This window comes from Cellulomonas sp. NPDC055163 (assembly GCF_053607065.1).
In genome coordinates, this window is record NZ_JBSGSU010000009.1 from 57672 (window position 1) to 173014 (window position 115343).

The 115343-nt window shown below is 74.7% G+C and carries 98 protein-coding genes (1 of these 98 only partly in view); 44 read left to right on the top strand and 54 right to left on the bottom strand.

Annotated elements, in window-relative coordinates:
* A protein-coding gene (locus ACWFNE_RS17425; RefSeq protein WP_452123684.1) for a pyridoxal phosphate-dependent aminotransferase crosses the window boundary here: on the top strand, positions 1-828 show its 3' portion. It extends 438 nt beyond the left edge of the window; only the last 828 of its 1266 coding nucleotides appear in the window; its start codon lies off the left edge, out of view; its stop codon occupies positions 826-828.
* Between the two features lie 22 nt (positions 829-850).
* On the opposite strand, the gene ACWFNE_RS17430 is transcribed toward ACWFNE_RS17425, so the two are convergent.
* The 3 genes from ACWFNE_RS17430 to ACWFNE_RS17440 all read right to left on the bottom strand — a co-directional run bounded on the left by ACWFNE_RS17430 (position 851) and on the right by ACWFNE_RS17440 (position 4211).
* The gene (locus tag ACWFNE_RS17430) at positions 851-2077 is read right to left on the bottom strand and encodes a multidrug effflux MFS transporter (protein WP_452123685.1); all 1227 of its coding nucleotides are present in this window, start codon (positions 2075-2077) and stop codon (positions 851-853) included.
* Between the two features lie 106 nt (positions 2078-2183).
* Positions 2184-3326, bottom strand: a complete 1143-nt coding sequence (locus ACWFNE_RS17435) for an adenylate/guanylate cyclase domain-containing protein (RefSeq protein WP_452123686.1) — start codon at positions 3324-3326, stop codon at positions 2184-2186.
* Positions 3327-3341: 15 nt separating this feature from the next.
* Positions 3342-4211, bottom strand: coding sequence for a biotin--[acetyl-CoA-carboxylase] ligase (locus ACWFNE_RS17440; RefSeq protein WP_452123687.1), 870 nt, complete (start codon positions 4209-4211; stop codon positions 3342-3344).
* Positions 4212-4341: 130 nt separating this feature from the next.
* Here ACWFNE_RS17440 and ACWFNE_RS17445 point away from each other — a divergent pair, with 130 nt between their 5' ends.
* The 3 genes from ACWFNE_RS17445 to ACWFNE_RS17455 are packed head-to-tail and all read left to right on the top strand — an operon-like array spanning position 4342 to position 6835.
* A complete protein-coding gene (locus ACWFNE_RS17445) occupies positions 4342-5955 on the top strand; it encodes an acyl-CoA carboxylase subunit beta (RefSeq protein WP_452123688.1) in 1614 nt (537 codons plus the stop codon).
* Positions 5952-6590: a hypothetical protein gene (locus tag ACWFNE_RS17450; RefSeq protein ID WP_452123689.1), complete on the top strand. Its 639-nt coding sequence runs from the start codon at positions 5952-5954 to the stop codon at positions 6588-6590. The genes ACWFNE_RS17445 and ACWFNE_RS17450 overlap by 4 nt, the downstream gene beginning before the upstream one ends.
* Positions 6587-6835, top strand: coding sequence for an acyl-CoA carboxylase epsilon subunit (locus tag ACWFNE_RS17455; protein ID WP_452123690.1), 249 nt, complete (start codon positions 6587-6589; stop codon positions 6833-6835). The genes ACWFNE_RS17450 and ACWFNE_RS17455 overlap by 4 nt, the downstream gene beginning before the upstream one ends.
* A 107-nt stretch (positions 6836-6942) precedes the next feature.
* Here the strand turns inward: ACWFNE_RS17455 and ACWFNE_RS17460 are convergent, their stop codons facing one another.
* Positions 6943-7782 carry an ABC transporter permease gene (locus ACWFNE_RS17460; RefSeq protein WP_452123691.1) on the bottom strand — a complete coding sequence of 280 codons (840 nt, stop codon included), beginning with the start codon at positions 7780-7782 and terminating at the stop codon, positions 6943-6945.
* On the bottom strand, positions 7779-8771 hold the full coding sequence (locus tag ACWFNE_RS17465; protein ID WP_452123692.1) for an ATP-binding cassette domain-containing protein: 993 nt from the start codon (positions 8769-8771) through the stop codon (positions 7779-7781). Before ACWFNE_RS17465 ends, ACWFNE_RS17460 begins: the two co-directional genes overlap by 4 nt.
* Before the next feature lie 127 nt (positions 8772-8898).
* Here ACWFNE_RS17465 and ACWFNE_RS17470 point away from each other — a divergent pair, with 127 nt between their 5' ends.
* Positions 8899-9681, top strand: a complete 783-nt coding sequence (locus ACWFNE_RS17470; protein WP_452123693.1) for a TetR/AcrR family transcriptional regulator — start codon at positions 8899-8901, stop codon at positions 9679-9681.
* A gap of 81 nt (positions 9682-9762) precedes the next feature.
* Positions 9763-11409: a DUF885 domain-containing protein gene (locus ACWFNE_RS17475; RefSeq protein ID WP_452123777.1), complete on the top strand. Its 1647-nt coding sequence runs from the start codon at positions 9763-9765 to the stop codon at positions 11407-11409.
* 75 nt (positions 11410-11484) lie between these two features.
* Here ACWFNE_RS17475 and ACWFNE_RS17480 read toward each other — a convergent pair whose 3' ends face one another.
* Positions 11485-12129 carry a vitamin K epoxide reductase family protein gene (locus ACWFNE_RS17480; protein ID WP_452123694.1) on the bottom strand — a complete coding sequence of 215 codons (645 nt, stop codon included), beginning with the start codon at positions 12127-12129 and terminating at the stop codon, positions 11485-11487.
* Between the two features lie 228 nt (positions 12130-12357).
* On the opposite strand from ACWFNE_RS17480, the gene ACWFNE_RS17485 reads away from it, so the two are divergent.
* The 7 genes from ACWFNE_RS17485 to ACWFNE_RS17515 all read left to right on the top strand — a co-directional run bounded on the left by ACWFNE_RS17485 (position 12358) and on the right by ACWFNE_RS17515 (position 21502).
* Complete coding sequence (locus tag ACWFNE_RS17485; protein WP_452123695.1) at positions 12358-13074, top strand: Maf family protein; 717 nt, start codon at positions 12358-12360, stop codon at positions 13072-13074.
* Positions 13075-13251: 177 nt separating this feature from the next.
* Entirely contained in the window at positions 13252-15051 is a 1800-nt protein-coding gene (locus ACWFNE_RS17490; protein WP_452123696.1) for an ATP-binding protein, read from the top strand.
* 19 nt (positions 15052-15070) lie between these two features.
* Complete coding sequence (locus ACWFNE_RS17495) at positions 15071-15574, top strand: NUDIX domain-containing protein (RefSeq protein WP_452123697.1); 504 nt, start codon at positions 15071-15073, stop codon at positions 15572-15574.
* 201 nt (positions 15575-15775) lie between these two features.
* On the top strand, positions 15776-16636 hold the full coding sequence (gene efeU, locus ACWFNE_RS17500) for an iron uptake transporter permease EfeU (protein WP_452123698.1): 861 nt from the start codon (positions 15776-15778) through the stop codon (positions 16634-16636).
* 110 nt (positions 16637-16746) lie between these two features.
* A complete protein-coding gene (gene efeO / locus ACWFNE_RS17505) occupies positions 16747-17961 on the top strand; it encodes an iron uptake system protein EfeO (RefSeq protein WP_452123699.1) in 1215 nt (404 codons plus the stop codon).
* A gap of 88 nt (positions 17962-18049) precedes the next feature.
* Entirely contained in the window at positions 18050-19441 is a 1392-nt protein-coding gene (efeB, locus tag ACWFNE_RS17510; RefSeq protein WP_452123700.1) for an iron uptake transporter deferrochelatase/peroxidase subunit, read from the top strand.
* A gap of 60 nt (positions 19442-19501) precedes the next feature.
* On the top strand, positions 19502-21502 hold the full coding sequence (locus tag ACWFNE_RS17515) for an endonuclease/exonuclease/phosphatase family protein (protein WP_452123701.1): 2001 nt from the start codon (positions 19502-19504) through the stop codon (positions 21500-21502).
* Between the two features lie 136 nt (positions 21503-21638).
* Here ACWFNE_RS17515 and ACWFNE_RS17520 read toward each other — a convergent pair whose 3' ends face one another.
* Positions 21639-23084 (bottom strand): NAD(P)H-quinone dehydrogenase, encoded by a 1446-nt coding sequence (locus ACWFNE_RS17520; protein WP_452123702.1) that lies wholly within the window; start codon positions 23082-23084, stop codon positions 21639-21641.
* A 39-nt stretch (positions 23085-23123) separates the two neighbouring features.
* Between ACWFNE_RS17520 and ACWFNE_RS17525 the strand changes: the two genes are divergently transcribed.
* A complete protein-coding gene (locus ACWFNE_RS17525; protein ID WP_452123703.1) occupies positions 23124-23975 on the top strand; it encodes a purine-nucleoside phosphorylase in 852 nt (283 codons plus the stop codon).
* A gap of 76 nt (positions 23976-24051) precedes the next feature.
* Positions 24052-25977: a phospho-sugar mutase gene (locus ACWFNE_RS17530; protein ID WP_452123704.1), complete on the top strand. Its 1926-nt coding sequence runs from the start codon at positions 24052-24054 to the stop codon at positions 25975-25977.
* A gap of 131 nt (positions 25978-26108) precedes the next feature.
* Here the strand turns inward: ACWFNE_RS17530 and ACWFNE_RS17535 are convergent, their stop codons facing one another.
* The 13 genes from ACWFNE_RS17535 to ACWFNE_RS17595 all read right to left on the bottom strand — a co-directional run bounded on the left by ACWFNE_RS17535 (position 26109) and on the right by ACWFNE_RS17595 (position 41838).
* Positions 26109-28370: a DUF6055 domain-containing protein gene (locus ACWFNE_RS17535; RefSeq protein WP_452123705.1), complete on the bottom strand. Its 2262-nt coding sequence runs from the start codon at positions 28368-28370 to the stop codon at positions 26109-26111.
* Between the two features lie 242 nt (positions 28371-28612).
* Entirely contained in the window at positions 28613-29281 is a 669-nt protein-coding gene (gene deoC, locus ACWFNE_RS17540) for a deoxyribose-phosphate aldolase (protein ID WP_452123706.1), read from the bottom strand.
* Positions 29278-30387 (bottom strand): adenosine deaminase, encoded by a 1110-nt coding sequence (locus ACWFNE_RS17545; protein ID WP_452123707.1) that lies wholly within the window; start codon positions 30385-30387, stop codon positions 29278-29280. Before ACWFNE_RS17545 ends, deoC begins: the two co-directional genes overlap by 4 nt.
* Positions 30388-30466: 79 nt before the next feature.
* A complete protein-coding gene (locus ACWFNE_RS17550) occupies positions 30467-30739 on the bottom strand; it encodes a hypothetical protein (protein WP_452123708.1) in 273 nt (90 codons plus the stop codon).
* Between the two features lie 116 nt (positions 30740-30855).
* Positions 30856-31779, bottom strand: a complete 924-nt coding sequence (locus tag ACWFNE_RS17555; protein WP_452123709.1) for a hypothetical protein — start codon at positions 31777-31779, stop codon at positions 30856-30858.
* A gap of 257 nt (positions 31780-32036) precedes the next feature.
* Complete coding sequence (locus ACWFNE_RS17560) at positions 32037-33326, bottom strand: thymidine phosphorylase (RefSeq protein WP_452123710.1); 1290 nt, start codon at positions 33324-33326, stop codon at positions 32037-32039.
* On the bottom strand, positions 33323-33745 hold the full coding sequence (locus tag ACWFNE_RS17565; protein WP_452123711.1) for a cytidine deaminase: 423 nt from the start codon (positions 33743-33745) through the stop codon (positions 33323-33325). Before ACWFNE_RS17565 ends, ACWFNE_RS17560 begins: the two co-directional genes overlap by 4 nt.
* Before the next feature lie 8 nt (positions 33746-33753).
* Positions 33754-35061 carry an ABC transporter permease gene (locus ACWFNE_RS17570; RefSeq protein WP_452123712.1) on the bottom strand — a complete coding sequence of 436 codons (1308 nt, stop codon included), beginning with the start codon at positions 35059-35061 and terminating at the stop codon, positions 33754-33756.
* Positions 35058-36284, bottom strand: coding sequence for an ABC transporter permease (locus ACWFNE_RS17575; protein ID WP_452123713.1), 1227 nt, complete (start codon positions 36282-36284; stop codon positions 35058-35060). The genes ACWFNE_RS17570 and ACWFNE_RS17575 overlap by 4 nt, the downstream gene beginning before the upstream one ends.
* The gene (locus tag ACWFNE_RS17580; RefSeq protein ID WP_452123714.1) at positions 36281-37861 is read right to left on the bottom strand and encodes an ABC transporter ATP-binding protein; all 1581 of its coding nucleotides are present in this window, start codon (positions 37859-37861) and stop codon (positions 36281-36283) included. Before ACWFNE_RS17580 ends, ACWFNE_RS17575 begins: the two co-directional genes overlap by 4 nt.
* 206 nt (positions 37862-38067) lie before the next feature.
* Positions 38068-39174, bottom strand: a complete 1107-nt coding sequence (locus ACWFNE_RS17585) for a BMP family lipoprotein (protein WP_452123715.1) — start codon at positions 39172-39174, stop codon at positions 38068-38070.
* Positions 39175-39480: 306 nt separating this feature from the next.
* Positions 39481-40674, bottom strand: a complete 1194-nt coding sequence (locus tag ACWFNE_RS17590; protein ID WP_452123716.1) for an amidohydrolase — start codon at positions 40672-40674, stop codon at positions 39481-39483.
* A 24-nt stretch (positions 40675-40698) separates the two neighbouring features.
* Complete coding sequence (locus tag ACWFNE_RS17595; RefSeq protein WP_452123717.1) at positions 40699-41838, bottom strand: mannose-1-phosphate guanylyltransferase; 1140 nt, start codon at positions 41836-41838, stop codon at positions 40699-40701.
* A 478-nt stretch (positions 41839-42316) separates the two neighbouring features.
* Between ACWFNE_RS17595 and sdhC the strand changes: the two genes are divergently transcribed.
* The 4 genes from sdhC to ACWFNE_RS17615 all read left to right on the top strand — a co-directional run bounded on the left by sdhC (position 42317) and on the right by ACWFNE_RS17615 (position 45938).
* Positions 42317-42697: a succinate dehydrogenase, cytochrome b556 subunit gene (gene sdhC, locus ACWFNE_RS17600; RefSeq protein WP_452123718.1), complete on the top strand. Its 381-nt coding sequence runs from the start codon at positions 42317-42319 to the stop codon at positions 42695-42697.
* A complete protein-coding gene (gene sdhD, locus ACWFNE_RS17605) occupies positions 42697-43176 on the top strand; it encodes a succinate dehydrogenase, hydrophobic membrane anchor protein (protein WP_452123719.1) in 480 nt (159 codons plus the stop codon). Before sdhC ends, sdhD begins: the two co-directional genes overlap by 1 nt.
* A gap of 102 nt (positions 43177-43278) precedes the next feature.
* Complete coding sequence (gene sdhA / locus ACWFNE_RS17610; protein ID WP_452123720.1) at positions 43279-45159, top strand: succinate dehydrogenase flavoprotein subunit; 1881 nt, start codon at positions 43279-43281, stop codon at positions 45157-45159.
* Positions 45159-45938: a succinate dehydrogenase iron-sulfur subunit gene (locus ACWFNE_RS17615; protein ID WP_034631666.1), complete on the top strand. Its 780-nt coding sequence runs from the start codon at positions 45159-45161 to the stop codon at positions 45936-45938. The genes sdhA and ACWFNE_RS17615 overlap by 1 nt, the downstream gene beginning before the upstream one ends.
* A gap of 83 nt (positions 45939-46021) precedes the next feature.
* Here ACWFNE_RS17615 and ACWFNE_RS17620 read toward each other — a convergent pair whose 3' ends face one another.
* The 7 genes from ACWFNE_RS17620 to sigE all read right to left on the bottom strand — a co-directional run bounded on the left by ACWFNE_RS17620 (position 46022) and on the right by sigE (position 52258).
* Positions 46022-47122 carry a YihY/virulence factor BrkB family protein gene (locus tag ACWFNE_RS17620; protein ID WP_452123721.1) on the bottom strand — a complete coding sequence of 367 codons (1101 nt, stop codon included), beginning with the start codon at positions 47120-47122 and terminating at the stop codon, positions 46022-46024.
* A 55-nt stretch (positions 47123-47177) separates the two neighbouring features.
* Complete coding sequence (locus tag ACWFNE_RS17625; protein ID WP_452123722.1) at positions 47178-47744, bottom strand: 2'-5' RNA ligase family protein; 567 nt, start codon at positions 47742-47744, stop codon at positions 47178-47180.
* Positions 47741-48775, bottom strand: coding sequence for a tryptophan--tRNA ligase (gene trpS / locus ACWFNE_RS17630; RefSeq protein ID WP_452123723.1), 1035 nt, complete (start codon positions 48773-48775; stop codon positions 47741-47743). The genes ACWFNE_RS17625 and trpS overlap by 4 nt, the downstream gene beginning before the upstream one ends.
* A gap of 98 nt (positions 48776-48873) precedes the next feature.
* Entirely contained in the window at positions 48874-49275 is a 402-nt protein-coding gene (locus ACWFNE_RS17635) for a twin-arginine translocase TatA/TatE family subunit (RefSeq protein ID WP_452123724.1), read from the bottom strand.
* Between the two features lie 39 nt (positions 49276-49314).
* The gene (locus tag ACWFNE_RS17640; protein WP_452123725.1) at positions 49315-50703 is read right to left on the bottom strand and encodes a S1C family serine protease; all 1389 of its coding nucleotides are present in this window, start codon (positions 50701-50703) and stop codon (positions 49315-49317) included.
* Entirely contained in the window at positions 50700-51659 is a 960-nt protein-coding gene (locus ACWFNE_RS17645) for a zf-HC2 domain-containing protein (RefSeq protein WP_452123726.1), read from the bottom strand. Before ACWFNE_RS17645 ends, ACWFNE_RS17640 begins: the two co-directional genes overlap by 4 nt.
* On the bottom strand, positions 51656-52258 hold the full coding sequence (gene sigE, locus ACWFNE_RS17650; protein WP_452123727.1) for an RNA polymerase sigma factor SigE: 603 nt from the start codon (positions 52256-52258) through the stop codon (positions 51656-51658). Before sigE ends, ACWFNE_RS17645 begins: the two co-directional genes overlap by 4 nt.
* Before the next feature lie 262 nt (positions 52259-52520).
* Here sigE and ACWFNE_RS17655 point away from each other — a divergent pair, with 262 nt between their 5' ends.
* Positions 52521-53153, top strand: a complete 633-nt coding sequence (locus tag ACWFNE_RS17655; protein WP_452123778.1) for an O-methyltransferase — start codon at positions 52521-52523, stop codon at positions 53151-53153.
* Positions 53154-53188: 35 nt separating this feature from the next.
* On the opposite strand, the gene ACWFNE_RS17660 is transcribed toward ACWFNE_RS17655, so the two are convergent.
* The 6 genes from ACWFNE_RS17660 to dapE all read right to left on the bottom strand — a co-directional run bounded on the left by ACWFNE_RS17660 (position 53189) and on the right by dapE (position 59783).
* On the bottom strand, positions 53189-54730 hold the full coding sequence (locus ACWFNE_RS17660) for a leucyl aminopeptidase family protein (RefSeq protein WP_452123728.1): 1542 nt from the start codon (positions 54728-54730) through the stop codon (positions 53189-53191).
* A gap of 82 nt (positions 54731-54812) precedes the next feature.
* Entirely contained in the window at positions 54813-54980 is a 168-nt protein-coding gene (locus tag ACWFNE_RS17665) for a DUF3117 domain-containing protein (RefSeq protein ID WP_258723968.1), read from the bottom strand.
* Between the two features lie 225 nt (positions 54981-55205).
* Entirely contained in the window at positions 55206-56573 is a 1368-nt protein-coding gene (locus ACWFNE_RS17670; protein WP_452123729.1) for a hypothetical protein, read from the bottom strand.
* Entirely contained in the window at positions 56570-57556 is a 987-nt protein-coding gene (locus tag ACWFNE_RS17675; protein WP_452123730.1) for a dihydropteroate synthase, read from the bottom strand. Before ACWFNE_RS17675 ends, ACWFNE_RS17670 begins: the two co-directional genes overlap by 4 nt.
* Positions 57557-57651: 95 nt before the next feature.
* Entirely contained in the window at positions 57652-58479 is an 828-nt protein-coding gene (locus ACWFNE_RS17680; protein WP_452123731.1) for an LOG family protein, read from the bottom strand.
* Positions 58480-58604: 125 nt separating this feature from the next.
* A complete protein-coding gene (gene dapE, locus ACWFNE_RS17685) occupies positions 58605-59783 on the bottom strand; it encodes a succinyl-diaminopimelate desuccinylase (RefSeq protein ID WP_452123732.1) in 1179 nt (392 codons plus the stop codon).
* 39 nt (positions 59784-59822) lie between these two features.
* Here dapE and dapD point away from each other — a divergent pair, with 39 nt between their 5' ends.
* Both dapD and ACWFNE_RS17695 read left to right on the top strand, forming a co-directional pair.
* The gene (dapD, locus tag ACWFNE_RS17690) at positions 59823-60791 is read left to right on the top strand and encodes a 2,3,4,5-tetrahydropyridine-2,6-dicarboxylate N-succinyltransferase (RefSeq protein ID WP_452123733.1); all 969 of its coding nucleotides are present in this window, start codon (positions 59823-59825) and stop codon (positions 60789-60791) included.
* A 5-nt stretch (positions 60792-60796) separates the two neighbouring features.
* Complete coding sequence (locus tag ACWFNE_RS17695; RefSeq protein ID WP_452123734.1) at positions 60797-61696, top strand: hypothetical protein; 900 nt, start codon at positions 60797-60799, stop codon at positions 61694-61696.
* Positions 61697-61801: 105 nt separating this feature from the next.
* Here the strand turns inward: ACWFNE_RS17695 and ACWFNE_RS17700 are convergent, their stop codons facing one another.
* The 3 genes from ACWFNE_RS17700 to fdxA all read right to left on the bottom strand — a co-directional run bounded on the left by ACWFNE_RS17700 (position 61802) and on the right by fdxA (position 64810).
* Positions 61802-63100 (bottom strand): citrate synthase, encoded by a 1299-nt coding sequence (locus ACWFNE_RS17700; RefSeq protein WP_452123735.1) that lies wholly within the window; start codon positions 63098-63100, stop codon positions 61802-61804.
* 205 nt (positions 63101-63305) lie between these two features.
* Positions 63306-64472: a succinyldiaminopimelate transaminase gene (dapC, locus tag ACWFNE_RS17705; RefSeq protein ID WP_452123736.1), complete on the bottom strand. Its 1167-nt coding sequence runs from the start codon at positions 64470-64472 to the stop codon at positions 63306-63308.
* Between the two features lie 11 nt (positions 64473-64483).
* Complete coding sequence (gene fdxA, locus ACWFNE_RS17710) at positions 64484-64810, bottom strand: ferredoxin (RefSeq protein WP_034633125.1); 327 nt, start codon at positions 64808-64810, stop codon at positions 64484-64486.
* A 151-nt stretch (positions 64811-64961) separates the two neighbouring features.
* On the opposite strand from fdxA, the gene ACWFNE_RS17715 reads away from it, so the two are divergent.
* Positions 64962-65204, top strand: coding sequence for a putative acetyltransferase (locus ACWFNE_RS17715; RefSeq protein WP_452123737.1), 243 nt, complete (start codon positions 64962-64964; stop codon positions 65202-65204).
* A 15-nt stretch (positions 65205-65219) separates the two neighbouring features.
* Here ACWFNE_RS17715 and ACWFNE_RS17720 read toward each other — a convergent pair whose 3' ends face one another.
* The 6 genes from ACWFNE_RS17720 to ACWFNE_RS17745 all read right to left on the bottom strand — a co-directional run bounded on the left by ACWFNE_RS17720 (position 65220) and on the right by ACWFNE_RS17745 (position 74870).
* Complete coding sequence (locus ACWFNE_RS17720) at positions 65220-67130, bottom strand: VanW family protein (protein WP_452123738.1); 1911 nt, start codon at positions 67128-67130, stop codon at positions 65220-65222.
* A 1849-nt stretch (positions 67131-68979) separates the two neighbouring features.
* On the bottom strand, positions 68980-69498 hold the full coding sequence (locus ACWFNE_RS17725) for a flavin reductase family protein (RefSeq protein ID WP_452123739.1): 519 nt from the start codon (positions 69496-69498) through the stop codon (positions 68980-68982).
* Positions 69495-69884: a hypothetical protein gene (locus ACWFNE_RS17730; RefSeq protein WP_452123740.1), complete on the bottom strand. Its 390-nt coding sequence runs from the start codon at positions 69882-69884 to the stop codon at positions 69495-69497. Before ACWFNE_RS17730 ends, ACWFNE_RS17725 begins: the two co-directional genes overlap by 4 nt.
* Positions 69885-69888: 4 nt before the next feature.
* Positions 69889-70914, bottom strand: coding sequence for a PIG-L family deacetylase (locus ACWFNE_RS17735; protein ID WP_452123741.1), 1026 nt, complete (start codon positions 70912-70914; stop codon positions 69889-69891).
* Between the two features lie 4 nt (positions 70915-70918).
* The gene (gene typA, locus ACWFNE_RS17740) at positions 70919-72847 is read right to left on the bottom strand and encodes a translational GTPase TypA (protein ID WP_452123742.1); all 1929 of its coding nucleotides are present in this window, start codon (positions 72845-72847) and stop codon (positions 70919-70921) included.
* 172 nt (positions 72848-73019) lie between these two features.
* Positions 73020-74870 carry an ABC transporter ATP-binding protein gene (locus ACWFNE_RS17745; RefSeq protein ID WP_452123743.1) on the bottom strand — a complete coding sequence of 617 codons (1851 nt, stop codon included), beginning with the start codon at positions 74868-74870 and terminating at the stop codon, positions 73020-73022.
* Between the two features lie 44 nt (positions 74871-74914).
* Between ACWFNE_RS17745 and ACWFNE_RS17750 the strand changes: the two genes are divergently transcribed.
* Positions 74915-75529, top strand: a complete 615-nt coding sequence (locus tag ACWFNE_RS17750; protein ID WP_452123744.1) for a PH domain-containing protein — start codon at positions 74915-74917, stop codon at positions 75527-75529.
* Positions 75530-75536: 7 nt separating this feature from the next.
* Here the strand turns inward: ACWFNE_RS17750 and ACWFNE_RS17755 are convergent, their stop codons facing one another.
* The 3 genes from ACWFNE_RS17755 to ACWFNE_RS17765 form a co-directional block, all read right to left on the bottom strand.
* A complete protein-coding gene (locus tag ACWFNE_RS17755) occupies positions 75537-76556 on the bottom strand; it encodes an ABC transporter permease (RefSeq protein ID WP_452123745.1) in 1020 nt (339 codons plus the stop codon).
* Positions 76553-78184, bottom strand: a complete 1632-nt coding sequence (locus tag ACWFNE_RS17760) for an ABC transporter permease (protein WP_452123746.1) — start codon at positions 78182-78184, stop codon at positions 76553-76555. The genes ACWFNE_RS17755 and ACWFNE_RS17760 overlap by 4 nt, the downstream gene beginning before the upstream one ends.
* Before the next feature lie 200 nt (positions 78185-78384).
* Positions 78385-80208: an ABC transporter family substrate-binding protein gene (locus ACWFNE_RS17765; RefSeq protein ID WP_452123747.1), complete on the bottom strand. Its 1824-nt coding sequence runs from the start codon at positions 80206-80208 to the stop codon at positions 78385-78387.
* A gap of 468 nt (positions 80209-80676) precedes the next feature.
* Here ACWFNE_RS17765 and yidD point away from each other — a divergent pair, with 468 nt between their 5' ends.
* The 5 genes from yidD (at position 80677) to ACWFNE_RS17790 (ending at position 85292) form a co-directional block, all read left to right on the top strand.
* Complete coding sequence (gene yidD, locus ACWFNE_RS17770; protein ID WP_452123748.1) at positions 80677-80955, top strand: membrane protein insertion efficiency factor YidD; 279 nt, start codon at positions 80677-80679, stop codon at positions 80953-80955.
* A gap of 123 nt (positions 80956-81078) precedes the next feature.
* Entirely contained in the window at positions 81079-82407 is a 1329-nt protein-coding gene (locus ACWFNE_RS17775; protein WP_452123749.1) for an ABC transporter substrate-binding protein, read from the top strand.
* Between the two features lie 10 nt (positions 82408-82417).
* Complete coding sequence (locus ACWFNE_RS17780) at positions 82418-83413, top strand: carbohydrate ABC transporter permease (RefSeq protein ID WP_452123750.1); 996 nt, start codon at positions 82418-82420, stop codon at positions 83411-83413.
* A complete protein-coding gene (locus ACWFNE_RS17785) occupies positions 83413-84297 on the top strand; it encodes a carbohydrate ABC transporter permease (protein WP_452123751.1) in 885 nt (294 codons plus the stop codon). The genes ACWFNE_RS17780 and ACWFNE_RS17785 overlap by 1 nt, the downstream gene beginning before the upstream one ends.
* Positions 84294-85292, top strand: coding sequence for a glycoside hydrolase family 43 protein (locus ACWFNE_RS17790; RefSeq protein ID WP_452123752.1), 999 nt, complete (start codon positions 84294-84296; stop codon positions 85290-85292). The genes ACWFNE_RS17785 and ACWFNE_RS17790 overlap by 4 nt, the downstream gene beginning before the upstream one ends.
* A 44-nt stretch (positions 85293-85336) precedes the next feature.
* Here ACWFNE_RS17790 and ACWFNE_RS17795 read toward each other — a convergent pair whose 3' ends face one another.
* Positions 85337-86164, bottom strand: a complete 828-nt coding sequence (locus ACWFNE_RS17795; RefSeq protein WP_452123753.1) for an SDR family oxidoreductase — start codon at positions 86162-86164, stop codon at positions 85337-85339.
* Between the two features lie 203 nt (positions 86165-86367).
* Positions 86368-86748 carry a hypothetical protein gene (locus ACWFNE_RS17800; RefSeq protein WP_452123754.1) on the bottom strand — a complete coding sequence of 127 codons (381 nt, stop codon included), beginning with the start codon at positions 86746-86748 and terminating at the stop codon, positions 86368-86370.
* 320 nt (positions 86749-87068) lie between these two features.
* Between ACWFNE_RS17800 and ACWFNE_RS17805 the strand changes: the two genes are divergently transcribed.
* Positions 87069-87665: a DinB family protein gene (locus ACWFNE_RS17805; RefSeq protein WP_452123755.1), complete on the top strand. Its 597-nt coding sequence runs from the start codon at positions 87069-87071 to the stop codon at positions 87663-87665.
* A 157-nt stretch (positions 87666-87822) separates the two neighbouring features.
* The gene (locus ACWFNE_RS17810) at positions 87823-88293 is read left to right on the top strand and encodes an iron chaperone (RefSeq protein ID WP_452123756.1); all 471 of its coding nucleotides are present in this window, start codon (positions 87823-87825) and stop codon (positions 88291-88293) included.
* 130 nt (positions 88294-88423) lie between these two features.
* Here ACWFNE_RS17810 and ychF read toward each other — a convergent pair whose 3' ends face one another.
* The 3 genes from ychF to ACWFNE_RS17825 all read right to left on the bottom strand — a co-directional run bounded on the left by ychF (position 88424) and on the right by ACWFNE_RS17825 (position 92025).
* Positions 88424-89509, bottom strand: coding sequence for a redox-regulated ATPase YchF (gene ychF / locus ACWFNE_RS17815; RefSeq protein WP_452123757.1), 1086 nt, complete (start codon positions 89507-89509; stop codon positions 88424-88426).
* Positions 89510-89584: 75 nt separating this feature from the next.
* Positions 89585-91147 (bottom strand): hypothetical protein, encoded by a 1563-nt coding sequence (locus ACWFNE_RS17820; protein WP_452123758.1) that lies wholly within the window; start codon positions 91145-91147, stop codon positions 89585-89587.
* Positions 91117-92025 (bottom strand): ABC transporter ATP-binding protein, encoded by a 909-nt coding sequence (locus tag ACWFNE_RS17825; RefSeq protein WP_452123759.1) that lies wholly within the window; start codon positions 92023-92025, stop codon positions 91117-91119. Before ACWFNE_RS17825 ends, ACWFNE_RS17820 begins: the two co-directional genes overlap by 31 nt.
* Before the next feature lie 112 nt (positions 92026-92137).
* Between ACWFNE_RS17825 and rmuC the strand changes: the two genes are divergently transcribed.
* Positions 92138-93463, top strand: a complete 1326-nt coding sequence (rmuC, locus tag ACWFNE_RS17830) for a DNA recombination protein RmuC (protein WP_452123760.1) — start codon at positions 92138-92140, stop codon at positions 93461-93463.
* A gap of 42 nt (positions 93464-93505) precedes the next feature.
* On the top strand, positions 93506-93985 hold the full coding sequence (locus ACWFNE_RS17835) for a hypothetical protein (protein ID WP_452123761.1): 480 nt from the start codon (positions 93506-93508) through the stop codon (positions 93983-93985).
* Positions 93986-94115: 130 nt separating this feature from the next.
* Here ACWFNE_RS17835 and ACWFNE_RS17840 read toward each other — a convergent pair whose 3' ends face one another.
* Positions 94116-95138: a 4-hydroxy-3-methylbut-2-enyl diphosphate reductase gene (locus ACWFNE_RS17840; RefSeq protein WP_452123762.1), complete on the bottom strand. Its 1023-nt coding sequence runs from the start codon at positions 95136-95138 to the stop codon at positions 94116-94118.
* Positions 95139-95491: 353 nt separating this feature from the next.
* Here ACWFNE_RS17840 and xseA point away from each other — a divergent pair, with 353 nt between their 5' ends.
* The 3 genes from xseA (at position 95492) to ACWFNE_RS17855 (ending at position 98062) form a co-directional block, all read left to right on the top strand.
* On the top strand, positions 95492-96715 hold the full coding sequence (gene xseA / locus ACWFNE_RS17845; RefSeq protein ID WP_452123763.1) for an exodeoxyribonuclease VII large subunit: 1224 nt from the start codon (positions 95492-95494) through the stop codon (positions 96713-96715).
* Positions 96716-96836: 121 nt separating this feature from the next.
* Entirely contained in the window at positions 96837-97130 is a 294-nt protein-coding gene (locus ACWFNE_RS17850) for an exodeoxyribonuclease VII small subunit (protein WP_452123764.1), read from the top strand.
* On the top strand, positions 97127-98062 hold the full coding sequence (locus ACWFNE_RS17855) for a carbohydrate kinase family protein (RefSeq protein WP_452123765.1): 936 nt from the start codon (positions 97127-97129) through the stop codon (positions 98060-98062). The genes ACWFNE_RS17850 and ACWFNE_RS17855 overlap by 4 nt, the downstream gene beginning before the upstream one ends.
* 143 nt (positions 98063-98205) lie before the next feature.
* Here ACWFNE_RS17855 and ACWFNE_RS17860 read toward each other — a convergent pair whose 3' ends face one another.
* Complete coding sequence (locus ACWFNE_RS17860; RefSeq protein WP_452123766.1) at positions 98206-99663, bottom strand: glycoside hydrolase family 15; 1458 nt, start codon at positions 99661-99663, stop codon at positions 98206-98208.
* 133 nt (positions 99664-99796) lie between these two features.
* On the opposite strand from ACWFNE_RS17860, the gene ACWFNE_RS17865 reads away from it, so the two are divergent.
* From ACWFNE_RS17865 to ACWFNE_RS17900, 8 genes are all read left to right on the top strand, one after another.
* Positions 99797-100444, top strand: coding sequence for a carbonic anhydrase (locus ACWFNE_RS17865; RefSeq protein ID WP_452123767.1), 648 nt, complete (start codon positions 99797-99799; stop codon positions 100442-100444).
* Between the two features lie 332 nt (positions 100445-100776).
* Positions 100777-101379, top strand: coding sequence for a hypothetical protein (locus ACWFNE_RS17870; protein ID WP_452123768.1), 603 nt, complete (start codon positions 100777-100779; stop codon positions 101377-101379).
* A 144-nt stretch (positions 101380-101523) separates the two neighbouring features.
* Positions 101524-102834, top strand: coding sequence for an MFS transporter (locus ACWFNE_RS17875; RefSeq protein ID WP_452123769.1), 1311 nt, complete (start codon positions 101524-101526; stop codon positions 102832-102834).
* Positions 102835-102867: 33 nt separating this feature from the next.
* Positions 102868-104283 (top strand): class II fumarate hydratase, encoded by a 1416-nt coding sequence (locus ACWFNE_RS17880; RefSeq protein WP_452123770.1) that lies wholly within the window; start codon positions 102868-102870, stop codon positions 104281-104283.
* 331 nt (positions 104284-104614) lie between these two features.
* Complete coding sequence (locus ACWFNE_RS17885; RefSeq protein ID WP_452123771.1) at positions 104615-107938, top strand: FtsX-like permease family protein; 3324 nt, start codon at positions 104615-104617, stop codon at positions 107936-107938.
* Complete coding sequence (locus tag ACWFNE_RS17890) at positions 107935-110718, top strand: hypothetical protein (RefSeq protein WP_452123772.1); 2784 nt, start codon at positions 107935-107937, stop codon at positions 110716-110718. Before ACWFNE_RS17885 ends, ACWFNE_RS17890 begins: the two co-directional genes overlap by 4 nt.
* A gap of 94 nt (positions 110719-110812) precedes the next feature.
* The gene (locus ACWFNE_RS17895) at positions 110813-111832 is read left to right on the top strand and encodes an ABC transporter ATP-binding protein (protein ID WP_452123773.1); all 1020 of its coding nucleotides are present in this window, start codon (positions 110813-110815) and stop codon (positions 111830-111832) included.
* A gap of 62 nt (positions 111833-111894) precedes the next feature.
* Positions 111895-112563 (top strand): ABC transporter ATP-binding protein, encoded by a 669-nt coding sequence (locus tag ACWFNE_RS17900; protein WP_452123779.1) that lies wholly within the window; start codon positions 111895-111897, stop codon positions 112561-112563.
* Positions 112564-112737: 174 nt separating this feature from the next.
* Here the strand turns inward: ACWFNE_RS17900 and ACWFNE_RS17905 are convergent, their stop codons facing one another.
* Both ACWFNE_RS17905 and ACWFNE_RS17910 read right to left on the bottom strand, forming a co-directional pair.
* On the bottom strand, positions 112738-114111 hold the full coding sequence (locus ACWFNE_RS17905) for a PhoH family protein (RefSeq protein WP_452123780.1): 1374 nt from the start codon (positions 114109-114111) through the stop codon (positions 112738-112740).
* A gap of 394 nt (positions 114112-114505) precedes the next feature.
* The gene (locus ACWFNE_RS17910) at positions 114506-115267 is read right to left on the bottom strand and encodes an isoprenyl transferase (protein WP_452123774.1); all 762 of its coding nucleotides are present in this window, start codon (positions 115265-115267) and stop codon (positions 114506-114508) included.
* Positions 115268-115343 lie beyond the last annotated feature (76 nt).

Below are 115343 nucleotides of genomic sequence, written 5' to 3' on the forward strand. Positions count from 1 at the left end.
ACGCACACGACCGCGGCGCTGCGGGCGACGCCGGGCGGGTTCCGGCTCGACGAGGACGCGCTGCGCGCCGCGTTCAGCGACCGGACGCGGATCGTGCTGGTGAACACCCCGCACAACCCGACGGGTGCGGTGCTCACGCGCGCGGAGCTCGAGGTCGTCGCGCGCCTCGCGACCGCGCACGACGCGCTCGTCGTGACCGACGAGGTGTACGAGCACCTCGTGTTCGACGACGCCGTGCACGTGCCCGTCGCGACGCTGCCGGGGATGGCGGAGCGCACCCTGACGATCTCCTCGGCGGGCAAGACGTTCTCGTTCACCGGCTGGAAGATCGGCTGGGTCAGCGGCCCCGCGCACCTCGTCGAGGCCGTCCGCACGGTCAAGCAGTTCCTCACGTACGTCTCCGGAGCACCGTTCCAGCCCGCGGTCGCGCTCGCGCTCGGGCTCGAGACCGGCGACGGTCCCGACTCAACCTGGGTGCGCGACCTCGCGGCGTCGCTCGCCGCACGGCGCGACCTGCTGTGCGCCGGGCTCGAGGCCGCCGGGTTCGCGGTGGTGCGCCCGCAGGGCACGTACTTCGTGGTCGCGGACGCCGGGGCGCTCATCGCCTCGGGTCGCGCCGGGGGTGACGTGCCCGACGGGGCGACGCTGTGCCGGCGGCTGCCCGCGCTCGCGGGCGTCGTCGCGGTGCCCGTGAGCGCGTTCGTGCACGCGGGCTCGGCGGCCGACGCCGCGCTGCGCACGTCGGTGCGGTTCACGTTCGTCAAGCGCGAGCCGGTGCTGCGCGACGCGGTCGGGCGGCTCACGGCGTGGGGGGCGGCGCGCGGCTGAGGCCGGCCGCGACGCCCCGGCGTCAGGTGCCCCAGCCGCCCGCGCGGTAGGCGGGCGTGCCGAGCGCGAGCACGATGAGCGCGAGCAGCGCGGAGCCCGCCATCACGGCGGTCATCGCGAGGGCGTCGCCCCCGAGCAGGCCGACGAGCGGGCTGATGGTCCCCGAGATCGCGGCCTGCGACGAGCCGATGAACGCCGCCGCGGTCCCCGCGATCGCGCCGTGCCGCCCGAGGGCGAGCGCCGAGGCGTTGGGCGGCGTGAAGTTCACGAGCGCGAGCTGGAACCAGAGCATGACGAGCAGCAGCGGCAGCCCACCGGCGCCGGTCGCGCCCACCGCGAACAGCCCGAGCGAGAACGCCACCGAGATCGGCAGCACGACGCGCAGGATCCGCACGGGCGCGTAGCGGCGCACGAGGGCCGCGTTGACCTGCGCACCGACGACGAGCCCGGCGCCGTTGACCGCGAACAGCAGCGCGAACTCGTGCGAGGACAGCCCGTAGCCCTCCTGCAGCACGAACGGGGACCCGACGACGTAGCTCATGAGCCCGGCGACGGACAGGCCCGGCAAAACCGCGAGCGCGAGGAAGTGCCGGTCGCGCAGCAGCGCACGGTAGCCCGAGAGCGCCGCGCGCAGTCCGGGCCCGCGGCGCCGCTCGACGGGCAGCGTCTCGGGCAGGCGTCGCCAGACGACGAACCAGAGCGCCGCGCCGTACACGGCGAGGGCGACGAAGACCGCGCGCCACCCCCACTCCCCCGCGATGAGGCCGCCGACGCTGGGCGCGAACAGCGGCGCGACACCGATCACGAGCATGAGGCGGGACAACAGCCGTGAGGCGTCCGAGCCGACGAAGCGGTCGCGGATCACCGCCATGGCGACGACCGAGGCCGACGCGTTGAAGAAGCCCTGCATCACGCGCAGCGCGATGAGCGGGATGATTCCCGGCGCGACGGCGCACAGCAGCGACGTGATCACGTGCAGGACGATCCCGACGAGCACGGGTGCGCGCCTGCCGAAGCGGTCGGACGTGGGGCCGATCACGAGCTGCCCGACGGCGCCGCCGATGAGCATGCCGGTCATCGTGAGCTGCGCGGCGGTCGCCGACGTCCCGAGGTCGCGCGCGACGTCGGGCAGGGACGGCAGGTAGATGTCGGTCGAGATCGCGGGGAGCGCGGCCATCGAGCCGAGCAGCAGGACGTACCTGGCGTTGGGGCGGTAGGGGGACGTGGGTTGCGGGCCGCCGGCACTCATCCCCTCGATGGTCCCACCCCGCGCGCGCCCGGGCGAATCGATTCGATGCGCCCGTGGAGCGGAAGCCGACCGCCTGGTCAGGCAGCCGCGCGCGCCCGCCGGCGGCTCAGCTGAGGCCGTGCGGCAGGTCGCGCGGCGACGGCGCGGCGCCCTCGCCCGCACGCAGCAGCACCGGGCGCACGACCCCCAGCCCCTCGAGCTCGCGCTCGGGCTGCGGCTCCGCGACGAACCGGTCGTCGCCCTCGAGCAGCGCGGCGGTCGCCGGGTCCGTTAGCACGCTCGACGGGTCCGCGATATCGGTCAGACGCGCGGCGAGGTTGACGGGCTCCCCGAACACGTCCCCGAACCGGGACAGCAGCCGCCCCCACACGAACCCGACCCGCACGGGCGTGACACCGCGCGCCCGCTCGGCGAGCCCGCCCGCGCCGCGCTCGCGCTCGATGTCGAGCTCGCCGCCCAGCACCCGCGCGAGCCCGAGCGCGACCTGCGCGCCCGTCGCGACGTCGTCGGCCACGAACAGCACCGCGTCCCCGATGGTCTTGACGACGCGCCCGCCGGCCGCGGTCACGACGTCCCGCGCCGCGGTCTCGAAGCGCTGCACGAAGTCCGAGAGGTCGGTCGACCCGAGCCCTGCGGTCCGGCGCGTGAACGAGACCATGTCGGCGAAGCCCACCGCGCGCGCGAGCGGCAGCCCGTCGACGTCCGGGGGCGCGGTGCGCTGCTCGCCGAACTCGGCCGCGAGCCGCCCCGCGACCGCCGCGAGCTGACGCCGCCACGCGTGCACGAGCTGGGCCTCGAGCAGCGGCCCGAGCTCGGTCAGGCGGTCCAGCACCAGCAGGCGCGAGCTCGTGTCGTCGAGCGCGTACCGCGTCGCGAGGTCCTCGACGAGCGCCTCGACCTGCCAGAGCGCGAGCCGGTCGGCGGTGTGCCCGAGCGCGCGCGTGAGCGAGACCGCGGTGCGCAGGCTGACCCCGTGCTCGCGCATGAGCCGGCTCATCCGGTCGAGCGCCTCGGCGTCCTGCTCGGTGAACACGGCGTCGTCGGGCGCGGTGTGCGGGAGCCCCAGCGTCTGCCAGAACAGCCGGATCCGGTCGAGGTCGGAGTCCGTCCGGGTCGCCAGGTCGCGCAGCGTCAGGGTGCGGGGGCCGCCGAGCAGGGACTCGTCGAGGGCCGCGAGCGTCGACGGGAGGTCGTGCCCGGCGCCCGTCCCGGGCTGCGTCTCGTCCGTCAGGTCAGCGCCGTCATCCACGCGGACGAGAGTAGTTCACCGGGCTGCACGGACGTGATGCACGTCACCCGCGAGCACCTGGTGCTCCGCGCCGGACGCGTCGGCCACGACCAGCGCGCCCTCGGCGTCGAGGCGCAGCGCGGTGCCCGTGACCTCGCGGCCGCCCGGGAGCTCGACGCGCACCTGCGTGCCGAGCGTCGCGCACACCGCGGAGACGTCCTCGACGAGACCCGCGGCGTGCACGTCGCCCGCGTGCTCCGACCAGCGCGCCGTGACCTCCGCGAGCGCGCTGACCAGGGCGACGAGGAGCATCTCGCGGTCGACGTCCCGGCCACCCGCGAGCGCGAGCGACGTCGCGCTCGGCACCGGGAGCTCGCCGGGCCCCTGGGAGACGTTGATGCCGATGCCGACCACGACGGCCGGCCCGGCGGGCGTCGTGACGAGCTCGGTGAGGATCCCGCCGACCTTGCGCAGCGGCCCCCAGCCCGCGAGGTCGGTCGCGTCGGGCGCGGGGACCATGACGTCGTTGGGCCACTTGAGCACCGCAGGGACCCCGACCGTGGCGCGCAGCGCGTTGACCGCACCCAGTCCCGCGAGCAGCGGCAGCCACCCGTACGTCGTCACCGGTGCGGCGGGGCGCAGCGCGAACGAGAGCATCAGCGCCGAGCGCGCGGGCGTCTCCCACGTGCGGCCCGCACGCCCCCGGCCGGAGTCCTGCGCCTCCGCGGCGAGCAGGCTCGGGTGCGGCCACGCGTCGGGCTCGGCGCGCAGCGCGGCGGCGAGGTCGACGTTCGTCGAGCCCGTCCGCTCGACGACGTCGAGCCGTGCGAGCGGCCCGGCCGGGGCCAGCAGGAGCTCACGGAGCACGTGCTCGCGCAGCGCCGGACGGTCGGGGGCGGTGTCCATGCGGACATCATCCACCGGCCGGTCCCCCGCGCGGCCGTCGCGCCCTTGTGGGGATCGCACAACGCGCACCCGCAGACGCGTGCCGCCGAGGAGCGCCGGTCCGGGGCGCCGGGCAACTAGCCTCTGTCGGGTGACCGACGCACCCGACGGGCCCGCAGCCCGGCCGACACCCCAGAGCAGCACCGCCGCCAAGATCGAGGACCTCGCGGCACGGCACCGGGCCGCCGTCGTGACGCCCGAGGAGAACGCCGCCGCCAAGCAGCACGCCCGCGGCAAGAAGACCGCCCGCGAGCGCATCGACGCGCTGCTCGACGAGGGCTCGTTCACCGAGCTCGACGCGTTCGTGCGGCACCGCTCGACCAACTTCGGGCTCGAGAAGAAGCGCGTGGAGGGGGACGGCGTCGTCGTCGGGCACGGGACGGTCGACGGCCGTCCGGTCGCCGTGTACTCGCAGGACTTCACGGTCTTCGGCGGGAGCCTCGGGGAGGTGCACGGGCAGAAGATCACCAAGGTCATGGACCTCGCGCTGCGCACCGGCGTCCCGCTCATCGGCATCAGCGACGGCGGCGGCGCGCGCATCCAGGAGGGCGTCGCGGGCCTCACCCAGTTCGCGGAGATCTTCCGCCGGAACGTCGCCGCGTCCGGCGTGATCCCGCAGATCAGCCTCATCCTCGGCCCGAGCGCGGGCGGCGCGGTGTACTCCCCCGCGCTGACCGACTTCATCGTGATGGCCGACGGCACCTCGAACATGTTCATCACCGGCCCCGACGTGATCCGCGCCGTGACCGGCGAGGACGTCGGCTTCGAGGAGCTCGGGGGCGCGACGACGCACAACACGAAGTCGGGTGTCGCGCACTACCTCGCGACCGACGAGGACGACGCGATCGACTACGTGCGCTCGCTGCTGTCGTACCTGCCGCAGAACAACCTCACCGACCCGCCGACGTTCTCCCACGAGGCCGACCTCACGGTCGGTGACGAGGACGCCGAGCTCGACACGCTCGTGCCCGACTCCGACTCCCAGCCGTACGACATGCGCACCGTCGTCGAGCACGTCGTCGACGACGGCGTCCTGCTCGAGGTGCAGCCGCTCTACGCGCAGAACGTGCTGATCGGCTTCGGGCACGTCGAGGGCCACCCCGTCGGGGTCGTCGCGAACCAGCCGCTCTCGATGGCCGGGACGCTCGACATCAACGCCGCCGAGAAGGCCGCGCGGTTCGTGCGCACGTGCGACGCGTTCAACATCCCGGTCCTGACGTTCGTGGACGTCCCCGGGTTCCTGCCCGGCACGGACCAGGAGTGGAACGGCATCATCCGCCGCGGCGCCAAGCTCATCTACGCGTACGCCGAGGCGACCGTCCCGCTCGTCACCGTCATCACCCGCAAGGCGTACGGTGGCGCGTACATCGTCATGGGCTCCAAGCAGCTGGGCGCGGACGTCAACCTCGCCTGGCCGACGGCGCAGATCGCGGTCATGGGCGCGGGAGGTGCGGTGAACATCCTGCAGCGCGGCGCGCTCAAGACCGTCGCCGACGCCGGCGGTGACGTCGAGGCGGAGCGGGCGCGCCTCACCCGCGAGTACGAGGAGGCCATCGTGAACCCCTGGGACGCCGCGGACCGCGGCTACGTCGACGCGGTCATCCCGCCGTCGCACACCCGCACGGAGATCGTGAAGGCGCTGCGCCTGCTGCGCACCAAGCGCGCGAGCCTGCCGCCCAAGAAGCACGGGAACATCCCGCTGTGAGCGGCGTCGAGGACCCCACGGGCACGGGCGCCGGCGACGACCGCGCGCCGGGCTCCCACGGGGGCGCGCACGACGGCGGGCACGGCGACGAGCACGACGGTCACGACCACGAGGGCCACGACCACCCGGCGCACGGCCCGGACCCGCTGAGCGGCGTCGACGCGGCCGAGCTGCACGTCACGGTCGACGAGCTCACCGCCGTGCTGCACGAGTACATCGAGACGGCCGTGGGCGTGCGCGCGGAGTTCGGCGCGCACGAGGCCGACGAGGACCCGCGGATCCTCGCGATCGAGGCGCGCGTCTCGGGTCTCAACGCCGCGCTGTACGACCTCGTGCACGAGCGCCTGGGGCTGCACCCCGACCTCACCGGCATGACGTGGGACGACGCCGACGAGGACGAGGACGCCGCGGACACCCCGCCCGGGGTCGAGGAGGTCGAGACCTTCCACCTGGGCTTCGTCGTCGGGCCGCAGGCCGGCACGTCCGACCTGTCGATGGACTCGGTCCTCGGCCTCGTCGACGACGCGGGCGAGCAGATCGCGCGCCGGCTCCTGGAGTCGGGCTTCGAGGTCTCGGAGTGGGGCGCCTCGCGCGGCGCCCCCGTGCTCTTCGACGACCAGGAGGACGACGAGTGAGCGCCGCGTCGCCGTCCGACGCCGCGGCCGCACCCGCCGCGCGCCCGCACGTGCGCGTGGTGCGTGGGACGCCGGACGACGTCGAGCTCGCGGCCCTCGTCGCCGGGCTGGTCGCGGCGGCGTCCGACGTGGACGCCCCCGCGACCTCCCCGCGCAGCGCGTGGACGGACCGGGCCCGGGTGCTGCGCGGCAGCGTCACCCCCGGCGCCGCACCGGACGCCTGGCGCTGGAGCCTGCGCGGCTGACCGCGTCCGCGTTCGCGTTCGGACCGACCGGACCGTGACCCGGCTCGGCGCGGCTCGTCTGGGCACGGCGCGGCTGGGCCCGGCTCGGCGCGGGCGGTGCCGGTCCGTCAGCGACCGAGCGTGGTCCACCGCCGGACCGCGAGCGCGAAGAACACCGCCGCCAGCACGGCCGGCCACACCACCGCCGCGAGCACCGCGTGCTCGGCCAGCCACCCGTCGCCCCCCACCCCGGGGTTGCCGAACAGCTCGCGCGCCGCGGCGACGCTCGCCGCCATCGGGTTGACCTGCGCGAGCGTCCCGAGCCACGCGGGCATCGTCTCGGTCGGCACGAACGCGTTGGACAGGAACGCGAACGGCCACACGACGATCTGCACGGCCACGACCATGCCGGGACCGCGCGCGACGAGGCCGAGCCAGATGCCGACCCACAGGAACGCGAACCGCAGCAGGAGCAGCAGCACGAGCGCGAGCGCGGCGCGCGCGGGGCCCTCGTGCCAGCGCCAGCCGACGAGCAGGCCGAACCCGACCATGACGGCGAGGCCGACCGCGGAGTTGAGCATGTCGGCGATGCACCGCCCGAGGACGACGCCGGCGGACGACATCGGCATCGACCGGAACCGGTCGGTCACGCCCTTCTCCGCGTCGGTCGCGACCGCCGTCATCGTCGCCTCGAGACCGAAGACCATCGTGAGCGCGAACATCCCCGGCAGCAGGAACTCGAGGTAGCTGCCGCCGCCCTCGACGGCCATGCCTCCCCCGAGCAGGTACCCGAACATCACCACCATGAGCACCGGGAACAGCAGCCCGACGGCGAGCTGACCGGGCTGGCGGCGCCAGTGCTGCAGGTCGCGCAGCGCGATCGTCCAGCCGTCGGCGAGCGCCCAGCGCAGGGCGGAGCCGGTGGGAGCGGGGGTGCGGACCGCGGGTGCGGTCAGGGTCGCGGTCATGCGGCCTCCTCGGCGGTGCGGGCGGTGGCGGCGTCCGCCGGAGCGGCGTGGCCCGTGAGGCGCAGGTAGGCCTCGTCGAGCGTGGGGCGGCGCAGCCCGAGGTCGTCGACCACGAGCCCGGCCCCGGTGAGCGCGGCGACGACCGCGGCGAGCGCACCCATCCGGTCGCTCACGGGTGCGGTCACGCGGCGTGCGGCGACATCAGTGCTGACGTCCTCCGGGGGTGCGCCGAGGGCCCGGCCGACGAGCTCCGCGGCCCGCACCAGGTCGGCGGTGTCGGCGAGCACGACGTCGATCCGGTCCCCGCCCGTCGCGGACTTGAGCACCGCGGGCGTCCCCTCGGCGACGACCCGGCCGCCGTCGAGCACGCACACGCGGTCCGCGAGGCGGTCCGCCTCGTCGAGGTACTGCGTCGTGAGCAGCACGGTCGTGCCGTCGCCGACGAGCGTGCGCACGGCGGCCCAGACGTCGAGCCGGCCCTGGGGGTCGAGCCCGGTGGTCGGCTCGTCGAGGAACAGCACGGGCGGGGCGAGCAGGAGGCTGGCTGCGAGGTCGAGGCGCCGGCGCATGCCGCCGGAGAAGTCGCGGACGGCCTTGTCACCGGCGTCGGCGAGCCCGAACGCCTCGAGCAGCTCGTCCGCGCGCAGCCGCGCCGCACGCACGCCGAGGTGGTGCAGACGACCGAACATGACGAGGTTCTGGCGTGCGTCGAGCACCTCGTCGAGCGCGGCGCTCTGGCCGACGAGCCCGATGCTCCGGCGCACCTCGTGCGGGGCGCGGAGCACGTCGTGGCCGGCGACCTCGGCGGTGCCGGAGTCGGGGCGCAGCAGCGTGGTGAGGATGCGGACGGCGGTGGTCTTGCCGGCGCCGTTGGGGCCGAGCAGGCCGAGGACGGTCCCGGCGGGGACGTCGAGGTCGACGCGGTCGAGCACGGTGCGCGGGCCGTAGCTCTTGGTCACGTGGTGGAGGCGGATGGCGGGCGGGGTCATGGCAGGCCTTTCCCGTATGCCGTACGGAGTTTGCCGAACCGACGTTAGCGTACGCTGTACGGAGTTGTCGAGCCCCGCACCTCCGGACGGTCGGCGGCACCGGGGCCCGGTACGGGAGGATGGCGGCATGGCGACCGAGTTCACGGGAACGGGCGACCCGGCCCGCAGCATGGAGCTGCTCTGGCGGGGAGACGACGAGCCGCGTCCCGCCCGCGGCCCGCGCGCCCGGCTCACGGTCGACGCCGTCGTCGACGCCGCGATCGCCCTCGCGGACACCGAGGGGCTCGCCGCCCTGTCCATGCGACGCGTCGCCGAGCAGCTCGGCGTCGGAGCGATGTCCCTCTACACCTACGTGCCCGGCAAGGGCGAGCTCATCGACCTCATGCTCGACCGGGCGCTCGCCGAGATGTACCCCGACGGCCCGCCGTCGCCGCAGACCCCGTGGCGCGAGCGCCTCGAGCAGGTGGCCCGCGCCAACTGGGACTTCTACGTCCGGCACCCCTGGGCGCTGCACGTCGCGACCGGCCGGCCGCCGCTCGGGCCGCACCTCATGGCGAAGTACGAGGCCGAGCTCCGCGCGGTCGACGGGACGGGGCTCGACGAGCTCGAGATGGACTCGGTCGTGACGCTGCTCAACGGCTTCGTCAACGGCACCGTCGGCGGCCTGCTCGAGAAGGGCGAGGCCGAGCGGACCACCGGCGTCACGGAGCAGCAGTGGTGGGACGCGACCGCCCCCTACGTCGACCGCGTCTTCGACGCCGAGCGCTACCCGACCGTCGCGCGCGTCGGACCGGTCGCGGGCGAGGCGCTGCAGTCCGCGTACGACCCGCACCACGCCTTCCACTTCGGGCTCGCACGCCTGCTCGACGGGGTCGCCGCACTCATCGGGGAGCACCGGGCCGCCGGGTAGGGTCGCTGCGTGAGCACGAACCAGCACCCCAGCAGCCGCCGCGAACCCACCCCCATCGACGCGATCGCCGACGCGCACGTCATGACGGTCGCGCGCCTCGACCCCGTCCTCGCGACCGAGATGGGCGTCGCGGGGTTCGACCACGAGATGACCGACCTGTCCCCCGCCGGCCACGCCGCGCGCGCCGACGCGACGCGGAGCACGCTCGTCGCGCTCGACGCGCACGCGCCGGCCGACGCCGTCGACGAGGTCACGCTGTCCGCGATGCGCGAGCGCCTGGGCCTCGAGCTCGAGCTCGAGGCGGCCGGCGAGAACCTCGCGAGCCTCAACAACATCGCCTCGCCCGTCCAGGGCCTGCGCGACGTCTTCGACAGCATGCCGACCGGCACCGTCGAGGCGTGGGAGAACGTCGCCGCCCGCCTCAACGCCGTCCCGGACTCGATGTCCGGCTACATCGAGTCGCTGCGCCTCGCCGCGTCGCAGGGCCACGTCGCCGCCGTCCGCCAGGTGCGCGAGGCCATCGAGCAGGCCACCGAGCTCGCCGACCCGGCGACGTCGTTCTTCACCACCTACGTCCAGGGTCCCGACGTCGCCGCGGCGCTCGACGAGTCCGCGTCGTGCTCGCTCGTGCGCGCCGAGCTCGAGCGCGGTGCCGCCGCCGCGCGCGAGGCGTACGCGCAGCTCACGACGTTCCTGCGCGACGAGCTCGCCCCGCAGGCACCGGAGGCCGACGCTGCGGGCCGCGAGCGCTACGGGCTGTGGTCGCGCTACTTCCTGGGCGCCACGGTGGACCTCGAGGAGACCTACCAGTGGGGCCTCGAGGAGCTCGCGCGCGTCGTCGCCGAGCAGGAGACCGTCGCCGCGCAGATCGCCGGGCCCGGCGCGACCGTCGAGCAGGCCGTCGCCGCGCTCGACGCCGACCCCGCCCGCACGCTGCACGGCACGGACGCGCTGCGCGCCTGGATGCAGGAGACCTCGGACGGCGCCATCGCCGCGCTGAACGGCACGCACTTCGACATCCCCGAGCCGCTGCTCACCCTCGAGTGCCGCATCGCCCCCACCCAGAACGGCGGCATCTACTACACCGGCCCGAGCGACGACTTCACGCGTCCCGGGCGCATGTGGTGGTCCGTCCCGCCGTCGGTCACGACGTTCAACACGTGGCGCGAGAAGACGACGGTCTTCCACGAGGGCATCCCCGGCCACCACCTCCAGGTCGGCCAGGCCGTCTACGAGCGCGCGACGATGAACTCGTGGCGCCGGCTCGCGTGCTGGGTCTCGGGGCACGGCGAGGGCTGGGCGCTGTACGCCGAGCGCCTCATGGCGGACCTGGGCTTCATGGACGACCCGGGCGACCGCCTCGGCATGCTCGACGGCCAGCGCATGCGCGCCGCGCGCGTCGTGCTCGACATCGGCGTCCACCTCGGGCTGCCCGCGCCCGAGCGGTGGGGCGGCGGCACGTGGGACGCCGACAAGGCGTGGCACTTCCTGCTCGCGAACGTCAACATGCCCGAGGCGTTCATCCGCTTCGAGCTCAACCGCTACCTCGGGTGGCCCGGCCAGGCGCCGTCCTACAAGGTCGGCCAGCGGCTGTGGGAGCAGGCCCGGGACGACGCCGCCGCGTCCGCCCGCGCGCGCGGCGAGCAGTTCGACCTGCGGGAGTTCCACCGGCGTGCGCTCGCGCTCGGCGGACTGCCGCTCGACGTGCTGCGGACCGCGCTGGTCTGACCCGGGCGTCGTTCACGGGCGTCCACCCGCGGGGACCCGCGGGTGGACGCCCGGCCCGTCTCCGGGCGCGCTCGGTCAGGCGAACAGCGCCGCGCCGTGCTTCAGGACGACGAGCGCGGCCAGCAGGACCAGCCAGGCGATGATGACGATGACGTCGTTGTCCGCGTCGACGAACTCCTTGGCCCAGCGCTGCACGCCGCGGGGCAGGTACAGGTTGTCCTCGCGGATGTTGTAGTGCAGCAGGGTCGCGAACACGAGCGTCGTCGACACCGTGACGAGCATGCACCAGGGGCACAGCGCGCCGATGACCATGAGTGACTGCTGGAACAGCCAGTACGCGAAGATCACGCCGATCAGGTAGACGAGCTGTGCCGAGAACATGAACCAGCGCGGGAACCGCACGCCGCCGAGCGCCGCGACGGCGATCGTGATGACCACCGGCTCAGCCATCAGGCCGAGGAACGCGTTGGGGAACCCCAGCAGGCTCGCCTGCCACGAGTTCGCCACCGTCGCGCAGCTGATCACCGCGTTGATGTCGCACCCGAGCACCGCGTCCTTGTTCGCCGCGAGGGTGATCGCCTCGGCCGAGAGCACGAGCGACGCCGTGAGGCTCAGCAGCGCCGAGAACAGCATCGTGCCGAAGATCCAGCCGCGCGAGTGCCGCAGCTCGCGTGCGCGGCTCACCGCGTTCGGCGGTGTGGGGTCGAGAACGTCGGTCATGGCAGCTGGGGTCCTCACGGTCCGTCGAGGCTCGAGCCGGTCGCGGCGGTGCGTCGGTGAGCGGGTGTCGCCTGATCATCGCCCACGCCGGGCGCGCAGGTCGAGAATCGAAGGTCCCGGGCGCCGCGCCGGGGCGGATTCACAGGAAGCCCGGGCCCGCGCCCCCTCGACCGCACGGGAGGCGTCCGGTCCGGCGCCGCCGCCGACGCGTCGGTAGGCTCGCACGCCGTGACCCGACTGCTCCTGGCCTCCGCCTCCCCCGCCCGCCGCGCGACCCTCGTCGCCGCCGGGATCGACCCGCTCGTCGCCGTCTCGGCGGTCGACGAGGACGCGACGCTCGCCGCCGCACGCGAGCGGTTCGGGGACCTCGAGCCCGCCGACGCGGTGCTCGTGCTCGCGCAGGCCAAGGTCGAGGACGTCGCCCGCACGCTCGCCGCAGCCCCGGTCGCGGGTGACGCGGGCGGCCCGGCGGCAGCGGCGGACGACGGGCTCGACGACGACCTGCTGCTGCTCGGCTGCGACTCGATGCTCGAGCTCGACGGCGAGATCTTCGGCAAGCCCACGAGCGCCGAGCAGGCCGTCGCGCGCTGGCGGACGATGCGCGGGCGCAGCGGTGTGCTGCACACCGGGCACTGGCTGATCGACGACCGGCCCGGTGCGGCGGACGGCGGGCGCGGCACCGGCGGGACGCTCGGGGCGACGTCCTCGACCGTCGTGCACTTCGCGGACCTGACCGACGACGAGATCGACGCCTACGTCGCGACGGGCGAGCCGCTCGCGGTCGCGGGGGCGTTCACCGTCGACGGGCTCGGCGGCGCGTTCGTGACCGGCATCGAGGGCGACCACCACGGCGTCGTCGGGCTGAGCCTGCCGCTGCTGCGGGAGCTGCTCGGCGAGGTGGGCGTGACACTGCCCGAGCTCTGGCGGACGAGCCCGGCTCGCTGAGCGCCGTCCCGCGCGTTGTCCCCACCGGACAACCGCGCGGCCCACGACCGGACATCCTCGGCGCGCCGTTGGTGGAGTCCTACAAGACGGGTCGGCGCGCGATGGCCACATCCCCAATCTTCGGACTCTCCGGCGCAGCAGGTGGGACCTGCGACCCTGGCCACGTTACGGTGAGCCGTGCCCCCCATCTCGAAGGTCCTCGTCGCCAACCGCGGTGAGATCGCCGTCCGCATCGCCCGCGCGTGCCGTGACGCCGGCATCGGCTCCGTCGCCGTCTACGCCGACCCCGACCGTGAGGCCCTGCACGTGCGCGCCGCCGACGAGGCGTACGCGCTCGAGGGCGCCCGCGCCCAGGAGACGTACCTCGACATGGGCAAGCTGCTCGACGTCGCGCGGCGCTCGGGCGCGGACGCCGTGCACCCCGGGTACGGGTTCCTCGCTGAGAACGCCGACTTCGCGCGTGCCGTGATCGACGCGGGCCTCACCTGGATCGGTCCGCCGCCCTCGGCCATCGAGCAGCTCGGCGACAAGGTCAGCGCCCGGCACATCGCCCAGCGCGCCGGCGCGCCGCTCGTCGCCGGGACGCCCGAGCCGGTGCTCGACGTGCGCGAGATCCACGCGTTCGCGGCGGAGCACGGGCTGCCCGTCGCGATCAAGGCGGCGTTCGGCGGTGGCGGGCGCGGGCTGAAGGTCGCGCGCGAGGCCGACGAGATCGACGAGATGTTCGACTCGGCCGTCCGCGAGGCGACCGCCGCGTTCGGGCGGGGCGAGTGCTTCGTCGAGCGGTACCTCGACCGGCCGCGCCACGTCGAGACCCAGTGCCTCGCCGACGCGCACGGCACGGTCGTCGTCATCTCGACGCGTGACTGCTCGCTGCAGCGCCGCCACCAGAAGCTCGTCGAGGAGGCGCCCGCGCCGTTCCTGTCCGACGAGCAGAACGCCGAGCTCGTGCGCGCCTCGGTGGCGATCCTGCGTGAGGCCGGCTATGTCGGCGCCGGGACGTGCGAGTTCCTCGTCGGCGCCGACGGCACCGTCAGCTTCCTCGAGGTCAACACCCGGCTCCAGGTCGAGCACCCCGTGACCGAGGAGGTCAGCGGGATCGACCTCGTGCGCGAGCAGCTCCGCATCGCCGCGGGCGAGCCCCTGGGCTACGACTCGGTGGTCGGGCGCGGGCACTCGATCGAGTTCCGGATCAACGGCGAGGACCCGGCCGCGGGGTTCCTGCCCGCGCCGGGCCGCATCACGACGCTGCGCTTCCCCGCCGGTCCGGGCGTGCGGGTCGACTCGGGCGTCGTCGAGGGCGACACCGTCTCGGGCGCCTTCGACTCGATGATCGCCAAGCTCATCGTCACGGGCGCCACGCGCCGCCAGGCCGTCGAGCGCGCACGCCGGGCGCTCGCCGAGCTCGAGGTCGTGGGGATCCCGACGGTCGTGCCGTTCCACCGGGCGGTCCTCGAGGAGGACGCGTTCGTCCCCGCGGACCCGAACGAGGCGTTCCGCGTGCACACGCGCTGGATCGAGACCGAGTTCGCGGACCGGCTGCCCGGGCTCGCGGGTGCTCCCGTCGCACCCGTCGGGACCCGCCCGGCCGAGCCCGAGGTGCCCGAGTCGTTCGAGCGCGTCGTCGTCGAGGTCGGCGGCAAGCGGCTCGAGGTCGTGCTGCCGGCCGCTCTCGCGCTCGGCGGCGGCCGGGGCCGGCCCAACGGGTCGGCGCGCCGACCGGTCCGGCGCACCCCGGCGCGGGCGACCGCGAGCGCCGGCGGGGTCACGCTCGCCTCGCCGATGCAGGGCACGATCGTCAAGGTCGCGGTCGAGGACGGCGCCCAGGTGGCCGAGGGCGACCTCGTCGTCGTGCTCGAGGCCATGAAGATGGAGCAGCCCCTCGTCGCGCACCGCGCGGGCACGGTCACGGGGCTCGCCGCCGGTGTCGGTTCGAGCGTGAGCGCGGGCACCGCGATCTGCGACATCGTCGGCTGACGGGTCTCGGGCCCACGGCGTGACGGAGCACGTGCCGCACCACCGCCTGCCGGGCGACGGCTGGGTCGAGTGCGCGTGCGGGCGACGGCACTGGGGCCTGCTGGGCGCGGCGGGGCTGCTGCTCGAGCGCTGGGACGCGGCGTCGGGTGCGCTCGACGCCGTCGTGCTGCAGCACCGCGCGCTGTGGAGCGACCACGGCGGCACGTGGGGCCTGCCGGGCGGCGCACGTGCCCCCGGGGAGTCGGCGGCCGACGCCGCGCTGCGGGAGGCGCACGAGGAGGCCGGCGTGCCGGCGCCGGCGGTGCGCGTGCTCGGCACGCACGTGCTGGACCACGGGACCTGGAGCTACACGACCGTGCTCGGCGAGGCGGTCACGGCGTTCGAGCCTGCCGTGACCGACGCCGAGAGCCTCGAGGTGCGGTGGGTGGCCGCCGCGGAGGTCGACGCGCTGCCGCTGCTGCCCGCGTTCGCCGACGCGTGGCCGGCCCTGCGCACGCGCCTGGCGGCAGCCCGCGCGGCGTGACGCCCTCCGGCGGTCGGCAGGCGGCTCGCCGCGCCGCGGGCGCGGGTGACCGCTCTCACACCCACCCGCCCGCGAGACGCCTCCCGCACGGCCCACGGGGTGCAGTACATTCCCCGGTGAGGTAAGGCATCCCTCACCTACGCCAGCCACTGACCGACACCCCCGGACGCGGGGACGTCCGGTCCCGGAGCGAGAGCCGCCATGTTCGCCAACTACCTGATCGGCCTGCGCGAGGGCCTCGAAGCGGCGCTCGTCGTCGGGATCCTCGTCGCCTACGTCGTGCGGACCGGGCGCCGGGACCTGCTGCCCGCGCTGTGGTCCGGGGTCGGCATCGCCGCCGCGGTCTCGCTCGGCTTCGGCGCGCTGCTCACGTTCGGCCCGCAGGGCCTGACGTTCGAGGCGCAGGAGGCCATCGGCGGCACGCTCTCGATCGTCGCCGTCGGGCTCATCACGTGGATGGTCTTCTGGATGGCGAAGACCGCCCGGCACCTCAAGGCGGACCTGCACACCCGCCTGGACGACGCCATCAGCGCCGGCAAGGGTGCGGTCGTGCTCATGGCGCTGCTGGCCGTCGGCCGCGAAGGGCTCGAGACGGCGCTGTTCCTGTGGGCCGGGGCCAAGGCCACGGGCGCGTCGACCTCGCCGCTGCTGGGTGCCGCGCTCGGGCTCGCGACCGCCGTGGTGCTCGGCTGGCTCGTGTACCGCGGCGCGGTGCGCCTGAACCTGCGCACGTTCTTCGCGTGGACCGGTCTGTTCCTCGTCGTCGTGGCCGCCGGGGTGCTCTCCTACGGCGTGCACGACCTGCAGGAGGCCCGCATCCTGCCCGGCCTGACGGACCTCGCGTTCGACGTCTCGGCCACCGTCCCGCCGTCGAGCTGGTACGGCACGCTGCTCAAGGGCGTCGTCAACTTCTCCCCCGCGACCACGTGGCTCGAGCTGGGCGCCTGGGTCGCGTACGTCGTCCCGACCGCCTTCTTCTTCGTGCGCACGACGTGGGGCGGACCGCCGGCCCCGGCCCGCGCTCCCGCCCCCGCGGTGAGCACCGCCGCCGCGACCGCCTGAGGTCCGCGTCGCCGCGCACACGCGCCCGACCGACCGCCCGACGCGCCCCGGTACCACCGCCGCCGCGCGCACCACCGCCTGAGAACCCGCCCCGCCCCCGGAGGACCGTCATGCCCCGCCCCGCCCTCACCGCAGCCGCTCTCGCGGTGCTCGTGCTGCCCCTCGCCGCGGGCTGCGTCGCGAACGAGCCCGCCGCGTCCGCGGCCGACGGGACCGACGCCACGACGGGCGCCACCCTGACGGTCGACTCGTCCGCGACCGGCTGCGCGATCTCGGCGACCGAGGCCCCCTCCGGCACGCTCACGTTCTCCGTGACGAACTCCGGCGACGACATCACCGAGTTCTACCTGCTCGGCGAGGACGGCCTGCGCGTGGTCTCCGAGGTCGAGAACATCGGCCCGGGCCTCACGCGCGACCTCGTGGTGCAGGCGCGCCCGGGCAGCTACGTCACGGCGTGCAAGCCCGGCATGGTCGGCGACGGCATCCGCGCCGAGTTCACCGTGACCGACTCCGGCGCGGACGTCGGGCCGACCGGCGACACCGCGGAGCAGCTGGCCGCCGCCGAGGCGTCGTACGTCGCCTACGTCAAGGACCAGGTGGGGAGCCTCGTGACGGGCACCCAGGCGTTCGCCGACGCGTACGTCGCGGGCGACGACGAGGCCGCTCGCCAGCTCTACGCCCCGACGCGGGTGCACTGGGAGCGCGTCGAGCCCGTCGCCGAGTCGTTCGGCGACCTCGACCCGCTGCTCGACCTGCGCGAGGCCGACCTCGAGGAGGGTCAGGCGTGGAGCGGCTGGCACTACGTCGAGAAGGACCTGTGGGCACCGGCGCCCGAGGACAACGGCGGGGTCGCGTACACGCCGCTGACCCCCGAGCAGCGCCAGGCCGCCGCTGCCGACCTCGTGCGCTACACCCAGCAGCTCGCGGACCAGGTCACCGCCGACGACTTCACGTTCGAGGCCTTCCAGATCGCGAACGGCGCCAAGGAGCTCCTCGACGAGGTGGCCGGCGGCAAGGTCACCGGCGAGGAGGAGATCTGGTCGCACACCGACCTGTGGGACTTCGAGGCCAACGTCGACGGCGCGTGGGTCGCGGTCGAGGTGCTGCGGGACGTCGCCGAGGCGGAGGACGCCGAGCTCGTCGCGACGCTCGACGAGCGGTTCGCCGCGCTGCGCGGGCTGCTCGCCGAGCAGGGCAGCGTCGACACGGGCTTCCCGACGTACGACGCGCTCTCGCCCGACGACGTCAGGGCGCTGGCCGCGGCGGTCGACGCCGTGAGCGAGCCCCTCTCGCAGCTCACCGCGACCGTCACCGGCGCGGCCTGAGCCGCAGCACCGCAACGGCCCCGGGCCGCGCGGACCGCACAGCCCGGACCCGCACAGCCCGAGGAACCCCCGAGGACCGAGGACCCCGATGACCACCGACGACACCACCCCGCTCCCCGTCGGCACGGCACCCGCCGAGCCGGCGGCCCGCGGGATGTCCCGGCGTGGGCTCCTCGGCCTCGCGGGAGGCGGCGCCGCGGCACTGGGGCTCGCCGCCACGGCGGGCTTCGCGGGCGGCCGGGCGCAGGCCGCGAGCGCGGCACCGCCCACCCCGGCCCGGCCGGGGACGTACGCGTTCACGGGCGAGCACCAGGCCGGCATCGTGACCCCCGCGCAGGACCGCATGCACCTCGCGGCGTTCGACCTCACGACGACGTCGCGCGACGACCTCGTCGGGCTGCTCCGGACGTGGACCGCGATGGCGGCCCGGCTGACGCAGGGGCTGCCCGCGGGGCCCTTCGGGCCGGCGTCGGGCCCCTACGACGCTCCCCCGGACGACACCGGCGAGGTCCTCGACCTGCCCCCCGCGGGCCTGACGATCACGTTCGGCTTCGGGAGGTCGCTGTTCGTCGGCACCCCGGCACCGGACGGGACGCCCGGCGTCGACCGCTTCGGCCTCGCGGACCGGCTGCCCGCCGCGCTCGTCGAGCTCCCGCACTTCGCCCAGGACGCGCTCGAGCCGCAGCGGTGCGACGGCGACCTCGTGGTGCAGGCGTGCGCGGACGACCCGCAGGTCGCGGTGCACGCGATCCGCAACCTGTCCCGCGCCGCGTTCGGCACGGCCACGATCCGCTGGTCGCAGCTCGGGTACGGACGCACGTCCTCGACCTCGACGACGCAGGCGACGCCGCGCAACCTGTTCGGCTTCAAGGACGGCACCGCGAACCTCAAGGCCGAGGACCCGGACGCGCTCGCCGAGCACGTGTGGGTGCAGGCGGGCGACGCCGAGGCCGGCCGCGCCGAGACCGGGACGGACTCGGGCTGGCTCACGGGTGGCTGCTACCTCGTCGCACGCCGGATCCGGATGACGATCGAGACGTGGGACCGCACGTCGCTGCGCGAGCAGGAGGCGCTGATCGGGCGGACCAAGGGCGAGGGCGCGCCGCTCTCGGGCGGCACGGAGTTCTCGGAGCCCGACCTCGAGGCCACCGGGCGCGGCGGGCTGCCCCTCGTCGCGACCGACGCGCACGTCCGGCTCGCGCACCCCTCGACCCACGGGGGCGTGCGGATGCTGCGGCGCGGGTACAACTTCACGGACGGCAACGACGCCCTCGGCCGCCTCGACGCCGGGCTGTTCTTCCTCGCGTTCGTGCGCGACCCGCGGACGCACTACGTCCCGATGCAGTCCGTGCTCTCGCGCCAGGACGCGCTCATGGAGTACCTCCGGCACACCGGCTCGGGGCTGTTCGCGGTCCCGCCCGGCGTGCCCGACGGCGCGGACCCCGGCGGTTCCTTCGTCGGCGAGGCGCTCTTCGCCTGACCGGGCCGCCCCGACGGGCGGGCGGTCCGCGTCGCCCGGCGCAGCGGTAGCGTGCGAGCCGTGCCCGCTCCCGCCCCCGTGCCGTCCTCGCGCCCGCAGCCCCCCGCACACCCGTGGACGCTGCCGCCCGAGCTCGGCACGCCGACGCGGGTGTCGCTGCTCGCGGTGCTCACCGTGCTCACCGTCGAGCTGCTGCGCGCGAGCGGACCGCTGCTCGACCGGACGCTGCCCGACCCGGTGGCGGTCGTCGGGACGGCGCTCGGCACGTTCGCCGCGGCGGGCCTCGTCGCGGCGGGGCTGCTCACGGTGTCCGCGCGGCGCACGCCCGGCGTCCCCGACGGCAGGACGGTGCTCCTGGGCGTCGCGGTGCTCGGCGTCGCGCGGCTCGTGCTGCAGGCGCTCGACGGGACGCCGCGGTTCGTCGTCGGGCTCGTCGCCGTCGCGGCCGCCGTCGCCGTCCTCACGCTCGCCGTCGCGTTCACGGCGGGACGCCCCGCGGGCGGGCGGCACGCGGCGCTCGGGCTCGTGCTGGGCTGCGGCCTGGCGAGCGGGCTGCAGCTCGCGCTCGGGACGTGGGACGCGGTGTGGCGCGACGGCGCCCTCGGGTGGCTCGTCCCCGCGGTCCTCGTGGCGCTCGCCGTCGCGCTCGCACGGGCGGCCCGCGAGGACGCGCCCACCGGTCGACCGCGCCGGCTGTGGTCGCTCGGACCGTTCCTCGCGCTCGTGACCCTCGTGCTCGCCAACCCGGCGTTCGTCGCATCGCAGTCGCACGCCACGCTCGGGGTCGCGGGGCTCGTGCTCGTCGCGGCGAGCACCCTGACCGTGTGGGTCCTGCTCAACCCGCACCTGCTCGTCGGGCCCGTCCGGGTCGTCGCCGCGGTCGTCCTGCCGATCGCGGTGCTCGTCTGCTTCACCGTGACCGGCCCGGTCGTGCTCGTGGCCGTCGCGCTCGGCGTCGTCGCCGCCGGGGTCGTCGTCGTGAGCGCGACGAGCACGCGCCGCTCGGCCCCGCCCGGGCTCGCCGGGACCGCGTTCGTCACCGCGGGCGTCGGCGCCGGGCTCGTCGCGACGCTCCTGCTGTACCTCGTGGACCAGGAGGTCCCGCTGCCGGTCGACAACGCGGTCGTGCCGTTCCTCGCCGCGGTCGCGGTGGCGCTCGCGGGCCTGCGCCGCCGCACGCCGTCGCCCCCGGGGGCCGGCACGGCCGGGCCGGGGGTCGCGAGCGCGCCCGACGGTGCGGCCCGGGAGGACAGCCCGCCGTTCCGCGCCAACGCCGTGCGCCTGCTCGCCGTCCCCGGCGTCGTGCTCGCGTTCGCCGGCTGGTGGCCCGCCGCCGAGGCCCCGCCCGGCCCCGACCGTGCGCGCGGTGACGAGCTCGTGGTCCTGACCTGGAACCTGCACTACGGCGTGACCCCCGGCGACGGCGTCGAGCTCGAGGAGGTCGCGCGGACCATCGAGGCGCAGGACCCCGACGTCGTGGCGCTCCAGGAGGTCGCGCGCGGCTGGGTCCTCGGCGGCGGGGTCGACACGGCGACGTGGCTCTCGCACCGGCTCGGCATGGACCTCGAGTTCACCGGGGCGGCGGACCCGCAGTTCGGCAACGCGCTGCTCTCGCGCTCGACCCTCACCGACGAGCGACGCACCGCGCTCCCCCGCGGCGACGGCGCGCAGGACCGGGCGGCGCTCAGCGCGACCGTCGTGCTCGCCGACGGCACGCCCGTGCGGGTCACCTCGGTGCACCTGCACTACCGCAGCGACGACGACGCGACCCGGCTCGACCAGCTCGACGCGCTCGCGGCGGACCTGCCGGGCGGCGGCACCGCGGTGCTCGCGGGCGACCTCAACGCGCACCCGGGCTCCGCCGAGCTCGCCCGTCTCGACGCCGAGGGCTGGGTCACCGACCCGGGACCGTGGGCGGGCACCTGGCCCGCGCACGACCCGACGGACCGCATCGACTGGGTGCTCGTGCGCGGCGCGGAGCTCCTGGGCACCGAGGTCCTCACCTGGCCGCGGACCTCCGACCACCTGCCGGTCGTCGCGCGCGTGGTGGCGACCTCCTGACCCGCGCGACCCGGTCGGGTCGGTGACGGGGCGGGTCGCCCTCCCGGGCGGCGCCGCGCGGCGCGGGCGGCGCGGGCGCGACGGGCGGCGCGCGCGGCGACGTGCTGCGCGGGCGCGGGCGTCGTGCGCCGGCCGGTCAGTCGTCCTGGCGCTGGTGCAGCATGCGCGCACCCTCGGCGATCGACCCGGAGATCGACGGGTACACCGTGAACGCGCTCGCCACCGCGTCGGCCGTGAGCCGGTGCGAGACCGCGAGCGTGATCGGGAAGATGAGCTCGCTCGCGCTCGGGGCGACGACGACACCGCCGAGCACCTGACCGTTGCGGTGCGCGAACAGCTTCACGAAGCCCTCGCGCAGGCCCAGCATCTTGGCCCGCGGGTTGCGGGCGAGCGGCAGCGTGCTCGTCACGTATGCCGTCCCGGCGGCCTGGAGCTGCTCCTCGCTGTACCCGACGGTCGCGATCTCGGGGGACGTGAAGATGTTCGCCGCGACGCTGCGCAGCGAGATCGGCGTCACCGCGTCGCCGAGCGCGTGGGACATCGCGATCCGCCCCTGCATCGCCGCGACGGACGCGAGCGGGAGGACCCCGGTGCAGTCGCCGGCGGCGTAGACGCCGCGCACCGACGTCCGCGAGACCTTGTCGACCTCGACGTGGCCCGACGCGGTGAGGCGCACACCCGCCTCGGTCAGCCCGATGCCTGCGGTGCTGGGGATCGACCCGACCGCGAGGAGCACGTGGGAGCCCTCGACGGTGCGCCCGTCGGCGAGCGTCACGAGGACACCGTCTGCCGTGCGGACCGCGGACTGGGCGCGCGAGCGCGACATGACCGTCATGCCGCGCGCGCGGAACACGCCCTCGAGCAGCTCGGCGGCGTCGGGGTCCTCGCCGGGGAGCACGCGGTCGCGGCTCGACACCAGCACGACGTCCGCGCCCAGGGCCACGTACGCGCCGGCGAACTCGGCGCCCGTCACCCCGGAGCCGACCACGACGAGCCGCTCGGGCAGCGCGGTGAGGCCGTACAGCTGCGTCCACGTGAGGATGCGCTCGCCGTCCGGGACCGCCTCGGGCAGCACCCGCGGCGTCGCTCCGGTCGCGACGAGCACCACGTCGGCGTCGAGGCTCCGCTCGCCGTCCGTCCCGGACGCGACGACCCGGTTCGGGCCGTCCAGCCGGCCCGCGCCCTCGACGACCTCGACGCCCTCGCGCTCGAGGCGCGTGCGGATGTCGGCGGACTGCGCGGCGGCCAGCGCGAGCGTGCGCGTGTTGACCTGCGCGAGGTCGACGAAGTGCCGCTCGGACTCGCTCGCGGGCAGGTCGTGCGCCGGCGTCGACGGGTCGGCGTCGAGGTGGATGCCGAGCTCGGGCGCCCGGTCCGACATCGCCATCCACTCGGCGGTCGCGATCAGCGTCTTGGACGGGACGACGTCGGTGAGCACCGCGGACCCGCCGAGACCGGTGCGCTCGACGACCGTGACGGCCGCCCCGAGCCGGCGTGCGACCAGCGCGGCCTCGTACCCCCCAGGCCCACCTCCGACGACGACGACACGTGTGGCCTGCAGGTCCTGGGTCTCGGTGGTCACGGGCCCATTGTGCCTGGTGGCCGGTTAGCCTTCACTTCCATGAGCGACCTCGACGACCCGACCACCGACCCCTTCGACGTCGCGCGCGGCGCCGCGGAGCACCTCGCCCGGGTCACGGGTGTCGCACGTCACGACGTCGCGCTCGTCCTCGGGTCCGGCTGGGGCGGTGCGGCGGACCTGCTCGGCGAGACCGTCGCCGAGGTGCCGAGCCACGAGGTCCCCGGCTTCTCGGCCCCCGCGGTCGTCGGCCACGTCGGCACGATCCGCTCGATCCGGATCGCAGGCGACGGCGGCGCCGGCGGGAGCGAGGCCACGGCCGACCGGTACGCGCTCGTGCTCGGCTCGCGCACGCACCTCTACGAGGGCAGGGGCGTGCGGCGCGTCGTGCACGGGGTCCGCACCGCAGCCGCGGCGGGCGCGCGCACGGTCGTGCTGACGAACGGCTGCGGCGGGCTGAACCCTGCGTGGGGCCCGGGCACGCCGGTGCTGATCCGCGACCACCTCAACCTCACCGCGACGTCCCCGCTCGAGGGTGCGACGTTCGTCGACCTCACCGACCTGTACTCCCAGCGCCTGCGCGACGTGGCCCGCACGGTCGACCCGTCGCTCGACGAGGGTGTCTACGTGCAGTTCCGCGGCCCGCACTACGAGACCCCCGCCGAGGTCGCGATGGCCGGGCGGCTCGGCGGCGACCTCGTCGGCATGTCGACGACGATCGAGGCCATCGCCGCGCGGCACGCCGGGCTCGAGGTGCTCGGGCTCTCGCTCGTGACGAACCTCGCCGCGGGGATCAGCGCGACGCCGCTCTCGCACGCCGAGGTGCTCGAGGCCGGCCAGGCCGCCGGTCCCCGGATCAGCGCGCTGCTCGCGCAGGTCGTCCGCCGCCTCTGAGCGCTCGGCCGCCTGTGAGGGCGACGCGCCGCCGCCCGCTGAGCAGCGCACGCGGACCGGTGGGTACGTTGGGCCCATGGCGTACGACTGGAACGAGCTGTCCACGCGGGTGACGACCTGGATCGAGGACGACCCGGACCCGACGACCGCCGACGAGCTGGCCCGGCTGCTCGAGCGCGCGGACGCACCGGTCGACGAGGCGCTCGCGGCCGAGCGCGCGGGCGGGGCGCTGAGCCCGACCCACCGGACGCAGCTCTCCGACGTCCGCGCCGCGCGCGCCGACCTCGCCGACCGGTTCGCGGGATCGCTGCAGTTCGGCACCGCCGGGCTGCGCGGCGCGGTCGGCGGCGGCTCGAACCGGATGAACCGCGCCGTCGTCATCCGCGCCGCGTCAGGCCTCGCGGACTACCTCCTCGGAGAGCTCGACGGGCTCGCCCCCGCCCCGCGTGTCGTCGTCGGCTACGACGCACGGCACCGGTCCGCGGACTTCGCGCGCGACACCGCCGCGGTGCTGACCGCGGTCGGCATCGAGGTGCTCGTGCTCCCGCGCCCCCTGCCGACGCCCGTGCTCGCGTTCGCGGTGCGCCACCTCGGAGCCGACGCGGGCGTCATGGTCACGGCGAGCCACAACCCCCCGCAGGACAACGGCTACAAGGTCTACCTCGGCGGGCGAGTCGTGACCGGCTCGGGCCAGGGCGCCCAGATCGTGCCGCCGTACGACGCGGCCATCGCCGCCGAGATCGCGCGCGTGCCGAGCGTCATCGCGGTTCCGCGCGCCGAGTCCGGCTGGAGGGTGCTGGGCGACGACGTCGTCGACGCCTACGTGCACGCCGTCGTCGGGGACCACGCCCGGACGGTCGCGGCGCTCACCGAGCCCGGGGCGGACGCGCTCGACCGGGCCCGCCACCTGAAGATCGTGCTCACGCCGCTGCACGGTGTCGGCGGGGAGCTCGCGGCCCGCGTGCTCCGAGAGGCCGGCTTCCGGGACGTGCTCGTCGTCCCCGAGCAGGAGGTCCCCGACCCCGACTTCCCCAGCGTCGCGTTCCCGAACCCGGAGGAGCCCGGCGCGATCGACCTCGCCGTCGGCCTCGCGGGCGACGTCGGGGCGGACCTCGTCCTCGCGCTCGACCCCGACGCCGACCGGTGCGCGGTCGCCCTCAACGACCCGACCAGCCGTTCGCACCGCGGCCCCGACACCGCGGGCGCCGAGGGCTGGCGGATGCTGCACGGCGACGAGGTCGGCGCCCTGCTCGGCGTCGTCGCCGTCGGCCGCCTGTCCGGGTCGGCGGGGCCCGACGGTCGCCCGGCGGACCCGGCCGTGCCCGGCGTCGACGGGAACCTCCCCACGTTCGCGAGCTCGATCGTGTCGTCCCGCCTGCTGGGGAAGATCGCGGCTGCAGCGGGGCTCCCGCACCAGCCGACGCTCACCGGCTTCAAGTGGCTCGCGCGCGTCGACGGGCTCGCGTACGGGTACGAGGAGGCGCTCGGCTACTGCGTCGCGCCGGACCACGTACGGGACAAGGACGGCATCTCCGCGGCGCTCCAGGTCGCCGCGCTCGCCGCCCAGCTCAAGGCCGCCGGCTCGACGCTGCTGAGCTCCCTCGACGACATCGCGCGGCGCCACGGCCTGCACCTCACCGACCAGGTCTCGCCCCGGTTCACCGACCTGGACCAGATCCCGGCGACGATGGCCCGGGTCCGCGAGCACCCGCCCGTCACGCTCGCCGGCTCTCCCGTCATGGAGGTCGTGGACCTCGCCACGGGCACGGACGCCGAGCGTCAGGGCCTGCCGCCGACCGACGGGCTGCGGCTCACGTCCGAGGACGGCACACGCGTCGTCGTGCGCCCGAGCGGGACGGAGCCCAAGGTCAAGTGCTACCTCGAGGTGATCGTCCCGGTCGAACCCACGGCCGGCGCGGCGGACCTCGTCGCTGCCCGCAAGGAGGCCCGCGCACGGCTGCACGCGGTCGGCGCCGACGTCAGCGCAGCGCTCGGGATCTGAGCCGCCCGAGCCGCTGCTGACGTGGGCTCCGCCCCCGGTGGTGCGGGACCGCCGGCGTCACCGGCGCCCGGTCATGCCGCGGGCGCCCCGGCACCGGCGCGCCCCGCGACCCGCCCGGTGCGCACGGTCGCTCAGCGGGACCGGGTGCACGCCGCGGCGGGCGCGACGGGCGCCGCTCCGGAGTACGTCCCCGAGAAGCCGAAGATCGTCGACGCGCCCGGTGCGAGGGCGGCGTTCCAGCTGAGGCTGTCGGCCTCGACGGACGACCCGCTCTGCCGCACGCGTGCGCTCCACGACTCCGCGACCGTCTGGTCCGACGGCTGGGACCAGATGACCCGCCAGGCCGAGACCGCCTCGGTGCCCGCGGTCACGGTCACCTGCGCCTGGTAGCCGCCCGGCCACTGGTTGACGATCGCGATCGCCGCCGAGCAGCCCGCGACGGGCGCGGGGATCGGCTCGGGCAGCCCCACGCCGCTCGGCGACGGTGACGGTGCCGGCCGGGACGTCGCCGTGGGCGTGGGCTTCGGGGTCGGGGTGGGCGTGGGCGTCGGGGTGGGGGTCGGCGTGGGCGTCGGGGTCGGCGTCGGGCTCGGGTCCGGGGCGCCGTCGAGCTCGAGGTCCGCGGTCGGGAACGGCGCGAGCACCTGCTCCGCGGGGAGCTCGCCCGCACCTCCGTCGCACGTCTGCGCGCGGTCGAACCGCAGGTAGACCCCGGACGCGCACGTCCAGCTCGCCTCGGCGTCGCCGCCGACGAGCACGTCGCCGCCGAGCACCGCACGCGAGCGTGCGACCGCGTTGTCGCGCACGACCGCGGAGCCGCCGACGACCGCCCCGCTCTCGACGACCGCACGGCCCTCGATGCGCGCCGAGCCGGTGACCTGGGCCCAGTCCTGGACCACGGCCTGCGGGCCGACGTAGACGCCCGGGTCGACGGTCGCGAACTCCCCGACCCACCCGCCGCCGTTCGAGTGCCACCGGCCGCCGGCGGGCGCCGCGGGGCGCACGAAGCCCGGCTCCGAGCCCCACGCCGCAGCACCGGCGACCCGCAGCTCGAACGGGTACCGCACGGACCCGGGGTACCCCGCCGCGGGGTCGAAGTCGTGCGCGCGCGTCGGCGTCGCGGCGACCACGAGGTAGACCTGCGCATCGCCGGGGTCGGTCGCGAGCTCGACCGTCACGTCGGTGCCGCCCGCGAGCTCGCCGTACCGCGCCGCGCCGTCGACGCCGACCGCGACGAGCCCTGCGGTCCACGACGCGTCGGGCCCGGCCTCGGTGTGGCCGCGCACGCGCACCCGCACGGCGGTCGCGCCGTCCTCGGGACTGAGCCGGACGAGCGCGTAGCCGTTCTCGGCCGGCGCCAGCGCGGAGGGCACGCGGTAGTGGTGGGCGGTCGCGTCGACCGCCTCGACCGCGGTCCCGGGTTCCGCGGTCAGCGCGGGGTCCACCTCGGCGGCGTAGCGGCGCAGGTCGTCCTGCGTCGAGTAGTCCCAGGTGACGTTCCGCAGCGCGTGCTCGGCGAGGCGCACGCCGAGCTCCTCCTGCGTGAGGCCGGCGACCCGCCCGTAGGCGGCCACGGGGTCGTCCGCGACGCCGCCCTCGCGCCACAGCCGCCCGACCGTCGCGAGGCCGTCACGGTCCGCGACGTGCTGGAGCAGCGTCCACCCGCCGTCGAGGTGCCGTCCCGACGACCAGCGCAGGTTCTCGGCGCGCACGAACGCCGACAGGTCGCCCGCGTCCGACGGCTCGGCAGCGGTCGCCAGGAACGACGCCATGGCCTCCCCGAACGACGAGCCCCGGAACCCGGGCGCCGTCGTGCCGGGGCCCGCGTCCGGCGCCGGACCGTCCGGCGCGACCGCGACGCTCTGCAGGACGACCGCGAGCGCGCGCGCGACGTCCCAGGCGCCCGTGCGGGCGGCCTCGGGTGCGATCTCGAGGCGCGCGAGCCCGCCCTCGACCCTCCCGGTGGCCCACGCGTCGTAGGCCAGGTCGTCCCAGGTCCGCGTCAGGACGACGGCGATCTTGTCCTCCGCGATCGGCCCGACCGGCTCCGTGACGCCGACGGTACCCACGTACAGCGCGTAGTAGCGCTCGAGCCGGTCGAGGAGCTCGACGGGGTCGACGCGGTAGTACTCGGACGCGTCGGCGAGGTCGCCGCCGGCCCGCGGACCCCACAGCAGCACGAAGTTCTCGCTCTCGCGCGAGCTCGCCGCCCCTTCGTCGAGCCGCTCGGCCCAGGCGTGCGCGCGGTCACCGGACTTGGGGCCCGTCGGGGCGTCGTCCAGCGCGTAGGCGATGAGGACCCCGAGGAGGAACGGGACGACGACGGCCGCAGCGACCGTGCCGCGCCGGAACCTGCCCATCTCGGGTACCGCCTCCTCGTCGTCCGGGGTCACCCCAGGGGTGCTCGTGCGGGGCCGGCGGGCGACGCGGACGCCCGCACGGCGAGGGGGCGCGCCCGCGGGGGCTCACCCTCGCTGACGCCCCCGGCTGCCGTCAATGTCGCGAACGTCCCCCCGCGCGACGTTCACCCGACCGCCGCGTGCGCACGCCTGCGCACGCCACAGAGCCCGCCTGCGCACGCCTGCGCACGCCGCAGTGGCCCGCCGACGGGCGGGCGGGGCCCCCGCGTGCGCGGTCAGTAGGCCGAGTCGGAGGTGAACCCACCGAGCACGGCTGCCGTCCCCGAGAGACCGAGCCGGGTCGCGCCGGCCTCGACCATGGCGACCGCGTCGGCGGTGCTGCGGATGCCGCCCGACGCCTTGACCCCGAGACGCCCGCCGACCGTCGCGGCCATGAGCCCGACCGCGTGCACGCTCGCGCCGCCCGCAGGGTGGAACCCCGTCGACGTCTTCACGAAGTCGGCGCCGGCCGCCTCCGCGGCACGGCACGCGGCCACGATCTCGTCGTCGGTGAGCGCGGCCGACTCGATGATGACCTTGAGCACCGTCGGGGACGGCGCCGCGGCGCGGACCGCGGCGATGTCCGCCTGCACGGCCTCGAACGCCCCCGACTTGGCAGCGCCGACGTCGAGCACCATGTCGACCTCGTCGGCCCCGTCCCGCACCGCGCGCGCGGCCTCGGCGGCCTTGACGTCGCTGTGGTGCTTGCCCGAGGGGAAGCCGACGACCGTCGCGACCTTGAGGCCCTTCGCGTCGAGCGGCAGGAACGACGGCGAGACGCACACCGAGTACACGCCGAGCCGCACGCCCTCCTCGACGAGCGCCTCGACGTCGGCGCGGGTCGCCTCCGGCTTGAGCAGGGTGTGGTCGACGAGCTGGGCGAGTGCGTGGGCGTCGATCGTCATGCGCGGTGCCTTCCGGTGCCGTCGTGCGTGTAGCCCGGGAGGATCGCCCGGTCGATGAGGTCGGCGCGCTCGTCCTGCGGCAGGAACGCGTTCTCGGCCGCGGTGAGCGTCACGTCGCGGATGTCGTCGACGGTCCACCCGGCGTGCTCGACGAGCAGCGCGAGCTCCCGCGTGAGGCTCGTCCCCGACTGCAGCCGGTTGTCGGTGTTGACCGTGACGGCGAAGCCGAGCCGCTTGAGGACGGTCACGGGGTGCTCGGCGACCGAGGCGGCCGCGCCGGTCTGGACGTTGGAGGACGGGCACAGCTCGAGCGGGACCCGCCGGTCGCGGACCCATGCGGCGAGCCGGCCGAGGGTCGCCGCGGCCGGACCGCCGTCCCCGCCCGACGACGGCACCGTGACGTCGTCGAGCACCCGGACGCCGTGCCCGAGGCGCAGCGCGCCGACGCCGAGCGCCTCGGCGATCGAGCCGAGCCCGTCGGCCTCCCCCGCGTGCACGGTCACGGGGAACCACGCGTCGCGCAGCGCCGTGAACGCCGTCGCCAGGCGCGACGCCGGGAACCCCGCCTCGGCGCCCGCGATGTCGAAGCCCACGACTCCGGCGTCACGGTTCGCGAGCGCGAGCGCCGCGACCTCGTCGGCCCGGTCCGCGTGCCGCATCGCCGACAGCAGCGTGCCGATGCGGATCTCCCGGCCCTGGGCCGCCGCCTCGGCGACGCCCTCGGCGAACCCGGCCTGCACCGCGTCGACGACCTGCTGGAGCGTCAGCCCGCCCGTGAGGTGCTGCTCGGGCGCGTAGCGCTGCTCGGCGTAGACCACCCCGTCGGCCGCGAGGTCGACCGCGGCCTCGCGCGCGACCCGGCGCAGCGCGTCCTCGGTCTGCATCACCGCGACCGTGTGCGCGAAGGTCTCGAGGTAGCGCTCGAGGCTGCCCGAGGCCGCCGCGGCGACGAACCAGCGGCCGAGCTCCTCGGGGTCGCTCGCGGGCAGCTCGTGGCCCGCCTCGCGTGCGAGCTCGACGAGCGTGGCCGGCCGGACGCCGCCGTCCAGGTGGTCGTGCAGCAGCACCTTGGGCAGCGCGGCCACCAGGTCGTACGCGGGGGTCATGGCTCCACCGTAGCCGGGCACCGGGCGCACCGAGGACGGCGGGACCCGCACGGGTGAGCGGGCGCCCACCGTCCGGGGGTCAGAGGTACTCGTCGCGCTCGTCGCCCGGGACCTCGGTCACCTGCTCGCTGACGTCGGCCTCGTTCGCGTCGTCGCGCGGGGCGACCCGCGGGGGCGCCGGCACGTACTCCTCGGCCGACGCCGCGTCGGCGCCGGGCGCCGGGGTGTCGAGGCGCAGCTCGTCGTCGACGGGCCGCTCGTCCGCGTCGGCGTGGGCGTCGACGGGGGTGAAGACGTCGGCGGGCAGCAGCCCGGCGTCGCGCGAGGCCTCCTGGCCGGGGACGGTGCTCATGGTGTCCTCCCTGGGGTCGGCGTGCCCGTCCATCGTGACCCGGGCCGCGCACGAGCGCCACCGCCACGCCCCCACCTCGCGGCGTCACCCCACCACGGGCAGGCGCGGCGGCGAGGTCAGGTGCGGACAGGCAGCAGCGCCCAGGCGACGTGCGACCAGCGCCCGAGCGCCTCGAGCGGCCCGTGCGGCACGACGAGGTCGGCCGAGGGCACGTCGTGCACGCGCCCGCTCGACGGCTCGTACACCGCGAACCCCTCGGCGGTGCGCCCCGTGAGCAGCACGACGTGGCGCGGGATCGCGCTCGCCGCCCCGCCCGACAGGTCCCCGCCCGTGTACAGCGGGACGGGGACGCCCCGGTCGAGCGCGCGACCCGCGCGCACCAGGACCCGCGTGACCTCGCTGGGCCGGCTGTCGTCGACGAGCACCGAGCGGTACGCGACGCCCGGGTAGCGCGCGACCCGGGCCGCACCCCACGGCGGCGTGCCGAGCGCGGCGGGCCACGGCAGCAGCCCGAGCACGGCCCGCGCGTTGCTGCGGCGCTTGAGGGCCTCCTGGAGCGCGCCGAAGCGGCCGGCGGGACCGGGCGCGTCGTCCACGTCGCGCAGCTCGGCGGGCTCGTGCCCCACGACGCGCTCGCCCGTGACGAGCCAGTACGCCAGTGTCGGGTCGCCGGCTGCGGCCAGCATCGCGAGGACGGCCGAGCCGCACGTCGTGCCGTCGGTCTGCCGCGCGGCCGCCGTGCCGAGCCGTACGACGTCGCTGCCCCGGGCCGGGGTCAGCGGGCGCTCGACCTGCGCGCGCTCGCGCGCCGGGAGGCCGGCGACCGCGTCGGCGAGGCGTGCGGCTGCCGGGCGCGGTGCTCCGGCCGCGACGGCGCGCGCGACCAGGTCGGCGTGCGCACCGAGGGTGGCCGGGCTCGCGCCGGGAGCTCCGGCGGTCGCGCGGGCGGCACCGGCCCCGCGGGCGGGAGCGGGCGGCACCGGCTGCACGCCGAGGCTCCGGAGCACGGTCGTGAGCTGGAGGTGACGCAGCGCAGGCATCCGGCCAGTCTGCCGCACGCCGGGCGGGGGCGACCCGCCGGTGGCTCCCCCGCGTGCCGGGCGGAGGGCGACCCATCGTGTCGGCTCGCCGCTCACGGGGCGGGGGTGACCCGCCGTAGTGGCTGCCCGCGCGCCGAGCGGCGGCAGCCCGTCGGGGTGGCTGCCCCGCACGCGGCGGACCGGCGCGTGCCGTCACCCCCCGACACGGGCAGCACGACGACACGGCCGGCGTGCTGCCCGTCGCTCAGGCCCGTCGCTCAGGCCTCGATGCGGTCCAGCAGCAGCGTGCGGGGCGTGGCCGCGCCGTCGGGCTCGACCGTCGCGGCCCCGGCGAGCGCCTCGCGTGCCCGCTCGAAGCGCTCCGGGGTGTCGGTGTGCAGCGTGAGCAGAGGCTGCCCGGCGCGCACGGTGTCGCCCGGCCTGGCGTGGAGCTCGACGCCGGCCCCGGCCTGCACCGGGTCCTCCTTGCGCGCCCGCCCCGCACCGAGGCGCCACGCGGCGACGCCGACGGCGTACGCGTCGAGCGAGGTCAGCACCCCGTCGGCGGGCGCGAGCACCTGCTCGGTCTCGCGGGCCACCGGCAGCGGCGCGTCGACGTCACCGCCCTGCGCGGCGATCATCGCGCGCCACACGTCCATCGCCCGGCCGTCGGCCAGCGCGGCCGCCGGGTCCGCGTCGGGGCGGCCCGCGGCGTCGAGCATCTCGCGGGCCAGCGCGACGGTGAGCTCGACGACGTCGGCCGGTCCCCCGCCCGCGAGCACCTCGAGCGACTCGCGGACCTCGAGCGCGTTCCCGGCGGTCAGGCCGAGCGGCGTGGACATGTCGGTCAGCAGCGCCACGGTGCGCACGCCCGCGTCGGTGCCGAGCTCGACCATCGTGCGGGCCAGCTCGCGAGCCCGGTCGGCGTCCTTCATGAACGCGCCCGTGCCGACCTTGACGTCGAGCACGAGCGACCCGGTGCCCTCGGCGATCTTCTTGCTCATGATCGAGCTCGCGATGAGCGGGATCGCCTCGACGGTCCCCGTGACGTCGCGCAGCGCGTAGAGCTTGCGGTCGGCGGGGGCGAGCCCGGCACCGGCCTGGCAGATCACGGCGCCGACGGACTCGAGCTGCGCCATCATCTCGTCGTTCGTGAGCTCGGCACGCCAGCCGGGGATGGCCTCGAGCTTGTCGAGGGTCCCGCCGGTGTGCCCGAGCCCGCGGCCCGAGAGCTGCGGGACGGCGACGTCGAACACCGCGACGAGCGGCGCGAGCGGCAGCGTGATCTTGTCGCCGACCCCGCCGGTCGAGTGCTTGTCGGCCGTCGGGCGCGAGAGCCCGGAGAAGTCCATGCGCTCGCCGCTCGCGATCATCGCGGCGGTCCAGCGCGCGATCTCCGCGCGGTCCATCCCGTTGAGCAGGATCGCCATCGCGAGCGCCGACATCTGCTCCTCGGCCACGACCCCGCGCGTGTACGCGTCGAGCACCCAGTCGATCTGGCCCTCGCTCAGGCGCCCGCCGTCGCGCTTGGTCCGGATGACGTCGACCGCGTCGAAGCCCTCGCTCATGCTGTCCCTCGTTCCACCAGGTCGGCGGGCCCGAACGCGTCCGGGAGCACCTCGGTCATCGGCTTGATGCCGCTCACGGTCTCGACGAGCAGCGTCGGGCCGCCGTGCTCCCACAGGAGCTGACGGCACCGGCCGCACGGCATGAGCGCGTCGCCGTGCGCGTCGACGCAGACGAACGCGACGAGCCGCCCGCCGCCGCTCACGTGCAGCGCGGAGACGAGCGCGCACTCGGCGCACAGCGTCAGGCCGTACGACGCGTTCTCGACGTTGCAGCCGACGACGACGCGGCCGTCGTCCACGAGCGCCGCGACCCCCACGGGGAAGCGGGAGTACGGCACGTAGGCGCGGGTCATGACGTCGAGCGCGGCGGCGCGCAGGGCGTCCCAGTCGATCTCGGGCGCGGTCGGGGTGTCGCTCATCGGCAGGCTCACTTCACGTAGGGGATGCCCTCGGCGGCGGGCGGGCGCACGCGGCCCACGAGGCCGGCGACGGCGAAGATGGTCGCGAGGTACGGGAGCATCGCGAGGAACTGGCTGGGCACGGGCGACCCGAGGTTGCCGAGCACCTGGCGCAGCGAGTCGGCGAAGCCGAACAGCAGCGCTGCGGCGAGCGCCCCCTTGGGGCTCCACCGGCCGAGGATCATCGCCGCGAGCGCGATGTACCCGCGACCCGCGGTGAGCTCCTTGGTGAACGCCAGCCCGGCCGCGACGAGCGCCGCACCGCCGAGGCCCGCGACGGCTCCGCCGAGCACCGTGTTCTTGATGCGCGTGAGGTTGACCGGGATGCCGACGGTGTCCGCCGCCTTCGGGTGCTCGCCGACGGACCGCATGCGCAGGCCCCACCGGCTGCGGAACACCATGACCTGGAGCACCGCGACCACGACGTACATGAGGTAGACGACGATCGAGTGCTCGAACAGCACCGGCCCGACCACGGGGATCTGCGAGAGGAACGGGATCGGCAGCGTGGGCAGGCGCGGCGGGGAGTTCAGGGTCTGCGGGTTCTGCGTGAGCACCGTCGAGAACAGGTAGTTCGTCACGCCGATGACCAGCACGTTGAGCACGACGCCGACGATGATCTGGTCGACGCGGTACCGCACGGCGAACAGCACGAGCCCGAGCCCCACGATCGCCCCCGCGATCGGCGCCGCGATGAGCCCCGTGTACGGGTTGTTCGTGAGGCTGGCGACGACGACCGCGAGGAACGCCCCCGCGAGCAGCTGGCCCTCGATCGCGATGTTGATGATGCCCGAGCGCTCGCACAGCAGGCCCGCGAGCGCGCCGAAGACCAGCGGCACGGACAGGATCAGCGCGCCTGTGAGCAGCACGGTCAGCGGCAGCGCGTTGTCGTTCCCGGCCATGACCCACACCAGGAACGCGACGAGCACGAGGAAGCCGAAGACGACCGGCACCCACGTCGCGACCTTGCGGCGCGCGAGCGTCTCCCGCGTGACCCACGCGGCGAGGGCGAGCGCCAGCACGGACAGGACGACGGCGGTCAGGCGCGACGGCACCGCGAACGGCGCGATGTCCACGAGGTCGCCGCTCGACGCGACGATGAACTTCGTGGTGTCCCCCGCGGGCGTCAGGAGCCCGAAGAAGACCAGGGAGATCAGCGAGACCACCCAGTAGGTGACGGGCCCGCGCCACACGATCTGCGCCTGGACCACGGGGGCCGAGCCGGGCGCGTCGAGCTCGACGGGCTGCGAGGGCTGCGGGTCCGCGACGGTGCTCACGCGTGGGCCTCCTTCTTCTTCGTCGAGCCGGCGATGCCCGCGGCCCAGTGCAGCGCGGAGAACCGGCGCACGAGCGGCGGTGCCGCGATGAGCAGCACGATCGACGCCTGGATGACCTGGACGATGTCGATGGGCGTGCCCGCCGACGACTGCATGAGCGGCGAGCCGGCCCGCAGCGCGCCGAACAGCAGCGCCGCGAGGACCGTGCCGAGCGGCGTGGAGCGGCCGAGCAGCGCGACGGTGATCGCGTCGAACCCGATCGACCCCGCGCTCGACGCCTGGAGCTGCTTGTCCGTGCCGAGGATCTGCGCCGCGCCGCCGAGACCCGCGAGGCCACCGGCGACGAGCATCACGAGCACGAACATGAGGTTGACCCGGATGCCGGCCGTGCGCGCGGCCCGCTGGTTGGCGCCGACCGCCCGGAAGCGGAAGCCGAGCGTCGAGCGCTCGAGGAGCCACCACACCCCGACGGCGGCGAGCAGCGCGAGCAGGAAGCCGGCGTGCAGCCGGAAGCTCGGACCGAGCAGCAGCGGGAGCTGCGCGGTGTCGGCGACCGCGGGCGAGATCGGGCGCGTGCCGCCGCGCCGCAGCAGGCTCGTGGTGAGCAGGTAGGAGATCAGCTGGAACGCGATCGAGTTGAGCATGATCGTGACGATCACCTCGCTGGCCCCGGTCCGGGCCTTGAGGACGCCCGCGATGCCGGCCCACGCGGCACCGGCCGCGATGCCCGCGAGGCACGCGAGCGCGACGTGCACGCCGACCGGGGCGTCGAACGCGATCCCGACGTACGTCGCGGCCGCCGCACCGACGAGCACCTGGCCCTGCGCACCGATGTTGAACAGCCCCGAGCGGAAGCCGACCGCGAGGCCGAGGCCCGCGAAGATCAGCGGCACGGACGCCGTCATGGTCTCGGTGATCGGCCGCACGCGCCGCAGGCCGGTCGCCTGGTAGTCGAAGATCGCGCCGCGGAACAGCGTGGAGTACGCGGCGTACACCGACTCCCAGACCGCCGCGAGGAAGTCGCTCGGCCGGGCGAACAGGTACGCCGCGGTGCGCTGGACGTCCTGGTCCGCCGCGGCCACGAGGACCGACGACGCGACGAGCGCGACGACGATCGCGGTGACGATCAGCAGCCACGAGCTGTCGAGCATCTGCTGGAGGACGCCGGGCCGCTCGTCCTCGTGCTTCGGGGTGGCGGAGGGCGCCACGGGGGTGTCGGTCACGAGAGCTCCTGGTCGGCAGCGGCGTCGGCGTCGGCGAGCGCCGTGTGGTGCTCGGCGGCCTGGACCTGGGCCTGCTGCAGCGGGACACCGGCCATCATGAGGCCGAGGACGTCGCGCGGGGTGCCGGCGTCGACCACGCCGATCACCCGCCCGCGGTACATGACGGCGATCCGGTCGGCGAGCGCGAGCACCTCGTCGAGCTCGGTCGACACGATGATCACGGCCGTGCCGTTGTCGCGCTCCGCGACGATCCGCCGGTGCACGAACTCGATGGACCCGACGTCGAGCCCGCGGGTCGGCTGCGACGCGACGAACAGGCGCAGGGGCCGCGACATCTCGCGCGCGAGGACGACCTTCTGCTGGTTGCCGCCCGAGAGCGTGCTGATCGGGTCCTGCGCCGACGTCATGCGGACGTCGAACTCCTGCGTTCGGGTCGCGGCGTTCTCCGCGACGCGCGCCGGGCTCAGCGAGCCGGCCTTCGCGAACGGCGGCTGCGCGTGCAGGTCGAGGATGAGGTTCTCGGCGATCGAGAAGCTCGAGATGAGCCCGTCGGTGCTGCGGTCCTCGGGGACGAACCCGACGCCGGCGCGGAGCACCTCGTCGACGCTCCGGCCGAGGAGCTCGGTGCCGTCGAGCAGGACCGAGCCGGCGGTCGCGTGCTGCAGCCCGAGGATCGTCTCCGCGAGCTCCGACTGACCGTTGCCCTGCACGCCCGCGATCGCGAGGATCTCCCCGGCGTGCACGTCGAACGAGATGGCGTCGACGACGCGCGTCCCGACCGGGCTGATGACCGTGAGGTCGCGCACCTGGAACGTCGCCTCGCCGGGCTGCGCGGGCGCCTTCTCGACGCCGAGGCTGACGGAGCGGCCGACCATCTGCGACGCGAGCGACGTCTCGGGGTCCTGCGGGCTCGCGGTGCCCACGACCTTGCCGCGGCGGATCACCGTGATCCGGTCGGCGACCGCACGGACCTCGCGCAGCTTGTGCGTGATGAACACGATCGACGTCCCGGCGTCCTTGAGCTGGCGCATGATCGCGATGAGCTCGTCGGTCTCCTGCGGGGTGAGCACCGCGGTGGGCTCGTCGAGGATGAGCACCCGGGCGTCGCGCGAGAGCGCCTTGATGATCTCGACGCGCTGCTGGACACCGACGGGCAGGTCCTCGACGGCGGCGTCGGGGTCGACGTCGAACCCGAAGCGGTCGGAGATGTCCTTGACCCGGCGGCGCGCCTCCGCGAGGTCGATGAGCCGACCGGCGCCGCGCACCGGCTCGTGACCGAGCACGACGTTCTCGGCGACCGTGAAGACGGGGACGAGCATGAAGTGCTGGTGGACCATGCCGATGCCCGCGGCCATCGCCTCGCCGGGCCCGCCGAACGCGACCGGCACGTCGTCGACCAGGATCTCGCCCTCGTCGGGCGTGTAGAGCCCGTAGAGCGTGTTCATCAGGGTGGACTTGCCGGCGCCGTTCTCCCCCAGCAGGGCGTGGATCTCGCCGGGCTCGACCACGAGGTCGATGTGGTCGTTGGCCACAAGCGCACCGAAGCGCTTGGTGATGCCCCGTAGCTCGAGCTTCACGTGGACACCGCTCCTTCGTCTGGTCCTGGGTGCACCCTAGCCACGGTGTGGCCTCGTGCAGCGGTGGCGGGCCGGTGCGGGCGAGCCCGGACGTCGCCCGGCACCCGCCCGCACGGCGCGCAGGCCGATGGCCCGGGCAGGTGCGCTCCCCGGGCCATCGGTCCGTGCTGCGGTGCGTGTCGTGCGGTGGTGCTGCTGGTGCTGCGTCAGCTGGTCGCGCTCTTCGACTCGACGACCAGGTCGCCTGCGATGATCTGCTCGCGCAGCTCGTCGATCTTCGACTGCAGGTCCGCCGGGACGGTGTCCTCGAAGTCGTGCAGCGGGGCGATGTCGACGCCGCCGTTCTCGAGCGTGCCGACGTACGGCTCGGAGGAGAAGTCGCCGTCGACCGCGGCCGAGACCGTGTCGAACACCGAGGTGCCGATGAGCTTGATGACCGAGGTCAGCAGCAGCGACTTGTACTGCTCGTTCGACGCCTGCTCGTAGCCGTCCGAGTCGACCCAGATGACGGAGACGCCCTCGGCCTGGCTCGCGGCGTTGAGCGCACCGGCGCCCACGGGGCCCGCGACGGGCAGGATGACGTCGGCGCCCGACGCGATGAACTGCTCGGTCGTGGTGCGGCCGGCCTCGGTGTCGGAGAAGTTCCCGATCATCGAGCCGTCCTGCGCCTCCTTGTCCCAGCCGAGGACCTTGACGGCCGTGCCGTTGTCCTCGTTGTACTTCGCGACGCCGTCCACGAAGCCGTCCATGAAGATCGTCACGGACGGGAACGGCTGACCGCCGAACGTCGCGACGGTGCCGGTCTTCGAGGTGCCCGCGGCGAGGTAGCCGGCGAGGAACGCGGCCTCCTGCGTGTTGAACAGCAGCGGCTTGGCGTTCTCGAGCTCGACGGGTGCGAACGACTCGTCGGAGAACGCGCTGTCGACGAGCGCGAAGTGCAGGTCGGGGTTCGCCTCGGCGGCCGCCTGGATGGCGTCCTCGAGCGCGAAGCCGACGCCGATGATGAGGTCGCAGCTCTCCTGGACCATCGAGTCGACGTTGGCCGTGTACTGGCCGGGGTCGGACGACTCGGCGGAGCGGATCTCGATCCCGAGCTCGGACTCGGCGCGCTCGAGGCCCTCGAAGCCCGACTGGTTGAACGACGCGTCGTCGAACCCGCCCTCGTCCGAGACCATGCAGGCCTTGAAGTCGACGCCCTCGGCGGCCGTCGTCTCACCGGTGCTGGGCGTCTCCTCCTCGGGCGCGCTGGCGCACGCGGCGAGCGTGAGGGCAAGGGCCCCGCTGAGGGCGGCCACACGGATCATCTTCTTCACGCGACACTCCTGGTTCTCGTCGTTCGTCGGGGCCCGCGGGGCGGTCGTGCCCGGCGCGACGGTGCGACGGGCACGGACGATGCTGCCCGACGTCCATGCCCGCACAGTAGGCGGGCGCTGGTGACGGGAGTGTTACCGGCGGGTACGACCGGGGGTTCCGTTACCCACTTGGAACATTCGCTCACCGGATGGGACGACGCGTCCCGCACGGCGGACTCACCCGGACGGGGGCCCGGCGAGCACGGATCGCGCACCGAGCGCCTGGCTCGCCGCTCGCGCGGTACCCGCTCCGCCGGCCCGACGAGCCTAGGGCCGCCCGGCGAGGAGCGCAGCCCGCGCGAGCACCAGCGCCGCGACGTCGATCGCGCGCTCGTCGACCACGAGGTCGCCCTGGTGGATGTCGTAGGTGTGGCCGCCGGGCGTGCGGGTGCCGAGCCGGGCCATCGCCCCCGGGATCTTCGTGAGGTACCAGGCGAAGTCCTCGCCGCCGAGCGACTGCTCGGTCAGCACGACCGAGTCCTCGCCGATGACGTCGAGCGCGGCCGCCTCCAGGATGCCCGTGCTGCGGGCGTCGTTCTCGACCGGCGGGACGCCGCGCTGGTGCCGCACCTCGACCTCGACGTCGAACGGCGCGACCAGCTGCCGCACGGCGTCCTGGAACACGCGCGACGCGAGCTCCCAGGCGCGCACGTCGAGGCAGCGGAGCGTCCCGCGCACCGTGCCGCTCGACGGGATGGCGTTGTGCGCCGAGCCCGCCCCGACCATCCCCCACGTGAGGTTGACGCCCGAGCGCGGGTCGAGCCGCCGGCCGAGGACCGCGGGGACGCCCGTGATGACCTGGCCGAGCGCGAAGACGACGTCACCTGTGAGGTGCGGGCGCGACGTGTGCCCGCCGCCGCCCGTGATCGTCACCGTGACCTCGTCGGACGCCGACGTGATCGGGCCGATCCGAGTGCCGACGTGGCCCACGTCGGTCTTGGGGTCGCAGTGCACCCCGAAGATGCGCCCGACCCCGTCGAGCCCGCCCGCCGCGATCACGTCGAGCGCGCCGCCGGGCTGCACCTCCTCCGCCGGCTGGAAGATCAGCCGGACACCGGTCGGCAGGTCCCCGGACTCCGCGAGCTGCGCGAGCACGAGCCCGGCGCCGAGGACGCCCACGGTGTGCACGTCGTGTCCGCACGCGTGCGCGACGCCCGGGACCGTCGACGACCATGGCGTGCCGCAGCGGTCCTGCACCGGGAGCGCGTCGATGTCGGCGCGCAGCGCGATGCGACGACGCCCGGTCGTGACCGCACCCGGCCCGATGTCGCAGACCAGGCCCGTGCCGGGCAGCAGGTGCGGCTCGAGCCCCGCGGCGCGCAGCCGGTCCGCGACGACCTTCGTCGTGCGCTGCTCGGTGCGCCCCAGCTCGGGGTGCGCGTGCAGGTCACGGCGGATCTCGAGGAGCTCGTCGTGCAGGGGCGCGAGGCGCGGGATCAGGTCGGAACGGTCGTCAGGCACGCCTTCGAGCGTAGTCGCGCGTGCTCAGAGGAGATCCTCGCGTCCGCGGGAGCGCCACCCGTCGACCGCCGACTTCACCGCCTGGGCGTGCGCGCGGGTCGTGACGAGCAGCGCGTCGGGGGTGTCGACGACGACGGCGTCCGGGACCCCGATCACCGTGACGGAGCGGGACGCGCCGCCGAGCACGAGCGTCCCGGGGGCGTCGATCCGCAGCACCCCGGCGTCGTCGCCGAGCGTGCGCGAGCCGTCGTGCCCGCCCTCGGCACCCGCGCCGGCCGGGGCCGCGAGGAGGGGACGCAGCGAGGCGAAGTCGCCGACGTCGTCCCACGTGAAGTCGCCGGGGACGACCGCGACGCCGCCGGCCGCCGCCACGGGCTCGGCGATCGCGTGGTCGATCGCGATCTTCGTCAGGCCCGGCCACGTGCGCCCGAGGACCTCCGCGCGGTCCGGCGCGTCCCACGCGCGGGCGATCTCGCGCAGCCCGTCGTGCAGCGTCGGGAGCTGGGCGGCGAGGTGGTCGAGCAGCACCCGGGCCCGCACGAAGAACATCCCGGCGTTCCAGCGGTAGTCGCCCGTCGCGAGGTAGGCAGCGGCCGTCTCGGCGTCGGGCTTCTCCGTGAAGCCCGCGGCGTGCCGCGCGCTCGGGGCGCCCTCGACGCCGAGCGGGTCCGCCGAGCGCACGTAGCCGAACGCCGTGGACGGCTCGGTGGCCGCGATGCCGACCGTGACGACGTACCCGGCCTGCGCCGCCGCGACGCCCTCGCGCACCGTCCGCTCGAACTCCTCGGCGCCGTCGATGACGTGGTCGGCCGCGAACGAGCCGAGCACGACGTCCTCGCCGTGCCGCTCGAGCAGCACCGCGGCGGCGAGACCGATCGCGGCCATGGAGTCGCGCGGGGACGGCTCGGCGAGCACGTCGGCGGACCCGAGCTCGGGCAGCTGCGCGGACACCGCCGCGGCGTGCCGCTCACCCGTGACGACGAGGACGCCGCCCGGGCCCGTGAGGGGCAGCAGACGGTCGACGGTGCCCTGCAGGAGGGTGCGCCCCGTCCCGGTCAGGTCGAGCAGGAACTTCGGCGCCCCGGCCCGCGACAGCGGCCACAGACGGGTGCCGGCGCCGCCGGCCGGGACGACGGCGTGGAAGTGGGCGACAGGGCTGGTCATCCGGCCAGGGTACCGAGCCGGGGAGGTCGCCCCGCCACGCCGTCCGGGCGCCCGCCCGCCCACCCCGGACGCGTGCCCGACGACGGCCCGACGGCCCGCGCCGTGCGCCGAAGGACCCCGAGCGCCTCCTCGTCCGCGGGCGCCTCGAGACGAGCCCCGCGCCGACGCCGTGGCCGGCGCCGCACCGCGCACGGCTCGCCCCCGGGCAGGCTCACCGTCGTCCGCCGCGGCGGCACCTACGGCACGCGCCGCTGCGGCGCGGCGGCGTCCCGGAGTGTGGACTTGCTCACAAAGTGTCATCACGAGGGCCCGACGGCCCCCGCGTGGGGCTGCGGCGTGGGAACGGGTCACTAAGGTGGGTGACGAACGGACACCGTCGTCGGACCGCGTCGTCAGAGCTGCTGCCGGGACCGGCAGCCAGCGCTGAACCCGAGCGGCTGGCTCGTGTCGTCGACCTGACTGTCAGGAGGCCTTCCCCGTGCCCACCGCACCGGCCGGAACGCTCTACCGAGGGCGTGAGGGCATGTGGTCGTGGGTCGCGCACCGCGTGACCGGCGTCCTGATCTTCTTCTTCCTCCTCGTGCACGTGCTCGACACGTCGCTCGTGCGCGTCTCCCCGGAGGCGTACAACGCCGTCATCGGGACGTACAAGAACCCGATCATGGGGCTCGGCGAGGCCGGGCTCGTCGCGGCGATCGTGTTCCACGCGTTCAACGGCCTCCGGATCATCCTCGTCGACTTCTGGGACAAGGGCGCCAAGTACCAGCGCGTCCTCCTGTGGGTCGTGCTCGGCCTGTTCGTGGTGACCATGGCCGGCTTCCTGCCGCGCCACCTGATGCACGTCTTCGGGGGCGAGTGATGACGACGACCACGCCGATCCCGGCCCCCCGCTCGTCGGGCGGCCCCACGATCGTCCCGACGGTCTCGCGCAACCGGCGCACCACGCGCGGCAACACCGAGCTGTACGGCTGGCTGTTCATGCGCGTCTCGGGCGTCGTCCTGGTCGCGCTGATCTTCGGCCACCTGTTCGTGAACCTCGTCGCCGGCGAGGGCATCACCGCGATCGACTTCGGCTTCGTCGCCGGCAAGTGGTCCTCGCCGTTCTGGCAGACCTGGGACCTGCTCATGCTGTGGCTCGCGATGATCCACGGGACCAACGGCGTGCGCACGATCATCAACGACTACGCGGAGCGTGACGGCACCCGCCTCGTGCTCAAGCTCGCGCTGTACACGGCGTTCGTCGTCGTGGTCGTGCTCGGCACGCTCGTCATCTTCACGTTCGACCCGTGCCCGGCGAACAGCCCCGCGGACCTGCTGCCCTCGTTCTGCACCGCCTGACGGACGCCCTCGCGCCACGGCACCTGCCGCGGCACGCGCGCGCCGCCGACGGGCCCCCTCTCGCCACCCGGCCCGACTCCCACACAGGAGGCATCGACACCGATGCAGACCCATCAGTACGACGTCGTCATCGTCGGTGCCGGCGGCGCGGGCATGCGTGCCGCGCTCGAGTCCTCCGACCGGGCCCGCACGGCCGTCATCTCCAAGCTCTACCCGACGCGCTCCCACACGGGTGCCGCGCAGGGCGGCATGTGCGCCGCCCTCGCGAACGTCGAGGAGGACAACTGGGAGTGGCACACGTTCGACACCGTCAAGGGCGGCGACTACCTCGTCGACCAGGACGCGGCCGAGGTCATGGCCAAGGAGGCCATCGACGCGGTGCTCGACCTCGAGAAGATGGGCCTGCCGTTCAACCGCACGCCCGAGGGGCGGATCGACCAGCGCCGGTTCGGCGGGCACACCCGCAACCACGGTGAGGCCGCGGTGCGCCGCTCCTGCTACGCCGCGGACCGCACGGGCCACATGATCCTGCAGACGCTGTACCAGCAGTGCGTCAAGAACGACGTCGAGTTCTTCAACGAGTTCTACGTCCTCGACATCCTGCTCTCGCACGACCTCGTGGGCGGCGAGGTGTCCGACGGCGAGGACGTCGCCGTGAGCGGCGTCGTGGCCTACGAGCTCGCGACCGGCGAGATCCACCTGTTCCGCGCCAAGTCCGTCGTGCTCGCGACCGGCGGCGCCGGGAAGATCTACAAGACGACGTCGAACGCCCACACGCTCACCGGCGACGGCATGGCGCTCGCGTACCGCCGCGGGATCCCGCTCGAGGACATGGAGTTCTTCCAGTTCCACCCGACCGGTCTCGCAGGCCTCGGCATCCTCCTCTCGGAGGCCGCGCGCGGCGAGGGCGGCATCCTGCGCAACGGCGAGGGCGAGCGCTTCATGGAGCGCTACGCGCCGACGATCAAGGACCTCGCCCCGCGCGACATCGTCGCCCGGTCCATGGCGAACGAGGTCCGCGAGGGCCGCGGCGCCGGCCCCAACAAGGACTACGTGCTGCTCGACCTCACGCACCTCGAGCCGGCGCACATCGACGCCAAGCTCCCGGACATCACCGAGTTCGCGCGCACCTACCTCGGCATCGAGCCCTACACCGAGCCCGTGCCCGTGTACCCCACCGCGCACTACGCGATGGGCGGCGTCCCGACCAACATCGAGACCGCCGTGCTGCGCAACAACACCGACTTCGTGCGCGGCCTGTTCGCCGCCGGCGAGGTCGCGTGCGTGTCGGTGCACGGCTCGAACCGCCTGGGCACCAACTCGCTGCTCGACATCAACGTGTTCGGCAAGCGCGCCGGCCTGGCCGCGGCGTCCTACGCCTCGACGGCCGGCTGGGTCGACGTCCCCGAGGACCCCGAGACCGGCGTGGTCGCCGAGCTCGAGGAGATGCGAGCCCGCGCCGTCGGGGACCGCGTCGCCGACGTGCGCCGCGACCTGCAGCAGACGATGGACGCGAACGCCCAGGTGTTCCGCACCGAGGAGTCGCTCGTCCAGGCGCTGCAGGACGTGCGCGCCCTCCAGGCCCGCTACCGGAACGTCTCGGTCCAGGACAAGGGCCGCGCGTACAACACCGACCTGCTCGAGGCGCTCGAGCTCGGCTTCCTGCTCGACATCGCCGAGGTCGTCGTCGTGGGTGCCCTCAACCGCCAGGAGTCGCGCGGCGGGCACTTCCGGGAGGACTTCCCGGCGCGCGACGACGCGGCGTACATGCAGCACACGATGGCCTACCGTCGCCCTCCCGGCACCGCGGCGCCGTCGTCGCCCGTGAGCAGCGACGCCGCTGCCGCCGTCGCCTCGACGACCCGGTCCGGCGACCTCACCCCCGGCGGACCCGGTTCGTCCGCGCCGGGCACCTACGACGTCGCGCTCGGGTACAAGCCCGTGGTCGTGACCCGCTACCAGCCGATGGAGCGCAAGTACTGATGACGACTCAGCTCGACGACTCCCCCGGCACCTCGTCGACGCCGGACACCAAGGTCGGCGCGATCCCGAGCTTCGACGTGACGCTCAAGATCCGCCGCTACACGCCCGAGACGCACGGCGACGAGGCGTACTGGCAGGAGTTCACGGTCACGGTGCACGGCACCGACCGCCTCCTCGACGCGCTGCACAAGGTCAAGTGGGACCTCGACGGCTCGCTGACGTTCCGCCGCTCGTGCGCGCACGGCGTCTGCGGCTCCGACGCGATGCGGATCAACGGTCGCAACCGGCTGGCGTGCAAGACCCTGCTCAAGGACCTCAACCCGAGCAAGCCGATCACGGTCGAGCCCATCAAGGGCCTGCCGGTGATCAAGGACCTCGTGGTCGACATGGAGCCGTTCTTCGCGTCCTACCGCGAGATCATGCCGTTCCTCATCACGACCGGGAACGAGCCGACCAAGGAGCGCCTGCAGTCGGCCGCGGAGCGCGAGCGGTTCGACGACACCACGAAGTGCATCCTGTGCGCCGCGTGCACGTCCTCGTGCCCCGTGTTCTGGACCGACGGGCAGTACTTCGGCCCCGCCGCGATCGTCAACGCGCACCGGTTCATCTTCGACAGCCGCGACGAGGGCGGCACGCAGCGCCTCGAGATCCTCAACGACAAGGAGGGCGTCTGGCGCTGCCGGACGACCTTCAACTGCACCGAGGCGTGCCCGCGCGGCATCGAGGTCACGAAGGCGATCAAGGAGGTCAAGCGCGCGATGATCACCCGCGCGTTCTGACCGCACGACTCACCACGACGGCCCCGCCCGGGCGGCTCACCACCACGAGCGCCCGGCGCGGGGCCTCGTGCGTGCGGGCCGGGTCAGCGTCTCGCAGCGGCGGCGGCGGCTGCGGCGGCCGTCCGGTCGCGCCGCGGCGACGCGGCCGCCGGTGCACCCTCGCTGCCCGACGCGGGCTCCTCGGGGCCGTCGGGCGCCGCCTCCACCAGCGGCGGGTCCGCGGTCCAGGCGGCGGCGAGCAGCACGATGCGCGCGATCAGGTTGATCCACACGAGCAGGGTCACGATCACGGTGAACGACGCGAACAGCGCGTTGCGGCCGACGCTGCCCGCCACCACCGACGTCCCGAGGAGGCGCACCACGCCGATGCCGGTCGCGGCGATCAGCGCACCCCGACCCAGGTCGACCCAGTCGGGCCGCTGCCCCGCGAGCACGTACACGAGCAGCAGGAACGTCGCGGCGTCGACCACGAACGCGACGGCGACCCCGATGACCCGCACGACGACCGCGCCCGACTCCTCGACACCCACGAGCGCGAGGAGCCAGTCCGCCGCCGTGGTGACGCCGACGGTCAGGACGGCCGAGAGCAGCACGATGAACGCCATCCCGGCGAACCCGACGATCTCGCGCAGCTTGCCCGTGACGATGTTGCCCTGGCTCTCACCGAGCGTGTCGAACATGGCGCGGACCGCCGTGCGCAGCGCGGCCACGGCGGCCGTGGCGCTGACGAGCAGCACGACGACCGCGATCACCCCCGTGATGCTCAACCCGGCGTCCAGGACGAGGTCCTCGGGCTTCACGAGCCCCTCGCCGTCGCCGGTGTCGACGAGGCCCGGGAACGTCCCGGCCACGGCCGCCAGCACGTCGTCGCGCAGATCGACGTTGCTGCCGAGGACCGCCATGAAGATCGTGTAGCCGATCGTGAGACCGGCGAACACGGAGAACAGCGCGGCGTACGCGATGCCCCCGGTCAGCACTCCCCCACCGGCGGCGGAGAAGCGCGCGAGCGTCCGTGCGGCGCGCGTGTGCTGCCACCACGTGAACAGGGCCTTCGCCCGGGCCAGGATGCTCTGCTTGACCCGCTCGCCGCGCCGCAGCCCGGCTGCCACGTCCGCCGGGTCCGTGACCGCAGCGTGCGCCTTCCCGGCCCCCCGAGGGACGCCGGCCTCGTCGGGGCTCACCATGGTCCGACCCTAGGAGCAGGACGACCGCCCGGCATCCCCACGGCCCGAGGGGAGCTCAGCCCGCCGCGGACGCCGCAGGTGCCCGTCGCGCGAGCGCGAAGTCGCGCACCGGGCGCCACACCTCGTCGTCGCCGTGCTCGAACGACTGGATCGTCGCGACCTCGAACGACGCGTCGAAGTCGACGAGCTCGTCGAACGCCCGGTCGAGGCTCGCGTCCGGGACCTCGTGCGCGACCGTGACGTGCGGGTGGTAGTTGAACCGCAGCTCCTGCGCCAGCGGCCCCGAGCGGACGTCGCGCTCGAGGCCCTCGCAGCCGGCGATGCCGTCGACCACCTGCACGAACACCACGGGCGACACCGGCCGGAACGTCCCCGTGCCCCGCAGGTGCACCAGGAACGGCTCGTGCCGCGCCGCGACCCGGGTCAGGTGCTCCTCGACGAGTGCGACGTCCGCGAGGTCCACGACCGTCGGCCCGAGCAGTGTGATGTGCGGCGGGATGAGCGGCGCGGCCGGGTCACCGAAGCGCCCGCGCGCGGCCTGCAGCTCGGGACCGAACGGCGCGGGCACCGTGATCGCGACACCGATGCGGACCTGGTCCTCGGTGCGCGGCGGCAGCCTCACGCGCGCACCCGCACCCGCCGGCGGAGCAGCCCCGAGCGGTCGTAGATGCGCTCGAGCGTCGAGCGGGCGAGGTCCTGGGCACGCTCCGCGCCGTCGGCGAGCACCTCGTCGAGCGTCGCCGGGTCGGCGAGGTAGCCGTTCGCGCGCTCCTGGAACGGCTGCAGGAAGTCGACGACCACCTCGGCGAGGTCCTTCTTCAGGTCGCCGTAGCCGCGGCCCGCGTACTCGGCCTCGATCGTGGGGACGTCCCGGCCCGTGAGCGCCGAGTAGATCGTCAGCAGGTTCGCGATGCCGGGCTTGGCCTCGGGGTCGAACCGGATCTCGCGCTCCGCGTCCGTCACCGCCGAGCGGATCCGCTTCGCGACGACCTTGGGGTCGTCGAGCAGCTCGATGATGCCGTTCGGGTTCGCCGACGACTTGCTCATCTTCGCCGTCGGCTCCTGCAGGTCGTAGATCTTCGCCGTCGCGCGCACGATGTGCGCCTCGGGGACGACCGCCGTCCCGGCGCCGAACCGGGCGTTGAGGCGCTGCGCGAGGTCACGCGTGAGCTCGAGGTGCTGGCGCTGGTCCTCGCCCACGGGCACGAGGGCCGTGTCGTACAGCAGGATGTCCGACGCCATGAGGACCGGGTACGTGAACAGGCCCACGGTCGTGCCCTCGGCGCCGTAGCGCCCGGACTTGTCCTTGAACTGGGTCATCCGGCCGGCTTCGCCGAAGCCCGTGTGGCACGACAGGATCCACGCGAGCTCCGCGTGCTCGGGGACGTGCGACTGCACGAACAGGATCGACCGCGCGGGGTCGACACCGGCCGCGAGGTACTGCGCGGCCGTCCTGCGCGTCCGGTCACGCAGCACCGCCGGGTCGGGCGACACCGTGAGCGCGTGCAGGTCCACGACGCAGTAGAGCGCGTCGTACGACTCCTGCAGCGCGACCCACTGGGTCAGCGCGCCGAGGTAGTTGCCGAGGTGGAGCGAGTCGGACGTGGGCTGCATCCCCGAGAAGATGCGTGCTCGCTGCGTCGCAGAAGACATGGCGCCATTCTGTCAGGCGCGGAGCCGTGCTGAGGCCCAGGACGGGCCGGTCGCCGGCCCCGGCGGACCGGCCGAGCCGCGGGGACCGCCCGGACGGCTCAGGTGGCCTCGTCGTCGAACGGTGCGGGCTCCCCGGCCCGCAGGTCGGCGGCCGGACGTGCGCCGCGCGCCGTCGAGCCGTTGCGCGCCGCGTACGCCGCCGCCGAGCCGGCGACCGCACCGGGACGCTCGCCGCGGCCGGGCGTCACGTCGTCGAGCAGCGCCTCGCGGACGATGCGGCGCGGGTCGTACCGGCGGGGGTCGAGCGCCGCCCAGTCGACGTCCCGCACCTCGTCGCCGAGCTCCTCGTCGACGCGCTCCTTGGTGTCGCGCAGGAACACGCGCGCACGCCGCGCCCACCGGCCGAGCTGCTCGGCGTACGCGGGCAGGCGCTCCGGCCCGATGACGAGGACGGCGACGATGAGCAGGACGATGAGCTCGCCGCCGTTGATGTCGAACACGGGCTCAGGCTACCCCTGCGCCGCGGACCGGTCGCCGGCTCACTCCGGCGCCGACTCGTCGAGCACGACCCGCACGTCGCGCTCCTCCGAGCCGGTGCGCACGCGCAGCACGATCGTCTCGCCGGGGGTCTTCGCGCGGATCGCGACGATCAGCTCGTCGGGCTCCGTCACGGGCCGGCCGTCGATCGCGACGATCACGTCGCCGCGGCGGATCCCCGCACGGTCCGCGGGTCCGCGCGGCGTCACCGGCGGGGTGTCGCCCCGCTGCTCCGTGGCGACCTGCACGCCCTCGCCGGTGTACGCCTGGTCGAGCAGGACCCCGATGATCGGGTACGTCGCCGCGCCGGTCTCGATGAGCTGCTCGGCGGTGCGCCGGGCCTGGTTCGACGTGATGGCGAAGCCGAGACCGATGCTGCCCCCGGCCGAGCTCAGGGCGCCGGGTGGCTGCGCGATCGCCGAGTTGATGCCGACGACCTCGCCCGCCGCGTTGACCAGGGGGCCGCCCGAGTTGCCGGGGTTGATCGCGGCGTCGGTCTGGATCGCGTTGATGAACGCGGTCTCCTGCTCGCTGCCGGCGGACACCGGGCGGTTGAGCGCGCTCACGATGCCGGTCGTCACGGTGCCCTCGAGGCCCAGCGGCGCGCCGATCGCGATGACCGGGTCGCCCACCACGACGTCGTCGGAGTCCCCGAGCACGAGCGGCACCAGCCCGGACCGCTCGACCTTGAGCACCGCGATGTCGTACTCCGGCGTCCGCCCGACGATCGTCGCCGGCTCCTCGCTGCCGTCGGCGAACAGCACGCTCGTCGTCGCCCCGGCCGTCGCGCCGGACTCGACGACGTGGTTGTTGGTCAGGATGTAGCCGTCCTGGCGGAGCACGAGCCCGGAGCCGGTCGCGGTCCCGTCCGCGCCGACGACCTCGATCGACACGACGCTCGGCAGCACGGTCGCCGCGACGCCCGCGACGCTGTCCGGCGCACGGTCCCCGGCGCCCGTCCCGACGGCGGCGGGCAGCCCGGCGTCGGCGACCTGGCCGTCGTCGAGCAGCCGCGGCGCGAGGATGCCCCCGGTCGCCCCGGCCAGCAGCGCGATCACGGCGAGGGCCACGGCCCACCCGAACGAGAGGCTGCGGCGGCGCGCGGGGCGCTCGGGCGTGTCCCGCGGCGGCTCGGGCAGCGGCCCGGGGAAGCCGCCCTGCCAGGCACCGGGCTGCGGGGCACGGCCGGACGGCGCACGGAACGGGGCCGTGCCCGGCGCACCGTAGGGCGAGGCGCCGTAGGCGGACGCACCGGTGGGTGCTCCGTAGGCCGGTGCGGCGTACGGGGACGGCGCCGGGGCGGGTGCGGCGGGGCGGGCGGGCTGCGCGGGTGCCGGCGACGCGAACGACGGCGGCGCGAACGGGTTCACGGGCTGCTCGGGCGACGTCATCGGTTCAGGAGCGCTTCGGTCACGGTGTCCCATCCTCGGGTGATGCGGGCCGGCACCCCGTCGTCGAAGCCCTCGCCCGGGAACTCGGCGACGACCGACTCGACGTCGCGCGACGTGCTCGACGAGACGACCTCGACCACGGTGTCGCCCGACTGCCAGGCAGCGTGCCACGGATGCGTCGACAGGACGTAGACCGTCCGGTCGCCGAGCGTCCGGTGGGTCGCACCCTCGAGCGCGGCGACGTCGAGGCGTCCGTGCTGCTCGGTCACGACGACCGTGCCGCCGGGCCCGGAGAGGTCGATCTCCACGGTGTCCCGTGCGTCGAGGCGCACCGCCGTCACGTCCCAGCCGGACGGCAGCTCGACCGGGCACGTCCACCCGCTCTCGCGCAGGCGCTCGAGCTGGTCGACCGTCGACGGGGCCGCGGCGGGCGTACCCCGGGTCAGCGCGGCCCCGGCGAAGCGCTGCGTGCCGGGGGTCGCCTCACCGAGGAGGCTCAGGGCCTGCGCCGGGTGGCTGGACGGCACGACGGGCGGCCGGTCGCCGAGCGCGAAGAGCATCGCGGCGACGGCCCCGACACCCGCGAGCGAGCCGGCGGCGATGCGGGCACCGGACCTGCGCCGCTCCAGGTCGCCGGTGAGGGTGCGCGGGTGACCGGTCAGGCGCGACCCGCCCGCCGGCGTCGGGCTCGCCGGGCCCGGGGACGCGAACGGGTCACAGCGCTGCGCGGGGGCGCGCGGCGGGGTGGTCGGCGCGAGCGAGAGCAGGCGCGCGGTCAGGTCGGCGGTCGGTGTCACGTCGTCCGCGGCGGCGAGCGCCCGGCGTGCGGCCCGGGCTGCCGCGAGCTCCCCGGCGCACTGCGGGCACGTCGCGACGTGCGCGAGCGCACGCTCGGCCGCGGCCGGCGCGAGCTGCCCGTCGGCCAGGGCGCTGATACGCGAACCCAGGTGGCTCACGGTGCCCCGACCCGCTCGGCCGAGCCTCCCACCGGCTCCGCCGCGCCCTCGTCGTGCGCCAGCGGGGCGCGGTCCTGCAGCGCGACGCGCAGCCGCGCGCGGGCCCGGTGGATGCGCGAGCGCACGGTGCCCATCTTGATGCCGAGGGTCACCGCGATCTCCTCGTACGACAGCCCCTCGATGTCGCACAGCACGACGGCGGCGCGGTAGTCGGGCGGCAGGTCGTCGAGCGCGCGCTGCACGTCGTAGTCGAGGTTGCCGTGCTCGAACGCGCGCTCGGGCGCGTGCGGGCCCTCGACCGCCGCGGGGAAGCGGTCGGCGTCGTCGCCCATCGCGTCCATCCGGATGCGCTGCTTGCGGCGCACCTGGTCCAGGAACAGGTTCGTGGTGATGCGGTGCAGCCAGCCCTCGAACGTCCCCGGCGTGAAGCTCGACAGCGAGCGGAAAACCCGGACGAAGACCTCCTGCGTCAGGTCCTCCGCGTCGTGCTGGTTGCCCGTGAGCCGGTACGCGAGGCGGTACACGCGTGCGGAGTGCACACGGACGATCTCCTCCCAGGACGGAGCCACCCACGGCTCGTCGGGGGTGGTGGTCGTCATGCGGTTCCTCTCGTCGTCCTGGAGACCCAGTGTCCCAGGACCGGGCGGGCCGCGCCTACCACGCGGGCGCGATCACCCGAGCACCGGGTGCGTGTCCTCACTCGTGCGAACGCCTTCGGGCGCGATTTCGTTCCGCCGGGTCGCGATCGGCGTCCCGCGGTCCGTCGGGGCGCCGGACTAGGCTCGGCCCGGAGGGCCCGCAGCCCGCGAGCGGACGGGGGCGACCCTCGCGCACGACACCGACGAGCCGAGGAGGCGGACCATCTCGAACGACAAGGCCCAGAGCTGGGTCTACTGCGAGGGCTTCGTGCCCGAGGACGCGACCCTGCTGCGCGCGCGCGAGCGCGCGGGCCAGCTCGGCTGCACACCCGTCCTCCCGGGGTCGGGCGCCGTGCTCAGCGTGCTCGCCGCCGCCGCGCAGGCCCGCGCCGTCGTCGAGATCGGGACCGGTGCGGGCGTCGGCTCGCTCTACCTGCTGCGTGGCATGCCCGAGGACGGCGTGCTCACGACCATCGACGTCGAGGTCGAGCACCAGCGCGCCGCGAAGCAGGCGTTCGCCGAGGAGGGGCTGCGCAGCACGCGCACCCGGACCATCTCGGGCCGCGCGCTCGACGTGCTGCCGCGCCTGACCGACGGAGGTTACGACCTGGTCTTCGTCGACGCGGACAAGGAGAACCTGCTCGGGTACGTCGAGCAGGCGCTGCGGCTCCTGCGCCGCGGCGGGGTGCTCGCGGTCGACAACGCCCTGTGGCACGACCGGGTCCCGGACCCCGCGCGCCGTGACGAGGTCACGACGATCGTCCGTGAGGTCGGCCGGGTCGTGCGCGAGGACGACCGGCTCGTGCCGGCGCTGCTGCCCACGGGCGACGGGCTGCTCACGGCCGTCCGGCGCTGAGCGCACGACCCCGCGCGGACCGGGGTCCGGACCCGTCAGTCCAGCGACGCCAGGTACCGCAGCAGGAGGCGCGCGCCGTAACCCGTCGCGCCCTCCGTGACCTCGTGCTTGTCCGACGCGGACCGCCCGGTGCCGGCGATGTCGAGGTGCGCCCACCGGCGGCCCCCCACGAACTCGCGCAGGAACAGCGCGGCCGTGATGGACCCGCCGCCGATCCGGCCGTCGCTCGGCACGTGCCGCAGGTCCGCGACCTCCGACCGCAGCGCGGGGCGGTAGTCCTCGACGAGCGGCATGTGCCAGACCGGCTCGCCCGACTCCGCGGCGGCGACCTCGAGCGCCGCGACGAGCGCCGGGTCGTTGGCGTAGAGCGCGGCGTGCTGACGCCCCAGGCCGACGCTCGCGGCTCCGGTCAGCGTCGCGACGTCGAGGAGGACGTCGGGCGCGAGCTCCGCGTCCGCCCACGCCAGCGCGTCGGCGAGCACGAGGCGCCCCTCGGCGTCGGTGTTCGCGACCTCGACGGTCGTGCCGCCGTAGATCCGCAGGACGTCGGCCGGGCGGTAGGACGCGGCGCCGACGTGGTTCTCGGCGAGCGGCAGGACCGCGGTGACGCGGTGCGGCACGCCGGACGCCGCGGCACCGAGCACGACGGCGAGCGCGACGGCGGCGCCCGCCATGTCGGTCTTCATCGGGACCATGGCCTCGCGGGGCTTGATCGAGAGGCCGCCGGTGTCGTACGTGATGCCCTTGCCGACCACGACGACGTGCAGCGGGGTCCGCCCGCCCACGGCGGTCGGGACGTGCTCGACGACGACGAGCCGGGGCGGCGAGGCCGAGCCGGCGCCGACCGCGAGGATCCCCCCGAAGCCCTCGGCGGCGAGCTCGGCGGGACCGCGCACGTGCACGGTGAGCCCGGCGTCGCGCGCGAGGCGGCTGGCCTCGTCCGCGACCCAGGCGGGGTTCTTGGTGCTCGACGGGGTGTTCGCGAGGTCGCGCACGAGCCACGTCGCGGTCGACCCGACGACGGCGCGCTGCACGGCGGCGGCGACGTCGAGGCCGTGCCCGGCATCGCCGCCCAGGACGAGCAGCTCCTGCGCGGGCGCCTGGCGCTGCTCGGACTCCGGGGTCGACGCCGCGGCGGTCGGCATGCGGTACGCGGCGAGCTGGTAGCCCTCGACGAGCGCCGTGACGCGCGCCACGGAGGTCGGCGCGTGCTCCGCGGCGACCGAGGTCACGACCCGGCCGAGCCCCCGGGTCGCCCGTGCGAGCGCGGCGCCCGCACGGCGCAGGTCGGTGGGCGTGCCCGTGCCCACCCCGACGAGCACCAGGCGCGACGGGAGGCCGGACCAGGGCAGCGGCGCGGAGCCCACGGGGCGCGGCAGGTGCACGGTGTGCGCCTCACCTGAGGCACCGCTGAGCCCGGCTCGTTCCGCGAGCTCCGCGAGGTCGATGCCGTAGCGCGCCGCGGCGTCCGCGGTCCCCGCACGGGGCTGCAGGTCCGTCTCGCCCGGCGCTGCCGGTGCGACGGGCACGGCGAGGGCGTCGACGCCCTCGCCGCCCAGGAGGTCGGTGGTCGCCACGGAACCCTCGACGAGGGTCACGCGGGGCGGCGTGCGCCCCACGGAGGCACCGCCGCGCGGTTCGGGTCGCAGCGTCACGACGTCAGGACACGACCGAGGTCAGCGCCTCACCCAGCTCCTGCGCCTCGACGGCGTTGAGCTCGACGACCAGGCGGCCACCGCCCTCGAGCGGGACGCGCATCACGATGCCCCGACCCTCCTTGGTCACCTCGAGCGGGCCGTCACCGGTCCTCGGCTTCATCGCGGCCATGGGGGGCTCTCCTTCACGTCGTTCCTCCCGACCGCCGGCCGCGGCGACGGCGGCGGCGTGGGCCGGGCACGTCGACCACGGCCGCAGGGGCCGGATGTCCAACGACCATTCTAGGTCACACGTCCGACCTGTCCGGGGCACTCGGGGCCGCGCGACCTGCGACGGCACCCCGACGGCACCCCGACGGCCCTCCCGGCGGTCGTCGCCGCAGCTGTCACGGGGCCGTCACGGGGGCCAGCCGGTCGGTGGTGTGAGCCGCCACATGTTGTAGACCCACACGACGTGGAGCGTCCCCATGAGCACGACCACGAAGGCGAACCACGTGCGCCGGGCCCAGGCGGGACGCGTCACGAGCCCCGCGGTCACCGCGCCGAGCGGGAACGCGAGCAGCAGGAAGCGCGCGATGCTGCTGCCCGGCTCGACCGCCGCGACGATGTAGAGCAGGTACGCCGCCGACCACGTGTGCAGCTCGTTGCCGAGCCGCCACGCCGCAGGGACCACGAGCGTCGCGATCACGAGCGCGAAGCCCGCGACCAGGACCCACGGCGCCCACTCCCCGAACCAGAACCGGGACACGTACCCCCACGGCTCGAACGGCGCGATCTCCCGGACGCCGCGCCAGGCGCCCTGCGTCTGGAGGTACCCGTCGGGCTCCCCCGTCATCCAGCCGCAGATCAGGGGCCACGCGACGCCCGAGACAGCCGCCGTCACGGCGAGCAGCCCGAGCCCCGCGACGTCCCGTCGCCCGAGCCGGTCCGTGCCGCGCCGCGCCGCCCACCAGCGCACCAGCGCGTGCACCACGACGACCACGGCCATGGGCAGCGCGACCGCGCGCGTGAAGCCGAGCGCGAGCACCACGAGCGACGCCCAGGCGTAGCGCCGCTCCACGACGAGCAGGAGCGCGGAGGCGACGAGCAGCAGCGCGAGGGACTCGGTGTACGCGACCTGCAGGACGGCGGCGGTCGGGAACAGCCCGAGCAGAGCGACGGTCGCGAGCGGGAGGCCCGGGCGCGCCGCGACGGCCCGCGGCGCACCGCGCTCGACGAGCCGGTGCACGACGACCGCGGCCACGCAGCCGAGTGCGAGCGCCAGGAGCGGGGCGACGACGTACCAGTCGGCGCGGGTCACGAGCATCACGACGCGCACGAGCATCGGGAACAGCGGGAAGAACGCCCACGGGTTCTGCTGGACGAGGCCGTCCTCGCCGCGCGGGAGCTCCGCCGGGTACCCGTCCTCCGCGATGCCGCGGTACCAGCTCGCGTCCCACATCAGGCCGGTGAACTGCAGGTACGACGGGCGGGCGCCGGTCCAGTAGTTCTCGACCTGGAGCTGCGCGACGACGACGAGGACGACGGCCGAGAACGCGCGTGTGACCGCGTACAGCGAGAGCGCCTGGGCCCAGCCGGGCCACGTCCGCGGGTCGGTGAGGCTCCGCGGCCGCTCCGGGCGCGGACCGGGAGCTGCCACCGCGTCGGTCGTGCTCGCCACCGGCGGGCCGTCGACCCGCACACCCGCGAGCGGGGCGCCGGTCGGCTCGGACGCCGTCGTGGCCGGCGGCTCGCCCGGCGCCGGTGCCGGTGTCTCGGTGCTCATGCCAGTCCTCTCACGGCGCGCACGGGCAGCGCGTCGCCTCGGATCGCCGCGACCATGTCGAGGGTCCGCCGGGTCGCGCGCACGTCGTGCACCCGGAACACCCGGGCGCCGAGCCACGCCGCGACCGACGTCGCGGCGAGCGTACCCTCGAGCCGCTCCTCGGGGGCGAGGTCGAGGGTCTCGCCCACGAAGTCCTTGCGGGACAGCGCCATGAGCACCGGGTGACCGAGCGCGACGAGCGCCTGCGTGCGCCGCACGAGGTGCAACGAGTGCCACGTGTTCTTGCCGAAGTCGTGCGTCGGGTCCACGAGCACGCCCCCCGGCGGGATGCCGAGCCCGACCGCCCGCTCGGCGGCGCGCCGCAGGGTCGCGACGACGTCGAGCACGACGCCGTCGAGCGGGTTCACGCCCGGACCGGTCGCGGCCGGCGGCGCGTCCGGCCGTGCGTCGGGCAGCGCGCCGGGCACCGGGTCCGGCAGCGGGTACTGCACGCGGAGCGGGTCGGTGCGCGGGGCCGCTCCCCCGGTGTGCGAGCACACGACGCCGAGCCCGTGCTCGGCGGCGACCTCGACGAGGCGCGGGTCGTGCCCGGCCCACGTGTCGTTCACGAGGTCGGCGCCCGCGAGCGCCGCGGCCCGGGCGACCTCGGCGCGCCAGGTGTCGACCGAGACGAGCAGGTCGGGGTGACGCGCCCGCACCCGCTCCACGAGCGGCAGCACGCGCGAGAGCTCCTCGGCGACGTCGACACGCGGACCGCGCCCGGCACGGACCCCGCCGAGGTCGACGAGGTCGGCGCCCTCCTCCTCGGCGCGCGCCACCGCGGCGTCGGCCGACCGCTCGTCGTGGCGCGCGGCGGCGTAGAACGAGTCGGGCGTGCGGTTCACGACGGCCATGACGACCGGGTGCCCGGGGCCGAACGTCCGGCCACGGAGCACCACGTCGGCGCCCGCCGCCGGCACCGTCGCGGGCGTCGGTGTGCTCATGCCGGGCTCACGTCAGTGTCCGCGCCGGGGTTGCAGCGGAGCCCCACCCACGCGCGGCCGAGGACCGCTGGGAACGGGTGCGCACGCCGGCGCCGTCACCGGTCGGGGCTCTGCTCGGCGGCGCGCTGGTCGGCCTCGAGCGCCTGCGCCGCCGCCCGCTCGGCCTCGCGCAACGCCGCGCCGTGGTCGGTGACGATCTTCACGGCCTCGTCCGCGTCGTCCGTGACGCGCAGGAGCTCGAGGTCGACGGCGCTGATCGTGCCGCGCCCGACGACCGGGCCGCGCAGCCAGTCGAGCAGCCCCGACCAGTAGTCGCTGCCCAGCAGGATGATCGGGAACTCGGTGACCTTGTGCGTCTGGACGAGCGTGAGCGCCTCGAACAGCTCGTCGAACGTCCCGAAGCCGCCGGGCAGGACCACGAACCCCTCGGCGTACTTCACGAACATCGTCTTCCGCGCGAAGAAGTACCGGAAGTTCACGCCGAGGTCGACGTAGCGGTTCATGCCCTGCTCGAACGGCAGCTCGATGCCGAGCCCGACCGACAGCCCGCCCGCCTCCTTGGCACCCTTGTTCGCGGACTCCATGATCCCGGGGCCGCCACCCGTGATGACCGCGTAGCCGGCCTCCACGAGCTTGCGCCCGACCGACTCGCCGAGCGCGTAGTCGGGGTGGTCGACGGGGGTGCGCGCCGAGCCGAAGACGCTCACGGCGGGGCCGACCTCCGCGAGCGCGCCGAAACCCTCGACGAACTCGCTCTGGATGCGCATGACCCGCCACGGGTCGCCGTGGATCCACGAGGCGCCCTCGGAGCGGGAGAGGAGGCGCTGGTCCGAGGTCTCGGACGGGACCTGGTCGCCGCGCAGCAGCACGGGACCCTTGCGGTAGCCGTCGCCAGGGCGGGCGATGCCGTCGTCACTCGTCATGGCACCGACTCTAGGCGGCCCGGCGCGGGGCCCGCGTGCCGACCCGGCGGCCCTCGCGCGCACCGCACCCGTCCGCACGGCGCAGGCCGGCGGGTCGCGGCGGTGCCGGTCCTGCGACGGCGCGCTCAGGCGGTGAGCCAGGACCTCAGCGCGTCGTAGCAGGACCGGAGCTGCCACACGGGCAGCCGCTCGTCGTCCTTGTGGGCGAGCATCGGGTCCCCGGGCCCGAAGTTCACGGCGGGGATCCCGAGCGAGGAGAACCGTGCGACGTCGGTCCAGCCGTACTTCGGGGCCGGGGCGCCCCCGGTGACGGCGAGGACCGCGTCGGCGAACGCGGCCGCCGTCGGGTCGTCGAGCCCGGGGCGTGCACCCGCGGCCGCGTCGGTGAGCACGACGTCGTAGCCGTCGAGCAGCTCGCGCACGTGCGCGAACGCCTCGTCGACCGAGCGCGACGGGGCGAACCGGTAGTTGACCGTGACGACGCAGCGGTCCGGGATGACGTTCGTCGCCGTCCCGCCGCTCACGAGGACGGCGTTGAGGCTCTCCCGGTACACGAGCCCGTCGACGTCGACGGACGTGGGCTCGTAGACGGCGAGCCGGCGCAGGACCTCGGCGGCGGCGTGGATCGCGTTGACCCCGGCCCACGCGCGCGCCGAGTGCGCCGCGACCCCCGTGAGCGTCACCTCCGCGCGCAGCGTCCCGTTGCAGCCACCCTCGAGCCCGCCCGCCGTCGGCTCGCACAGCACCGCGAAGTCGGCCTCGAGCCACTCGGGGTGCTCGCGCGCGATGCGGCCGAGCCCGTTGAGCGACGCCTCGACCTCCTCGTGGTCGTAGAACACCCAGGTGACGTCGCGCGTCGGCTCCGCGAGCGCCGCGGCCAGCGCGAGCTGCACCGCGACACCGCCCTTCATGTCGACGGTCCCGCGACCCCACAGCTCGGCGTGCGCGCCCTCGCCGACGAGCCGCGTCGGGAGGTTGTCCGCGAGCGGCACGGTGTCGATGTGCCCCGCGACGACGACCCGCGAGGACCGGCCGAGCCGCGTGCGGGCGACCACGGCGTCGCCGTCGCGCAGCACCTCGAGGTGCTCGAACGCGCTCAGCGTCGCCTCGATCGCGTCCGCCAGGGCCGTCTCGTCGCCGCTCACCGAGGGCACGTCGCAGATCGCGCGAGTCAGGGCCGTGAGGTCGGCCCGCAGGTCGAGCGGGGTCGCGGCGACCGTGGCCGGGGCGGCGGGCGACCCGGGGACGGGCCCGCCGGTCGAGGGCTCGGGCGCGGCGGGCACGGTCTGCGGGGCATCGGTCACGGCACCGACCCTACCGACGCGCCGTCTAGGGTTGTCGCCATGACTGCGCGTTCCGCCTGGGGCTTCGGGCTGGCCTCCGTGACCGACGACGGCACGACCCTCGACACCTGGTACCCCTCGCCCGCGCTGGGGACCGCACCCGAGGGGGCCGCCGCACCGGCCGCGCTCACCGCCGCCGAGCGCCGCGACGACGCCCGGGGGGTGACGACGCGGGTGGTGCTCACGGAGGTCGACCTGGACGCCGCGCCCGCGACCACCGCGGACGCCTACCTGCGCCTGCACCTGCTCTCGCACCGGCTCGTCGCGCCGCACGGGCAGAACCTCGACGGCGTGTTCGGCGTGCTGCCGAACGTCGTGTGGACCGACGCCGGCCCGTGCGCGGTTGACGGGTTCGAGGACACGCGCGTGCGCCTGCGCGCCGCGACCGGACGCCCCGTCACGGTGCTCTCGGTCGACAAGTTCCCGCGCATGCTCGACTACGTGGTCCCCTCGGGCGTCCGGGTCGCCGACGCCGACCGCGTGCGCCTCGGCGCCCACCTCGCCGCCGGCACGACCGTGATGCACGAGGGCTTCGTCAACTTCAACGCGGGCACGCTCGGGACGTCGATGGTCGAGGGCCGCATCTCCGCGGGGGTCGTCGTCGGGGACGGCAGCGACGTCGGCGGCGGCGCGTCGATCATGGGGACGCTCTCGGGCGGGGGGCGTCAGGTCGTGTCGCTGGGCCGCCGGACGCTGCTCGGCGCGAACTCGGGCCTCGGCATCCCGCTCGGGGACGACTGCGTCGTCGAGGCCGGGCTCTACGTCACGGCCGGCACCAAGGTCACGCTCGTCGGGTTCGACGACGCGGGGGCGCAGGACGGCACCGCGGCCCCGCGCACGGTCAAGGCACGCGAGCTCGCCGGCGCCTCGGGCGTGCTGTTCCGCCGGAACTCGCTGACCGGCGGCGTCGAGGCCGTCGCCCGCACCGGGGCGGGCGTCGAGCTCAACTCGGCGCTGCACGCCAACTGACCCGCGTGGCCCGTCGCTCCCGGCGCTCCCGCGCCTCTCGTGCGGGGTGCGCCGTCGTCGCGTGCGTCGCGGCGCTCGGCGTCGCGGTGACGGGCGTCGTGGTGCTTCTCCGGCAGGGCGACGGCCCGCCGGTGGTGGCGGAGCGGTGCGCCGCGGTCCTCGACGGCACCGCGTGGTACCTCACGCCCGAGCAGGCCGACAACGCCGCGCTCCTCACCGCGCAGGGGCTGGACCGCGGCCTCCCGGCACGTGCGGCGACGATCGCGATCGCGACCGCGCTGCAGGAGTCGAAGCTCAGCAACATCACCTACGGCGACCGTGACTCCCTCGGGCTGTTCCAGCAGCGGCCCTCGCAGGGCTGGGGCACGCCCGAGGAGATCATGGACCCGGTCCACGCGACCGGACGGTTCTACGAGGGCCTCGTCCAGGTCCCCGGGTACGACAGCCTCCCGATCACCGAGGCCGCGCAGGCCGTCCAGCGCTCGGGGTACCCCGACGCGTACGCGCAGCACGAGGGCCGCGCCCGCGCGTGGGCCTCGGCCCTCGCCGGCTGGTCGCCCGCGACGCTCACGTGCACCCTCCGCGACCCGGACGGCGCCGGCTCGCCGGAGACCTTCGCGCAGCACCTCGCGCGCGACCACGGGCAGCTGACCGTCTCCCCCGCGGCGGACGCGGCGGGTGAGCTCGTCCTCGACGCGCGCCCCGTCGGTGCCGGCACGCCGGAGGAGGACGTGCGGGCCGGCTGGGCCCTCGCGCAGTGGGCCGTCGCCGTCGCGCGGCCCGAGGCCGTCACGCGCGTCCGCACGCTCGACCGGGTGTGGGACCGCACCTCGGGCGACTGGGCCGTCGCGGACGCCCCGGCGCTGCCCGCGGGCGAGGTGCGCGTGACGCTCGCCGCCCCCTGACCGCGCAGCACGACACCTCCCCCAGGTCCGCGCCCCGGACAGCGCGACGGCCGCCGGGCAGCGTCCGAGGACACCGCTCCGACGGCCGCCGTGAGCCGTGCGAAGTCAGCGCTGCGACAGGTCCGGGTAGTCGCGCTCCGTCGCCCCCGTGTAGATCTGCCGCGGGCGGCCGATCTTCGTCTGCGGGTCCTTCATCATCTCGCGCCACTGCGCGATCCAGCCGGGCATCCGGCCGAGCGCGAACAGCGGCGTGAACATCGACTCCGAGAAGCCCATGGCCTTGTAGATCAGGCCCGTGTAGAAGTCGACGTTCGGGTAGAGCTTGCGCGAGATGAAGTACTCGTCGTTCAGCGCGATCTCCTCGAGGCGCATCGCGATGTCGAGCAGCTCGTCGTTCTTGCCGAGCGCCGAGAGCACCGCGTCGGCGCTCTGCTTCACGATCGCGGCGCGCGGGTCGTAGTTCTTGTAGACCCGGTGCCCGAAGCCCATGAGGCGGACGCCGTCCTCCTTGTCCTTCACGCGGCGCATGAAGTCCGTCGCGTCGCCGCCGTTCGCCTTGATCTCGTCGAGCATCTTGAGCACGGCCTCGTTGGCGCCGCCGTGCAGCGGGCCGGAGAGCGCGTTGATGCCCGCGGCGACCGACGCGTAGAGGTTCGCGTGGCTCGACCCGACGATGCGGACGGTCGACGTCGAGCAGTTCTGCTCGTGGTCGGCGTGCAGGATGAGCAGCTTCTCGAGCGCGTTCACGACGACCGGGTCCGACTCGTACTGCATGTACGGGACCGCGAACGTCATGCGCAGGAAGTCCTCGACGTAGCCGCGCGAGTAGTCCGGGTAGAGCAGCGGCTCGCCGCGCGACGTGCGGTGCAGGTACGACGTGATGGTGCGCGTCTTCGCGAGGATGAGGACCGTCGCGAGCTCGACCGTCTCCGGGTCGAACGGGTCGAGGGACTCGGGGTAGAACGTCGACAGCGCGTTGATCGCGGAGGACATGACCGCCATCGGGTGCCCGTTGCGCGGGAACGTCCCCATGAACGTGCGGAAGTCCTCGTGCACGAGCGTGTGCCGGTTGACCCGCTCGACGAACGCGTCGAGCTCCTCGCGCGACGGCAGCTCGCCGTGGATCAGCAGGTACGCGACCTCGAGGAACGTCGAGTGCTCGGCGAGCTGGTCGATCGGGTACCCGCGGTAGCGCAGGATCCCCTCGTCGCCGTCGATGTAGGTGATCTGCGACTCGCAGGACGCGGTGTTCATGAAGCCCGGGTCGACCGTGACCATCCCGGTGTCGCGCAGCAGGCTCGAGACCACGATGCCGTTGTTGCCCTCGGTGGCCGGGACGACGGGCAGCTCCCGTGTGGCTCCGTCCGCGATCAGCTGGACGGGGGCGATGCCGGCATCGGACATGGTGTTCCTCCCTGCGACTCGTGGGCTGTGCTCGGTGTGCGTGCCTGGTGTCGCGGCTCTCGGCCTGTCCGGCCGGTGGACGGCCCTCGTTGGCCACCCCGACGGTACCTGCGGGTGAGCCGTGATGACCAATCCTTGACGTCGCACGTATCACGGTGTGACCACGGTCACAGGGGTGAGCCCTACGCGCGTGACCAGGAGGACGTCAGGTGCCCGACGCGGCCAGCCGCCGGGCCGCCTCCGCGACGCGCTCGTCCGGTGCCGTGAGCGCGATGCGCACGTGCCCGGCCGCCGCCGCGCCGTAGAACTCCCCGGGCGCGACGAGGACCCCGAGGTCGGCCAGCCGTGCGACGACGTCCCAGCAGCCCTGCGACCGGTCCGCGGGCCGGGCCCACAGGTAGAGGCCCGCAGGTGACCCGGCGAGCTCGAGGCCCGCGCCGGCGAGCGCCGGGGCGAGGACCTCGCGGCGCCGCCGGTACCGCTCGCGCTGCGCGTCGACGTGCGCGTCGTCGAGCAGGGCCGCCGTCATCGCGGCCTGGACGGGCCCCGGGACGATCATGCCCGCGTGCTTGCGCGTCTCCAGCAGCCCCACGACGAGCGCGACGTCCCCCGCGACGAACGCGGCGCGGTAGCCCGCGAGGTTCGACTGCTTCGACAGCGAGTACACGGCGAGGAGGCCGGTGACGTCGCCGCCGGTCACCCGTGGGTCCAGCACGCTCGGCACGCCCCCGGACAGCCAGGGCTCCTCCCACGGCATCTCGGCGTAGCACTCGTCGGACGCCACGACGACCGGTCGCCCCGTCCGGTCGGCCGCCGCGCGGGCCGCCACGACGACCGCACGCAGCTCCTCGGCCGAGAGCACGCTCCCGTCCGGGTTGCCGGGCGAGTTGAGCCACACGAGCCGCACGTCGTCCGCGCCGGGCGTCGCCGGGTCGAGCAGGCGCACGGCGTCGCCCGAGGGCACCGGCGTCGCACCCGCGAGGCGGGCGCCCACGTCGTACGTCGGGTACGCCGTCGCCGGGTGCACGACGACGTCGCCCTCCCCGAGGCCGAGCAGCGACGGCAGCCACGCGACGAGCTCCTTCGAGCCGACCGTCGGCAGCACACCGGCCGGGTCCAGCCCGGGCACGCCGCGGCGCCGCGCGAACCACCCGACGACGGCCTCCCGCAGCTCACGGGTGCCGTGCGTCGTCGGGTAACCCGGCGAGTCGGCCGCCGCCGTCAGCGCGTCGCGCACGACCGCGGGCGTCGGGTCGACGGGCGTCCCCACGGACAGGTCGACGATGCCCCCGGCGTGCGTGCGCGCCTTCTCGGCGAACGGGACGAGGCTGTCCCAGGGGAAGTCGGGCAGGTCTCCGGTGCGCAGGCCCATCGGGCGCGCGGTCAGGCTTCGTGCACCTGGAGCGGGAGCGTCGCGATGATCGGGTGGTCCTTCTGGATCTCCCCCATCTTCGCGGCGCCGCCCGGCGAGCCCAGGTCGTCGAAGAACTCGACGTTGGCCTTGTAGTACTCGCTCCACTGCTCCGGGACGTCGTCCTCGTAGTAGATGGCCTCGACGGGGCAGACCGGCTCGCACGCACCGCAGTCGACACACTCGTCGGGGTGGATGTACAGCGACCGCTTGCCCTCGTAGATGCAGTCCACGGGACACTCCTCGATGCACGCCTTGTCCTTGACGTCCACGCAAGGCTGGGCGATCACATACGTCACGGTCGGTCCTCCCGGGGCCCGGCTGGGCGGTCAGGGGTGCCTGGCGGCCCGGGCCCCGGGTAGGGGTCGCAGGCCGTGGCACGGGTACGGCACCTAGTATCCACCAGGTGCGCTGGTCGGTGTCGTGGTGTCCATCACCGGGTGAGGTGTCGTGAGCGGCGCCGGGGAGCCCGGGGTCGCGTGGCGCGCCTGGGCCGTCGGCACGCGCGTCGTCGTGCGGCGCCGGCTCGACCCCGACGACGACCACCTCTACACCGACGTCCTCGGCGAGCTCACGCGGGTCGACGACGACGGCGTGCAGGTCGCCACGCGCCGCGGGCCGGTCGACGTGCCCGGGTCCGAGATCGTGCTCGGCAAGGTGGTCCCGCCCGCACCCCCACGCCGGCCGCGCTGAGGCGTCGCCGGCGCGTCAGCCCGCGGGCGCCGTCGGTGCCGCTCCGCAGATCACGCGGTTCTGCGGCTTGTACTTCCACGTGAACGCCTCGGTGTCCTTGAGCTGGCCCTCGAGGAACAGCTTGCGCGTCGTGGTCACCGTGAAGCCCGGGTTGCCGGCAGACTGCGGCTCGCACGTCGGCGACTGCGAGTACGTGGTCGTCGGGCTCACCACGCCGGAGCGCCCGCTCGTCGTCGACTCGACGGTCCAGTACTTCGTGCCCCAGATCCGCACGTGCACCCGCCCGCCCTCGACGTAGCCCTGCACCAGCGCGCCGTACGGGGTGTTGTTCTTCCACCGCATGTCGAGCGTTCCGGTGTAGATCGTCGCCTCACGACCCTCCGGGTAGCGCGCGAACCACTCCGAGTGCGGCCGGTGCTCGACGTCCTCGAAGCCCGCGAAGTGGGCCGCGTTGAACGTCGTCGTCGAGATCTGCGACAGCCCGCCGCCCATCCCGTCGACGTGCTCGCCGTTGACGATCACGCCCGCGGTCTGGAACCCGTTGGCCGCCGTGATCGGGCCGAGCGCCTCCGTGAGGCTGAAGATCTCGCCGGGCTCGACGAGCGTCCCGGTGATGTTCTTCGCGCCGTTGGCGATGTTCGCGGTACGTCGCGGCTCGCTCGTGAGGGGCGTCGAGAACTCCGACACGATCTCCTTGATGCCGAGCGCCTCGAGCTTCGCGGTCGACTCCGCCGGGTCCGTCTCGACCAGCTCGACGGCCGCGGTGCGCTGGTCACCGGTGGCCGCCGTCGTCACCGCCTGCGCGAGAGCCGTCGGCTCGAGCGTCGTCCCGGGCTTGCCCGGCACGATGACGGGCGCACCACCCTGGAACTCGAAGTGGGCGTCCGCCGACTCGGTGAGGAGGTTGGTCGTCCGCGCGAGGACCGCCTCGGAGAGCTTCGCGCCGTCGAGCTGGAGCTCGAGCTGCGACTCGACGGGCACCATGCTGGCCGCACCGGCGACCACGTCCGCGGGCAGCTCGACCCGCTGGCCGCCGACCTCGACGACCACGGGAGCCGCGACCACGCGCTGCGCGACGTTCGTCAGCGCCGCCTCGGTCTCCTCCTGCGTGATGTCGGGAACGACGGGCGTCGTGCGCAGCTCGAGCGGCTGCTCGTCCGTGAGCCACCGCGCCCGCAGCACCTCGACCGCGTCGTCCGCGTCGAGCGCCCAGCCGTCGGCCGCGTCCGTCGCGTGCGCCTCGCCGTCCGCGAAGACGACGCCGCCGTCCACGGGCGCGAGCGTGAGGGTCCCGGTGAGGTCGTCGACCGCCGCCTCGAGCGCCGACGCGTCGACGTCCGTGACGGGAGCGTGCTCCTCGACCCCGAACAGGTGCTGCCACAGCCGCTGAGGGCCGAGGTCGAGCCCCGTGAGCTGGTCGACGGTCTCGGCCGCGTCGAACGCGAGGCCCGCTGCCGCGGGGTCCACCTCCGCGACGACCTCGCCGGCCGTGACCGTGACGGGCGACGTCGCGGTGTCGCCGAGCTCCTGCTCGAGCTCGGCGCGAGCCTGCTCGGCCGGCATGCCGCCGATCTGCACGCCGGCGACGGTCGCTCCGCGCGGCACGCGGTCGGCCAGCGCGTACGCCGCACCCACGTAGGCCGCGCCGAGGAGGAGCACCACGACGCCGACGACGAGGAGCACCCGGGGCCAGCGCCGGCGCGGCTCGTAGTCGTCGAACTCGTCGATCGGCGACGGGCGCTGCTCCGGGTCCTCGCCGCGGGGCTGCGTCGCGCGTGCGTCGCGGTTCGGCGACCCGTGCGACGCGGTGGCCGAGCCGTCGCCGCGAGGGGACGCCGCGGGGGGCGTCGAGGCCCCGGCGGCGGACTGCGTGGCCGACGCAGGCGCGGCGGGGGTGGCCGCAGCCGCCGCGACCCCGGGACGCACTCCCCCCGTCGCTGCCGGGCCCGGGTACGCCGTCGTCGGCGGGCCGGCCTTGTCGCCGGCGGCGGAGTCGGGTCCGCTCGCGGCCGGCTTCGTGAAGGACGTCGGGGCAGGACGGGCGGCGCCTCCGGGCGCACCGGCTGCCCCGACCGCAGCGGCTGCCCCTGCTGCGGCGACGGGACGCGCGCCGCCCGGACGCAGAGCCGGCTCAGGCGTCCCGGCAGGCCGCGGGGACGCGGCACCGGACGCGGTCACCCCGGTGGCGGCGGACGACCCGGGCGCGGAGGTCGCGCCCACGGGCGCGGCGGCGGAGCGGGCCGCCGCGTCCAGCACGGGCGTGCGGACCGGCCCGGCGTCGCGGGTCGGCGCGGTGACCTCGGTCGGGGTGTCGTCCGTACGTGCCGGGGCGGTCCCCGGCCGGGTCGCGGCTCCCGCAGACGGCCTACCGCCCGACCCGGCAGCGGGGCGCGTCGGGTGCGGAGCCGCGGAGGGAGACGACGCGGCGGACGCCTGCTCGCCGGCGGGCTGACGCGCCGGGAGCGGCGTCCCCGCAGCGGGCGCTGCGGCGAGGGGCGCCGACGGGGAGGACTCGCGCGACACCTGCTCACCGGCGGGTCGACGCGCCGGTGACGGGCCTGCCGCACCCGGCGCCGCGGTCGAGGACACCGGCGGGGAGGACGTGCCGGGTGCCTGCTCGCCGCGGGGCTGACGCGCCGGGAGCGGGCCCGCCGCACCGGGCGACGCCGGAGCGGGCGATGCCGGAGCGGGCGATGCCGTGGCGGGCGCCGGCGTGGCGGGCGACGGCGTGGCGGGCGACGGCGGAGCGGGCGACGCCGTGGTGGGCGGAGCCGGAGCGGGCGACGCCGGAGCCGGCGCCTTGGCCGGGCCCGACGCGGGAGGCGCCGCCGGCGAGGGCACCGACCGCGAGCCGGAGGACGAGACCGGCGCCGGCGCGACGGGCGGGGTCGTCGCGGGGGTGGCCGCGGACTGCTCGGCCGCGGGAGACGGGCGTGCCGACGCCGGAGGCGCGGACGCGGGGGTGGGAGCGCTCGACGCCGGAGCGGCGTCGGTCGACGGCGTCGCCACGGACGCGGACGCGAGCGACCGGGCATCCCCGGTCCCGGGTGCACCGGGGGGGACCGACCGCGTCTGGCCGGCGACGGCTGGAGCGGCGGGAGCGGGGGTGCTCTGCGGTGCGGCAGCCGCGCGCTCAGGCGCCGACGGTGCCGTCGCGCCGGAGGGCGTGTGCTCCGCCGCCGCCGTCGTGGTCCGTGTCGGAGCGGGCGCAGTCGGTGCGGACGCCTCGGATGCAGGTGCGGCCGGCGCGGTGGTCGCGGGCGCGGGCGCGGTCGGCGCGGTCGCCTCAGGTGCTCGAACGGTCGGGGCGGCGGCCTCAGGCGCGGGCGCGGTGGGCGTGGTGGCCTCGCGCCCGGTGGGTGCGGCGGCCTCGCGTGCGGGCGCGGTCGGCGCCGACGCGCTCCGCCCCGGCGCCTCGGGTGCCGGCGCCGACGACCCCGTCAGAGCGGAGGCGGTGGGCGACGGAGCCGGGGGCTCACCCCGCCGCACAGCATCGGGCGTGGCGGACGTCGGAGCCGCGGGCTCACCCGACCGCACAGCATCGGGCGTGGCGGACGTCGGGCCCGGCACCGTGTCGCCCGACGTGGGCGCCTCGGGCGTCGCGGCCGAGTCGTCGCGCTCGGTGCTGCTGGCCATGGATCGTCCCCCTGCTGCTCAAACCAGGCGCGTGCTCGCGTCGGGCTCGATTCTACGGTCCACGTCGAACCGTTTCGTGCAGGGTCTGCCGCGGTTTCACCATCCACCCACGCCTTCGGCGCGAGCCCCACGCATCGGGTCAGGCGAGGCCGCGCGTGCGACCCCGCAGGTGCACCAGACCCCCGGTCGACGGGTCACCCTGCCGGGCCTCGAGCACGGTCCCGACGACGACGTCGTGGTCCCCCGCCGGGTGCACCGCGGCCGTCCGGCACTCGAACCACGCCGCGGCTCCCTCGACCCACGCCGCCCCCGACCGGGGAGCCCGCACGTGCGGGACGCGGTCGAGCTGCCCGAACGCGGGGCGCCCGGGCGAGGCGAGCCAGTCGGCGACGGGCGCCTGCGCGTCACCGAGGACGCTGAGCGTCCACAGGTCGACGTCGTCGAGCGCCTCGCGCAGCCGCGCGTCGACGTGCACGCAGAACAGCACGAGCGGGGGGTCGAGCGAGACCGAGGCGACCGAGCTCGCGGTGATCGCGTGGTCGACGCCACGCCAGCGGAGCGCGACCACCGCGACGCCGGCGGGCAGGCGGGCGACCGCAGCACGGTAGACGGCCGGGTCGACGGCGTCGTGGGCGGCGCCCGGGCCGTCGTCGGTCACCGGGCGGGAGGTGCGGGCGGGGCCGGGGGCCGCACGTCGCGGAACCAGGACCGCGGAGCGAACGCGGCGAGCCCGGTCGCGACGGCAGCACCGATGACCCAGGTCCAGCCCAGCAGGCCCTGCGCGGTCACCAGCACGTCGCCGCCCGGTCCCGGCTGCGAGAGCAGCTGCACCACGAGGAACAGCCCTCCGCCGAATGCGACGAGCGCCGAGAAGCCCGACCAGGCGCGCACGGTGACCGCCGAGGCCAGCACGAGAGCGAGACTCAGGACGAGGCCCCACGGCTCGACGGACCGGTGCATCGTGGTCCCGACGGCCGCCACGAGACCGCCGAGGAGCAGGGCGGCGGCGGCGCGCAGGACGGCTCCGCGGGTCAGGGGCTGCACGGCGTCAGGCTACCCGGCGCACACCGAGCGGCCAGCGCACCGGCCGCTCGCTGCCCGCGTCGGCGAACCGGTACGCCTCCGTCGAGAGCAGCGGCGCGAGGACGCCGTTGCTCAGCGCGTAGGCGCCCACGAGCGTCGCACCGGCGGCACGGCGCCGACCCGTGCGCGCGCCGGGGACCTCGAGCGCCGTGACGGCCTGCACCTGCGTCCCGTGCGCGCGCAGCGCGGCGACGACGCGGGGCAGCACCGGGGCGACGTCGACGACGACGTCGAGCTCGTGGTCGGGGACGGCGACAGTCGGGAGCGCGCCCTCGGGGTCGGGCAGCGTGAGGTGCGGGTGCGTGTCCCGCAACGCGGTGACGGCCGGCGCCTGCGCGAGCTCGGCGTAGGCGGAGCGGAGCGCGGTCGCACCGAGGGCGGCCACCAGCACGACGGCCTCGGCGTGCGGCGGGTGCCCGCCGGCGGCACGTCCCCACGCCGGGTCGGCGGCGAGCGCGACGGCGCGTCGGGTCACCTCGTGCGCTCGGACGTGGTCGGGGTGGCCGTAGCCGCCGCCCGGCTCGTAGGTCACGACGACGTCGGGGCGGCGGACCCGCAGCACCGTCGCGAGGCGGCCCGCGGCGTCGTCGAGGTCGACCGCGACGAACGCGTGCTCGGGCAGCACGTCGAGCCGCCCGGCCTGCGCGGTCCCGGCCCAGGCCATGCCCGAGTCGGCGAAGCGTGCGCCGGGTGCCCCCACGCGGTCGAGGAACACGTGGTCGGCGACGCCGAGCGCGCCCAGCGCGTGCGCGAGCTCCCGCTCCCGGTGCGCGGCGAGTGCCGCACCGTGGTGCTCGAGGTGGGCGAGCTCGTCGCCGATGACCTCGCCCTCCTCGCCGCGCGTGCACGTCACGACGGTCACGGGCAGCCCGGCGGCGGCCCACGTCGCGAGCAGCGCACCCGTCGCGAGCGTCTCGTCGTCGGGGTGGGCGTGCACCGCGAGGAGCCCGCCCGTGCCCGGGGCGGGGTGCGCCGGGACGGGCGCGCTCATCGCGTCAGGACTTCTTGCTGCGCGCGAAGGCGCGGGCACGCTCGGTCTGGTCGAGGATCACCTTGCGGATGCGCACGGCCTCGGGGGTGACCTCGACGCACTCGTCCTCACGGGCGAACTCGAGGGACTCCTCGAGGGTGAGGTGGCGCGGCGGGGTGAGGTTCTCGAACGTGTCGCTGCTCGCAGCGCGCATGTTCGTGAGCTTCTTCTCCTTGGTGATGTTGACGTCCATGTCCTCGTTGCGCGAGTTCTCGCCGACGATCATGCCCTCGTAGACCTCCTGCGTGGGGTCGACGAAGAACGACCCGCGCTCCTGCAGGTTGATCATCGCGAACGGCGTCACGACGCCCGAGCGGTCGGCGACGAGCGAGCCGTTGATGCGGGTCTCGATGTTCCCGACCCAGGGCTCGTAGCCCTCGGCGATCGACGAGGCGATGCCGGTGCCGCGCGTGTCGGTGAGGAAGCGCGTGCGGAACCCGATGAGCCCGCGGGCCGGGACCATGAACTCCATGCGGACCCAGCCGGTGCCGTGGTTCGACATGGTCTCCATGCGGCCCTTGCGCTGCGCGAGGAGCTGCGTGACCGAGCCGAGGTACTCCTCGGGGACGTCGATCGTCATGCGCTCCATCGGCTCGTGCACCTTGCCGTCGATCTTGCGCGTGACGACCTGCGGCTTGCCGACGGTGAGCTCGAAGCCCTCGCGGCGCATCTGCTCGACGAGGATCGCCAGCGCGAGCTCGCCGCGGCCCTGGACCTCCCAGGCGTCGGGGCGCTCGGTCGGCAGGACGCGCAGCGACACGTTGCCGATGAGCTCCTTGTCGAGGCGGTCCTTGACCTGACGCGCGGTGACCTTGTGGCCCTTGCCGCCCTTGCCGGCGAGCGGCGAGGTGTTGATCCCGATGGTCATCGAGATCGCGGGGTCGTCGACCGTGATCATCGGCAGCGGGCGCGGGTCGTCCGGGTCGGTGAGCGTCTCGCCGATCGTGATGTCCTCGATGCCGGCGACGGCGACGATGTCGCCCGGGCCGGCCGACTCGGTGGGGACGCGCGTGAGCGCCTTGGTCTCGAGGAGCTCGGTGATGCGCACGTTCTGCAGCGTGCCGTCGGCGCGGGCCCACGCGACGGTCTGGCCCTTGCGGATGGTGCCGTTGAAGAGGCGCAGCAGCGCGAGGCGGCCGAGGAACGGCGACGCGTCGAGGTTCGTGACATGCGCCTGCAGCGGCGCGGTCTCGTCGTACGTCGGGGCCGGGATCTTCTCGATGATCGTCTGGAACAGCGGCTCGAGGTTCTCCGAGTCCGGCAGGCTCCCGTCGGCGGGCTGCGTGAGCGACGCGCGCCCGGCCTTCGCCGCGGCGTAGACGACGGGCACGTCGAGGATCGCGTCGAGGTCGAGGTCCGGGACGTCCTCGTGCAGGTCGCTCGCGAGACCGAGCAGCAGGTCGGTCGACTCGTGCACGACCTCCTCGATGCGGGAGTCGGGACGGTCGACCTTGTTGACCAGGAGGATCACGGGAAGCTTGGCCTCGAGCGCCTTGCGGAGCACGAAGCGGGTCTGCGGGAGCGGGCCCTCGCTCGCGTCGACGAGCAGCACGACGCCGTCGACCATCGACAGGCCGCGCTCGACCTCGCCGCCGAAGTCGGCGTGGCCCGGTGTGTCGATGACGTTGATGGTGATGCCCTCGGGCGCACCCGCCGCGGCCGCCGCGGGACCGGTGTACCGGATCGCGGTGTTCTTCGCGAGGATCGTGATCCCCTTCTCGCGCTCCAGGTCCCCCGAGTCCATCGCGCGCTCGTCGACGTGGGCGTGGTCCCCGAAGGAACCGGACTGCCACAGCATCGCGTCGACGAGGGTCGTCTTCCCGTGGTCGACGTGGGCGACGATCGCGACGTTGCGCAGGTCGGCGCGCACGCTGGTGCCGGCGGGCACAGACATAGGAGTACTCATCTCAGGGTGGTGGGAGCGCGCCGCGTCATGAGGCGCCGATCGATTCTACCGGCACGCGCGGCGCGGGGCCTACGCGAGCCCCGGGCGAAGGCCCGCCCGGACGGCCGCGACCCCCGCCCCGGAGGCCGGGACAGGGGTCGACGGGTCGGCCGCAGCCGGGTCAGACGCCGCCGTCGACGCCGCCGCGGCCCGCGTTGCGCGCGACCTGCTCCGCGGCGAACGCGTCCTCGGTGCGCTCGACGCCCGAGCGGTCGGCACCGGGGACGCGGACGCCCGCGGCGACGAGCTCCTGCTCCAGCAGGCGGTCGCGCGCCTCGCGGCGGATGCGCTGCTCGGCGGGGTCCGGCACGGGCACGGCCGCGAGCAGCCGGCGCGTGTAGTCCTGCTGGGGCGCGCGCAGGATCTGGTCCCGCGGTCCGACCTCGACGAGCCGGCCCTTGTGCATGACCGCGATGCGGCTCGACAGGATCTCCACGACGGCAAGATCGTGGCTGATGAACAGGCACGCGAAGCCGTACTCGCGCTGCAGCTCCTGGAACAGGTCGAGCACGCGTGCCTGGACCGACACGTCGAGCGCGGACGTCGGCTCGTCCGCGATGAGCAGCTTGGGGCTCAGCGCGAGCGCACGGGCGATGCCGACGCGCTGACGCTGGCCGCCCGAGAGCTCGTGCGGGTACCGGTTGCGCATCGCCCGCGGGAGGTGCACCTGGTCGAGGAGCTCCTCGACCTTGGCGTTGAGAGCGGCACCCGAGGCGACCTTGTGCAGCTTGAGCGGCTCGCCGATCGACTCACCGATCGGGAGACGCGGGTTGAGCGACGAGCCCGGGTCCTGGAAGACGATCGAGACGTCCTGGCGCGCGGCCCGCAGCGCCTTCGGGTCGACGCCCTTGAGCTCGAGCCCGTTGACCTTGAGCGAGCCGTCCGCCACCGGGAGCAGGCCCACCGCGGCGCGGCCGACCGTCGTCTTCCCCGAGCCGGACTCCCCCACGAGGCCGACGACCTCGCCGCGGCCGATGGTCAGGTCGACCCCGTCGATCGCCCGGAACGCGGGCACCCGCCCCCGCGAGGGGTACTCGAGCACCAGGTCGCGCGCCTCGAGCGCCGGGACGGCGTCCTTGGTGAGGTCGGGCGCGGTGCGCGGGACCGCGGACGTGCCCGAGGTACCGACGACGTCGGCGCCGCCGGGTGTCGCGGCGCCGAGGTGCGGCACGGCGTCGAGGAGCTGGCGCGTGTACGGGTGCTGCGGGCGGTGGAAGATCTCCTCGACCGGGCCCGACTCGACGACCCGGCCGTTCTTCATCACGAGCACGCGGTCGGCGAGGTCCGCGACGACGCCCATGTCGTGGGTGATGAGGACGATGCCGGAGTCGATCCGCGTGCGCAGGTCACGCATGAGCTTGAGGATCTCGGCCTGCACCGTGACGTCGAGGGCCGTCGTCGGCTCGTCCGCGATGAGGAGCTTGGGCGAGCACGCGAGCGCCTGCGCGATCATCGCGCGCTGGCGCTGGCCGCCCGAGAGCTGGTGCGGGTACTTGTCGAGCGACGCGACCGGGTTCGGCAGGTCCACGAGCGTGAGCAGCTCGACGGCACGCTCGCGCGCGGCCTTGGGACCCACGTCGAAGTGCACCCGGATGGTCTCCATGATCTGGAAACCCACCGTGTACACGGGGTTCAGCGCCGTCATCGGCTCCTGGAAGATCACGGAGACGTCGTTGCCGCGGACCTTGCTCAGCTGGGAGTGCTTGAGCCCGACGAGCTCGCGCCCGGCGAGCTTGGCGCTGCCGGTCGCCCGGCCGTTCGGCGGGAGCAGCCCGATGAGCGACATCGACGACTGCGTCTTGCCCGAGCCGGACTCGCCGACGATCGCGAGGACCTCGCCCGAGCGCACCTCGTAGCTGACGCCGACCGCGGCCGGGAACCACTCGTCCTCGACGAAGAACTCGACGCCGAGGTCGCGGACCTCGAGGATCGGGGCCTTCGCGGCGGCACTGGGGGGTGTCTGTGTGGTCACGGTCTGACCGAACCTTTCCGTGGACGATCTGCGAGCATGGCCGCATGGATCCGGCCGACGACGTGGAGCTGCGGCCGGGCTTCGGCCGGGTGCTGACGTACGGGACGTGGCTGGTGTGCGCCGTGACGGTCGTGACGACGGCGCTGGACGACCCCGTCGAGGGGCTGCGCGTCGCCGCGCCCGCGGCCCTGGTGGCCGTCGTGGTGTGGGCGCTGTTCGGGCGCCCGGCGGTGCTCGTGACGCCCGCGGGTGTCGAGCTCCGGAACGTGCTGCGCACGGTCGAGCTCCCGTGGCCGACGATCCAGCTCGTCGACACCCGGTACGCCCTGACGCTGCGCACCGCGTACGGGACCTACGCCGCGTGGGCGGCACCCGCCCCGAGCCGCGCGACCGCGCTGCGCGCCGGGCCCGGGGACCTCGCCCCCGTGCCCGGCTCCGCACGCGCTGCCGGCGGGGCGGTCCGGCCCGGCGACCTGCCGAGCACCCCGTCGGGCGAGGCCGCCCTCGTGGTGCGCCGGCGCTGGGAGCAGCTCCGCGACGCCGGCCACCTCGACGACCCCCGCCTCGAGCGGGAGCGACCGCGCGTGCGCTGGCACGTGCGCACGCTCGTGGCGGTCGCGGTGCTGGGCACCCTGACCTGGGTCGCGCTCTCGGCGTGAGCGCAAGTCAGGCCTTCGCCATCTTGCGCTTGCTCGGGATGCGGCGCTGCCGCGGGTCGAAGGCGTCGCGCAGGCCGTCACCGATGAAGTTGATGCAGAGCGCGATCGACACGATGAACAGGCCGGGCCACCAGAACAGCCAGGGTCGCGTCGCGAACGCGCTCTGGTACTCGCTGATCAGGTTGCCGAGCGAGACGTCCGGCGGGTTGATCCCGAAGTTCAGGTAGCTGAGCGCGGTCTCGAGCAGGATCGCCGACGCCATGACGAGCGTCGCGTTGACGATGATGACGCCGACCGCGTTCGGCAGGATGTGCCGGAACATGATCCGGCCGTTGCTCGCACCGGCGACCCGCGCCGCGTCCACGAACTCGCGCTCGCGCAGGGCGAGGAACTCCCCGCGCACGAGCCGCGCCATCGACGTCCAGGTGACCACGGAGAGCGCGAGGGCCAGCCCGATCGCGCTGCTGCCGCCCACGAGGCGGCCGAGGATCGCGCCGATCATGATGACCGGGATCGTGATGATCATGTCGGTGAACCGCATGAGCAGGTTGTCGAGGCGGCCGCGGAAGTACCCGGCGGCCGCACCGACGACGATCCCGATCGTGGTGCTCAGGAGCCCGACGATGAACATGACGAGCAGGGACGTCTGGGTGCCGCGCATGACGCGCGCGAAGCCGTCGCGGCCGATGTTGTCCTGGCCGAACGGGTGGTCCCCGATGTGGAACCCGCCCTCGAACCCCATCGTCGGTGCACCGCCCGCGTTCGTGATGGGCGGCAGGTCGCTCGTCGTCCACTTCCACCAGCCGGGGATGGGGCCCCAGCCGATCGACGTCGTGGCGAGCAGGATGATGAAGAGCAGGACCGCGGCCGAGGTCATCGCCCCGCGGTGGCGCAGGAAGCGGCGCAGGACGATGCGGCCCTGGGAGAGGCCCTCGACCTCCTTGAGCTCGATCGCGTTCTCGAGGTTCTCGACCGGGTCGTGGTGCCCGGTGTCGGGCTCGAGCGCGTGAGGAGGCGGCGTGGTCATGCGTTCACCCGGATCCTGGGGTCGAGAGCGGCGTAGACGAAGTCGACGATGATGTTGGCGAGGACGAGCAGCGAGCCGGCGACCACGAAGTAGCCCATCACCGGGTTGGCGTCCGATGTCTCGAGCGCCTGGAGGAACATCGTCCCCATGCCGCTCCAGGCGAAGATCCGCTCGGTGATGATGGCGCCGCCGAACAGCGCGGCGATGTCGAGCGGGACCACCGTCGCGAGCGGGATGAGCGCGTTGCGGAACGCGTGGCGCACGATCACGACCCGCTCCGGCAGGCCCTTGGCGCGCGCGGTGCGGATGTAGTCCTGGTTCATGACCTCGAGCAGGCTCGAGCGCGCGTAGCGCGTGTAGGCCGCGAAGGAGATGAGGATCAGCGCGATCGTGGGCAGCAGGAGGTGCGTGAACGTGTCGAGCGTCGAGACCCAGTAGTCGCCCTTGAGCCCAGGGGTCTGCGAGCCGATCGTCGCGATCGGGCGGCCGTTGATGCGGCTCGAGCTCGAGTACACCTGCCATGCGCCCATCACGCGGTCGATGTACAGCAGCGCGCCGACGCCGATCCCCGTGAGCGCGGCCGCGCGCATCGACAGCGCGCGGTCCGGGCCGCCGAACAGGTAGCCGACCACGAGGCCGACCACGATCGTGAGGACCGCGAGCCCGAGGATGAGCGCGGTCGTCGCGTCCGCGAAGACGTACTGCAGCGGGACGTACAGCACGACGCCGAGGACCGCCATGGTGAGCGCCGAGAACAGCGCGCGCCGGTTGCGGGTGCCGGCGGTCAGCACGCTGATGCCGTAGGCCATCGCCGCGCCGAGCACGCCGATCACGACCGGCCCCAGCGCGGGGTCGAGCAGCCAGGCGCTCGCGGACAGGTACGCCATGGCGGCGGCCGTCGCGACGGCGGCCGAGGCGAAGGTGAGGAGGCGTCGGCGTGCGTCACCCGCGACGAGCGCCGACCACACGAGCCCGCTGACGACGGACGCGCCGACGATCACGGGCACGGAGAACGTCGGGTCGCGGAGGAAGTCGTTGAAGCCGATCGCGCCCCAGGTCTTGAGGAGCACCGCGACCCAGAAGGACGGGAGCGAGTACAGGACGAACGACATGAGCGTGACGCCGTAGTCGAAGCCGGTGTACTGGCGCAGGGCGCTCGAGATGCCGACGATGACGCCGAGGCCGATCGCGAGGAGCGTCGAGGCGAGGACGAGCTGGAGGGTCGAGGGGACCGCGGTCGCGAGCATCGACGTGACGGGCTGGTTGGTCACCCAGCTGTTGCCGAGGTCGCACACGCCGACCACGCAGCCGCTCGCCCCCCGCAGCCACTTGAGGTACCGGATCGCCGGTGGCGTGTCGAGGTCGAGGGCCTGGACGCGCGCCTCGATGAGCGCCTCCTTGTTCGGGGAGGTGCTCGTGCGGAGGTCCTCGAGCGGGTCGATCGAGTACGCCAGGAGCATGTACACGATGAACGTCGCGCCGATCAGGACGATGATCGACGAGATCAGCCGCCGTCCGATGAACGCGAGCATCGGTGCCCCCGCATGGAGCCGGGTGACGACTCCGGACGCCCGGGGTGGGGGCGCCGCGGACTCGATCTCGGCACGGCTCGTCACTGTGGTGGCCATGGAATTCGATCCTCGCAGCTGTGTCTGGTGAACTTCGTGATTCTACGCGTGGCCGGTGCGGCCCGCGCAGAGCTGGGGACGGCGACGCCCCGTGCGCCCCGCGTGCGCCGGTAGGCGCCGGGCGTGCGGCGGGGGCACCGAGACCGTGGCCTCGGCACCCCCGCCGTCGGACGTCGTTCTAGGTCGACTCAGAGGTCCGGTCAGGACTCCGAGGAGACCTCCCACTCCCAGAAGTTCCAGAAGATGGTCGGGGACAGCGGGATCGTCGAGACACCCTGGAGCACGTCACGCGAGGCGACGACACCCGGGAACTGGAAGATCGTGACGCCGAACGCGGCCTCGTTGAGCTTCGTCTCGATCTGGGCGACCAGGTCGGCCTCGGCGTCGGGGTCCGTGTTGGCCCGCAGCTCCTTCCACAGCGCGTCGACCTCGGGGTCGGAGTAGCCGTAGAAGTTGTTCTGACCACCGGTGATGAAGTTCGCCTCGGAGTTCAGCGCGAACGTGTTGGTGGACTGCCAGCCGAACAGCGCGGCGTCGTAGCCCGTGCGGTCGGTGTCGAGGCGGTCGCCCCAGTCGGTGCTGCTCGCGTTGATGACGTTGAAGCCGGCCTGCGCGGCGGAGGCCGCGATGAGCTGGAACTCGTTCTCGCGGCGGACGTTGCCCTGGCCGAACATGAGGCGCACGTCGACCGCGGGGACGCCGACCTCGGCGAGGAGCGCCTTGGCACCGTCGATGTCGACGTCGGTCCACAGCTCGGACTTGTTGTTGGCGACGACCTCGTCGTACGCCTCGGAGCCCGGGACGTAGATGAACGAGTCACGCGTCTCGGCGTCCGGCTGGAGCGGCTTGATGAGCTTCTCGATGATCTCCTGGCGCGGGATCGTCTTGAGGAACGCCTGGCGGACCTTGAGGGCCTTCGCCGCGTCGCCGCCGTAGGTCGCCGCGTCGAAGGGGCCACCGTTGGTGAACTGCAGGTCGACGTGCTCGAACGTGCCCTCGGGCGCGCCTTCGACGTTGACGCCCTCGAGCGTGTCGAGCGTCGCGAGGACGTCGACCGAGGACTGCGGGGCGATCAGGTCGAGCTCACCGTTCTGGAGAGCGGTGACCGCGGCGAGCGGGTCCTCGTTGTAGCGGACCGTCACGGAGTCGACCTTGGGGGTCGGGCCGGCCTTGTAGTCGTCGCGCAGCTGCAGCGTGAGGTACTCGTTCTCGACGAAGTCCGTCAGGACGTACGGGCCGGACGCGAGGTACTGCAGCTCGTTGTCCGGCATCGAGGTGAAGTTGAAGTCCTCGTTCCAGCTCTTCGAGAGCGGGCTCAGGGCCGCCGCGTCGTTGTTCGTGAACGCGTCGATGACGGCCTGCTTGCCCTCCTCCGGGTCCGTGATGTCGAGGCCGAGGGCCGCGACGGCGTGGGCCGCGACCGGAGGCATGTAGAACGAGACCTCCCAGTCGGAGCGGGGCTCGCTGTAGGTCAGGGTGAGCGAGCGGCCGTCGTCGCCGATCTCCGGCGTCTCGGTCACGACGTTCATCGCCTCGGAGGTGCTGTTGAAGAACACCCCGGCGTCGACGACGTCCTGGTTGGTGACGTTGCCCTCCTCGTCCGTCTCCGGCTCGACGGAGTCGAACTTGTCGTTCTGGGCGCCCCAGAACAGCAGCAGGTCGGCCGCGTCGACGGGAGTGCCGTCCGACCAGGTCACGCCCTCGTTGACGGTGTACTTGACCGTGAGCGGGTCCTCGGTGACGACCTCATACGTCCCGAAGTCCTCGTTCTTGGCGATGTTGAGGTCGCCGTCGTAGTACCAGAACCCGTTGCCCGCCGTCATGTAGATGATGTTGGCGTTGGCCGTCGCGTTGCCGGAGGCCGTCAGGTTGTTCTGGGAGTAGAACGGCTGGTTCCACCCGACGTTGACCGAGGTGGTCTCCTCGATCTCACTCTCGGCCGGGCCCTCGCTGGTGCATGCCGACAGCACCAGGGCGCCTGTGGCCGCTACCGCGACCACGGCGCTCGTTCGCCTGATCTTCACTGTTCCTCCTGAAAAGGTGGCGCACGCCTCGCTGGGCGGGGGCGGCTCCGACGCGGGCCGGGCCGTCCCGCACGCGGGCCGTGCTGCCGTGGGATGTGGTCACGCTAGCCAAGCGACTCACGACAAACGGGGCACCGTTGCCCCGGACCCCCGATCGTTACCCGATTGATACTGGCCGGTAGTGTCCACCATACGAGACTGACGCCGCGGAAACATGGGGGAAACGCTCCCGTCGCGCGCACGACCCACGGCGGGCGACTCACCAGCCTACGTCGTTCGCCCTGGTCACTGGCCAGAGCATGCCTCCCAGTGTGGTAGAGAAGCCGGCATCTCGCGCGCGCTGGCCCCACGCCCGCCCCGGTCCGGGCCGGCAGCGTCGGGACACGCCCGGCCGCGCCCACCCCGCGACCCTGCGACCTCCTCGGCCCTCGCCGCGCCGGACCGACGCGACGTGGCTAGCGTCGCCGCATGACTCCCGTGTCCCGCGCCGTCGACGCGCTCATCGGCCAGTACCAGGCCCGCCTCTCGCCCCGGAAGGGCTGGTCGTGCGCCCACCGCGTCGCGCACGGCGACGCATCGTGCTCGGCCGCGGTCCGTGAGCTCGTCCGCGGCCGGGGCGTCGTGCGCGCGCTCCTGCCGACCGCGACACGGTTCGTCGCGTGCTACCAGGCGTCGCGCCTGCTCATGGCGAGCGACGTGCAGGGCGTGTGCTGCTGCGGACCGATCCCCATCCCGTTCCGCTTCTGACCTCGCGGTTCGGCCCTGGACCGGGTCGCCGGACGTTCGGGTGGACAGCCGCCCAGGACCGGAGCAAGGTGAGGAAACGGCGGAAGCAGACCGCCGCGTGGACCCACGACGAGGTGGTGACCGATGGCGCGACTCTCCGACGTCGCGATGTCCCGGCGGCAGGTGCTCGGGCTCGGAGCACTGGCGGCGGGAGCCGGGTTCGGCCTGAGCGCGTGCGGGTCTCCTGTGCCGCTCGCGAGCTCCGGCCCCCCGCTCGACGGCGAGTACACGGGCCCGCCGGTGCAGCTCGAGTACTGGAACGGGTTCACGGGTGGCGACGGCCCCGCGATGCGGGAGATCGTCGCCCGGTTCAACGAGAGCCAGGACCTGATCCGCGTCCGCATGAACGTCGTCCAGTGGGCGCAGTACTACCAGCGCGTCGTCGCCGCGGTGCACGCCGGCAAGGGTCCCGACATCGGGGCCATGCACGTCGAGCAGCTCGCGACCCAGGCCGCGCGGCAGACGATCGCCCCGCTCACCGACATCGTCGACGAGCTGGGCGTCAGCGAGGACGAGTACCCCACCGAGGTCTGGGAGCGCGGGACGTACGCCGGCGAGCGGTACGGGATCCCGTTCGACGTCCACTCGCTCGCGTCCTACGCGAACCTCGACGTCCTCGAGACGAACGGGGTCCGCGGGCTGCCCGAGGCGCGCCAGGACTTCGAGGCGAGCCTCGCGACACTGATGGGCGCCGGGGTGCAGAACCCGTTCTGGGTGCCGAACCGCTGGCCAGCTCACCTGATCTTCCTGTCGCTGCTCTGGCAGTTCGGGGGTGAGCCGTACTCCGAGGACGGCAGCTCAGCGACGTTCGACAGCGAGGCCGGCGTCGAGGCGCTGCAGTGGCTCGTGACCCAGATCCAGACGGGCGTGAGCCCGGAGAACGTCGCGCCCGACTCGCAGTACACCGCGTTCAAGAACGGCGAGGGCGCCTACACGTGGGACGGCATCTGGCAGATCAACGACCTGCTGACCACCGCGCCGGACCTGCGCTGGGGGCTCTCGCCCATCCCGACGATCGGTGAGCAACCGGCCGTCTGGGCGAACTCCCACCAGCTCGTCATGTTCAAGAGCCGCGCGCCGGACGACGACCGGCTCCTCGCCACGAAGACCTTCATGCGCTACCTCGTCGAGAACTCCGAGGTGTGGTCGCAGGCCGGGATGGTGCCCGCTCGCGCGTCCGCCCGGGAGAGCGAGGAGTTCCTGGCGAGCCCGCAGGCGACCATCGCCGAGGCGGTGCCCACCATGCGGTTCCTGCCCTCGGTCGCCGCGATCGGCGAGGTCCAGGCGCAGACGCTCGAGGTCGGGCTCGCGAACGCGATCCTCGGCCGGCAGTCGCCGCAGGAGGCCCTCGCGGGGGCCGCGGCGCAGGCGAGCCAGCTCATGCAGTCGAACCTGCGGAAGTTCGAGGGGTGAGGGGGAGGTCATGGCCGACATCGCCGTAGGACGCCGTCAGGGCACCGCCGCAGGGACCACCGCGGACACCGCAGCTCGCGCGAGCGCGAGCACCCGGCAGCGGGACAACCGGGACGGGTGGATGTTCCTCGCGCCGTACCTCGTGCTGTTCACGCTGTTCGTGCTGCTGCCGCTGGGCTGGGGCATCTGGATCAGCCTGCACGACTACGACTACACGCTCCCCGACAAGCCGTTCGTCGGGCTCGACAACTACTCCGGCCTGATCACGGGCGACTCGGCGTTCGCCGCGACGTTCTGGCGGGCCATGCGTGGCACCGGGATCTTCACGCTCGCGTCCGTGCCGCTCCTGCTGGTCCTGCCGCTGCTCGTCGCGCTGATGATGAACCTCAAGTTCACGGGCCGGAACTTCTTCCGCGCCATCTACTTCGCGCCCTACGTGCTCGGCGTCGCGGTCGTCGCGGTCCTGTGGCGGTACCTGCTCGACACGAACATCGGGCTCGTGAACCAGTACCTCGGGGCTGTCGGGCTCGACTCGACGATCCCGTGGCTCACGCAGCTGCCGTGGGGCTGGATCTCGCTCGTCGGGGTCACCGTCTGGTGGACCATCGGGTTCAACGCCGTCATCTACCTCGCGGCGCTCCAGGACATCTCCCCCGAGCTCTACGAGGCGGCGAAGATGGACGGTGCGAGCGCGCTGCAGCGGTTCCGGAACGTCACGCTGCCCGGGCTGCGGCCCGTGCTCCTCTTCGTCACGAGCGTGACGATCATTGCGAGCGTCAACATGTTCGGGCAGAGCTTCCTCATGACGCAGGGCGGCCCCGGCACCGAGACCCGGACGGCGATCTACCAGATCGCCGACACCGGCCTGACGAACTTCAACTCCGGGATGGCGTCGGCGATGTCGATGATCTTCACGGTGTTCCTGGCCATCGTCTCGATCCTCGTGTTCGTGCTGTTCCGCGAGCGCGAGGGCAGGCGCACCGCCACGACGGAAGGGGACGCGTGATGGCCGTCGCAGCAACCACGACCCGGCAGGACCGCCCGGTGCGCCCCGACGCGCGCCGCGGCAACGGTGCGACCCGCGCGCTGCTCTACGTCGCGCTCGGCGTCCTGAGCCTGCTGTTCATCTCGCCGCTGATCTACATGGTGTCGACGTCGTTCAAGACGACCGCCGACGCCGCCGCGACGACCCCGCAGTGGATCCCGGCCAACCCGACGCTGCAGGCGTACGAGTCGGTGCTGACGACCGAGGGCACGCCGGTGCTGCGCTGGCTGCTCAACAGTCTCGCGTCCGCGACCGCGCAGACCCTGCTGGTGCTGATCACGGCGTCGATGGCCGCGTACGCGCTGGCCCGGATCGACTTCACCGGCAAGCGCTGGGTCTTCGGGCTCATCATCGCGACGCTGTTCGTCCCGCCCGTGATCCTGCTCATCCCGAACTACCTGATCGTCGGGCGGCTCGGTTGGCTCGACACACTGCTCGCGGTGATCGTGCCCGGCGCCGCCGGGGCCTTCGGGGTGTTCTTCCTGCGGCAGTTCTTCCTGAGCCTGCCCGTGGAGCTCGAGGAGGCGGCGTTCATCGACGGCGCGACCCGCTGGCGGACGTTCCGGCAGATCATCCTGCCGCTGTCGCGCCCCGCGCTCGTGACGCTCGCGCTGCTGTCGTTCCTGACGAACTGGAACGACTTCCTGTGGCCGGTGTACGTGCTGTTCTCCCCGGAGAACCAGACGCTCCCCGCGGGGCTGTCGACGCTGCAGAACGCGAACGCCGTGCGCTACGACCTGCTCATGGCGGGCGCCGTGATCGCGAGCGTGCCGGTGCTGCTCATCTACATGGCCGCGCAGCGGTACGTCGTCGAGGGCGTCGGGCGCGCCGGGCTCAAGGGATGACGGCGGCTGCCGGGGCGCCCGGGTCCGGCTCGGGCGCGACCGCGCGGGAGTACACCAACCCCGTGTGGGACGGGTACTTCGCCGACCCGTTCGTGCTGCGCGCCGCCGGCCGGTTCTGGGCCTTCGGGACCGGCGGCGGCGAGCACGCGCAGGAGCTGCTCGGGCTCGTGTCCGACGACCTCGTCACCTGGCAGCCGCACGGCCCCGTGCTCGACGCGGCGACGGTGCCCGAGGGGCGCCCGCACCACTGGGCCCCCGAGGTGATCGAGCACGAGGGCCGCTACCTCCTGTACTACTCGGCGGGGCTCTACGACACGGGGCACCGGATCCGCGTCGCCGTGGCCGACCACCCCGGCGGCCCGTACCGCGACCAGGGTGTCGACCTCACCGGCGACGAGCCGTTCGCGATCGACCCGCACCCGTTCCGCGACGAGGACGGCGCCCTCTACCTCTTCTACTGCGTCGACCGGCTCGCGGGGGAACGGGTCGGCACGGTGGTCGTCGTCGACCGGCTCGTGAGCCCCACGCAGCTCGCGGGCGACGCCCGGCCCGTCGTGACCGCGTCGAGCGACTGGCAGCTGTTCCTCGCGAACCGCTCGATGTACGACGCGGTGCGCGACTGGTACACGTGCGAGGGTGCGTTCTGCGTCCGTCGCGGCGGACGGTACTGGTGCCTCTACTCGGGCGGGAACTGGCAGCAGGAGAGCTACGGCGTGGCGGCGGCGTCGGCCCCGCACCCGCTCGGGCCGTGGACCGAGGAGCCCGGCGACCTGCCGACGGTCGTGCGGACGACCCCGCCCGCGATCGGGCCGGGGCACGCGAGCGTCGTCACGGACGACGACGGCCAGGACTGGCTCGTCTACCACGCGTGGGACGTGGACGGGCAGGCGCGCCGGATGTGCCTCGACCCGCTCGACTGGACCGCGTCCGGTCCGGTGTGCCGGGGGCCGAGCGCGGAGCCGCGGCCCGCGCCCGTGGTCCGCGCCACCGACTGACGCGGCGAAGCGCGGGCCCTGTACGGGGCGCGCACCGGAGGAGGTCAGCGCCGGAAGCCGCCCTCGGTGCTGAGCGTCTGCCCCACGACCCAGCGACCCTCGTCGCTCACGAGCCACGCGATGAGCCGCGCCGGGTCGTCGGGCTCGCCCGCGGTGCCGGCGGGGAAGCTCGCGTGCACGCCGGCGACCCCCGGGTCCGACCGCTCGTCGAGGTAGCCGGTGTTGACCGGTCCGGGATTCACGGTGTTGAGCAGGATCCCGCGCTCCGCCAGGTCGGCGGCGACCGACGCCGTGACGCCCGCGAGCGCGGCCTTCGACGTCGCGTAGGCGATCTCGCCGCTCATGGGTCCGTGCAGCTGCCCGGACGTCATCCAGACGACGCGGCCGCCCGGCCGGCCGTCGTGCTGGGCCGCGAACGCGCGGGTCGCGAGCAGCGTCGCGCGCGCGTTCACGTCCCAGTGCGCGTCGAGCATCTCGGCCGTGACGTCCGCGAGCCGGCCGTCTCCCCCGCTGCGCGCGTGGTTGCACACGAGGACGTCGAGGTGACCGAAGGCCGCGACACCCGCGGCCACGAGGGCGTCGGGCGCGTCGGCGTGCGCCAGGTCGAGACCGACGTCCACGAGGCGCGCTCCGGGGGTCAGCCTCCCGCGCAGCTCGGCGAGAACCTCGGTCACGTCGTCGCTCCCCCACGGCTGAGCGGCGTCGTGCGGCGCGAAGTGGTGGACGACGAGGTCAGCACCCATCGACGCGAGGCGCGCCGCGACCGCGAAGCCGATGCCACGCCGACGGCTGACGCCCGTCACGACGGCGACGCGGCCGGACAGGGCGAGGGAGGGGGACGGCGCGTCGGGCAGCTCGGTCGTGTCGGTCACGGGCAGCAACCTACGGATGCCCGACGACGCGGTCGCGCGTATTTCACCGGGCACACCGCGCGGCGTCGCGTGCGGGCGTGCCCGGTGACGCGGTCGCGCGCAGGTCCGCTCCACGCCGGCCGTGTGACGAGCCGGGTGTCGGCGACCGGGACGTGACCGCGCACGTCTGCGCAGGCTCGGCGGCGTCGCCGTCCCGCGACCGGTCACTGCTGCTGGTAGGGCTCCCCGGGGCTCTGGGTCGGAGGCTGGACGGGCGGCGCGTAGCCGGTCGTGGGCTGCTCCGGTGCGGGCGGGTACGCGGCAGGCGGCGGGGCGGCGGGCGGCGGGTAGGCGGCTGCGGGGGGCGGAGCGGCGGCCGGCGGGTACTCGGGCGCGGGCGGCGGCGGCGCGGCGGGCTGCGTGGGTGCGGCCGGGGTGGTCGTCGTCCTCGCGCTCTTCCAACCCTCGACGACCGCGCCGCCGAACCCCTTGAGGTCCGAGCCGAGCTGGCGTACCGAGGTGCGCACCTGCGGGTCGTTGACGACCCCGTTCGTGCGGGACACGAGCTGCGAGATCGCGTCGGTGAGGGGGTTCGTGCTCGCCATGAGTCAGCCTCCTGGTCCGGGTGCGACTCACCGTACCCCGGCGGGGGTGGGCGGTCAGCCGACGTAGGCGCGGAGCCAGTGCGTGAGCAGGGCCTCGAGCTCGCCACGCTGCTGCGGCGTGAGCACCTCGAGGAGCCGCTGCGGGGCGTTCCGCCGGACGGCGACGGGGACGGTGACCGCGGCCTCCGCGCAGGCTGCGCCCGCGGTGGAGGCGGCGCGGGTGGCGCGCGTCGAGGGGCAGGTGGAATCCGCCGACGTGGCGCACGCGGAGCCTGCCCCGCCCGCTGCGCGCGTCGGAGGCCGGTGGCAGGGTGAGCCGCATGAGCACCCCCTCGGACCCCAAGGCCGACCTGCACCGTTACCTGCGCGAGGCGCGTGACTCCCTGCTCGGCAAGCTCGACGGGCTCTCCGAGTACGACGTGCGACGCCCACTGACCCCGACCGGGACCAACCTGCTGGGCCTCGTCAAGCACGTCGCGAGCGTGCAGCTCGACTACTTCGGCGTGACGTTCGGCCGCCCCTCGGGCGAGTCGCTCCCGTGGCTCGCCGACGACGCCGAGACCAACGCCGACATGTGGGCGACCGCGCAGGAGTCCCGCGAGGACGTCGTCGCGCTCTACGCGCGGTCCGCGGCGCACGCCGACGCGACCATCGACGCCCTCCCGCTCGACGCCGTCGGCCGTGTCCCGTGGTGGCCCGCGGACCGCAACGAGGTCACGCTGCACCGCGTCCTGGTCCACATGGCGACCGAGCTCAGCCGGCACGCCGGCCACGCCGACATCGTGCGCGAGCTCGTCGACGGCTCGGTCGGCCTGCGCCGGCCCGGCGACAACCTGCCCGACGTCGACGGGACGTGGTGGGCGACGTACCGCGAGCGCCTCGAGCGGGCGGCGCGCGAGGCGTCGTCCGGGCGCTGACGTCCGGCGGCGGCGAACTGCCGGGCTCCTCGGTCCCGGCTTCGGCCTCCGGCGGCCGGTCCGTCGGTCCGTCGGTCCGTCAGGATCGGAGAAGCAGCACCGGCACCACGCTCCGTAGGGTCGACATGACGACGCCGCCCCGGACGAGGAGAGCCCGATGAGCACCAGCCAGAAGAACGCCGACACCGCCCCCGCCACGGACGGCGCCGACGCGACGTTCACCGCCGAGGAGCGCGCCGCGATGAAGGAGCGCGCGCGCGAGCTCAAGGCGCAGAGCCGCAAGGGCGGCGCGAAGGTCGACCCCGAGGTCGAGGTGCTCGCGAAGATCGCCGAGATGACGGGGCTCGACCGCACCCTCGCCGAGCGGGTCCACGCCCTCGTGCGCGAGGTCGCGCCCGACCTCACCCCCCGGACCTGGTACGGCATGCCCGCCTACGCCAAGGACGGCAAGGTGCTGTGCTTCTTCCAGGCCGCCGAGAAGTTCAAGGCCCGCTACGCGACCCTCGGGTTCAACGACGTCGCCCAGCTCGACGACGGCACGATGTGGCCGACGGCGTTCGCCCTCACCGGGCTCTCCGGCGACCTCGAGGCGCGCATCCGCGAGCTCGTGGCCCGCGCCGCCGCCTGAGCGACGCCAGCGGGCCGGCCGACGCCGGCGGGCCGAGCACCGGGTGCGAAGGACCGGACCACGCCCCTGCCGGGCGTGCGTCTTGCGGACGTGGCGCGCGCCCGTGCCCGTGCCCGTGACCGGTGCGAGGTCACACGTTGAAGCGGAACTCCACGACGTCGCCGTCGGCCATGACGTAGTCCTTGCCCTCGATGCGCGCCTTGCCGGCCGACCGTGCGGCGGCGACGGACCCGGCGGCGACGAGGTCGTCGAAGCCGATGACCTCGGCCTTGATGAACCCGCGCTGGAAGTCGGTGTGGATGACGCCCGCGGCCTGCGGCGCCGTCCAGCCGCGGTGGATCGTCCAGGCGCGCGACTCCTTGGGACCCGCGGTCAGGTAGGTCTGCAGGCCGAGGGTGTGGAAGCCGACGCGCGCCAGCTGGTCGAGCCCCGCCTCCTCCTGGCCGTTCTCGGCGAGCATCTCCCGGGCCTCGTCGGGCTCGAGCTCGACGAGCTCGGACTCGAACTTGGCGTCGAGGAAGATCGCGTCCGCAGGGGCGACGAGCGCGCGGAGCTCGGCCTGCATGGCCTCGTCGGCGAGGCCGGCGTCGTCGGTGTTGAAGACGTAGATGAACGGCTTGGCCGTCATGAGCTGGAGCTGCGCGAGCTGGTCGGGGTCGATGCCCGCCTTCGCGGAGCCCTGGAACAGGGTCTCGCCCGCCTCGAGCACGGCCTGCGCCTGCTGCGCCGCCTGGAGCAGCGCCGCCTCGGCCTTCTTGCCGCGCACCTCCTTCTCGAGGCGCGGCACGGCCTTCTCGAGCGTCTGCAGGTCCGCGAGGATCAGCTCGGTGTTGATCGTCTCGATGTCGTCCTTCGGGGAGACCTTGCCGTCGACGTGCACGACGTCCGGGTCCGCGAACGCGCGCGTGACCTGGCAGATGGCCTCGGCCTCCCGGATGTTCGCGAGGAACTTGTTGCCGAGCCCCTCCCCCTCGCTCGCGCCCTTCACGATGCCGGCGATGTCGACGAACGACACGGTCGCGGGCAGGATCCGCTCGCTGCCGAAGATCTCCGCGAGCGTCTGCAGACGCGGGTCCGGCAGGGGCACGACGCCGACGTTGGGCTCGATCGTCGCGAACGGGTAGTTCGCGGCGAGCACCTGGGCGCGCGTGAGGGCGTTGAAGAGGGTGGACTTGCCGACGTTGGGCAGGCCGACGATGCCGATGGTGAGTGCCACGACGTGCCATCCTACGGGCCCGCTCGGGCGCCCGGTCGCGGGCGCCGACCCCGTGGCAGGAGCGACGTGCGCCGCTCAGCCGAACGAGACGAGGCGCTCCAGCAGCTCGGGAGCCCGCCGGTCGTACATCGCGCCGCCGAGCCGCACCCCGAGCACGAGCACCAGGGCCCCGACGGCGACGCCCATGACGAGCGCGAGCACGCCGAGGAGCGTCGAGCCCGTGGCGATGCCGGCGACCGCGAGCCCCAGCGTCGGCAGCCCTAGCAGGAAGACCACGCCGGTGCCGACGAGCTGCGCGACCACGCCCGCGCTCGCGCCGCCCTGCGCGCTCGAGAACGGGCTCTCCCCGGCCTTGGGCACCTGGTAGACGAGTCGCGACGAGACCGCGCTCGCGACACCGAGCGACGTCGCGAAGACCCCGAGGGAGGCGCCGATGACCGGGAGCGCGAGCGACCAGCGGCCGGTGAGCTGGAGCGAGACCAGCGCGAGCACGACCGTCGCGGGCACGCCCAGCACCGCAGCTGCCCACGCCCGCCCGGCCCGGTCGACGCGCCCGTCGATCGGCGCCGCGACGTGCGTCCAGAACGGCGTGCCGTCGTACGCCACGTCCGCCGAGACCGTCCACCCCATGAGGTAGCCGACGAGCGGGCCGAGCGTGAGCATGACCCAGCCGTCGCCCGCGGCGAACCACAGGATCACGGGCAGCAGCGGGACGATCACCACCCCCGCGGCGTAGCGCGCGTCGCGCAGCCAGTAGGTCAGGCAGCGCGCGGCGACCGCGCCCGTCGGCGTCGCCGGGACCCGCCCGAAGAAGCCCAGGCCGTGCGTGCGGCTGCGCGTCCGGCCCTCCTGCGGACCGCGGACGAGCGCGGTGTCCAGCCCGCGCGACCAGCCGAGCAGCAGGACGGCGAGCGTCGCCCCGGCGATGCCAAGCTTCGCGAGCCCCGCCGCCCAGTCCCCCTCGGCGGCGTCCGCCGTGAGCGCCCACGGCGCCCCGAACGGCGTCCAGCCGAGGACCCGCACCACGTCGGGCCAGATGTCCTCGCTGCCCGAGAGCCGCTCCTCGAGCACGCTGCCGATCGGGCCGATCAGCATGAACGGCAGGAACGCCGCGACGGCGGCGACCTCGCGGAACCGGCGCCGGGTCACCAGCGGGGCGAGCACCGTGGTCGTGGCGCGCGAGCCGACCACGCACAGCGCGAGCCCGAGCAGCGCGCCGACGACCGCCGGCACGAGGGCCTGCGGCTGACGCCACCAGGTGATGACCGTGCCGAGCGTGACGAGCGTCGTCGCGAGCCCCGGTACGCCCACGAGTCCCACGGCGGTCAGCCCGACGATCATCGTGCGCCGCGGGAGCGGGAGCGTCGCGAACCGCGCGGGGTCGACGGTCGAGTCCACGCCGAACGCGACGAGCGGCACGACCCACCACCCGAAGACGAGCAGGCTCCCGCCGAGGACGAGCGCGAGGCGGATCACCTCGACGTCCTGCGTGCTCAGCGCGGCGAGGCCCACCAGCGCAGCGGCGACGATGCCCAGCCCGTACAGGAGCCCGAGCACGAGCCCGACGACCTGCCACGCGCTGCGCCGCAGCCCGTTGCGCAGCAGGGTCAGCTTGAGGCGGACGAGGTGCGCAACCACGCGAGCCCCTCTCCCGTCGAGCGACCGCCGACGAGCTCGACGAACCGGTCCTCGAGGCTCGAGCCCGCGCGCACGTCGTCGATCGTCCCCGCGGCGAGCACCTGCCCGCCCGCGATGATCGCGACGTGGTCGCACATCCGCTGCACGAGGTCCATGACGTGCGACGAGACGACGACGGTGCCGCCCGAGGCCACGTACCCGGCGAGGATCTCGCGGATGTTCGCGGCCGAGATCGGGTCGACCGCCTCGAACGGCTCGTCGAGCACGAGGACGCGCGGGGCGTGCACGAGAGCGCACGCGAGCGCGACCTTCTTGGTCATGCCCGCGGAGTAGTCGACGACGAGCGTGTCGGCGTCCGCGGCCAGGTCGAGCGCCGTGAGCAGGTCCCCGACGCGCTGCGCGACCGTCTCGCGGTCCATCCCGCGCAGCAGGCCCGCGTAGCTGATGAGCTGCGCGCCCGAGAGCCGGTCGAACAGCTTGACGCCGTCGGGCAGCACCCCGAGCAGGCTCTTGCCGCGGACGGGGTCGGCCCACAGGTCGTGGCCCTGCACGAGGACCTGCCCGAAGTCGGGCCGCAGCAGACCGGTCGCCATCGACAGCGTCGTCGTCTTGCCTGCTCCGTTCGGCCCGACGAGGCCGTAGAAGGACCCGGCGGGGACCCGGAGGTCGACACCGGCGACCGCGATCTTCTCGCCGAAGCGCTTCCAGAGCCCGCGCACCTCGAGCGCCGCCGGGCGACCGGGCGCGGGCGCGACGCCGGCCGGGGCGGGGGCGTCCTGGGCGGTGGCCGCCGGGCCGTCCTGGGCGGTGGCCGCCGGGGCGGCGTGGCCCGTGGCTGCCGGGTCGGCGGAGGGCGTGTCGTCGGGCGCGGGCGGCATCGCGCCAGGATAGACCGGCCGTCTGACGTGCGGGGACGTTCGGGGAGACGCCCGGCCGGACACCGTGCGGGTCGCGGCGGGCGTGTCGGTGCGCTCTGGCAGGGTGACGGCCATGGACCTCCTGCTCCCGCTCGCCGCGCTCCTCGTCGGGTGCCTCGTGGGCTGGCTCGCGTCGGCCGCGCGCTCCGCCGGGCGCCTGCGCGCCGCCGAGGTCGACGCGGTGCACGCCCGGGCACGGCTCGAGGCGGAGGGCGCCGCGCACGCCGCACGGCTCCAGGCGCTCGCCGCGGACCAGGCCCGTCAGGCCGAGCAGTTCCGTGCGCTCGCGGCCGACGCGCTCGCGGACAACAACGAGCACTTCCTGGCGCTCGCCGACCAGCGCCTCGCCGCGAGCCACCAGACGCAGGCGGGCGAGCTCGCGCAGCGCGAGCAGGCCGTCCGGGCGCTCGTCGAGCCGCTGAGCCGCACGCTCGACGCCGTGCGCTCGGAGCTGACGACCGCCGAGCGGGCGCGCGTCGAGGGTCACGCGTCGCTGCGCGAGCAGGTCCGGGCGATGCGCGAGCAGTCGGAGCTGCTGCGCACCGAGACCGCCCAGCTCGTGACCGCGCTGCGCTCGTCCCAGGTGCGGGGGCGCTGGGGCGAGATCCAGCTCCGCCGGGTCGTCGAGTCGGCCGGCATGCTCGCGCACGTCGACTTCGTCGAGCAGGCGCAGGTGCGCACGGACGACGGGCTGCTGCGCCCCGACATGGTCGTCCGGCTCGCCGGCGGCAAGCAGGTCGTCGTCGACGCCAAGGTCGCGTTCCTCGGCTTCCTCGACGCCTCGACGACGACCGACGAGGCCGTGCGCGCCGACCGGCTCGCGGCGCACGCACGCCACGTGCGCGCCCACGTCGACGACCTCGCCGCGAAGCGGTACTGGGACCAGTTCGCCCCCGCGCCCGAGTTCGTCGTGATGTTCGTGCCCGCCGAGACGTTCCTGCACGCGGCGCTCGACGAGGACCCGACGATCGTGGAGTACGCGTTCGAGCGCAACGTCGTCATCGCCACGCCGATGACCCTGCTCGCCCTCCTCCGGACGGTCGCCTACGCGTGGCGGCAGGACGCGCTCGCGTCGAACGCGCAGGCGGTGCTGAGCCTCGGCAAGGAGCTGCACGGCCGGCTCGCGACGCTCGGCTCGCACCTCGCCCGCCTCGGCCGCTCGATCGACGCCGCCGCCGGCGCGTACAACCAGACGGTGTCCTCCCTCGAGACCCGGGTCCTGGTGAGCGCACGGAGGTTCTCCGACCTCCACGTCGTCGACGCGGACCTCGAGACCCCGCCCGCCTCGAACCCCCGCCTCTCGGCCGTGAGCGCCCCGGAGCTCGTGGCGTTCGCGAGCGAGCACGCCGTGGCGCTCGACGACCTGGGCGGAGGCGGTCACGTGGCGTCCAACGCGTGAGCACCCGGGCGCCCACGTGCGCTCCGCCGAGAAGATGTCAGGATGACCGAAATGACGGATCATGACACCGCGGACCACGGCACGCCCGTCGGCGAGGCCGCCCCGGCCGGCGACGACACCCCGGCCGGCCCGAGCAGCGCGCGGGCGGGTGTCGTCAGCATCTTCCTGACCACCGTCCCGCCGGAGCAGCTCGACGAGTACCGCCTGCTGCCGTTCGACGCCGACGGGGACCGCAGCCCGTTCCGGCTCGAGGTCGACGCCGGGCTCGTCTCCGTCGACCCCGAGCTGCTCGAGGTCGACGGGTTCGTCGAACCCGCCGACGACCCTGTCGCGGAGCTCACCGGCTACTCGGCCGGGGCCTCGTTCGCGGACGCGGCGGCGGTCGACCTCTCGCGCCTGCGCACGGACGAGCACACCGGCCTGGTGCTGGTCTACGACCACGACGCGCGCCGGGGCGCGGGCACGCCCGAGGAGTCGGCGCTGACTCTCGTCGGCGTCTACGCGTACGACTGGCGCCTCTGACCCGACGCGCCCGCGCCGACCCCGGGTTCGACGCGGTGCCGGTCGATGCGGTACCGGTCGATGCGGTGCCGGTCGACGCCGTGCCGGTCCGGACGCTGGTCGACGTCCGGGCCGAGGGGGTCCCGCGACGTCAGATCGGCTGGACGCTGAGCTCCCGCCGGGCGCCCCGGCCGGGGTTGCCGCCGCTCTTCTTGAGCGTCGTCCGCAGCTCCTTGGGCAGCGAGAACATGAGGTCCTCGGTTGCCGTCCGGACCTCCTCGACGTCACCGAAGCCGTGCGCCGCGAGCGCGTCCAGCACGTCGCGGACGAGGATCTCCGGGACCGACGCCCCCGACGTCACGCCGACGGTCGTCACACCCTCGAGCCACGCGGGGTCGATCTCGGCGGCCTTGTCGATCCGGTAGGACGAGCGGGCACCCGCGTCGAGCGCGACCTCGACGAGACGCACCGAGTTCGACGAGTTCGCCGAGCCCACCGTCAGCACGAGGTCGCACTCCGGGGCGAGCTTCTTGACCGCGACCTGGCGGTTCTGCGTCGCGTAGCAGATGTCGTCGCTCGGTGGGTCCTGCAGCGTCGGGAAGCGCTCGCGCAGGCGGCGGACCGTCTCCATCGTCTCGTCGACCGAGAGCGTGGTCTGAGAGATCCACACGATCTTGTCCGGGTCGCGCACCGTCACGGAGTCGACGTCGTCGGGCGAGTTGACGACCTGGATGTGGTCCGGGGCCTCGCCGTACGTGCCCTCGACCTCCTCGTGGCCGTCGTGGCCGATGAGCAGGATGTCGTAGTCGTCCGACGCGAAGCGCACGGCCTCCTTGTGCACCTTCGTCACGAGCGGGCAGGTCGCGTCGATCGTCTCGAGCGAGCGCGCGGCGGCTGCGGCGTGCACGGCCGGGGAGACCCCGTGGGCCGAGAAGACGACGCGGGCGCCGACCGGCACCTCGTCGGTCTCGTCGACGAAGATCGCGCCGCGCGCAGCGAGCGTCTCGACGACGTGCTTGTTGTGGACGATCTCCTTGCGGACGTACACGGGGGCGCCGTAGTGGTCAAGCGCCTTCTCGACGGCGACGACCGCGCGGTCCACACCGGCGCAGTACCCGCGGGGCGCGGCGAGCAGGACCCGCTTGCGCGCGGGGGTCGCGTTATCGAGGTTCACGTCCTCAGTCTAGGCAACGCGCCGCGCGCACGGACCGGGGCCGGTGCGTGGGGTGGGTCACCCCTCGGGAGGGAATGCGCAGGTCCTGCGGGGACCGCGTGCGGGCACGCTCCGCGAGCAGCCTCAGGGGCGTGACACCGGGCACCTGCGGGGCCCCGGGCCGTGTCCTCGGGTCGTGGCAGGGTGTGCGCGTGAGGTCGACGGGTGAGGCGCAGGACAGCGGACGCACGGGCGGAGCCGTGCCCTCGGGCGGCGGGAGGCCGGCGTCAGGGTCCACGGCGGCGCACGTCCCGGGGCCGGGCTCGGCACCGGCAGCGCCCACGGACACCACGGACGCCGCAGCGCCGCGTCGCATGCCCCTCCGGGCGCTCGACACCACGGCCGAGCGCCCGTGGCCGGTGCGCCTGCTGTCCTCGAAGATCGCCGAGTACGTCGCGCGCATGGCCCCGGTGTGGATCGAGGGGCAGGTCGTCCAGCTCAACCGTCGTCCGGGCGCCGGAGTGGCGTTCCTGACCCTCCGCGACACGGACGTCGACATGTCGCTCCCCGTCTCGCTCAAGGTCGGGGTGCTCGCCGCATCCGGGACCGCCGTCGAGGAGGGTGCGCGCGTCGTCGTGCACGCCAAGCCGGAGTTCTGGACGAAGCGCGGGTCGCTGCAGATGCAGGCCGACGCGGTGCGGGCCGTCGGGGTCGGCGAGCTGCTCGCCCGGATCGAGCACCTCAAGGGCGTCCTCGCCGCCGAGGGGCTGTTCGACGCGCGCCGCAAGGTGCCGCTGCCGTTCCTGCCGCGCGTCGTCGGGCTCGTGTGCGGGCGGGAGTCGAAGGCCGAGCACGACGTCGTCGTCAACGCCCGCGCGCGGTGGCCGCAGGTCGAGTTCGAGATCCGCGAGGTCGCGGTCCAGGGCGTCGGCGCGGTCGCGCAGGTCAGCGCGGCGATCGCCGAGCTCGACGCCGACCCGCGGGTCGAGGTCATCGTGGTCGCGCGCGGCGGCGGCGCCGTCGAGGACCTGCTGCCGTTCAGCAACGAGGCGCTCGTGCGCGCGGCCGCCGCGTGCCGCACGCCGCTCGTGAGCGCGATCGGCCACGAGACCGACTGCCCGCTGCTCGACCTCGTCGCCGACTACCGCGCATCGACGCCGACCGACGCCGCGAAGCACGTCGTGCCCGACGTCGGCGAGGAACGGGCGCGTCTCACGCAGGCCCGCAGCCGCATGCGAGGAGCGCTCGTGCACCGGGTCACGCGCGAGCAGTCGGGGCTCGACTCGCTGCGCAGCCGCCCGGTGCTCGCGACTCCCGTCCGGCTCGTCGAGTCGCGCGAGCAGGACGTGCACCGGCTGCGCGACGGAGCGCGCCGCGCGCTCGAGCAGGCGCTCGTCCAGGCCGGCGCCGACACCGATCGGCTCGCCGCGCAGGTCCGGGCCCTGTCGCCGGCCGCGACGCTCGCGCGCGGCTACGCGGTGGTCCAGCGCGCCGACGGGACGGTCGTCCGCGACCCGGAGGACGTCACGGCAGGCGACGACCTGCGCGTGCGGGTCGCGCACGGCGAGATCCACGCGGCGGTCACGAGCGGCGGCTGAGGGCCGGCTGCGTCCAGCCCGACAGGACACGGTGCCCGTCGGGGCGGCCCAGCCCGCACGCGGGTGCTCGCCTGCCGTGAGCCTTCGCGCGAGGTGGGCGGGTGCTGGTTGACTTGGTCTCGTGCCGAAGACGACCGAGCCCGCGCCCACACCCGCTGCACCCCTCGACGACGCGCACGACCTGAGCTACGAGCAGGCGCGCGACGAGCTCGTCGCCGTCGTCGCCCGGCTCGAGGCCGGTGGGGCGACCCTCGAGGAGTCGCTCGTGCTCTGGGAGCGCGGCGAGGTGCTCGCCGCACGCTGCCAGGAGTGGCTGGACGGTGCACGCGAGCGCCTCGCGTCCGCCCGGGGCGACGACCCCGGCCCGGGCGTCGAGGCGTCCGACGCCGCTGCGGCCGCCGGCGGTGCACGATGAGCGCGGCGAGCGAGCGCGCACTCGTCGTCGGGGAGGCCCTCGTCGACATCGTCCGGCGCACCGACGGCTCGGTGAGCGAGCACCCGGGCGGCAGCCCCGCGAACGTGGCGCTCGGGCTCGCGCGGCTCGGCCGCACCGCCGAGCTGCTGACGTGGCTCGGCGACGACGCGCACGGCGACCTCGTGCGCGCGCACCTCGAACGGGACGGCGTGCACGTGCTGCGCGGGGACCGGGTCGCCGCCGCGACGTCGACGGCGGCGGCGACGCTCGACGCCGAGGGCGGCGCGACGTACGACTTCGAGCTCGAGTGGGACCTGCCGGCCACGTGGGACTCCTCCGACGGTGCCCCGGTCGTGGTGCACACCGGGTCGATCGCCGCGGTGCTGCCCCCGGGTGGCGAGGCCGTCGCACGCCTGCTCGCGGAGCACCGCGCGACGTCCACCGTCACCTACGACCCGAACCTGCGCCCCGCGCTCATGGCGGCGCCCGCGGTCACGCTGCCGCTCGTCGAGGCGCTCGTCGCCCAGGCCGACGTGGTCAAGGTCAGCGACGAGGACCTCGCGTGGCTCGTGCCGGGCGTCGCCCCCGCGGAGATCGCCGAGGACTGGGTCCGCCGCGGCCCGGCCGTCGTGGTCGTGACGCACGGCGGCGAGGGCGCGTTCGCGTGCACCGCGTCCGGCGACCGCCTCGCGATCGCCGCCGAGAGCGTCGAGGTCGCGGACACGGTCGGTGCGGGCGACTCGTTCATGTCCGGGCTCATCGACGGGCTGTGGTCCGCGGGGCTGCTCGGGGCGGACCGCCGCGAGGCGCTGCGCGCGATCGACGCCGCGACGCTGGAGCAGGTGCTCGTGCGGTGCGTGCGGATCGCGGCCATCACGGTCTCGCGTCCGGGCGCGAACCCCCCGACCTCCGCGGAGCTCGGCGAGGGCTGACGGCGGGGCGCGCCTTCCAAGTCGCCGGTCCTGCTCGCGGGTCAGCTTCGGGCGTCCGTCGGTCGTGCGCGTCGGTCGGATCCGCGTGCCCGTCGGTCGTGCGCGTCCGTCAGCCCCGCGTATCCGTCAGCCCTGCGCGTCCGTCAGCCCTGCGCGTCGAGCTCGTCGAGAGTCAGCAGCACGAGCGAGGCGGTCCACGCGAGCGGCGCGAGGTCCGCGGGCCGGCCGTCCCAGAGCACCTTCTCGGGCAGCGACCCTGCGTCGGTGCGGTGCGCGTCGAGCCAGTCGAGACGGCTGCGGGCGTCGTCGACCCGGCCGGAGCCGGCCGCCGTCAGCGCGAACAGCGCGGTCTGCGGGGTCCACGAGATGCCGTCGGCCTTCCAGCCGGCTCCGGGGGCGAGCCCGCCCGCGGGCCGCGCCATGCCGTCCGCGGCCTCGAGCCACGCCGCGGTGACGTCGGGCGAGCCGGGCGCGAAGGGCGGCATGAGGAACGCGACGGCGGCGTCTCGCACGTCGCCGCCGTCGTGCCGCGGGTACCCGAGCGGGGCGAACCGGGTCGCGAGCGCGCGGTCGAGCATGGCCTCGACCGACGCGGCGCGGGCGTCGAACGCCGTCGCCCAGGCGCCTCGGGCGTCCGGCGTGGCGGTCCCGGCGTCCGGCGCACTCCCGGCGTCCTGCCCGGTCCCGGCGTCCGGCGCCCCCGCAGCACCCGGCGCGGCCCCGGCACCCCGCGCGGCGACCGACTGCGCGAGCTCTCGCGCGGCCCGCGCCCCGCGGAGCATCGGCGCGACCACGCCGAGGGTCGTGCGGGTCTCGCGGACCTCCCAGTAGTCCGGCGACGGTCGCGGCATCCCCGTGACCGGGTCGATCGCGGCCTCGATCGCCGCGAGCGCGTTCGTCAGGCTGGGGGCCAGCGCGTCGAGCGTCGCCGCGCGCGTCTGGTCGTCGGCTGCCGCGTACCACTCGGCGGCGGCCCACAGGTACCAGGCGCCGCCGTCGAGCTGCGTGCCGCGGGCGTCGGGCACGCCGCTCTCGTCGGGCAGGTACCGCGCCTGGAACGTCCCGTCGGCCTCCTGCACGCGCGCGAGGTGCCCGAGGATCCGTGCGGCGTCGTCGGCGTGGCCCGTGCGGGCGAGCGCGACGGCGACGAAGCTCGCGTCACGCGGCCACGAGTAGAGCCACGCGGCGGTCGGTCCGGCGAGGACGGCGCCGTTGTCGAGCGTGAGGGTGTCCAGGTCGAGCAGCGCCTGCCGCGCCATGTCCGCGTACTGCTCGGGCCCGGGCACCGTGCCCGCGTCGAGCCAGTCGCGCTGGGTCTCCGCGAGCGCCTCGAGCTCCGCGTGGCGCTCGCTGGCCCCACGGGCGTCCTCCCCCGCGGCGCTCACCACCGTGGCGGTCACGTTGCTGCCCTCGAAGCGCGCGACCTCCTCGTCGGGGCCGACCGCCACGACCACGTCGTCGACCGACAGGAGCGCGGCCTGCGTGCGCAGTGCGGGCTCCGCGTAAGGGCGCGGCCCACCCACGGACGACGACGCGAGGAGCAGCGTGACGGCCGCGACCACGGCGGGCACGGCGGCGCGTCGAAGTCGTCGGGCTGGCACCCAGGAACTCTAGTACGGCCACGCTCGGGCACCCCGGGGGCCGACCCGGACTCCGACCCCGGGTGAGCGCGCCGCCGGCCCAGGGTGACCGCTCTGCGAACCGGACGCGCGGGCGGTCCGGCGACCTGCCAGCATGTGGGCCGTGACCTCCACCATCACTCCCGCAGAGGCCTGGACCCGGCTCCAGGACGGCAACGAGCGCTTCGTGCGCGGCGAGATGCTGCACCCGTCGCAGGGTGTCGACCGGCGCAGCGAGCTGAGCGTCGCGCAGGCGCCGTTCGCTGTCGTCTTCGGTTGCTCCGACAGCCGGGTCGCCGCCGAGATCATCTTCGACCAGGGGCTCGGCGACGTGTTCGTCGTGCGGACCGCGGGCCACGTGCTCGACACGACCGTGATCGGGTCGATCGAGTACGGCGTCAACGTGCTCGGCGCGTCGCTGGTCCTCGTCCTCGGGCACGACAGCTGCGGCGCGGTCGCTGCGGCGACGACGGCGCTGACGACCGGCGAGCTGCCCGACGGGTTCGTGCGCGCGATCGTCGACCGCGTGATCCCGAGCATCGTGAACATCGCGAGCGGCCCGGACGGGCGCACGTTCGCGTCGCTGTCGGCGGCCGAGCTGGGGCACGAGCACGTGCGCCACACCGTGCAGATGCTGCAGGGCTACTCGAAGTCGCTCGCCGAGGCGGTCGCGGAGGGCCGCTGCGCGATCCTGGGTGTCGAGTACACGCTCGCCGACGGCCGCGCCCAGGTCACGGAGTCGGTCGGACCCGTCGGGGTCTGACGCACGGCGCTGCGCCGCCCGCCCGCACGGCGAGCGCGCACGGCCCGCACGACACGTGCGCGAACCTTCGCGTGAGTCCATCCGCCGGGTTCGGGACTGCGGGCCCGTGCCCAGGCACCGCCGCAGTGGTGATGGTCCCCGCGGCTGCCGCTCGCGTCGCGCCTGCTGCTGGGGAAGCGCCCTGACGGGCGTCGCCGCGAGCGCCCCGGTCGAGGGGCCGGTGGACAGTGCCCGAAGGGGTCGACGGCGTCGCCGTCCGGAGTGCAGGCCGGATCCTAGGGTGGGAGGAAATCGCCGCGTCGGGCGCGCCGTCGTCGCAGGAGGTCGGTCTCATGGCTGCCGAGAAGAACACCAAGACCCTCGACGCCGTCGATCCTGACGACGTTCGTGCGCTGTTCTCCGAGCGCAGCGACGAGCTCCATGCCAAGGTCGACGCGACCCGCGACGCCTACTGCGGATTCATCTTCCCCGTGAACCGGAGCGACCTCGTCACCGTGGCGCGCGCGCTCGACCTCGACGAGCGTGCAGTCCGCGCGCTGCACTCCGCCGGCACGCAGTTCTCGAGCTTCTCACCGGGAGATCGAGGTGGGCAGCTCACCAACCACATCGTGGGAGCCTCGCTGCTCGCGCTTCGTGGCAGCAGCCTCGACTCCGGGCTGGAGACGGTGACGGACGACTCGTTCGGCGACCTGGTGCGTGAGCACCAGGGAACCGTGCTCGAGATCGCCGAGGCACGGCAGGCGTGGTTCGGTCGGATCTACTTCCCCGCGGCTGCGTTCGCGAGCGCCTTCGGGGTGTTCGGCGGGAAGGTCAGCCCCGAGACCATCTTTCGCGTCGCCGGTTCGTACGGCTACGCGGCGAAGGCCGGCGAACGCGCAACGGTGCGCGGCGACTTCGGCATCGGGGTGTGGCTGACGCTGCTCGCGCGGGCCTAGCGCCGCGGTCGACCCCTCGCCCGCTCCGTGACGGCAGTCTGCGCGCACGCGTGACCTGCGCGAGCTCGTCGGTCCCGTCCTCCGCGCGGTCCACGGCGCGAGAATGCGTTCGCCCCGCCCCCGGCGGGATGCCAGGGTCGACGCGTGCCCCGATTCCCTCAGCGCGCCGGACCCGGTGCCTTCGCGTCGTTGCAGGTCCCCGCGTACCGCGCGTGGTTCGCGAGCCAGATCCTCTCGGCGTCGGGCCTCATCACGCAGTCGGTGGGGACCGCGTGGCTCGTGCTCGAGCTGACCGGGCGCGCGGTCGACCTCGCGCTGCTCTCCGCCGTGACGCTGCTGCCCGTGCTGCTCGGGGGCGCGTGGACGGGCGGGCTCGCAGACCGTGTCGACCGGCGGCGCCTGCTGATGGTGACGCAGGCGGCGTTCGTCGCGCTCGCCCTCGTCCTGACGGCGCTGAGCGCGTCGGGCGCCGCGCAGCTGTGGTCGTTGCTCCTGGTGAACACGTTGAGCGGCGCGGTGAACGCGGTCGACGCCCCGACGCGTCAGGTCTACGTGATGGATCTCGTCGGGCGGGACCGGCTCGCGAGCGCCGTGAGCCTGTACGAGGTGATCCTCAACGCCTCGCGCGTCGTCGGGCCGGCCGTGGGTGGGCTCCTGCTCACGCTCTCGGGCCCGACGGCGTGCTTCGCGGCCAACGCCGTCTCGTACGTCGCCCCGCTGCTGGTGCTGTGGCGCTACCGGCCGGCGTCGAGCGGCCCGGCGCCGGGCTCTGCTCCACGCGCGCGCGGAGCCGCCCGGGCGGGCCTGCGGTACGTGTGGTCGACGCCGGTGCTGCGCGCGTGCGTGCTGGTGGCGGGCGCGAGCGGGGTGCTGTTCAACGCGTCGGTGCTGTTCCCGCTGCTCGCGACGCGCGCTCTCGGCATGGACGGCGCCGGGTACGGCGCCCTGCTCGCCTGCTTCGGTCTGGGTGCCCTGCCCGGGGCGCTCGTCGCCGCACGGCTCGGGGAGCCGAGCGGCGCGGGCGTCCGGGTGCTCGCGCTGGGCACGGGGGTCTCGATGGCGCTGACCGGGCTGTCCCCGACGGCGGGGGTCGCCTTCGCGGCGATGGCCGTGACCGGGTTCGTGTCGATCTGGTGCATCACCGCCGCGAACACGCTCGTGCAGCTGCGCGCCGCCCCCGAGCTGCGGGGCCGGACGCTCGGGGTGTGGACGATGGCGCTGCCGGGCCTGAACCCGGTGACGGGGATCGCGGTCGCGACGCTCGCCGACCACGCCGGGCCCCGCGCCGGCTTCGCGGCGGGCGGCGCGGCCATCGCGGTCGCAGCGCTGGCGGGCTGGCGCGCACTCGGCCGGGACCGCGCGCAGGAGCCCGCGCCTTCGACCGGGCCCGCGTCCGCACCCGGGCCCGCGCCCGGGCACGACGTCGTGGCGCAGGCCACGCCCTCGGCCCGCTGACGCTCCCCGCGGCCCGGTGAGAGGATGCGGGGCATGAGCAGCGACGTCGCTTCCGGGTCAGGTTTCCGCATCGAGCACGACACGATGGGTGAGGTGCGCGTCCCGGCGGACGCGCTGTACCGCGCGCAGACGCAGCGCGCGGTCGAGAACTTCCCCATCTCGGGGACGCGGCTCGAGCGCAGCCACATCGAGGCGCTCGCGCGCATCAAGAAGGCCGCGGCCCGCGCGAACGCCGAGCTCGGGGTGCTCGAGCAGGACGTCGCCGACGCGATCGTCGCCGCCGCCGACGAGGTGGCGTCCGGGGCGCACGACGCCCACTTCCCCGTCGACGTCTTCCAGACCGGGTCCGGCACGTCGTCGAACATGAACACCAACGAGGTCGTCGCGACGCTCGCGAGCACGCGGCTCGGGCGCCCGGTGCACCCCAACGACCACGTCAACGCGTCCCAGTCGTCGAACGACGTGTTCCCCACGTCGGTGCACGTCGCCGCGACCGCCGGCGTCGTCGGCACCCTCGTGCCGGCGCTCGCGCACCTCGCGGAGGCCCTCGAGGCCAAGGCCACGCAGTTCGCGGGCGTCGTGAAGTCGGGGCGCACGCACCTCATGGACGCGACGCCGGTCACGCTCGGGCAGGAGTTCGGCGGGTACGCCGCCGCCGTCCGCTACGGCATCGAGCGCCTCGAGGCGGCACTCCCCCGGGCCGCCGAGGTCCCGCTGGGCGGCACCGCGGTCGGCACCGGCATCAACACCCCGGCCGGGTTCCCGCAGCGGGTCATCGCCCTGCTCGTCGAGGACACCGGGCTGCCGCTGACGGAGGCGCGCGACCACTTCGAGGCGCAGAGCGCGCGCGACGGGCTCGTCGAGCTCTCGGGTGCGCTGCGCACGATCGCGGTGAGCCTGACGAAGATCTGCAACGACCTGCGGTGGATGGGCTCGGGCCCCAACACGGGTCTCGGGGAGATCGCGATCCCGGACCTGCAGCCCGGGTCGTCGATCATGCCGGGCAAGGTCAACCCGGTGATCCCGGAGGCGGTGCTCATGGTCGCCGCCCGGGTCATCGGCAACGACGCGACGGTCGCGTGGGCCGGCGCGAGCGGCGCGTTCGAGCTCAACGTGCAGATCCCCGTGATCGCGCTGGGGGTGCTCGAGTCGATCCGGCTGCTCGCGAACGCCTCGACGGTCCTCGCGGACCGCACGGTCGCCGGCATCGAGGCCAACGAGGAGCGCGCCCGCGCGTTCGCGGAGTCCTCGCCGTCGATCGTGACGCCGCTCAACCGGGTCATCGGCTACGAGGCAGCCGCGAAGATCGCGAAGCACTCCGTGAAGAAGGGCCTGACGGTCCGCGAGGCGGTCATCGACCTCGGCTACGTCGAGCGCGGCGAGGTCACAGAGGAGCAGCTCGACCAGGCTCTCGACGTGCTGAGCATGACGCGGCCGCCGCAGGGCTGACGGGCGTCCCGGCACCCGACGCCCGGTCGGCGCGCTCGTGCGTGCCGGCCGGGCGTCGTGCTGTCCGGGGCCGCCGCGACGGTGCCGGCCGCGGGCCCTCGCCCGGCGCTGGGTGGGCGTCCGGGCCGCCGCGACGGCCGGATCCGGAAAAGGTTGAGTCTCGCTCGTCACGGTTCCGTCGCGATCCGAGAGCCCAGGTCACGGGCCCGTAACGATCATCACACCTTTGCGTGCAACCGCTCCCACGCGCGCCCTCGACCGCACTACGTTCAACGAGCCGCGCAGCACCCTGCACGGCTCCGAGGGGCGACGACGAGGTCGAGGGGGAACTGTGGGCTGGACGTTGCGGCTGCTCGCGCACCGGGCGCTGACGCAGGCGTCGCTGCTGGTGACGGTGCTCGCCGTCGCCGTGCTGGGCTCCGGCCTGCTGGGGACGTTCGGGCTGCTCCTCACCGAGAGCGAGGCCCGTTCGCTGCAGACCGCGCTCAGCCGCGAGCCCCTGACGGCCACCGACATCGACGTCGAGGTCACCCCCGGCGCGAAGGATCCGCTGGCGTCCATCGGTGCCGCCGAGGGCGTGCTCGCGACGGTCACCGAGGGCGTGCCGACGACGTACGACCGGTGGCTCACCTCGGTCCCGTACCGGATCCCCGCGGGGGTGAACCCCGCACCGCTCGGCTACCTCGCCGCGCAGCCCGCGCTGGACGGCCGCGCGACTCTCCTCGTGGGCCGGTGGCCCGCGGTGCCCACCGACGCCGAGGGGCGGATCGAGATCGCGGTCCCGAAGACGGCCGCCGAGGCCTTCGGGTGGACCGCCGGGAGCGCCTTCCCGCTCACGAGCGCGACGTCGCGCATCGGGGTCGACGCCGTCGTCGTGGGCGTCTTCGAGCGCACGGGTCCGCTCGCGCTGTGGGAACGCGACCTGCTGGACGGCGCGCTCATCGACCGCAACTTCCCCGTCCCCGGGTCCTTCGGCTTCGTGAAGACGACGGCCTACGGCCCGTTCGTCGCGATGCCGGACGTCCTCACCGGCCAGGTCGTCGAGACCCAGTCCGCGCGCATCGTCGCCCACCCCCAGCTCGAGGGTGCGACGCCCGCGACGCTCGCCGAGATCCCGCAGCGCGTCGAGGACGCCCGCCCCGCGCTCATCGCCGCGCTCTCCGGCGTCGCCCTGGGTGGCTACGCCCTGACCGAGCTCGGGACGACCGTCGAGGGCGCACGCACCCAGCTCGCGGTGACCCGCGTCGGCCTCGCGGTGCTCGGCATCATGCTCGCGGTGCTCGCCGTGACCGTGCTGCTCATCGCCGCGCGGCTGCTCGCGGAGCGGCGGACCGCCGAGCGTACGCTCCTGACCTCCCGCGGCGCCTCCGCGGGGCAGCTGGCGCGCTCCGCCGGCCTCGAGGCGCTCGCGATCGCCCTCGCCACATCCGCGCTCGCGCCGTTCGTCGCCCGGGCGCTGTACGGCGCGGTCGTCGCGCAGCCCGTGCTCGCGTCCGCCGGGCTGGACCACGACCCGGGACTGCCGCTGCACCTGGTCGTCACGTGCGCCGCGGCGGCCGTCCTCTTCGCCGCCGTACTCCTCGCCCCGCTCCTGCGCCGATCGACGAGCGCCGTCGACGACGAGCAGCAGCTCGTGCGTCAGGAGGGGCGTGGCTCGTTCGCCCGCTCGGGCGTCGACCTCGCGCTCGTCGCGCTCGCCGGCGTCGCGTTCTGGCAGCTCCGCGTCTACCGGTCGCCGGTCGTCGAGGGCGGCGGCATCGACCCCGTGCTCGTCGCCGGGCCCGCGCTGTTCCTGCTCGCCGGCGGCGTGCTGACGCTCCGCGTCGCCCCGCTCGTCGCGCGCGGCGTCGAGCGGCTCGCCCGGCGCAGCCGCTCCCTCGTGCTCCCGCTCGCCGCCTGGGAGGTCTCCCGCCGGCCCGCCCGCGCGTCGGGGGCCGTGCTGCTCCTGACGCTCGCGGTCGCGGTGAGCTCGTTCTCGCAGTCGTTCCTCGCGACGTGGCGGGTGTCGCAGGCCGACCAGGCCGAGCTGCGGGTCGGGACCGACGTGCGCGTCGACGGGATCGCCGGGACGGTGCTCGACCAGTCCGTGGTCGTCGGCGACCTGCCGGGCGCGACCGCGACCAGCCCGGTGACGTCCCGGTCCGTGCGGATCGGCCGACCCGTGACCGAGGGTCAGCTCCCGACGACCAACCGGAGCATCGACCTGCTGGCCGTCGACACGGTGGGGGCGTCGGACGTCCTGCGCGGACGGACGGCGCACCCCGACGGCTGGCCCGGCGAGGTCGAGAGGCTCACGCCCGACGACCCGGTGCGCGGACCGGTGCTGCCCGGCACGCCCGAGCAGGTCGACCTGACGCTCGCCGCGTCCGTGGAGCCCGCGCTCCCGGGCACGCAGGTGCTCGTGTCGATGACGCTCCAGGACGCGCACGGCACACGCATGTCCTTCGAGCTCGACCCCTTCCCGGCCGACGGAACCCCCGCGCAGCAGACGGTGCCCGTCGCCGCGGCGGGCGCTCGCCTCGCGACACCGCTGCGGGTCGTCTCCCTCGTCGGCCAGGTGTACCTGCCCGCGGAGGCGGCCAGCGCGCTCGGCGACGACCTGCCCAGCGCCGCGCCCGACGGCTCGTCACCGCTCGTCGTCTGGGACCTCGACGTCACGGGCCTGCGGGCACGCGCCGGTGGCGCCCCCTCGGAGGCCGTCCCGTTCGTCGCCGAGGAGTGGTCCGGGCGCTCGTTGCCCAGCTCCTGGGGCGTCGTGACGCCCGTCGCCGTGACCGCGGGGGGCGCCGGTGCGCTCGGCGCAGCGGGCACGCTCTCGCTCGACGACCTCCTCGAGGGCGGCCGCGGCTTCTCCGTGACGGCGTTCGAGGCCCCCGCGTACGTCCCGGTGATCGCGTCCGACGCGATGCTCGAGCTGCTCGAGGCCGAGGTCGGCAACGAGGCGCTGCTCGCGTTCGGCGCCGTGACCGTGCCGGTGCGCCTGGTCGCGGCGGTTCCCCACCTGCCCGGGAGCCCGGCCCGCCCGGCCGCGCTGGCCGACCACGACGCCCTCGGGCGCACGCTGGCGGGCCTCGGCCTGACGGACCCGATGATCGACGAGTGGTGGGCGGCGGTGCCCGACGACGGCCTCCCCGCGGCCCTCGCGGCGGTCCGCGGCCGCGACGACGGCACGATCGAGAGCCGCGTCGAGGTCCGCGACCTGCTCACCGACGGCCCCCTGCGCGTCGGCATGCAGGCCGCGCTGTGGATCGTGACGATCGCCGCGGTCGCGCTCGCGATCGCCGGGTTCCTGATGAGCGCGACCGTCTCGGTGCGGCTGCGCAGGCTCGAGCTCGCTCGGCTCCAGGCGCTCGGGGCCTCCCGCGGTGCGCTCGTCCGGGCGGTGCTCGCCGAGCACGGTCTGCTCGCCCTCCTCGGCAGTGCCGCCGGTCTCCTGCTCGGTCTGCTGCTCGGTCACCTCGTGGCCCCGCTGCTCACGGTCGCCGCCGACGGCCGACGGCCCGTCCCCCCGGTCCTCGTGCAGTGGCCCTGGGTCGACGAGGCCACGCTCCTCCTGTCCCTGCTCGCCGCCATCGCCATCACCGTCGGGGTGACCACCATGACCCTCCTGCGCCGCGCGTCCGCGGAGCTCCTCCGGCTCGGGGACGACCGATGAGGGCGCCCCGGGTGCTGCCCCTCGTCGCCGGCTCGCCGCTGCTCGCCCGGCGTCGCGCCGTCGCCGACCGCGGGCTCGTCGCCGTGTGCCTCGCCCTCGTGGCGGTGACCGCGTTCCTCGCGCTCGCCGGCCCTCGCTACCTCGTGGAGTCCGCCGACCGCGGTGTGCGGCAGTCCGTGACGGAGGCCGGGAACCGCGCCGACGTGCTCGCGGAGCTGCCGCCGACGATGGACACCGTGCGGGACACGGTGCGCGACCCGCGCCTGACCGACAAGCTCGAGTCCGCGGCCAACGACCTGCGGGCCGTGCTGCCCGACGCGCTGCAGGCGACGGTGCAGAGGCCCGAGCTCACGTTCCGCAGCTCGGGCCTGAGCCTGGCCGTCCCGCCCGAGGAGGGCCTCTGGGCGCTGCGCCTGGGGTGGGTGTGGAGCGCGCGCTCCGCCGGGGTCCTCTGGGTCGAGGGCACGGAGCCGGGCCCCTCGCCGGACGTGCGCGCCGAGTACGCGGCCGAGCGCGAGGCAGCCGGCGACGCGGCCGGCGAGGCGGCCGTCACGCTGCGCCCGCAGCGGGTCGAGGTGGGGGTCACGCGCGCGACGGCGGACGTGCTCGGCGTGTCCGTCGGGTCGGAGATCGGCCTCGCGGGCGCGTTGCGCGACGACGCCGTGGCGGTCGTGACCGGCATCTACGAGCCCGTGGACCCCGGCGAGGGCACCTGGGCCGGTGCGCCCGAGCTCGTCGAGCCCGTGGTGCGCCAGGCCAAGCGGGGCGAGCACACGACCGCCGGGCTGCTGCTCTCCCGCGAGTCCGCGCCGGACGCCCGCGCCGCGCTGCTGGCCTCGGGCCACCAGACGGTCGTCCGGCTGCGCGTCGACGTGGCGACGCTCACCGCCGACGGGGCGGAGGCGGTCCGCGCCGACGTCGCGTCCATCACGGCGAACCCGGACCGTCTGGCCCTGTCCGGTGGGCGCACCCTGGCCGTGTCGACCGGGCTCGACGAGGTGCTCGGCGAGTTCGCGACGCGGCTGCGCGGCGTGACCGCCCAGGCGTCGCTGCTCCTCGTCGGCATCGTCACCGTCGCCGGTCTCGCGCTCGTCCTCGCGGCACGGCTGCTCGTGACGCGGCGCCGGACGCTCCTCGAGGCGGAGCGGGCCCGCGGCGCGTCGGTCGCGTCGGTCGCGCTGCGCCTCCTGCTCGAGTCGCTGCCCGTGACGCTCGCCGGCCTCGCCCTCGGGCTCCTCGCCGCGTGGCTGGCGACGCCCACCTCGACGACCTGGACGTGGGCTCCCGCGATCGCCGTCGGGGTCGTGGCGACCCTCGCCACACCGGTGCTGGGAGCGGCGCTCGTCGCTCGCGCCTGGACCGGGCGCCAGCTGCCCGCGAACCGTCAGGACCGCGAGCGCGTGCTCGGGCGGCGCCGCGCGCAGCGCAGGACGGCCGAGGTCACCGTCGTGGTCCTCGCGGCCGGCGCGACCTCCGCGGTGCGTGGGCGGGGACTGCTGCAGACGCAGACCTCGGGCGTCGACCTGCTGCTCGCGGCGACGCCCGCGCTCCTCGCGGCGGGCGCGACGATCCTCGTGCTGCGGCTGTTCCCGGCGGTGCTGGGCGCCGTCGGGCGACTGGCCGCGCGCCGCCGCGGGCTCGTGGGCGTCGTGGCGTCCGCACGCGCGGCGCAGGCGGCCGGGCTCGGCGTCCCCCTGCTGTCGCTGACCGTCGCCCTGGCCCTGGTCGTGTTCGCCGGCCTCACCGCGGCGAGCGTCACCGCCGGCCAGGAGCGCGCGTCGATCGAGCAGGTCGGCGCGGACGTGCTCGTCGAGGGCGCGGTCGACCGCGAGCTCGCGGACGCGGTGCTGGCGCAGGACGGCGTGGACGCCGCAGCCCTCGGGACGGTGATCGGTGGGCGCCGGTTCAACGGCGACGGCGGTGGCATCGTGACGCTCGTGCTCCTCGAGGCCGCGGAGTACGAGCGGGTCCGCGCGGCCGTCGACCCCCGGTACGGCGGCGAGCTGGCCGGGCTCGACGGGAGCGGAGCCGCCGGTCCGCGCGCGCTCGTCAGCCCGTCGCTGCGCGCCGAGACCGACGTCGCCGGCGCACGCGTGTACGACGGCGAGCAGCGCGTCGTCTTCGAGGTCGTCGGCGACACGTCGTTGACCTTCGGGCCGGACCCGGTCGTCGTCGCAGACCTCGACACGTACGGTGCGGCGACCGAGACCCCGCTCGCGCAGGACGCGCTGTGGGTCTCCGGCCCGGGCGCCCGCGCGGCCGTCGACCGCGCGACCGAGGAGGTCGGCGCCGTCGACGTCACGGTGACCGTGCGCACCGAGCGGCTCGCGTCGGAGCGGTCGTCCGCGCTCGTCGGCGCGCTCCAGCAGCTGGTGCTCCTGACGAGCCTCGTGCTCGCGCTGTTCGCGGCGGCGACCCTGGTCCTGACCGTCGTCGCGACCGCCCCCGAGCGCGGGCGCACGCTCTCGGCGCTGCGGACCCTCGGTCTCGACGCGCGCGGCGCACGGCTCGTGACGCTGGGCGAGCTCAGCCCGCTCGTCGGCGCGGCGGTGCTGGCCGGAGCGCTGATCGGCGTCGCGGTGCCCGTCGTGCTGACGAGCGCGCTCGGCCTGAGCCGGGTCACCGGCGAGCTCGGCACGACCGGGCTCGTGGTCACGCCGCTGCCCTTCGCCCTCGCGGTCGGTGTCGCGGTGCTCGCGCTCCTCGTGAGCGTCGTCGCCGAGGCCGCCGTGCGTCGACGCGACCGGCTCGGCGACGTGCTCCGGGTCGGTGACCGGTGAGCGCCGCACGCGCCGACCGGGCGCTCCCCCGTCACGGGCCGCCCCGCGGCCCCGCCCCGACTCCCGCCCCGCCCACCGACCGAGGAGCAGCCCGGTGACCACGACGCAGACCCCGCAGCAGTCGCTCGCGACCCTCGAGGACCGGGCGCGCGCCCGTACCGGCGCGTACGGCGAGCACGCGCTCATCGCGTGCGACAACCTCGTGCGGATCTACCAGTCCGAGGGCATCGAGGTGCAGGCCCTGCAGGGCCTGGACCTGCTCGTGGACCCGGGCGAGGAGATCGCGATCGTCGGCGCGTCGGGCTCCGGGAAGTCGACGCTCCTGTCGGTGCTCTCGGGCCTGGACGTGCCGACCGCCGGCCGCGTGCGGGTCGGGCCCTGGGACCTCATGGGGATGTCGGCGCGCGAGCGGGTCGAGTACCGGCGCAGCATGGTCGGCTTCGTGTGGCAGCAGACCGGGCGCAACCTCGTGCCGTACCTGTCGGCGACCGAGAACGTGGCGCTCCCGCAGGCTCTCGCCGGCGTCCGGTCCGCGGCCCGGCGCCGTCGCGCGGTCGAGCTCCTCGACGCGCTCGGTGTCGGCTACTGCGCCGACCGGCGCCCCGGCCAGCTCTCGGGCGGCGAGCAGCAGCGCGTCGCGATCGGGGTCGCCCTCGCGAACTCGCCGCAGGTGCTGTTCGCCGACGAGCCGACCGGCGAGCTCGACACCGCGACCTCGGTCGAGGTGTTCGACACCCTGCGCGCCGCGAACCGCGAGCTCGGCGTCACGGTCGTGATCGTCACGCACGACTCGAGCGTGAGCGAGCACGTCCAGCGCACCGTGGAGATCCGCGACGGACGCACGTCGTCGGAGGTGCTGCGCCGCACGCACACCGACGAGCACGGCACCGAGCAGGTCGTCGCCGAGGAGTACGCGGTGCTCGACCGCGCCGGACGCGTCCAGCTGCCGGCGGACTACCGCGAGGCGCTCGAGCTGTCGGGCCGCGTGCGGCTCGCGCTCGAGGCCCGCCACGTCGAGGTGTGGCCCGACCGGCCCCGGCCCGGCCGGCACAGCACGACCGGCGCCCCCGACGGCTCCGGCACGCAGCAGCAGACCCGCGAGGAGGAGTCATGACCGGCACACCCGTCACGGGGACCGCCCCCTGGTCCGCGGTGGGCGGCCCCGCGGAGGCACCGATGGTCGTCGTCGAGCACGTGAGCCGCACCTACGGCTCGGGCCCCTCCGCGGTGCACGCGACGCGGGACGTCTCGTTCACCGTGCAGCCCGGTGAGCTCGTCGCGCTCGTGGGCCGCTCCGGCTCGGGCAAGACGACGCTGCTCAACATCATCGGCGGGCTCGACCAGCCCGACGAGGGGCGTGTCGTGGTCGACGGCCGCGAGGTGTCGAGCCTCGGCGAGAAGGGCCTCGTCGAGCTGCGGCGCGACGTGGTGTCGTTCGTGTTCCAGACGTTCGGCCTGGTCCCGGTGCTCTCGGCGGCCGAGAACGTGGGCGTCCCGCTGCGCCTGCGCTCCGTGCCGACCGCGGTGCGGGAGGCGCGCGTCGAGCTCCTGCTCGACCTCGTCGGGCTCGGGGCGCACGCGTTGCAGCGGCCGGGCGAGCTCTCGGGCGGGCAGCAGCAGCGCGTGGGCCTCGCGCGCGCGCTCGCGAACTCCCCGCGACTGCTCATCGCCGACGAGCCGACCGGGCAGCTCGACACCGAGACCGGTCTCGCGATCATGGCGCTGCTGCGCGCCGTGGTGCAGGCCGAGGGCATGACGGCGATCGTGTCGACGCACGACCCGCTGATGATCCAGCTCGCGGACCGCGTCGTGCGGCTCGCCGACGGGCGGCTCGTCGAGGGCTGACGTCCCAGGCCCGCCGGGCCGGTCGGCGCGCTCGCCCGCCGCGGGCCCGCGAGCGCCCGTTCCCGGGAGGTGCGGGCGCGCGCGGACGCCGTACCGGGCGGGACGGGCCTCCGCGGTCGCAGGGGTGCGGTCCTGGTGCAGGGGACCGGGGCCGCACCCCTGTGGTCGCGGACCTCAGATCTCGATGCCCTCGAACAGCTCGGTCACGAGCGCCGCGACGGGTGAGCGCTCGGAGCGCGTGAGCGTCACGTGCCCGAACAGCGGGTGACCCTTGAGCGCCTCGATGACGGCGGCGATCCCGTCGTGCCGCCCGACGCGCAGGTTGTCGCGCTGCGCGACGTCGTGCGTGAGGACGACGCGGGAGCTCTGGCCGATGCGCGAGAGCACCGTGAGCAGGACGTTGCGCTCGAGCGACTGGGCCTCGTCGACGATCACGAACGCGTCGTGCAAGGACCGGCCGCGGATGTGCGTGAGCGGCAGCACCTCGAGCAGGTCACGGTCGAGGACCTCCTCGACGACCTCCTTGCTGACGACCGCGCTGAGCGTGTCGAAGACCGCCTGCGCCCAGGGGTTCATCTTCTCGGACTCCCCGCCCGGCAGGTAGCCGAGGTCCTGGCCGCCGACCGCGTAGAGCGGCCGGAACACCATGACCTTGCGGTGCTGGCGGCGCTCGAGCACCGCCTCGAGCCCGGCGCACAGCGCGAGCGCCGACTTGCCGGTCCCGGCGCGCCCGCCGAGCGACACGATGCCGATCTCCTCGTCGAGCAGCAGGTCGATGGCCACCCGCTGCTCGGCGCTGCGCCCGTGCAGGCCGAAGACGTCCTGGTCACCGCGCACGAGCTGCACGTGCTTGTCGGCGGTCACGCGGCCGAGCGCCGACCCCCGCGGGCTGTGCAGCACGAGGCCGGTGTGGCACGGCAGGTCGTGGGCCGCCGCGCCGCGCGCGCTCGTCGCGACCTCCTCGACCCCGCCGGCCTCCAGGTCCTGGTCGAGGTCGGCGAGCGCGAACGACTCGTGCTCCCACAGCCGCGCCATCTGCTGCTCCGAGACGTCGAGCGTGTCCATCCCCGTCCACCCGGAGTCGACGGCGAGCTCCGCGCGGTACTCCTCGGCGCGCAGCCCCACGGCGGACGCCTTGACGCGCATGGGCAGGTCCTTGGAGACGACCGTGACGTCCTTGCCCTCGGCGGCCAGGTTCGCCGCGACCGCGAGGATCCGCGTGTCGTTGTCGCCGAGCCGGAAGCCGGCGGGCAGCACGTTCACGTCGGCGTGGTTGAGCTCGACCCGGAGCGTGCCCCCCGCGGTGCCGAGCGGGATGGGGTGGTCCAGCCCGCCGTGCGCGACGCGCAGGTCGTCGAGGAGCCGCAGCGCCGAGCGTGCGAAGTAGCCGAGCTCGGCGTGGTGACGCTTGGCCTCGAGCTCGGTGATGACGACGATCGGGAGGACGACGTCGTGCTCGGCGAAGCGGTAGACGGCCTTGGGGTCCGAGAGCAGGACCGACGTGTCGAGGACGTGCGTGCGCAGGCCCTCGTCGGGCGTCTCCGGCACTGTCGCACCCGCGGTGCTCGTGGTGGCGGCCGCGCTCGCGCGGGGTCCCAGATCCTTGTTGCCCACGGCAGGCTCCCTCCGGCGCGTCAGCGCCGCATCGGGCACCTCGTGCCGGCCCGCGTGAGCGGTGTGCGCCGGCAGTCGGCGACGAGACGAGGTCGGCCGGCCCCGCAGGGCCAGGACCGGCCCTCCTCCCGGAGCGGTTGCTCCATGGGCTGGCCTCCCGAGGACGGCGGGCGCCGTCCGGTGAGCCCGACGCTACGCCCGGGCTCCGACACGCGGTGCCCGGACGCGCGCGGCCGACGACTTCTTCATCCGATGGATACCCGGCCGACACGCACGGGTCGCGGCGCGGGCCGCACCTCCCGCCGGCGCGCCCGCCGCGGGCACGGTCTCAGCGTCCGAGCCGGCGCTCGCGCGCGGCGTACGAGCGCACCGCACGCAGGAAGTCCACGCGCCGGAAGTCCGGCCAGTACGCCTCGCAGAAGTAGAACTCCGAGTGCGCGCTCTGCCACAGCAGGAACCCGCCGAGGCGCTGCTCGCCCGAGGTGCGGATCACGAGGTCCGGGTCGGGCTGGCCGCGCGTGTAGAGGTGCTCGGCGATGTGCTCGACGTCGAACTGCTCGGCGAGCTCGTCGAGGCTCGCGCCGCGCTCGGCGTGCGTGCGCAGGAACGAGCGGACCGCGTCGGCGATCTCGCGCCGGCCGCCGTAGCCGATCGCGACGTTGACGTGCAGGCCCTGGACGTCGCGGGTGCGCTCCTGCGCCGCGCGCAGCGCGTCGGCGGTCGCCGGCGGCAGCAGGTCGAGCGAGCCGACGACCTGGACGCGCCAGCGCCCGGTCGCGGCGAGCTCGTCGACGGCGTCCTCGATGATTTTCAGGAGGGCGTCGAGCTCCTCCGCCGAGCGCGTGAGGTTGTCGGTCGAGAGCATCCAGAGCGTGACGACCTCGACACCGATGTCCTCGCTCCAGCCGAGCAGGTCCGCGATCTTGTCGGCACCGCGCTGGTGGCCCGTCGCGGCCGACTCGCCGAGGTTGCGCGCCCAGCGCCGGTTCCCGTCGAGGATGACCCCGACGTGGCGCGGCATCTGCGCGGGGTCGAGCGAGGCCGCGATCCGGCGCTCGTAGAGCCCGTACAGCAGATGGGGCAGGCGCACGCTCGAACTCCTCGTCAGCGGGCTGGGGACGGTCCGCGCTCACGCTACTCGCCCGGGCTGCGTGCGACGGACGGTA

Excerpts from the sequence above, each read along its gene's own strand:
- ACWFNE_RS17675 (WP_452123730.1), bottom strand. The coding sequence starts at position 57,556 with ATGAGCACACCGACGCCCGCGACGGTGCCGGCGGCGGGCGCCGACGTG.
- xseA (WP_452123763.1), top strand. The coding sequence starts at position 95,492 with ATGCCCCTCCGGGCGCTCGACACCACGGCCGAGCGCCCGTGGCCGGTG.
- ACWFNE_RS17430 (WP_452123685.1), bottom strand. The coding sequence starts at position 2,077 with ATGAGTGCCGGCGGCCCGCAACCCACGTCCCCCTACCGCCCCAACGCC.
- ACWFNE_RS17855 (WP_452123765.1), top strand. The coding sequence starts at position 97,127 with ATGAGCGCGGCGAGCGAGCGCGCACTCGTCGTCGGGGAGGCCCTCGTC.
- ACWFNE_RS17785 (WP_452123751.1), top strand. The coding sequence starts at position 83,413 with ATGGCCGTCGCAGCAACCACGACCCGGCAGGACCGCCCGGTGCGCCCC.
- ACWFNE_RS17615 (WP_034631666.1), top strand. The coding sequence starts at position 45,159 with ATGACGACTCAGCTCGACGACTCCCCCGGCACCTCGTCGACGCCGGAC.
- ACWFNE_RS17530 (WP_452123704.1), top strand. The coding sequence starts at position 24,052 with ATGGCGTACGACTGGAACGAGCTGTCCACGCGGGTGACGACCTGGATC.
- ACWFNE_RS17565 (WP_452123711.1), bottom strand. The coding sequence starts at position 33,745 with ATGAGCGACACCCCGACCGCGCCCGAGATCGACTGGGACGCCCTGCGC.
- rmuC (WP_452123760.1), top strand. The coding sequence starts at position 92,138 with ATGGACCTCCTGCTCCCGCTCGCCGCGCTCCTCGTCGGGTGCCTCGTG.
- ACWFNE_RS17780 (WP_452123750.1), top strand. The coding sequence starts at position 82,418 with ATGGCCGACATCGCCGTAGGACGCCGTCAGGGCACCGCCGCAGGGACC.
- efeO (WP_452123699.1), top strand. The coding sequence starts at position 16,747 with ATGCCCCGCCCCGCCCTCACCGCAGCCGCTCTCGCGGTGCTCGTGCTG.
- ACWFNE_RS17545 (WP_452123707.1), bottom strand. The coding sequence starts at position 30,387 with ATGACCCCCGCGTACGACCTGGTGGCCGCGCTGCCCAAGGTGCTGCTG.
- trpS (WP_452123723.1), bottom strand. The coding sequence starts at position 48,775 with ATGTCTTCTGCGACGCAGCGAGCACGCATCTTCTCGGGGATGCAGCCC.
- dapC (WP_452123736.1), bottom strand. The coding sequence starts at position 64,472 with ATGGGCCTGCGCACCGGAGACCTGCCCGACTTCCCCTGGGACAGCCTC.
- ACWFNE_RS17670 (WP_452123729.1), bottom strand. The coding sequence starts at position 56,573 with ATGAGCACCGAGACACCGGCACCGGCGCCGGGCGAGCCGCCGGCCACG.
- ACWFNE_RS17555 (WP_452123709.1), bottom strand. The coding sequence starts at position 31,779 with ATGCCTGCGCTGCGTCACCTCCAGCTCACGACCGTGCTCCGGAGCCTC.
- sdhA (WP_452123720.1), top strand. The coding sequence starts at position 43,279 with ATGCAGACCCATCAGTACGACGTCGTCATCGTCGGTGCCGGCGGCGCG.
- ACWFNE_RS17805 (WP_452123755.1), top strand. The coding sequence starts at position 87,069 with ATGAGCACCCCCTCGGACCCCAAGGCCGACCTGCACCGTTACCTGCGC.
- ACWFNE_RS17775 (WP_452123749.1), top strand. The coding sequence starts at position 81,079 with ATGGCGCGACTCTCCGACGTCGCGATGTCCCGGCGGCAGGTGCTCGGG.
- ACWFNE_RS17550 (WP_452123708.1), bottom strand. The coding sequence starts at position 30,739 with ATGAGCACCGTCCCCGGCCAGGAGGCCTCGCGCGACGCCGGGCTGCTG.
- ACWFNE_RS17460 (WP_452123691.1), bottom strand. The coding sequence starts at position 7,782 with ATGACCGCGACCCTGACCGCACCCGCGGTCCGCACCCCCGCTCCCACC.
- ACWFNE_RS17525 (WP_452123703.1), top strand. The coding sequence starts at position 23,124 with ATGAGCGACCTCGACGACCCGACCACCGACCCCTTCGACGTCGCGCGC.
- efeU (WP_452123698.1), top strand. The coding sequence starts at position 15,776 with ATGTTCGCCAACTACCTGATCGGCCTGCGCGAGGGCCTCGAAGCGGCG.
- ACWFNE_RS17890 (WP_452123772.1), top strand. The coding sequence starts at position 107,935 with ATGAGGGCGCCCCGGGTGCTGCCCCTCGTCGCCGGCTCGCCGCTGCTC.
- ACWFNE_RS17470 (WP_452123693.1), top strand. The coding sequence starts at position 8,899 with ATGGCGACCGAGTTCACGGGAACGGGCGACCCGGCCCGCAGCATGGAG.
- ACWFNE_RS17870 (WP_452123768.1), top strand. The coding sequence starts at position 100,777 with ATGGCTGCCGAGAAGAACACCAAGACCCTCGACGCCGTCGATCCTGAC.
- ACWFNE_RS17810 (WP_452123756.1), top strand. The coding sequence starts at position 87,823 with ATGAGCACCAGCCAGAAGAACGCCGACACCGCCCCCGCCACGGACGGC.
- ACWFNE_RS17790 (WP_452123752.1), top strand. The coding sequence starts at position 84,294 with ATGACGGCGGCTGCCGGGGCGCCCGGGTCCGGCTCGGGCGCGACCGCG.
- ACWFNE_RS17900 (WP_452123779.1), top strand. The coding sequence starts at position 111,895 with ATGGTCGTCGTCGAGCACGTGAGCCGCACCTACGGCTCGGGCCCCTCC.
- ACWFNE_RS17560 (WP_452123710.1), bottom strand. The coding sequence starts at position 33,326 with ATGAGCGAGGGCTTCGACGCGGTCGACGTCATCCGGACCAAGCGCGAC.
- dapD (WP_452123733.1), top strand. The coding sequence starts at position 59,823 with ATGACTGCGCGTTCCGCCTGGGGCTTCGGGCTGGCCTCCGTGACCGAC.
- ACWFNE_RS17475 (WP_452123777.1), top strand. The coding sequence starts at position 9,763 with ATGACGGTCGCGCGCCTCGACCCCGTCCTCGCGACCGAGATGGGCGTC.
- ACWFNE_RS17680 (WP_452123731.1), bottom strand. The coding sequence starts at position 58,479 with ATGACGAGTGACGACGGCATCGCCCGCCCTGGCGACGGCTACCGCAAG.
- ACWFNE_RS17640 (WP_452123725.1), bottom strand. The coding sequence starts at position 50,703 with ATGACGTCGCCCGAGCAGCCCGTGAACCCGTTCGCGCCGCCGTCGTTC.
- ACWFNE_RS17480 (WP_452123694.1), bottom strand. The coding sequence starts at position 12,129 with ATGACCGACGTTCTCGACCCCACACCGCCGAACGCGGTGAGCCGCGCA.
- ACWFNE_RS17465 (WP_452123692.1), bottom strand. The coding sequence starts at position 8,771 with ATGACCCCGCCCGCCATCCGCCTCCACCACGTGACCAAGAGCTACGGC.
- typA (WP_452123742.1), bottom strand. The coding sequence starts at position 72,847 with ATGTCTGTGCCCGCCGGCACCAGCGTGCGCGCCGACCTGCGCAACGTC.
- sdhD (WP_452123719.1), top strand. The coding sequence starts at position 42,697 with ATGACGACGACCACGCCGATCCCGGCCCCCCGCTCGTCGGGCGGCCCC.
- yidD (WP_452123748.1), top strand. The coding sequence starts at position 80,677 with ATGACTCCCGTGTCCCGCGCCGTCGACGCGCTCATCGGCCAGTACCAG.
- ACWFNE_RS17735 (WP_452123741.1), bottom strand. The coding sequence starts at position 70,914 with ATGAGCGCGCCCGTCCCGGCGCACCCCGCCCCGGGCACGGGCGGGCTC.
- ACWFNE_RS17835 (WP_452123761.1), top strand. The coding sequence starts at position 93,506 with ATGACCGAAATGACGGATCATGACACCGCGGACCACGGCACGCCCGTC.
- ACWFNE_RS17755 (WP_452123745.1), bottom strand. The coding sequence starts at position 76,556 with ATGACCACGCCGCCTCCTCACGCGCTCGAGCCCGACACCGGGCACCAC.
- ACWFNE_RS17595 (WP_452123717.1), bottom strand. The coding sequence starts at position 41,838 with ATGACCAGCCCTGTCGCCCACTTCCACGCCGTCGTCCCGGCCGGCGGC.
- sigE (WP_452123727.1), bottom strand. The coding sequence starts at position 52,258 with ATGACGACCACCACCCCCGACGAGCCGTGGGTGGCTCCGTCCTGGGAG.
- ACWFNE_RS17440 (WP_452123687.1), bottom strand. The coding sequence starts at position 4,211 with ATGGACACCGCCCCCGACCGTCCGGCGCTGCGCGAGCACGTGCTCCGT.
- ACWFNE_RS17865 (WP_452123767.1), top strand. The coding sequence starts at position 99,797 with ATGTGGGCCGTGACCTCCACCATCACTCCCGCAGAGGCCTGGACCCGG.
- ACWFNE_RS17665 (WP_258723968.1), bottom strand. The coding sequence starts at position 54,980 with ATGGCCGCGATGAAGCCGAGGACCGGTGACGGCCCGCTCGAGGTGACC.
- efeB (WP_452123700.1), top strand. The coding sequence starts at position 18,050 with ATGACCACCGACGACACCACCCCGCTCCCCGTCGGCACGGCACCCGCC.
- ACWFNE_RS17825 (WP_452123759.1), bottom strand. The coding sequence starts at position 92,025 with ATGCCGCCCGCGCCCGACGACACGCCCTCCGCCGACCCGGCAGCCACG.
- ACWFNE_RS17760 (WP_452123746.1), bottom strand. The coding sequence starts at position 78,184 with ATGGCCACCACAGTGACGAGCCGTGCCGAGATCGAGTCCGCGGCGCCC.
- ACWFNE_RS17880 (WP_452123770.1), top strand. The coding sequence starts at position 102,868 with ATGAGCAGCGACGTCGCTTCCGGGTCAGGTTTCCGCATCGAGCACGAC.
- ACWFNE_RS17800 (WP_452123754.1), bottom strand. The coding sequence starts at position 86,748 with ATGGCGAGCACGAACCCCCTCACCGACGCGATCTCGCAGCTCGTGTCC.
- ACWFNE_RS17750 (WP_452123744.1), top strand. The coding sequence starts at position 74,915 with ATGGATCCGGCCGACGACGTGGAGCTGCGGCCGGGCTTCGGCCGGGTG.
- ACWFNE_RS17700 (WP_452123735.1), bottom strand. The coding sequence starts at position 63,100 with ATGTCCGATGCCGGCATCGCCCCCGTCCAGCTGATCGCGGACGGAGCC.
- deoC (WP_452123706.1), bottom strand. The coding sequence starts at position 29,281 with ATGACGATCGACGCCCACGCACTCGCCCAGCTCGTCGACCACACCCTG.
- ACWFNE_RS17620 (WP_452123721.1), bottom strand. The coding sequence starts at position 47,122 with ATGGTGAGCCCCGACGAGGCCGGCGTCCCTCGGGGGGCCGGGAAGGCG.